Here is a 109446-nt window from a genome sequence, read left to right as displayed (position 1 = left end):
TTGCGGACATTTGAGAAGATATAAAAAGATAGTCAAAAAGACATATATAATTTAAATCAAAATAATGAATATATTGTTTGGTGGTGATGAAATGAATAACTCTTACAGAGAAAATAGATGTATAAATGGATTTAATAAAATTTATTATGGAATTCCTGGATGTGGGAAAAGCTTTAAAATTTCGTCTGCTTTAGCATATAAAGATGGATTCGAGCAAGATTCGATATCATTAAGAGTGAGTGCACCAGTAGCACAAGAAAATATATTTAGAACAACATTTTATTTAGATTACACAAATAGTGACTTTGTTGGGCAAATCATGCCATCCGTAAAAAATAACAATGTTATCTATGAGCCGATTTTAGGACCGTTCACTAAAGCTTTAAAGCGTTCTTTAGAAACGGATGACATGGTCTACTTAGTGATTGAAGAAATAAATAGAGGTAATGCGGCTGCAATTTTTGGAGATATTTTTCAATTGTTAGATAGACATGATAAAAATTTGGATCTAAAAGGATCTAAAGTTGGAGATAGTAGATATCCGATAACAAATACATTTATTGAAAATGCTTTAAATCTTGAAAAAGGAAATGTAATTATTCCTTCTAACCTGTCTATTATTGCAACAATGAATACAAGTGATCAAGGTGTCTTTCCATTAGATACTGCTTTTAAAAGGCGATGGGAATTAGAAAGAGTTGTTGATGATGATAAAGAATACAGCATCGATGAAATGATTGTTCCTTTTACAGAATATTCATGGAAAGATTTTAGAAGAATAATTAATGGTACTATTCAAAAAAAATCTAAAGATGGTACTATTTCTGTAGATAAACAATTAGGAAGATGGTTTGCAAAAGAAGATATGCTTACCACAAATGAAAATGTATATAACAGAAAAGCATTGAATAAATTTGTTAATAATGTTTTGGACTACTTGTATAGCGATGTTTGTAAGTTTGATAAATCTGATTTTTTTGATGAAGATATGACATTTGATGATATTTGTAGAATAATTGATTCTTATCAAGATGACAAAATTTATGATTTAGAATTAAAAATTTTAGAAGAAGATGAAGAAAATAGATAATTTAAAAATAGAACCAGTAGTTAATGCCAATGATTTCATTGGTATTTCTATTAATAATGGTCAAATAACAATAAAAACTCCGTTATGCTTTAGGATTGACGAAGATGATAAAATTTTGAAAAAAAATTTAATTCTATTTTTAAAAAGTATATCAATTGCAACCAAGGATCACGAATACATTAAAAATAACGGGAATTTAGTTGGTGAAATATGGCCTATTGATTCATACTTATGGATAATAAAAGATTTTGTTGAAAATGGTTTTTATTATAAAAGAGAAAAGACTTATTCTACTAGTGGTGGAAAGATTGAATGGAAAAAAACATTAAAGAAAACACCTGTTTATTCGAATGGTAATATTATTTATAATGATATTATTACTAGTCATATGATTCCAACAAATGATGAAATATCAGAAATATATAAGTTCTGTTTATCTAAAGCAATAGATCGTATTGGATGGATATTTAGTTATAACTTTAATATCCATGTACAACAACACAAATCTATTAAAGAAATGATTATGCTAATCAGACAAGAGATGTTTAATACATTTGATGATATTAAAAGGCAAAGATTTGAACATATGATAGCAATTCTTTCAAATATTAATTCTACAGGTAAATCCTCAAAAAATAGTACATATGGTATAAAAAATTATTATTATGTATTTGAAAGAATGGTTGATAGATTTTTTGAAGGAATAAATAAAAAAGATTTATCTAAATATAATCCTGTAGCAACATGGCATCTTGTTAAAAATGGAAATCATTCTTCTTCTGAATTAAGACCCGATACAATTGTACATTTATCTAGAAATGGCAAACAATACACTTATGTTTTAGATGCTAAAATGTATAAATATGGCGGATTGGATCATTTAGAAAGACCTAATGATGGGTTACCAGAGACATCATCTATTCAAAAACAAATTACATATGGTGATGAAGTTGCTAGGTTAACAGACAACTACGTAAGAAATGCATTTATATTACCATATAACAAGGAATTGGAGCGTTTTAAGTTTAACAATGATGCTATCAATATAGATTGTGACAGAAATCTAGCATATATAGGGTTTGCAACAAGCAGTTGGAGGTTAGAAAAAAAAGATCATGATTATATTTTTTCTTTTCTGATTGATTTTAACTATTTATTGAGAAATTATAATAGATCAAATAATAGAATAACATTAAAGTTATATGATGAAATTGAACAGCAAATAAAAAAAATAAGGAAAATTTAAAAATTATATATATTTACAATCTTTAAATTCTTAAACGTTAAGAATTTGTAGCATAGAAAAATACTCAAAATTATTGGAAGTAAATACTAGCTTTCACTAGTATTCTTTCTAATAATTTTGAGTATGTATAAAACTTATACAATAATCATTTAATAATTACTGATAAATAAGAATGAATTAAAATAAAAACAATATTGAAAATATTTTATTATCTGTAACTTATTTTGAAATATAAGTCTTTTTGTATAATATCTATAATGAGCATACAATCACAATCTTAAATAAAACTGATTCAATTAAAGAGCAATTTTACCATTCTTTTAATATGTAAATTATCTGTTTTTAAATAACATGATTTCATTTTGTTTTGTATATCTGAATCATTACCTTTTAAATGAAGACCGTCATTATATAGAGGTTGCAACAAATAATAAAGTTCTGGGACTTCCACACCATTTTCTTCAGCATAATTTAGTTTATTAATTACTTTATGCTTTTTAATAAATTCTTCTTTGTATGGAAAATCAAGTTTTTGGTATACTAATTCTTCTATTTTTATTCTAATTCCTGCTATAACCATAATAGGATCATATATATTATCTTTTAAATATTTATTATTTATTTCATTGTATAATTCTTGACGAACTTCTAAGTTATTAATAGGAGGTTCTCTAGAAATTATTTCTAATAATTCATTGGACAGAGGATGTTTTTCATCAATAAAATGAATAATATATTTTTCTATTTCTTCTTTTATATTATTTTCTGAATTTTTATTTTCCCTTGCTCTAAGCAATTTGATTATAGGTGAGTTAATATCCATTATTGCTGGCGCAGACAAATAATGGATTTTTTTCTTTTTAAAATAATAATTAGCAAATACGTCGGGATCAAGATGAGTAAAAATAATTGGATAAAGAATTTTATTCATTTTTTTACATTTTTTGATTAATTGTGATAGGTAATATTGAACAGCAAGAAGATTACTGCCATCTAGATAGTCAAATACTTCATCAATAATCAAAATTCCTATTCTTTTTTTGAATTCTACTTCAAATTTCGTAAGATTGGAAATGAATGATAATATGTCTCTTTCACCATTAGACATAGATGAAGCTCTTTCGAATTTAATGATTAATTTTCCATGTTCTTCATGAGTTTGAATATTACGCCCTGTAGTATTAAAGAGTTTCAACCTTTCGTTTATCAATGCTTTTGTTTTCTTGTAAGATAGATATGAATAGACTTTTTTAAGAATATCTTTTTCTTCTGAGTCAAAATATTTTCGAAAAAGTGTACATAACTGAATTGCCGTAAATACATCATCAGCATCGCACCAACTATTTGAACGATTATTCATTTTAGAAATACATTCTAATAATGTATCAATATTAATATTACTACGTAAGGAGTTAATTTCCTTTTTTTTGATTTGTTGCTTTATTTCTTTTGAACTACCGTCTTCTGGACAATTTTCTAAAAATTGTTGAAATTTTTTGGTGATTCCTTGCTGTGAACAGCATTTTTTTAAACTATCTTTTATTTGTAATAGAGAATAAATATTTTCGCAATCGCTTAATAATTCATCAATATTAGAAAAGAGTTTTTTATGATTACCAAAGTTTGATATTATATTCCTATATGAATAATCAAGTTTGATATTTTCAGGTATTTTTTTATATATAACTACTTCTTCGACTCTTAGATCAGCTGTTGTTGATGAAAAATTTCTATCAAATATACGAGTAGTATTTTTTGCATATAAAGGACTGTTTATTGTATAAACTGTAACATTTTTTGATATCTCACCACATGTATCCGTTGATATATATGTTGCTGCATTTTCTCCTAAAAATTCTATTTCTAATTTAGGATGATTATTCATATTTTTTTTATATACATCTTTTTCATTTAATTTCATTCTTCCGCTAGCTGCTGCTTTAAATGCAGTAGTAATAGTACTTTTTCCATATCCATTTGGAGCAACTACTATATTAACTTGATTTGCTGTAAGGTTTTTAAAATTTGCTTCAAAATCAGCCTTGCCTTTAATGTTTTCAATATGTATTTTTTTTAATATATTCATTTAGTATCCCTCACTGTGATATATATTTTATACAATAGTATTTTTCCTTAGTATTATACAAATATTTTTTAATTTTCTCAATTAATGTCTGTTATTAGTATTTTTAATATGAGATAATGAAAGCATGATTACACATGAGAGGTGAAAATGTGATAATAAAAGGATTTATATTTTTTAAAGATAATAAAATTCCATTTGTAATAGAAAATTACAAAATGGAGTTATTTTCTGATAATTTATTTATAAGAGATTTTTGTAAAGAATATAATTTTAAAGAAAATTATATTCTTCAAGGACAGTGTGTTTCTTCTGGTGATATTTGTCGTAAAGCAATATTTTTGGTAGAAAAATCTCTAGGGACTGAATGTTATTTAAGTTGTTACATTATTAATATGCATAATAGTGATGAAGTTTATAATAGTATAGGACTTCAATCACCATTTCTTGATGATGTTTTTAGATATAAATACCAATATTTTGATACAATAAAATCAGATGTGAATTTAGCGATATCTCCGAAAAATTTATATACAATTCCATTTTCTATGAATAAATTAAAATATGAATTAAAATATCAAATTGGGCATGATAGCCGATTAGGAATTTTAGAAGATTTTGATAGAAAGGGAGAAATAATTGTTCCACTTCATACAAATGGAATACAAGAGTGTTATGATATTGCGATGGTCTTATACCGACTTGCAATGTTTATGATGTCACGGGTTGAAGTGCCGTTTAAACAAATAATACTTTATAATAACGGTCATCGTGTAGGATGGTTTTATTGTTCATTATTATCAGAAAATGCATTTTCTGGAAGGGATATGTCTTTTTTTAAGTTTGATGTGTTGAAGTATATACCTAAGATTTTAAATAATATTGCCTTAGATTCAAGAAGTAAAATAACACAAAGCATACCGTTAGGCCATTTAGGAAATTTTGAAAATTTATTTTCACCACAGCGTTTTATAGAACAGGTCATGTCATTTGAGTATTTATTTGATAAGTTAGATCATAAAAATGCACAAAACAAAAGATATCCTTTAAAAATGGAATTAGAGACAATGTTCAATGAGTTTTCTCAATTATTATTAAAATCAAAATTATCTTCTAATAAGATAAGTGACGAAATCAAGGAATTAAGACGGAATATTTCTCATGGATATGTTTATTATTATGATTTTAATAATAATCAAAGGATTAAACATTTAATTGTCTTATTAGATAGATTAATCAAATGTATGAGTTTAAAATATATTGGATTTTCAATAGATGAAATTTATGAATTATTTAATAATGGTTGTATGATGTAATAGCCTATATTATATTAAAAAGAGACTGTGAAGTAATCAAATGATATTTCTTCACAGTCTCTTTAATCAAATGACATAAATAATGATAAGTAATCATTGTTTTCTTGTAACTTTTTCATCAAAGCTAGAATACTAATTTCTGTTTCTATTTTGTTATTTTATTTCTAAAAGTTGTTTTTTTTCAAACTGATGTTCAATTTTTTTATATCTAAAAGGAAGTTCATTTTTTTATTGTAAAGGTATTGTTGGCACACTTTTTCATATGTAATTGAAGCATATCTATCTATATTTGGTGCAATAACATAATAATAAATATCTTCTAAATTGGAATAATTATGTAAATATAAATGTATACCAAAATCTAAAGAATTAATCTGTAATTGATAAATTCAACAATTATTATTTGTTATTTCTTTATTTTCCACATCAATGAGTTCTCTTTTTAAGATGACTAAATCAACTGGATTTTTTTATTTCTTGTTTAATCAAGTCATATTTTAAAATTTGTTTTCTACTATTTGATCAATACTTTCATTTACTAATTTTTTTATTTTTGATTTTCTAACTACATAACCACGCTTTTTTAGTTCATCAATTAATTCATTATCAGTATATCCTTCAAAGCCATAACTTGTATAAGCAATTTTTTCTTCCCATTTATTTAATACTGGATTATAGATATATCGCCAATGTCGATCATCATCAATTGATTTATATTCCATTATACCTTCTTCAATATAAGGATTTAACGTATTTAAAAATGTATATGTTTTATCTTCAAACCAAGAAAAAGTATATTCTTCGAGCATAATCACTTGATCTTCAATATTATAATCAATATTACTATTTAAGTTATCTAATTTACTTTTTAATTCTTTAATATTTATTCCATCTTTTAAAAAGACTTCTCCATTACCATCTGCACAATATCCCATATTTTCCTCCTATAATATATTTAATTATTTATATTGTATTTTTCACAAACTCTACAACTTCTAAATTCTTTTCTTTTATATTTTTATCATTTAACATCTCATTCATTGTCATCCAATAATAAAGTTTATTTTTTATAATAAAGTCATTATTTTTCATAATTGTTGGTAAAGATGATAATGTTACTAAATAAAGAGAGTGATTATAAGTTCTATATTCATTATGACTTATGGAATATTTTCTTTGAATTTTAGAAGTAATATATTTGCATGAAATCAAAGAATTATCTATTTCTAAATCTTTGCTAATGAAATTGATGAGATGTTGATCATTGTCTTTATTTACGGTTTTATAATTTATAAAAAGTTTGCATTTTCATCTTTGATCATCGTAAAGAAGATATTTATTTTTATATTTAATAATGATAAGTGAATAATTATGTATCATGTTATTGATTCCTCTTAATTTATTATAAATATATGAATCATTGAAACAATGGACAAATAGTCTAAAGAAATTATCTAATCGTGATTTATCAAATCACGATTAGATAAAAAATATAAAATTAATAAAAGAAAAATAGAAAAAATTAGCATATATAATAATGAAGGGATATACTATTGATAGATTAATGTATGTAAAAATAAGAGGTGAATATATATGCTAATGGAAATCTATTTAAGTGAGGAAAAAGCAAAAAAGAATAATATTGATTTAGATGAATGTTATCAAAAGATTGATAAGTATTTTAAATCTAGAGGAGTAGAAATTGTATCAAAAGGTATTTATAAAGGCGTTAGAAAAGATTTTGAAACATTTGCTATTGCACAAGGATCATTACCTGAAACAAAGTGGTTTTTAAAAGTAGTGGATCAATGGTATATAAGTTATTTTGGAGATACGCCAGATAGTCCAGAATATAGGTCAGATGCATTAGATTCTTATTATCGAATTACTAAGCAAACAGATGAATACATTAGAAAACAAAAACATCGTATTTGAATAAATAAAGTAAATAATAGAAGTTATCGGCAAAAAACATAAATTTATACGTTGTTAAAATATATAGTTTTTGCCGATAACGGCAATAAAAAGCCCTCTAGTTTATCACTAAAGGGCTGTTATTATTTTTTGATCATAATAAATTGATAAGGTTTTAAAGTTGTTGGGTTGTAATTGTTGTAGTTATCTAACAAGATGTTTCCTTGAATATCAGGAATTGGTTGTTCGTTGTTTGTAAAGTTACATAAACAAATAATTTCTTGTCCTTGATAAGTACGTTCATAACCAATAACATCATCTACGGTATTTACTTCTTCAAAATCTCCATAAACAAGAGTATCTTCTTGTTTTCTAATAGAAATCATTTTTTTATAGAAGCTATAGATTGAATTTGGATCGTTGAATTGATTTTCAACATTGATTTTATCTTGGCTACCTGTCATTTTTAACCAAGGTTTGTGATTACTGAATCCAGCATATTCACTACTATCCCATTGCATTGGTGTTCTGGTATTATCTCTACTTCTAAGGTTAAGGAAATGTATGGCTTCTTCTTTAGTAAAGCCTTCTTCTAAGGCTCTTTGATATTGTCCATGACTTCCAATATCATCAAATTCATCAATGCTTTCTCTTTCAAAGTTTTCCATACCAATTTCTTCACCTTGATAGATAAATGGTGTTCCTCTTAAATTAAAGAACATACCAGCAAGCATTGTTTGAGAATAATAATTATGATTTTTCTTATCTAAGACAAATTTATCGATTGCTCTAGGTTGATCATGATTTTCCAAGAAACTAGCAATCCATCCAAGCTTTTGAACTTCTCTTTGACTTGTAAATAAGAGTTCTTTAAATTGTTTAGTTGTCCAATCTTGTCTTTTAAACCATTCTTCATCTTCACTAATATCAAAATTACAATAATTAAAATCAAACATCATTGAAAAACATCCTTGTTCACCAATAAAAATACCTAAATCCTTATATTGAACCCCTACTGCTTCTGCAACAGTCATACAATTATGTTTTTCAAATGTTTCTTTCTTTAATTCATCAAAGAATACTTCAATTCCTGGTTGATTTCTAGAATAAGCAAAACAAGCACTTAAACCATCTTGTCCATCAACAGGACCATCTAAATATCTTTGATCCTTTTTAATAAAGTTAATTGCATCAACTCTAAATCCTGCAATTCCTTTATCTAACCACCAATTAATCATTTTATAAAGTTCTTGTCTTAAAGTTGGATTTTCCCAATTTAAATCAGGTTGTTTTTTAGAAAAAGCATGGAAATAATATTCATCTCTACCTTCTACCTTTTGCCATACAGAACCTCCAAAAACAGATCTCCAGTTATTTGGTTCTTTACCATCTTTAGAGGATTTAAAGATATAATAGTCATGATAAGGACTATTTGGATCTTTTAGTGCTTCTTGAAACCAGGCATGTTCATCTGAACTATGATTGATAACGAGATCCATAATAATCTTAATTCCTTTATTTTTAGCTTTTTCAATCAATTCTTCTAAATCAGCCATTGTTCCAAATTCAGGATTAATATCATAATAATCAGAAATATCATATCCATTATCATCCATAGGTGATTTATAAATAGGACATAACCATAACAAAGTCACTCCTAAATCCTTTAAATAATCAAGCTTTTCAATAATCCCTCTTAAATCACCAATTCCATCTCCATTAGAGTCCTTAAAACTCTTAGGATAAATTTGATAAGCTATCTCTTTCTTCCACCATTCATTACTCATTTTCTTTTCTCTCCTTTAAAATATATAATTTAGAATAATAATCTCCAATACCATCCTTATTCTCACCACAAGAACTATCACTTATAATAAGTCCCACATTCATCAATTCATCTCCATATAAATCTAAACCATTAACATGATACATCTTATCTTCATCTAAACCTAATAAAAGTAAACGACGATAACCTACATTAACTTCTTGTAAAGGTCGATAGTAACCAACAATTGCTTGTGTTTTATCATGAGAGACAACCATCCAAGCTGTTTCGTTTGATGTAAATGGACTTTTTAAACGATAAAATGTTCCAAATTGAAATAAAGAACGATATTGTTTCATAAAACTAATTTGTTTTTTAATAATTTCTTTTTCTTCAAAGGTTAATTGATTAACATCTAATTCATAACCAAAAGTACCAAAATAAGCTACATTAGCACGTGTTTCAAGTGGTGTATTTCTAAATGTTTGATGATTAGGAATTGCTGAAACATGTGATCCCATTGAAGAAAGTGGGTAAACAAGAGAAGTTCCATATTGAATCTTTAATCTTTCTATTGCATCTGTATCATCACTTGTCCAACATTGAGGGGCATAATAAAGCATTCCTGGATCAAAGCGTGCTCCTCCACTTGCACAGGATTCAAAGAGTATATCAGGGTATTTAGTTGTTAGAACATCGTATAAATGATAAACACCTAGGATATATTCATGCATGACTCTTCCTTGTGATGAAACATCATGAGTGCTTGAATAGACTTCTGACATACAACGATTCATGTCCCATTTAATATAGGAAATATAGGAATCATCAATCACATTCATCATTGCCTGGGCAATGTATTCAACAACTTCATGATTAGAAAAATCTAAAATATATTGATTTCTTCCATGACAACTCTTTCTATGAGGAGTTTTTAATATCCATTCAGGATGATTTCTATATAAGTTAGAATCTTCATTGACCATCTCTGGTTCAAACCATAATCCAAATTTTAAACCTAAATCATGAATTCTCTTTGATAGACCACGAATTCCATGAGGCAGTTTATCTAAATTAGGGAACCAATCTCCTAATCCTTGATGATCATTATTTCTATTACCAAACCAACCATCATCTAACACAAATAACTCAATTCCTAATTCTTTTGCTGTATTAGCCATTGAAACAATCTTATCTTCATTAAAATCAAAATAAGTTCCTTCCCAATTATTCACCAAAATAGGTCTTACTTGATCTCGATACTTTCCTCTAGCAAGTCTTTTTTGATAAAGTTGATGATATGTTTGTGACATCTTATTCAGTCCTTGATTACTATAAACCATTACAACTTCAGGACTTTGAAAAGAATCTAAATGATCTAATAGATATTCAAAACAATGAGGATGAATTCCCATAGATACACGTGAGACATGATAATTATCGACTTCTACTTGGGCCAAAAAGTTACCACTATAAACCAAACTAAAGCCTAAAACTTCACCACTTGTTTCTTTACAATTTTCTCTTTTTAAAGCAATAAAAGGATTAAATTGATGAGAAGAACAGCCTCTTAAAGAATAAATACTTTGAATACCTTCAGTAAGTTTTCTTGTTTTAATAGAACGTTCTCTTGCCCATGATCCTGTAAGTTCAATCATTTCATAATCTTGATCAGGTAAGTCTAAAGACATAGACATCATTTGATTAAGTCTTAATTTTTGTTTTCCTTCATTAATAATAAAAGCATTTCTTGTAATAACAGGTAAATCATGATAAATGGTATAACTTAACTGTAATTTTGTATCAATAACATCATCATATAGGGTAATGATCAATGTTTGTGCTTCATCTTCTTTTTCTACATAAGTTGCAGGTAAATGATCTAATTGAGGTTTACCTTGAATTATTTGATGATTTACATATTCAAAGTTTAAAATATGACTGCCATTTTCTTGGGTGATATCGATTGCTGGATGACGTAAATCACCAGAACCATAAACAGGATATTCTTGTTTAATATGTTCTAATGAAAAAGTGAGATCACCTTTATAGCTACAAGATGACATTGGTCGAGGACTTGTTTCAAAAAGATGATCAAAGTTATCTCGATCATGAATTCTTTTTCCATAATAGAGTTGACCTAATTGATTGTTTTTTAAGATTTTAAAGATATAACTGATTTGATCATTATATAAATGAAAAGTTTTACTTTCTTCATGAAATTGAATCATAAATTTCTCCTACTCACTAAATAAAATTTTTAAAACATCTTCTAATCCATCATCTACAATAGATTTACAAACAATATTTGCTTTAGCTTTTAATAAATCACAGGCATTTCCCATGGCAACCCCTACACGACAAAAATCAATCATTTCTAAATCATTTTCTCCATCACCAAAAGCGTATGTGTCATCTTGATCTAAATGATAATAATCAAGAACTTTTTGAATACCTGTTGCTTTTGAAATTGTTGGTGAATAGAATTCAAATGCATTGTCACTACCATGTTCATCAAAATTAATAACATAACCAAAATCATTTTGGATATAATTTTCTATTTTTTCACGATCTTTATTTGTGACATTCGCTTCTATTTTAATGGCTCTTTTTAATACCTCATTACGATCAAACTTTGTTGTAAATAGATCTTTAAAATGTCCATTTTGAACAAAGAAGTTATAAAGTTCTTTATAAGAAGGATCAATGTATAAATGATTCGCTGTCGCAATCATATAATCACAATGAAGTTCTTCTAACATATTTGCTGTCTTTAAACATAACTCATAATCCATTCTATTTTCATAAATAGATTTTCCATCAATTTCTACATAACCCCCATTATTTAAAACATAACCATCAAAAGTACCATCCCACCACTTTTGATCTAACATGGCTTTAGGACGTCCACTACAAATAAAGAGTTTATGTCCTTGTTCCTTTAATCTTTTTAGTTCTTTTTGTACACCTTGAGGAATTTCTTGAATACCACCATAAGACCATATTAATGTTCCATCAATATCAAAAAATAATACCTTTTGTTTCATAACATTTCTCCTTTCGTTAATTATATCACAAAGCAATAATCAATAGTTTTCAAGAAAAGAAAATAGATAAATACGTAAGAAAGTACGCAAGATAAAATGTACTAAAAAAGGAATCTTGCGATTCCTTTTGAATTAATCATCTAAAATAGAAGATCCATTTGTAGCAATCACTTCTTTATACCAATCGTATGATTTCTTTTTAGAACGTTTATAAGTACCATTACCATAATCATCAACATCTACATAAATAAATCCATATCTCTTAGACATTTGATTAGTTGAATTAGATAATAAATCAATTGGTGCCCAAGTTGTATAACCCATTAATTCAACACCATCTTCTTCAATAGCTTTATACATTTGTCTAATATGTTCTCTTAAATAATCAATACGATAATCATCATTAATAGAACCATCAGCTTCTACAGTATCTTTAGCACCTAAACCATTTTCAACAATAAATAATGGTTTTCTATAACGATCATATAAATCTACACAAGAAATTCTTAAACCGATAGGGTCAATTTGCCATCCCCAATCAGAACTAGGAATATGAGGGTTTTTAATAGCTGTAACAGTATTACCTGCACTCATTTCTAATCCTTTAGTATCCGCAGCAACACAACTTGATGAATAATAACTAAATGAAATAAAATCAACAGGATATTTTTTCATGATTTCTAGATCTTCATCAGTCATTTTAATATTGAATCCTTTATTTTTATACATTTGTAATAAGTATTTAGGATATTCACCATGAACTTGTGTATCGCTATAACAATAGATTTGTCTCATTCTTTGTTGTTGTTCTAATACATCTTCTGGTTTACATGTATATGGATAATAAGTTAATTTAGTAAGCATACAACCTACTTTAGCGTCAGGAATATTTTCATGTGTAATTTTTACCGCTAAAGCACTTGCCACAAATTGATGATGCATTGCTTGATATTCAACTTCTTCAAATTCTTCTGGTTTGAATCTTGATTCAATAAGTCCACCGGTCATAAATGGATGTCTAATGATTGAATCAATTTCATTGAATGTTAACCATAATTTTACTTTATCTTTATATCTTTTAGTAATAACATCAACATAACGTGTAAAGAATTCAATCGAACGACGATCATACCAACCATTATAGTCCATACAGAATGCTAGTGGTGGTTCATAATGGGACATAGTAACTAATGGTTGCATCCCATATTTTAAACATTCATCAAAGACATCATCATAGAATTTTAAACCTTCTTCATTTGGTTCTAATTCATCCCCTCTAGGGAAAATACGAGACCAAGCAATAGACATTCTATAAACTTTAAATCCCATACCTGCAAGTAAAGCAATATCTTCTTTATAATGATGATAAAAATCAATCCCATGGCGTTTAGGATAATAAACTTCATCATCTGTACTTAAAGCTTTTTCAATCATTTCATCAGAAATATCGCATAAACCATGAGTATTTAATAAATCATTCATTGATTTAGGATCAGTAAATAATTGTACATCACTACAACTTACTCCTTTTCCTCCTTCTTTCCAACCACCTTCATATTGGTTAGCGGCAGTAGCTCCACCCCATAAAAAACCTTCTGGAAATTGTTTCATATTATATTTCTCCTTATTTTTTATTATCAAATTCATTATATCGATATTATTGAATATTTGTTTGTTTTTTCATAATATAAAAACTAATTCTACTTATAAGAGGTGTTGTTTTCTATTTAAAATGATATGATTTGATTAAAGGAAGTGGTCATATGGATCTTATCAAAATAGGTAAATATATAGCTTTTAAAAGAAAAGAACAAGGCTTAACACAAAAACAGCTTGCTGAAAAGTTAAATATGTCTGATAAATCAGTCTCTAAATGGGAAAGAGGTATATGTTTACCGGATGTCTCTGTTTATCTAGAATTATGTAAAATACTAGATATAAGTATTAATGAGTTTCTGGCTGGCGAAGATATACCTAAAGAAACAATTGAACAAAAAGCAGAAGAAAATATTATTCAGATTACAAAAGATAATAAAAACAAACAAAAGTATCTAAAGAAAATTATAAGATTATTAATAGTTATGCTTGTTGTTTTCATATTTATTACAAGCATATTTATCTACAAAAAATTAACACAACCACAAAACTATATAGAACCTTATTTAGAAAAAAGCACAGAAATGCAAACGGCAAATATGCTTTCTAGTCATCCAGGGAATATTTTGTTATTTCATTATAATTCAAAAAAGAATTATGATTCATTAACTATGTATTTAACCCAATATCAAAAAGGTAAAAAGATATCTGATAAAGAAATCTGTACATTTTATAATAATCCTTCAAAAGGAACAAATACCGGAAATATTGCTTTAGTAGTTGATTATGAAGCTTCTACTTTGAAGATTATAGATGCTTTTGAAGATGGGTATTATGTAGCTGAAGGTATTTCATTTTTAGAAAACATTAGTAACTATGATGTTTGGGATTATGATAAAATTGAAGAAAAAACATCTATTAAATATAGTAAAAAACAAATGTTAGTGGCATTATCTTATGGAAAAAATCATGTCACATCTCTTCCTATAAAAGGGTTAGAAACAAACAAAAAGATAAAGAATGATTATACATGTATTCTTTCAATTAAGTTTAAGTAAAAACGTCATCACTTGGATGACGTTTTTTAAAAATCAAATTTATTCTTTTTCTTCATAACAATAAAGACAGTTATACAAATAAGAGCAGATAAAATAGAACCAAGAGCGGGTGTAAGTCCCATTGGTAGTAATGTTTCAGGGAAAAGTTTAGAAGTAATATAAGCTCCTGGAACTCTTATAAGGGCTATGGAAATTACATTATGAATAAAGGAAATAATGGAATAACCATAAGCTGTAAAGAATCCACTAAAACAAAAATGAATAGAAGCAAAGACACAATCTAAAACATATCCTTTTAAATATTGACTACCATACATAATAACTGCAGCTTCACTTGTAAATAACGAAAGAATTTCCTTGGAAATAAATTGACAAGTAAGCGCAAAGAAAATTCCAAATCCTAAAGCAATAAAGCATCCATAGCGTAAAGTTTGTCTTGCTCTTTGATGTTGTTTTGTTCCAACACATTGTGCACAGATTGCCGAGATGGCAGATAACATACTTGATGGTACTAAGAATAAAAAGCTAATGATTTTTTCTACAACACCAACTGCGGCGGCAATATCAACGCCACGGCTATTAGCAATAATCGTAATAATGATAAATGAAATTTGAATCAAACCATCTTGCATAGAAATAGGAAAACCAATTTTAAAGATATCTTTAATAATCTTTTTATGTAATTTAAAATGGTGTCTATGGATGACAATCAATTTTCTTTTAATAATTGCAAATAAAGCAACAATTACACTAATAAGTTGTGAAATCACTGTCCCAAATGCTGCTCCAACGGCATGCATATTGAAATAACCAATGAAAATAAAATCTAACACGATATTAAAAAAACAAGCAACTGCCACAAAATACATAGGACTTTTAGAATCCCCTAATCCTCTAAAAATAGAACTAATAATATTGTAAGCAGTAATAAAAGGAATACCGATAAAACATATTTTTAAATAAATCGTTGTTTCTTGAATCGCTTCTACAGGTGTAGACATAATAGAAACAATCGGATTAATAAAGAATAATAAAATCAAAGTAACAATCAGGGATAAAATCATAAAGATAATGATTGTATTTCCTACAGTCATCCTTTTTTCTTCTTCTTTTCTTTCACCAACATAACGACCAATCATGACCGTTGAACCCATTGCAATTCCTACAAGCATAACAGTAATCATATGCATGACCTGACTTCCAATAGAAACCCCTGATAAAGAAGCGGCTCCATTGTATTGACCGACAATAAATAAATCAGCCATGCCATAGAATGTTTGTAAGAAATTAGCAAGTAAAAATGGTAATGAGAAAGTAATAATATTTTTTAAGGCACTGCCTTTTGTTAAATCTTTTTGCATAACATCAACTCCTTGCTTTGTATTATATAGGATAAATGTTAAAAGATAAAACGAAAAAAAATGCTTAATCTAGCACTTTTTTTCATGTATATGTTGCAATAATAGATTTAAGTTCTCTGATTTATTTTGTTTTAAATAAACAAGATTTATTTTTTCAAGATCAGCAAAGTATTTACTAATATCCTCTAAATAGAACTGATCTCTGTTTTCTACTTCTTTTGTAGGAAGGATTGAAAAACCTCTAGATAGATTAAGTAAAAGAAGTTGTTTAGGAAATTCTTTAACGTATTCTACTTTATTAAAAGTTGTATGATAAATTTTATAAAGTTCATCTTTACATAATTGATGATAGTTTTGATCTGTTGCTTTTGTAATATAGGAAACAGATTGAATGACCTTTTCTATTGTATGATATTTATGGATCAGTTCTTTTGAACAAACAAGAGAAACGTTTTCTTTAGATAAGGTTGTTGTTTCAATTGGATTGTTTTTGTAGAAAGAGAGCATGCTTGGAGAAATTAACGCATCGAGTTGATGCGCTTTTAGGCCTTCCATCAATTCATTTTCTTCAAGATAAGAATAAGAAATAGAAAGATGTGGGTATTTCTTTTCAAAGCTTTCAAGAATTTCAAAGTCTGTAAAATCTGTTGTTTTCATGCCTATATGTAAAGTATTCGTTTGTTGAATATTTTGACATAAAGTTTGATAAGAAGCATAAATGTTTTTCATTCCTTCATAGAACTGTTTTCCTTGTTTAGTAAGAGTTAATGTTCTATGTTCTCTTATAAATAGCTGTGTTTGGAGTTCTTGTTCTAAGACAGCAATGTATTTAGACATGGTTGTTTGTCCAATATGACAAGCGTTAGCTGCTTGCGTAAAGTTTTTATATTCAACAGCTTTAAAGAAATAATGTATTTTATTTAGATCCATAATATCACCTCTTTCATTATAACAAAAAAAAGGAGCAATGAAGCTCCTTTGCTCAATATTTATTTACGTTTGAATAATGATTTTAAACCACGAGAGATTACTTGAAAGAAACTAAGAGAACGAACCATATTATTTGGATCAACATAATTTCTAACAGCTCTTAATGTCTTTTTATTATCTCTTGTCGAAAAGATAAAGTTTCCGTTGTTTTTCGTAACAACTGCAAAACGAGGAATCCATTTTCCTTTAAACATGACACTTGCCATGATTTCTGTTACTTCAGACCAAGGAATTTGAATATAATCATTGACGTTTTTATCATTGTAATATTCAAAAGCTTCATCCCCGACTAACACTTTACCATAGTTTGCCATTCCTAAATAAGAAGTAGCATTAATTGTTAAATCGACTTTTTTATTTAATGATTGTACCATATATTCCCTCCATAAATATTGAACTTTTTAAATTACATAATTCCAGCTAAACGAGCTAAGATACCAACGATAAATAATGCAACGATAATAACGATTGGTGAAACTTTTTTCTTTAATAACCAGCAGCAAAGTAATGTAAGTAATAATGCTGCAAGACCAGGAATTAATTGATCTAAGTTTTGTTGTAAAGTAGTAACTTTAATTTTATCTAATCCAGTAGCTCCAAGGGAAGCATATTGAGATAAAGCTGATTTAATACCTTCAGCTCCACCTTTGATTTGACTCCAATCAATATAAGCACCTTCAGATTGAGTAACTCTAGAAACAACAGGAGTAAATGAAATACTTACCCAACGTTGAACTAAAGAACCGATAATGAACATACCTAAAATAGAAGCACCTTGAGTAATTTTACCTAATAAACCACCAGATAAATCTTTTGCGATAGAAGTACCAACTTTATATCCAAATTCTTGAGTATACCAAATAAATGCCATACGGATAATATTCCAAGCAAAGAAGAATAATAATGGACCAACAATACTTCCACCTAAAGCAAGAGAAGCACCTAAAGCACCTAAGATTGGTCTTAAAGTGAACCAGAATACTGGATCTCCAACCCCTGCAAGAGGTCCCATCATACCAACTTTAACCCCTTGAATAGCTTGATTATTGATTTCAGCACCATTAGCTCTTTCTTCTTCTAAGGCTAATGTAACACCCATAACTGGGGCTGAAACATAAGGATGTGTATTATAGAATTCTAGATGTCTTTTTAAAGCATCTGCTCTATCTTGTGGATCTTTGTATAATTTTTTGATAGCTGGGATAATTGAATAACACCAACCACCATTTTGCATACGTTCATAGTTCCATGATCCTTGAAGGAACTGATGACGCCAAGCAACTGATAAACGATCTTTTTTAGTTAATTGAATTTTTTCTGCCATATTTCTTTCCTCCTTCAAGATTAATAGTCATTTAAAATATCACCTAATGGATCACCAGAACCAGTAGAACCACCATTACCAGAACCACCGTTTTCTTTTAATCCTAAGTAAATTAAAGCAATAGCAACACCTAAAGCACCTAAAGCGATTAATGTTAATTCGCTTAATGCAGCTAATACGAAACCGATAGCAAAGAATGGCCAAGTTTCTTTAGTTGACATCATATTAATAACCATTGCATAACCTACAGCGGCAACCATTCCACCACCAACAGTCATACCACCTGATAACCAAGCAGGCATTTGATTTAAAACACTAGTTACTGCTTCAGCAGGAACGATACATAGTGCAGCAGCAGGAACTGCGATTCTGACACCTTGTAATAAGATACCTAAAATTTGATAGATTTCAATTTTACGGTAATCACCTTTTTCAGCAGCACCATCCATTAAGTGAACTAATGGGATAGCGATTGTACGACAGATCATAGTTAAGAATAAACCAGCTACTGATAAAGGAATTGCAACAGCAATTGAAGTAGAGATAGCTGTTTGTGTATTAACAGTACCACCATTTAAACCTAAAACCATGATAATTGCAGAAGCAACAGAAGCTAAAGCAGCATCTGGAGCAACAGCAGCACCAACGTTTGCCCATCCTAAGGCAATCATTTGTAAAGAACCACCTAAGACAATACCTTCACTTAGATGTCCTGAAACTAAACCAATTAAAGTACACGCTACTAGTGGTTGATGGAATTGGAATTCATCTAAAATCCCTTCCATACCTGCTAATAATGCTACTAAAATAATTAACATAATAGTAATTGCAGACATTAAATTTTCCCCCTATTTCATATTTTGAAGTTCAGTCTTTGCTTTTTTAAGAAGACTGTCCATATTTTCTTTAGAATCAGCAGGTACTTTACGAACATCGAAAGTAACACCCATTTCTTTTAATTTTTCTAAAGTTTCAACATCTTTTTGATCCATAGCAATGGCTTTATTAACAACTACTTTACCAACTGAGTGAGCCATAGAACCAATATTTAATTCTTTAATATCAACGCCACCTTCAATAGCTCTTAAAGCATCTTGAGGAGTTTCAAATAACAATAAAGCTTTAGTAGCACCAAAACGAGGATCTTTAGCGACTTCAATCATCTTTTTGACTGGTACAACGTTTGCTTTAACACCTGGTGGTGCAGCTTGTTCAATCATTTGTTTACGTAATGCATCTTGAGATACTGCATCAGATACAACAATGATACGAGTTGGTTGAGTTGATTTTGTCCAAGTAGTAGCTACTTGACCATGTAATAAACGTGTATCAACACGAGCTAAGACATATTTAATATGTCCATCTCCAAGAACAGTTCCTTCAGGAATAGCCCCAGCAGGTGCTGGTTGTTCATCTTTTACTGCTTCTTCCTTTTTAGGTTCTAATTCTTCTGGACGAATGTTAACTCCGTCTCTAGCAACTTCACAGATATGAGTTGCGATTTCATGTGCGCTGTCAGTAGACATACGCATTGCATATGCTTCAATAAGCATTGGTAAATTTAACCCAGTAACGATTGCCCAATGATCTTCATGACCGTTAAGTAATAAGTTTGCTTGGTTGAAAGGAGTACCACTCCATAAATCAACTAAGAAAAGAACTTCGTCTTGATTTTCAAAAGTGGAAATAGCTTCTTCCATTTTTGCTCTTAAATCATCAGGACCTTCACTTGGTTGTAAAGTCACAGCTTTTACATCTTTTTGTTCACCGAAAATCATAGAACCAGATTGTAAAATTCCATTAGCGAATTCACCATGACTTGCAAGAATAATTCCTACCATATTTTTCCTCCCTCTCTTTAATTAACATTGAATAACAAAAAAAGTAGGCCAACTATTTAAAAGAAGATACAATAAAGCTATTGCTCTTTTTTAAAATAGTTAATGCCTACTTAAAGTTACACACTATTGAATATTCAATTTAATTACAGTGGTATACTAACACCAAAAAATGTAAGCGTCAATCATTTTTTTACATTTTTATGTTCTTTCATTATTTTTTATCATACAAAAAATAATGAAAAGAATAAAATATAATATAAAACAATCACAATTTATCAATAAATAAAAAAAGGAGTGACCCCTAATTTTGAAATGCACTTGATAAAATTCTTTCCAAATGTAAAGCAAGATAACCAACTTCTGATGCTGGTAATTCTTTATGAAGTACCTTTGATAAATTATCACACATTCTTATTGCTTGTTCATAAGCAAAAGGAAATTTATTTTTTGTAAATTCACTAATATCCATTTGTAATTGTTCATTAGTATTTAAACGAATGATTAGGAATTTAATATGATTCATTAAACGAGCATAAGAAATAGATTCAATATCAATTTTTACATTTAAATCCGTTTGTAATTTAATAATACTTTCATGAACAATACGAGCAGCTTCCATGGATTCTCCTACTTTATTAGAAGAAATTGCCGAGTGAATATGTAAAGTAATGAAACTTACTTCATCATTGTTGATTTCTTTATTAATAAAAGATTTAATTATTTCTTTTGATTTTAAAGCAACTTCATATTCATCAGGGAAAAGAAGTCGTATATCATAAGTAAATGGATTACTAGGCATGATATTTTCATCCATACGTTTGATTGTAAAATGAATATGATCAGCAAGTGGAATAAGAATATCATGATTTACTTTTTGAAATTTATTAGTTGCTTCTTTGATGATTTCAGCCGCAATTTCTAAATAAACTGGATTAATATAATCAATAACTTTCTTTAACTTATCTTTGGCTTGATAGTTTTTTTGCATCATATATTTTTTAGCTTGAGGTGGAATTTCAAAATGATCATTTACTTTTTTACCAAAACCAATTCCTTTAGCCAAAATAATAATTTCATTATTACCTTCTTTAGCAAGAATGGTATTATTATTTAATATTTTTAAGACTTGATACATTTTGTTCACCTACTCTCTTATTTTTAAAACTGTTTCGCCACTTTTTTTATTTCCATAAATCTTTTCAAGAGACCCTTGTCCTTTGGTTACGATCATTAAAAGACAATCATCTACCGCATTTTCTTTAATATAATGCAAATCTGCATTCCATAAAAGATCTCCTTTTTTGACCTTTTGATTTATTTTAACAAGAAGTTCAAACCCTTGTCCATTTAATTTTACGGTATTAATACCAAAATGAATCAATAATTCCATTCCATTATCCAATTCTATACCAATAGCATGTTTTGTAGGATAAAGCATGGAAATCGTTCCATCACAAGGAGAAACCACTACACCATGAAGAGGGCGAATCATTAAACCATCCCCTAGAAGTTTATGGGCAAAGATATCATCACTACAATCTTCAATTGGTAAAACTTCACCATCAACAATATTCCCAATTTCTAAATCTGTTGTATGATAAACAATTGTTTTTTCTTCATCATAAGCTTCAGGGACGTTTTCAAGATAATCATCAATCTTTGTTTTTAAAGAAGAAGCTTTAGGACCAAAAATAATTTGAATTGCATTTCCTTGTAATAATACAGCTGCAGCCCCTGCTTGTTTTAAAGAAGCTTCACTTACTAATTCAGGTTCTTGTAAGGTTGCACGTAATCGTGTAATACAACAATCTAGATCTGTAAAGTTATGGCGACCACCTAATCCTTTAAGAATCATTTGAACTTGAGGATCAATTAAGGATTGATCAAAAGAATAATCCATTTTCTTTTTATTAAAAATCGTTAATTTATTATCATCTTCTCTTCCTGGTGTTTTTAAATCAAATTTCTTAATTAAAAAACGGAATGAAAAATAATATAGGAAGAAATAAATAAGCCCAAAGATTACAATAAAAATCCAATGAGTTTTACTATTGCCTTGTAATACCCCAAAAACAAGAAAATCAATCAAACCACAAGAAAAAGTAAAGCCAATTGTCACTCTTAAAGCTTGTGCTAAAACAAAAGCCGTACCCGCTAAAACGACATCCACTACAAATAACATAGGTGCTACAAAGATAAAAGTGAATTCAATCGGTTCAGTAATTCCAGTCAATATACTGGTAAGAGCCGCTGATAAAAAGAGACTTCTTACAACTTTTTTCGATTCATCTTTAGCACATTGATACATCGCTAAAGCAGCACCTGGTAAACCGAAAATCATAATCATAAATTCACCAGAGAAATATTTTGTTGCTTCAACACTGAAATGTTTTAGGTTTGGATCAGCTAATTGAGCAAAGAAAATATTTTGAGCACCATGAACTAAGACCCCATTAATTTCCATTGATCCCCCAATAGCTGTTTGATAAAAAGGCGTATAGAAAACATGGTGTAAACCAAAAGGAACAAGAGCTCGTTTAACAATCCCATAAACGAAAGTACCTCCATAGCCACTACTAGCAATCAATTGTCCAATCTTAAAGATACTTGATTGAATACTAGGCCAAATATAAAACATTAAAAAACCAATAAAAATATAAACAATTGTTGAAATAATTGGGACAAATCTTTCCCCTTCAAAGAAAGACAAAAAATTCGGTAATTGAATTTGATAGAAATGGTTATGTAAATAACTTACACCTAAACCAACAATAATCCCACCAAAGACTCCCATTTGTAGTGACATTTGTCCATATACATTTATCAATGTTCCATCTACGGCATCAACTAAAACTTTATTACCATTAATAACACCATTAAAAGTAAGTAAACTATGAATTGTTGAATGCATCACAAAAAAAGCAATAATCGAAGATAAAACAGCGACTTCTTTTGATTTCTTAGCCATTCCTGAAGCAACAGAAGCGGCAAAAATTAACGGTAGATTATCAAAAATAGTTTGTCCAACAGCCATTAATAACGTTAATATTTGATTTAAAATTGTTCCATATCCCAAAATACTTTCCATACCAAGTGAAGCAATCGTTGCTTCATTTGTAAGTGAACTTCCAATTCCTAAAAACATCCCTGCAATTGGAAGAACAGCAATAGGTAACATAAAACTACGTCCTATTCTTTGTAAAACACCAAAGACTTTTTTTCTCATATATTTCCTTTCCCATGGTTTCTTTGAAGAAACTATATCACTTCAAAGTGCGTACTTATATAAATATCAGTAAAAGTATATACTTTTTTTATACAAAATGATAGGAGAAAAAAGATGATTGCAGTAGATTTATTGAGTGAAATTTTTATTTTAATTGTATTAGGAATTTATTTGAAAAGGAATAACGTTATTGATGGACATACAGTGGATCAATTAACTGATTTAATTGTAAAAATATGGTATACTCACATACAATTTTAGGATATGAAAAAGATAGAGTTAAGCGCTTACATGTGTTACTATATATCTAGGAGGATTTTTTATGGGAAAATTGGATAATAAAGTGGCAATTATTACAGGAGGAAATGCTGGCGTAGGTAAAGAAATCGCTAAATTGTTTGCAAGTGAAGGAGCAAAAGTTGTTATTTCAGCAAGACGTCAACAAGTCTTAGAAGAAGCAGCAAAAGAAATTGAAGCAGCAGGAGGAACTGTTTTATGTGTTCCTACTGATATTTCTAAAGTGGATGATGTTAAAAACTTAGTAAGTAAAACAGTTGAAACTTTTGGTCAATTAGATATTTTAATTAATAATGCAGGTGTTTTAGATAAAGGATTAAATGCAATTGATCAAATTGATTATGATGATTTAAATAGAGTTATTGATATTAATCAAAAAGGAACAATGTATTGTATGTCAGAAGCTTTAAAAGTGATGAAAAGTGGAGCTTCTATTGTTAATATCTCAAGTGTTGCTGGACAATATGGTGCTGGTGGTGCTGTTTATGTATCTACTAAAGCAGCAATTATTGGGGTAACAAAACATGCAGCAATGCGTTTTGCTAAAGAAAAAATTAGATGTAATGTTATCTGTCCAGGAAGTATTACAACAGATATGGCAGCAGGATTAACACCTGATACAATGGATATGAAAATGATGGGTGCTATGTCAGCTCATAGTGATTTAACACTTCAACCTTGTAGTCCTTTAGATGTTGCAAAAGTAGCACTTTTCTTAGCAAGTGATGATGCAGCACCACTTACAGGACAAGTTGTTGTAAGTGATTATGGAGTAGATTTATAATATATGAAACCGCACATTGTGCGGTTTTTAATTGATTTGTTTTTTAATCATTGTATGAATGTTCTCCTCATGTCTAAAGACAGGGGATTATTGTTACCTGCCAACATTGTTGGCAGACCAGTTCATTTCTGATAGGTTGTAGTGCAAGATAGGGGTATGCCATTACCCTTCCTAGAGCAGAATACAAGTTAGTGTATCTACAATTAATTTCATAATAGCAACATTACTTACCTTTTGATCATTAAATACGACTTCTTTATCCGCTACATTTTTCATGATTAATTGTAATTCTAACTTCTTTTTTCCTTATCTTCTATCAATTCAATAGGCCCTTTTCCCATAATATTTTGATATTTCATAGAATATTGACAAGATGTTCTTCTTTCAACAAAATATATTAAATCGAGTTTCTTTCCTACTTTTGCAACATGAATGTTTATTATTATAAGTATAACAATAATTTAAATGAACAAAACACTGCCTTGATCTATAAAACATAAACGGCAACATTAATTATTTTCAATGATTTCTTTTATTTAAATCTGTAATTTCTCGTTCTGTTCGTCGCATAACTATGCTCCAAAATGATCTTTTTTAAAATGTTTATAATAAATAATAAAGAGAAAGGAAGTTGTAAACCAGGTGATTGGATAAGAAATAACAACACCTTTTAATGTTGGATAATGAGGAGAAATAAAGGTTACCCAAGCAACACGCAAAACACAAATACCAAGACAGACAAAAAGCATTGGTTTAAAAGATTCTCCACAACCTCTCATTGTTCCAGAAAAAATTTCTACACAACAGTAAGAAAAATAGAAAGGCATTAAAAAGAGTATTAAACTTTGACATTGATTAGTGATGGCTGGATCAGATGAAAAGAGTTTTGTAATATAACTTCCCCCAAAGCATAAGATCACACTTAAAGAAACTGCCATTGTTAAGGCAATCGCTAAAGCTGTTTTCGCTCCTTTTTGAATACGATCATAAAGATGAGCACCATAGTTTTGTCCTACAAAAGTTGTAATTGCGGCACCAATGGCTGCCATAGCCATCCAAAATAAAGCATCAATCTTTACATAGACTGACCATGAAGCAATCGTTTGTGTTCCAAAAGCATTAATATGTGTTTGTAAGACGATATTGGCGATACTATACATTGTTGATTGAATTCCTGCAGGAGCTCCAATTTGGACAATTTTCTTTAATACAGGTAAATGAAATTTAATTTTTGATAATGTAAGTTGATAAACATCTTTAGAAAACATTAGTTGAATTGTGACTAAAATAGCACATACTGTTTGAGCAATAAAAGTCGCAATCGCTGCCCCAGCAATACCTTTATGTAAAATAACAACTAAAACAAAATCAAAAACAACATTAACAATACTACAAATAATTAAATAATAAAGTGGTCTTTTACTATCTCCTACAGCTCTTAAAATTCCTGAACCAATATTATAAATAGCTCCAGGAATCATCCCTAAAAAGTAAAGTCTCATATAAAGACTGGCATCATTTAAAATATCATGAGGAACACCTATTGCATCTAAACATTGATAAGAAAAGAATAAACCAAAAAGCATCATGATAATTCCACTAACAATAGCAAGCATATATGAAGTATGGACTGCTTGATGTATCTTATCTTTATTATGAGCTCCATAATATTGAGCAATAACAACAGAAGCTCCAGTTGATAAACCAACATAGAAGTTAACAACTAAGTTTGTCAAATTCCCTGTTGAACCAACAGCAGCAAGAGCATTTGTCCCACAAGCTTGACCAACAATAATGGTATCAACGGTATTATATAGTTGTTGAAAAAAGCTTCCAATTAATATTGGAAAAAAGAAAAAAAGTAATTGTTTCCAAATAACTCCCTTAGTAAAATCTTGTGTTTTATTCATAGATCCCCCTCCTATAATAAAAAACACCCAAAGGTGCATCACTTGGAATAATGGTATCACATAATTTTTGATAAAACAACCAAAGAAGAAACATGAAAAAGTAAAATAAAGTTCATACTTCTTATTTATGATAATACACGAAAGGAGGAACAAGAACTTACTTAAACAAAACTTAATTATAAACTTCCCTTTTTAAAAAAGATAATAATAGATAAAAAAACAGATTCTCCCCTCCCTTTTGAATCTGTTTTTTGTTGTTTCTATATAATGAAAATGATAAGGTAGATAGAGAGAGGTACAAATCTATGTTATTTAAAGATAAATTAAAAGAACCTGTTATTTATAAAGGGAGTAATAAGGCAATAAATGAACTAAATCAAATACAAGAATATTTAAAAACACATACAAGTAAAGAATTAGAAAAGAAAGCAAGACTTATTCAGTATGGTATTGAAGGAGAAGAGAATATTTTATTTGAATTAAAGAATAGTCATTTTCCAATGTATGTTTTACATGATATTTATATGGTAGATCATGATTTAAGTGCACAAATTGATTACATTATTATTACGCCATCAATGGTTTATTTTATTGAATGTAAAAATCTTATAGGGACAATCATGATCGATTCTATGGGAAATTTTACAAGAGAGTATACTTATAATGGAAAAATAATTAAAGAAGGTATTTATTCACCCATAACACAAAATCAAAGACATTTAGAGTTATATAAAATGTTACGTGAAAAGGATAAAGGATCAGTAATGAAATTTCTTTATGATAAGACCTTTTCAAGTGGTTTTAAATCACTTGTTGTCCTTGCAAATCCAAAGTCTATCTTAAAAAGCCGTTATGCTCCTAAAGAAATCAAAGAAAAAGTTATTAAAGCAGACCAGCTTATAGATTATATAAAGAAACATGAACAAAGTGCTTTTAGAAATCAAAAAGACATGATTGCTATGGCAGATGGACTTTTATCGTATCATCAAAAACAAGAAATACCGCCAATTCAAGAAGAAAATACATTTGAAAGTATAGAAGCTAATAATGATGATCAATTAATTGAGACTTTAAAAAAATATCGTATGAATAAAGCTCAAGAAAAGAATTTACCACCTTATTATATATTTAATGATATTACTTTAAATGAAATCATTACTTATAAACCAACAACAATAGAAGAACTCCTTGCAATAAAAGGATTTGGACCAAAGAAATGTGATTGGTATGGAGAAGATATTTTAGACATAATAAGAAGTTTGTAATGAACTTCTTTTTTAATCCCATAATTTTTGACAAAACAACCAAAGAGAAAACATGAAAAAGTAAAATAAAGTTCATATTTCTTCTTTATGATAATACACGAAAGGAGGAACAAGAACTTACTTAAACAAAACTTAATCATAAATTTCCCTTTTAAAAAAAGATAATAATAGATTAAAAAACAGATTCTCCCCCTCCCTTTTGAATCTGTTTTTTTGTGCAGAATATATAAACAACATTCATTGATTATGGTACAATAAATAAAAGAACATTTTGAATATAAAAGTAAATTAAAATGAAATAATTTTTGTATGAATAAAGTTTTAAAAAGATACAAAAATCGCAAATTCTAATGACTATAATAGGAGATGTTAATAAGAAAAAATGATGAAGTTAGAGTTTTAAACATGATATTATTTTAAAGATGGGAGAAGAAAGTATGAGTAAAAAAACAGTTCAAAAAAGTAAGAAAAGAACAACAAGAGCCAATAAAAAAAGAACAACGGGTGTAAAGGCCAATACGGTTGTTAAATCGGAACCAGTTACCAGTGAAAAGGTAACTGAAGTCAAACCAGTAGAAGTACCAAAAAAAGTTGATACTGTTGAATCAACACCAAAGACAACTGTTCAACCAAAAGAAACAAGTGAAAAAGTTGTTGCTGCTGAATCAGCACCAGCTGTAAAAACAGCGCCTGCTAAGAAAGCGACTACTAAAAAGGCTACAGCTGCTAAATCAACAACAGCTACAAGTAAAAAGACAGCTACTGCAAAATCAGAAACCACAACTGAAAAAGTTGCTGCCAAAACAACATCAACTAAAAAAACAGCTTCTACTAAGAAAGCAACTACTAAAAAGACAACAACTGCTAAATCAACAACAGCTACAAGAAAAAAAACAACTACTGCTAAACCAAAATCTGTAAAAAGTGAAACACCTGTTGAGCCTAAACCAACAGAAGTTATTCAAGAAGTTCCTGTTGAAAAATCACAACCAATTGATTTAGGACCTCGTAGAAGTGTTGCTTTTATTGGTTCAGAATGTTATCCATTTGTAAAAACGGGTGGATTAGGGGATGTTATGTCAGCTCTTCCAAAGAGTTTAGCTAAATTAAATATGGATGTTAAAGTTATTATTCCTAGATATAAATGTATTCCTCAAAAGTTCCAAGAAAAGATGGAATATAAAGGATCATTTTATATGGATCTATGTGCAGATGGAAAACCATATTATGTAGGTATTATGGAATATCAAGAAGATGGTGTTGTTTATGATTTTATCGATAATGATGAATTTTTCTCATGGGGAAATCCATATACGAATCTTATTGATGATATTCCTAAGTTCTGTTATTTTAGTAAAGCAGCTCTTGCGGCACTTAATTATTTAAATTGGACACCAGATATTGTACATTGTCATGATTGGCAAGCAGCTTTAGTTCCTCTTTATTTAAGAACAAGCTTTAAAGATACAAATGTAGGACGTGCAGGTGCTGTTCTTACAATTCATAACTTAAGATTCCAAGGTATCTATGATCGAAAAACAATTCAATATTGGTCAGATCTTCCTGATTATGTCTTCAATAAAGATTGTATGACACAAAATTGGTTAGATGCGAATATGTTAAAAGGTGGTATCACTTATTGTAATAAATTAACAACAGTAAGTAATACGTATGCTGGAGAAATTCAAACAGAAGAGTATGGTGAAGGTCTTGAAGAACATTTAAGATATCATAGTAGTAAGATTTTAGGAATTGTTAATGGTATTGACACAGATATTTGGAATCCAGCAACAGATAAACTTTTAGCTGCTCAATATGATAGCCAATCTGTTATCAAGAATAAAAAAGCGAATAAAAAAGCACTTCAAGAATCCTTAGGATTAGAAGTTGATGATCATAAAATTGTTATTGGACTTATTTCGCGTCTTACAAATCAAAAAGGCCTTGATCTTGTTAATGATGTTATTCCAAGTATTATGGATGAACATACACAAGTTGTTGTTTTAGGTACAGGGGATGCGATGTATGAAGATGCTTTCCGTTATTATGAAAATAAATATAAAGGAAACTTCTGTGCATATATTGCCTACAATGAAAATGTCGCTCACAATATTTATGCAGGATGCGATGCTTTACTGGTACCATCAAGATTTGAACCTTGTGGACTTACACAACTTATTAGTATGAGATATGGTTCTATCCCAATTGTAAGAGAAACAGGTGGACTTAAAGATACTGTTCAACCTTATAATCTATTTGATAATACAGGTAATGGCTTTACCTTTGATCGTTATGAAAGTGGACTTCTTTATGATGCAATTAATCGTGCTAAAACACTTTATTTTGAAAATAGAAAATCTTGGGATGAAATGGTTGTTCGCGATATGAATAAAGATGTTTCTTGGCAACAAAGCGCAAAACAATACAAAGATATGTATGTAGAATTAACACCAAAATATTAAAGCAATTTAAAAATGCAATGTTATTTAACGTTGCATTTTTTTATTCCATAATTTTTGACAAAACAAACAAGAAAGAAACATGAAAAAGTTAAATAAAATTCATAAAACTTATCTATGATAATACCCGAAAGGAGGAACAAGAACTTACTTAAACTCAAAACTTAATTATCAATTTCCCTTTTTAAAAAATAATAATAGATAATAGTAATAAGCAGATCTTTTCCCTTCCCTTGGATCTGTTTTTTTGTTGTAACAATAAAAATTGCATTGTAACAATCTAATTGTTACAATGCAAAAACTGATGTTACAATATTAAAATACCAATAAAATCAAATGATACACAACAAAAGAGGCAAGCCAAGCAATAAGGCATTGTCCAAAGACAACAATCAATGCCCATTTACCATTAAGTTCTCTTTTGATTGCAGCAATCGCTGCAATACAAGGTGTATAAAGTAAACAGAAAATAAGTAAAGATAAAGCAGCTGGTGTTGTAAGTGACATCAACAATGATTGGGTTGAACCATAAAGAATAGATAATGTCGAAACAACACTTTCCTTTGCCATAAATCCTGAAATAAGGGCTGTTGAAATGCGCCAGTCACCAAATCCTAATGGATTAAAGATTGGAGCAATATATCCTGCGAGAATAGCAAGAATACTATCTTTAGATTCAGTTACAATATTAAATCTTAAATCAAATGTTTGTAAGAACCAAATAACGATGGTTGCGACAAAGATGACAGTAAAAGCGCGTTGTAAGAAATCTTTAGCTTTTTCCCATAATAATTGACAGACGTTTTTAGCACCCGGCATACGGTAGTTTGGAAGTTCCATGACAAAAGGAACAGGTTCACCTTTAAAAAGGGATCCTTTTAAAATCAAAGCAAAGATAATACCTGTTAAAATACCAAAAACATATAAGAAAATCATTACCAAAGCACCTTTGCCTGGAAAAAAGACAGAGGTAAAGAAAGCATAAATTGGTAGTTTTGCTGAACATGACATAAATGGTGTAAGAATAATTGTCATTTGTCGATCTCTTCTTGATGAAAGTGTACGACTAGCCATAACACCAGGAACAGTACAACCAAAGCCAATCAACATTGGAACAATACTTCTTCCTGAAAGACCAATTTTTCTAAGAAGTTTATCCATAATAAAAGCAACACGAGCCATATAACCACTATCTTCTAAAATAGATAAGAAGAAAAATAAAGTAACAATAATTGGTAAGAAGCTTAAAACAGTTCCTACCCCATTAAAAATCCCATCAATAATCAAAGAATGTAAAGCTACATTGATTTGTGCTTGGGTTAGAAGAGTATCAACATAATTTGTTACAATAGATACACCATTTTCCAGGATACCTTGTAAAAAAGAACCAATAACATTAAAGGTCAAAAAGAAAACGATACCCATAATTCCAATAAATGCGGGAATACCTGTATATTTTCCAGTTAAAAATTGATCAATTTTCTGACTTCTTAATCTTTCTTTACTTTCATGAGGTTTCTTCACAGTTTGTCTACAAATATTAATGATTGAATGAAAACGATCACTGGCAATAGCAGCTGAACAATCAAAACTACTTTCTTCTTCAAGTTGTTTACGAATGTGTTCTAAAATTTCCTTTTCATTTTGACTTAAATCAAGTTGTTCTAATAAAAGAGAATCATTTTCTGCAAGTTTACTTGCTGCAAAACGTAAAGGAATTCTTGCTTTTTTTGCATGATCTTCAATAAGATGTTCAATTGCATTAATACAACGATCAAGAGCTTGATTATCAAAATGTTGTAAAAATTGAGGTTTTTCTTGATAATAAGCAACATGTAAAACATGACTGACTAATTCATCAATACCTTCTCCTTTAGCGGCTGAAATAGGGACGACAGGAACTCCTAAATGTGCTTCTAATTCATTAATAAGAACGGTTCCCCCATTTCCTGACATTTCATCCATCATATTTAAAGCAACAACCATAGGCATATTGAGTTCTAATAGTTGCATTGTTAAATAAAGATTTCTTTCAATATTTGTTGCATCAACAATATTAATGATTGCTTTTGGTTTTTCTTTTAATAAGAAATTTCTAGTCACGATTTCTTCACTACTATAAGGTGACATTGAATAAATTCCTGGTAGATCCGTTATAAGGGTATTTTTGTAGCCTTTAATCACACCATCTTTACGATCAACAGTGACTCCTGGAAAATTACCAACATGTTGATTAGAACCAGTTAGTTGATTAAATAAAGTTGTTTTACCACAGTTTTGATTACCAACTAAGGCAAAAGTAAGTAGATCACTTTCATGATAGATTTGATGATTATTGATTTTATCGTAACTTGATTCACCATACCCTGGATGGTTTTTATTTTTAAGAATAATGTTTTCATTTTTTAATTCTTCTTTTTTAGTAATTTCTTTAACTTCTATTTTTTGAGCATCTTCTTTCCTTAAAGTAAGCTCATAATCATGTATTTTAATTTCAATGGGATCCCCCATTGGTGCATATTTTACCACAGTTACTTCTACACCTTGGATAAGTCCCATATCTAAAAAGTGTTGTCTTAATGCTCCTGTTCCTCCTACAGAGATAATTACAGCACTTTTTCCTATAGCCAAATTATCTAATTTCATATTTTATCCCTTCTCTTTCTTTATAAGGGTAACTTTAAATAATAAGAAAAGCAATAAAATATATAATGTATCCCCCTTTTTTTTACATAATTATTCCATTTTATGGATATACTTTTTCTTTATATTGAAGATGGAGGTAGAAAGTATGATAAAAAACGCACTTTTAAGTTTAAAGAAAAACATAGGAAAAACGATTTTATTATTTGTAATAATTGTCGTTATTACCAATCTCGTCATTGCTGGTTTATCCATTCAATCATCAACACAAAAATCAATGGATCAAATTCGTAGTAGTTTAGGAAATGATGTAACTCTTTCTGTTGATTTTAGAAACATGATGAAAAATAGAGAACCAGGTGCAGCCGTAAGTAATGAGACATCATTAACAACAACCATGGCAGATAGTTTAAAAAATTTAAAGTATGTAGAAAGTTATAATTATCAAATATCTACATCAGCTGATAGTGATTCTATTTCAGCAGTAGAAAATAAATCGGATAATAGTAATAATCAGCAAGATACAAATAAGCCAAATGATCAACCAGAACAAGCTTCAAATCAAGGTGATTTTACAATCAGTGCTAATACTACAATGGAATATTTAGATTCATTTACAAACAGTAATTATACCTTAACAGATGGTCGTTTGCTTACAAGTGATGATGCAAATACAAATAACTGTGTCATTGAAACCAATCTTGCAAGTGATAATGATTTAAGTGTTGGTGATACTTTTACTATTACAACCACAGTTAATGATGAAACAATTATTCAAGAACTTACAATTGTAGGTATTTATGAAATTCAATCAACAAATGAAATTGGTGCTGCCCATTTCAATAATCCAGTAAACACGATTTATACTGATTTATCAGTTGGGCAAACACTTACTGGAAGTAGTGAAAACATTACATCAGCAATTTATTATTTAGATGATCCAGAAAATGCAGAAGCTTTTGTAGAACTTGCGAAAAAGAAAAGTGATATTGATTTTGATACATTCTCATTAGATGCCAATGATCGTCTTTATCAACAAAATGCTTCTTCTCTTGAAAGTATGCAATCATTCGCAAAGATGTTTGTATGGATCGTAGTGATTGCTGGTAGTGCAATTCTTTGTTTAATTTTAGCTCTAACAATTAGAAATAGATATTATGAAATTGGTGTTCTTTTATCACTTGGACAAAGTAAAGTTAAAATTATTGCTCAACAACTTATTGAAATAGGATTAATTGCAGTAGTTGCTTTTGTGATTTCTTTAGGTACAGGACAATTAACATCTCGTTATATGGGTAATATGTTAGAAAGTGGTTCTTCTTCAAATGCCATGCAAATGGATCAAAAAGGTGAACAACCAAATGATAATCAACAAAAAACTAATACACAAACAAAAGAAAATTTCCTAGGAAATATGATGGAAGGACCATCAAATCAAGAATTAGATGTTTCAATTACAGGTGAAAATGTCGTTCAACTTGCCGGTGTTACAACAGCAATCTGTATTGTTTCTATTGCTGTACCTGCAGCCTATGTATTAAGACTTACACCTAGACAAATCTTATCTAGAAAGGAAGGTTAAGATGGAAAAGTTATTAGAATTAGAAAATGTAAACTATAGTTATCAAGATGGTAAAGAAAAAAATAAAATTTTAGAACATGCTTCTTATTCATTTGAAAAAGGTAAAATATATGCTGTTGTTGGTGCAAGTGGAAGTGGGAAAACAACAACTCTTTCACTTTCATCTGGTTTAGATAAACCAGATGAAGGAAAAGTCTTATTCAAAGGAAAAGATATTCAAGAAATAGGTTTAAATAAATATCGTCGAGAAGATATCTCTATTGTCTTTCAATCATATAACCTCATTTACTATATGAATGCTTTAGAAAATGTTATGTCTGCTTTAGAAATTGCAGGGATCAAAAGAAAAGATAAAAAAGAATATTGTTTATCTATTCTTGAACAACTTGGACTTTCCAAAGATGAATGTAAAAGAGATATTCGACAACTATCTGGAGGACAACAGCAAAGAGTTGCGATTGCACGTGCTATTGCAAGAGAAGTCGATTTGATCCTTTGTGATGAACCCACAGGTAACCTTGATGAAAAGAATTCAATAGAGATCATGAATACTTTCTTAGATTTAGCACATATTCATCATAAATGTGTTATTTTGGTAACCCATTCACCTACTCTAGCAAAGATGTGTGATGTATCTTTAAGAATTAAAGAAGGGAAAATAGAAGAGGCTGTAACAAAATAAAATAAACAGCTAAAAATAGAAAAAGAATATTTTGAAGAATAATTTAAAAGTGGTAGTTTTTCTATCGCTTTTTTGTATTTTTAATCGCAAAAGTATAAGAAAATAAAAAGTTCTGCGGTTTGAAATCGCAAAACTTTACAAAATAGGTGAATCTGGCGAATATATTCTTTAAAAAATATTAAGAATTTTCTTCCCTTCTTTTTAATAATTCTTTGTTATTTTAAATAAGGATGAAAATGAAACAAAAGTGGACCCCATGTCCATTTCATTATAAACGTAATCCTTTAATATCTTTAATACGTGAGAGAATAATATTACAACTACAACTAGTAACCCCTGGTAATGTATCAATAGTAGTATGTAAGAAATGTTCCATTTCACTATTAGAAGCAGCAACAGCATGTACATGTAATTTGTTTTTTCCTGTAACACGATAAATTTGAGTAACAATATTATTTTGGTTTAATATGTCTATAACATCAGTAAACGAATTTGACAATGTTTCAATTTCAAAATAGCAAGATATAGCGCCACTGATTTTTTGAGGATTGATAATTGTTGTATATTCTTCAATAACCCCTTTTTTTTCTAATGCTTGAATTCTAGCTTTTACAGCAACTCTAGAAATCCCTACCTCTTTTCCAATATCAGAGTAAGAAAGACGTGCATTTTTTATTAATAATTGAACAATTTTTTGATCTAATTCATCAAGTCCATTTAAATACATAATCATTCCTCCGTTAATCATTTATTTAATACTATCATGCTCCGTATTATAAGTAAATCTTTTAAAAATTAGAGATATTGACTGAAAATAAATAATTGATTATAATTCTTACGAAACGTAAGATAAATATTACGAAAGGAATACAAAAAGATGAATAGAGATTTAACAAAAGGTTCAGTTTTAAAGTCAATGCTTCTTTTTTCAATTCCAATGATTTTAGGTGATTTACTTCAACAATGTTATAACATTGTTGATACATTGATTGTTGGTCAATTTCTCGGTAAAAATGCTCTAGCAAGTGTTGGCTCATCGTTTACCTTAATGACATTTATAACATCTATAATCCTTGGTTTATGTATGGGAAGTGGAGCGTTGTTTTCAATTAGATATGGACAAAAAGATGAAAAAGGATTACGGGAAGATGTATGTGCATCATTTTTCTTTATTGCACTCATCACGTTTATACTAACAGTAATATCTTATATTTTTCTTAATCAGCTTTCTGTTTTTTTACATGTTCCGCATGAAGTGTGGGGAGATATGAAAGGCTATCTTATTGTTATTTTTATAGGAATACCAGCTATTTTTTTATATAACTATTTTGCTTCTTATTTAAGAGCTATTGGTAATTCAATGATTCCACTTATATTTCTAGCTATTTCAGCAATACTTAATATTGTATTAGATTTATTTTTTGTAATTGTATTAAAATTAGGAGTTGAAGGTGCAGCTATTGCTACGGTGATTTCCCAATATCTTTCAGGTATTGGCATCAGTATTTACTCACTTATAAAAAATATACAAGTACGAGCAATTATGAAATTACAATATTTTCATTTAAAGAGGGTTCATAAAGTGATTTCGTTTTCAGTTCTTACATGTATTCAACAATCAGTAATGAATTTAGGTATTTTAATGGTACAAGGGTTAGTGAATAGTTTTGGAACTGTAGTTATGGCAGCATTTGCTGCTGCTGTTAAAATAGATGCTTTTGCATATATGCCAGTACAAGATTTTGGAAATGCATTTTCTACTTTTATTGCTCAAAACTATGGTGCAAAAGAAAAAATGCGTATTCAATCAGGATTAAAATCAGCAGTTTGTCTTTCTATGGGATTTTGCATAATTATTTCAACTATTGTATATATTTTTGCTAAAGATTTAATGACTATTTTTATAGATGCAAAAGAAACAGAAATTATTATGGAAGGTGTCAAGTATTTAAAAATTGAAGGTGCCTTTTATTGTGGAATTGGTTGTTTGTTTTTGTTGTATGGTTTGTATCGTGCTTTAGGTAAACCTGGTATGAGTGTCGTTCTTACAATATTTTCTTTAGGGACACGAGTTGTGTTAGCTTATGTTTTATCAGCAATTCCAGCGATTGGTGTTACTGGTATTTGGTGGTCTGTTCCTATTGGATGGGCACTTGCAGATTTAATAGGATTAATTTATTATAGGTGTAAAAAAAAGGAATTGCTTTCTTTTAATATTTAGGGGATTATTTATGAACAACAAATGTGTTTTATTAAATGCTAAAAAAAATGAATTTTGATAGAAAATTAGATTTATCAATACTATCATCTGATTTAACAGTATACGATGATACGACAATTTCCAGATTCTGTAAAATTAATTTGTGAAGCTGGAACAGGTTATAACAATATAGATCTTGATGCGGCAAAGGAAAAGAAAATTACTGTTTGTAATATTCCATCTTATAGTTCAAAGCGTGTTGCTCATACTGCAATCATGATAACTTTATTCATAATTTACAAGTCCCTCATGTTGAAGTTAATGGTAAAACGTTAGGTGTTGTAGGAGTTGGGCATATTGGGAAAAATGTGATTAAAATTGCACAGGCGTTAGATATTGTTAAAAAATGGCTTGCTCAAGGGCGTGAGTTAGATAAAGATTACTTAGCAAAAGATCTTGGTAACTACATAAAAACGCTTGAGCACAGTTGAAACCTTGGTTATGTAATTCTCTTACTTTTTCTTCTCTTTGACTCATCACCCTCACCTCACATCCATTAGTTTATTGATTTTAAAAAGTTTTGAAATATAAAAAAATGTAAACGGAGAGACATTTACATTTTCTAATTTATTATTTAATTTTTTTGTAAATAGAATTTACATCAAACACAAATACATAAAATAAAGTCCATAACATAAAAGCATAATGATTCCACAAGGTTTCCTTAATTCTTGATGTTTCATTGTACCAAACCAGAGAACTAATCCAGCTATTACTGCAATCATAGAATCGATCATAAACTTACTTTCAAAAGGAACACTACAAATAAGAGATGTTGTTCCAATAACAAAAAGAATATTAAAAATATTGCTTCCTACAATATTGCCTATCGCAATTCCTGCATTACCACGTTTTGCAGCTGTTACTGAAGTGACGAGTTCAGGAAGTGATGTTCCAAAAGCAACAATTGTTAAACCAATAAATCGTTCACTCATACCAAAATAACGAGCAATGGCACTGGCCCCACTTACCGCAAAGTCACTTCCTTTAACAACAAGGATTCCTCCAATGAGAATAAAGAGAAGACATTTCCAAACGGGAATATCTTTTTCTTCTTCTTGAGTTTCACTATTTCTTGCCATGATAAATAGATAAACAAGATAAGCAATAAAAAGAATCCAAAGGAAAACACCTTCAATAAAATTAATTTTCATATTTGTCATACCAAAGATCATGAGGATGATTGTTATAAAAATCATAAAGGGAATTTCATAACGGATGGTTGATTTTTGTATTTTTACATTGGTGATCAAGGCTGTAATACCTAAAATAATAAAAATATTTAAGATATTACTACCTACCACATTTCCAATAGTAATCCCTGCATTTTGTTGCATGGCAGCCGTAATACTTACAGCAGCTTCAGGCATACTTGTTCCCATAGCAACAATTGTAAGACCAATGATTAGTTGGGGAATACCCATTTTTCTAGCAATACTTGCCGCCCCGTCTACAAACCAATCAGCTCCTTTTACTAGAAAAATAAAACCTACTAATAAAATAATAATTTGTTGAATCATAACGATTACTCCTTCCTTTTATTTTGCAGTAGGTATAAAAAAAGCGGACTCCTACTGCATTGCAGTAAAAGTCTCGCTATTCAATCACTTTCCGAGTTATAAATTTTATAACTGTACTGACGAAGAAGTGAACCAAGTGCTTGGCAAGCTACTCCCTTTTATGAAATTTATTCTATCAAATAATATTTATTTAAGCAACTTTAAATTAATTTTAAATATTTAAAGGCATTGTATAAACCATCTTCATTTACATCATCAGTAATATAATCAGCGGCTTCTTTAATTTCAGAACCACCATTACCCATCGCAACATTATAAGCGCAACATTCAAACATCGACAAGTCAATTTTAGCATCACCAAAAGAAATCGTATCTTTAGGATCAGCATGTAAATAATCTAATAGGACTTCAATAGCATGTCTTTTAGTAATACCTGTAGGTCCTAAATCACCAAATAATGCAACTTCTCCTTTACCTCCCCAAGTATTCGCAACTAAATGAGGGAAGTCTACTTTAGAATCTAAATGGTCTTGATATGTTCTTAAAATGAAACTGATTTTATTAACATCGTCACGGTATAACTCATCTCCTTGTAAATGAATGAAACCATTAATAAAATGTTGAGCAGAACTTTTGGCATTCTCTAAGCTTGCTCCTTTACCTTTGGCGTATTTTACCATGGTTTTAGGTCCTTGTTCTAACATATAATCATTACAATACATACCACTATTAGCTTCTAAATAAAAACCAATATGTCTTTCATTACACCAATCAACAATATTTTTTACATCTTCTTTAGACAAACCTTGATGCATTACAACATGATTATTATCTTCAACATAAGCACCATTTCCACCAATCATTCCATCTAAATCACATAAATTTCTTTGTAAGATTTCTGCTTTTGAACATCCTGTACAAATATAAACTTTATGGCCATTAGCTCTAGCTTGATCAACAGCTTTTGCAGCTGAAGCAGGTAATTTTGCTTCATAATCAATTAATGTTCCATCGACATCTAAAAATACAATTTTACTCATACCTTTCTCCTTTTTATATTAATTTTAAATATTTAAAAGCATTATAAAGTCCGTCTTCATTTACATCATTGGTAATATAATCAGCGGCTTCTTTGATTTCTGGTCCGCCATTACCCATCGCGACATTGAAACCACAACATTCAAACATAGACAAATCTACTTTGGCATCACCAAAAGAAATGGTATCTTCTTTATCCACTTTTAAATAATCCAACAACACTTCAATGGCATGTTTTTTTATTAATTCCTGTAGGACCTAAGTCACTAAATAAAGCAAGGTCTCCTTTATCTCCCCAAGTATTATGTGCTAAATGAGGAAAGGCAGTAATTGCATCTAAATGATCTTGATCATCACGAATAATAAAGTCTATTTTATTAACATCTTCACGATAAAATTCATCTCCATGAATTAATGTAAAAGAATCAATAAAACTTTTTGCCTTTTCTGTTGCATTTGAAAGATCTGCACCTTTACCTTGACCGTATTTAATCATTACAGCTGGTCCATCTTTAATCATTTGATCATTACAATAAACCCCACTATTTGTTTCTAAGTAAAAAGCAAGATTTCTTTCTTGACACCAATGAACCACCTTTTTTACTTCTTCTAAAGGCATTGCTTGATGCATAATAACATGATCATGATCTTCTACATAAGTACCATTTTCTAAAATCATCCCATCTAACTCACATAGATTTCTTTGTAAGATTTCATCTTTAGAACAACCTGTACAAATATAGACTTTATGGCCATGAACTCTGTCTTAATCAACAGCTTTTCTTGCTGAATCAGGTAACTTTGTTTCATAGACAATTAAAGTTCCATCAACATCTAAAAATACAATTTTACTCATAACGCTCTCCTTTGTATATATTCTATTGTACTAAAAGAAGAACATAAAATATAGTTTTTTCATTATTAGATAGAAATAAAAATATGCCTTAATAAGTATGATATCTAACATGAATTGGCAAATAAGATTACCAAAGATAGAAGAGCGTTAATCCTTAATAAGTATGATATCTAACAAAAAATCAATTAAAAACTTTATGAACAAACCTATTGCGTTAATCCTTAATAAGTATGATATCTAACAAGATATTTTAGATAGGTATGAGGTGATTGAAAATGGCGTTAATCCTTAATAAGTATGATATCTAACTTGAAAGCTGCAGGTATTAGAGCAATCAAAACAGTAGCGCGTTAATCCTTAATAAGTATGATATCTAACGAGAGAATGTTGAGATTAATAAATATATCACATAAAGGCGTTAATCCTTAATAAGTATGATATCTAACAAGTGTAGAGGACGTGTTTAGAAATGGAAAATAAATCAAGCGTTAATCCTTAATAAGTATGATATCTAACTGAATTATTGAAATATTATATTGAACATGGTTATCAATAGCGTTAATCCTTAATAAGTATGATATCTAACACGAAATAATTAGCGAAAAATTAATCAAGAACCATTAGCGTTAATCCTTAATAAGTATGATATCTAACATATTCAAAAGGCGACAAATGAATTGTCTGATAAAAGCGTTAATCCTTAATAAGTATGATATCTAACTGGAATAATCGAAAATGTAACTGACCATGATTATATTAGCGTTAATCCTTAATAAGTATGATATCTAACGCTTTTCTTATCATTATCGCATACCCTCGCGATAATGGCGTTAATCCTTAATAAGTATGATATCTAACTCGTGAATCGAATACATTTAAAGCAATCAATAGAGATTGGCGTTAATCCTTAATAAGTATGATATCTAACTTAAATGACAAAATTGTCGAATTAAATCATTTTCCTGCGTTAATCCTTAATAAGTATGATATCTAACAGAAAGATGATCTATACGTTGAGATTAGATAAGGAGAAAGGCGTTAATCCTTAATAAGTATGATATCTAACAGAAAGAATTGAAAATAGACAATCATATTATGAAAATGGCGTTAATCCTTAATAAGTATGATATCTAACAAATAGATAACATAATTATAATCCTCATGTTACCTATTGCGTTAATCCTTAATAAGTATGATATCTAACAAGAAATTTGAAGAACAAGTTGAAGCACAATTCAATGCTTGCGTTAATCCTTAATAAGTATGATATCTAACAAGAAATACAAAGAAGCTTTAGAAAACTTCATAGAAGAGCGTTAATCCTTAATAAGTATGATATCTAACAGTTTATTAAGAAAGGAAAATATAAAAATGATTAAATTGGCGTTAATCCTTAATAAGTATGATATCTAACGTAAAAATCATTATATCAGATTAGCAGTTCAAGTATTGCGTTAATCCTTAATAAGTATGATATCTAACTGTTATTATTGAGATTGATAGAGAATACCAAAAAATAAGCGTTAATCCTTAATAAGTATGATATCTAACAATGAAATATTAACATATTTAATGAATAATATAAATTGATTTGTTAATATACTAAAAATATGTAAAAATAAGAAGAAAAATGATTAAAAATATCGACTATCTATCAAAAATATAAGTTTTTTGTAATAGAATTCTTATAGTAATTAGGGGATAGTCGATATTAATCTATTATGAAACGTGTTTTATCAATAGATTTACCGATTTCTTGTTTCTTAATCATTTTAGAATTATATGAATAATAGATTGCAACATGATCATCATCTGTAATGATTTTTTCTAACTCTTTAGTTAATTTTTTATATGTTGCTGGTGTAAGTTCACCTTCAAATACAGATTCCTGAACATGAAAAAGATATCTTCTTAACAACTTCATAAACTTTGGACAGTTCTTGCTTTTTACATCATAAGTACAAATTATATACATTTTACCACTTCATAATATATGGTTTGTAATCATTTGATTCATTAGCGATGTAATTAGAAAGCAAGTGAACTTCACGAGATATAAGATTTCTATATGAATAGTATCTATTATTTATTTTGATTGTTTTCAAAAGATAATTTTCATATTTTTCAACAAAGAATTTAACACCTTCTTTGTTGAGATAACATCTATCACTTTTGTAATCAAAATATTCATCTTTTAATAATTTATGTCTACAAAGACTAAGAACAAGTCTATCAACCAATACTGGTTTTAATATATCGGCTAAATCAAATTGTAAAGATTCACTACATTTAGTTAAACTGTGAACAAATGAAATTTGTGAGTAAAGACGACTCCTATCTGTAACAGATATATAATTAGCATAAAGTAAAGAATATCCATAGCTCAATAAAGCATTTATCTCATTTTGAGGAGGATTCTTTGTTCTTTTTATAAAATGATACTTTTCTTTTTCTAGAATAATATCAAAACTATTAAAATATATTTTCTTTGCTTGAGCTTCTAATAATAGAAGCTCATTTACGGATTTATTTTTACATTCTTTGATAATAGATTCTATTTCAATAATATTGTCTAGTAAAGGAAACAGTTTTTTATTATAATATTTCAACAGTGCTAAACAATTTTTTAATGATGAGATAATCATAGTTCTTGCTATATGATTTCGTATCATTTCATTTTCAAAAGCATAAATTTGATTGATTAATATTTTTCCATCTAGATATTGTTTAGGTGTAAATTTTCCAATATATTGACCATAAAAATTAAAAAATAAAATAACTATATTATGTTTATTTAATAATGATAAAGTACGTTTATTTATTGAAATTTCTCCAAAACAAATAAGCGTATCTATTTGTTCAATAGGAATGTAATTTACATAATCTTTTTTATCTTTTAATATTAAGGAATAATCTTTACATAGTAATCGACCACTTTTATAAAGATATATTACTTTTTTCATGAGCAATATCTATCATGCCAAAACCACATGAATTCTTACTTGAAAGCCCACAGTTATAAATAAGTGATAATGTTTCAAAATTTGTTTCAATTTCTAATTTTGTCATAAAACATTCATAGAAGCAGTTTTTAAATTTCATCATTCTTCTTTTTTCATATATTATATAATCAATTTTAAATACTAATTCTTTTATTGGATAATGGTAAGCAAGGCACTTATCTTGAATATTGTTAATAATAAAATTAAGACTTTCTTTATCTGAAGGTCTGTAATATGTTGAATAATTATCTTTTGTTGAATAGATAAGCATAGGGGATAATGTTTCAATGCATATTTTTTTTGTTCCAATAAAAGGTTGTAAATTAAGAATAGATATATTTTTAATTTTTACTTGTTGTTTATTAATTAATAATGAATCATTTAAAAGAAGTGTTTTATATACATGTTTTAAAAATTCTTCATCTAAAGAACTAATATAGAAATAAAAATCACTATCAAAAATTAAATATTTGTTTTCAATTTTATATTTTCCAAATAGTTGACTAAATGTAAAACATTTAAATATTTTTTTATCATAATGATATCCATCATTATGATAAAAATCTCCTAATTTATCCTTAGATAATAATGAATAAATAACACCTTGTAGAATGCTTTGATAACTCATAGGAACCTTAAAATTATTATAAGATAATTGTATTTTAAGTCTCAAGTTTTCCACCTCCTATAAAATTGAAATTTCCAATGCCGATATATAAAATATCTAATGGTATATTAATGTTTTCATTAAATAATATTTGATATGTAAATCCTCTAGGTACTATTTTCTTTGTTTTAAATTGAATACCTTCTTGTTGACTATGCTTAATATTTTTAATATCTATCATACAATTAGATAAATTATTGTATTGAGTTAAATAACGTTTGTTGTAATAATTGATCATTTGATTATATTCATCAATAAAATCAGTCGTTTTAATGCAAGAAGAAATCATCATATGATTTAAACTGATATTTTTTTGATTACAATCTATCATGTTTATATTTTTTAAATAAAAGAAATATCCTTGAATTTTTTGATTAAGATAGGATTGAAAAAAGAGTTTAAGATAATTTATATGTTTAGTATCTTCACCAATTATAAAAAATGATATTTTTAATATTCCTTCTTTTTGAAAAATAGCTTGTGTAAAAATAGAATTTTCTATTAAAATATTAGGATAATATTTAAAATTTTCCCCAGTGCAATGATAATAATAACACTCTTTAGAAAGAGGACAGGAGCAACATTTTTGGTCTACTACAAAACAATTCAATTTATATAAAAAGTTGATATATTGTTTATAGATAAATAAATTAATATTTTGATAAAAAAGTGCTCCTTGTGGTAAAATAAGCTCTATTTCAATTTTCTTCATAGGGTTCAACCTTAATAAATCCTGGTAGATAACATTCACTATCATATTTAAAAATAATTCTTGTTTTAGGCATAGTATCTGCTTTAGGAGAATTCTTTTTCCCTAATCTAATTGGAGCGAATAAGCTGAAATTATTATCATAAAATTCATAAAAATTTTTTTTAATAAATATAGAGATTGATTTATAAAAGTAATTCGTACTATTTCCTATTCGCAAATAACATATATCTTTATTGTCAAAAGATATAGTATTTAAAAAATTTATGATTTGATCTCTTCCTTCAAAATCTGATTCTTTGAAATAATCAAATTGATCTTCAATAAAATATTTTTTATCATCTTTTATTACAGTTCGAAAATAATTTCTACAAGCAATAATTATATTTCTTTTATTAAAAAATATACGTAACTTTTTAATTATTTCTTTGTTGCTATATTTATTTAAAAATACTTTTTGTCTAGTTTGATCTATCATAAATAGATTAGTCTTTTTTTCTTGTAAGTTATCAATACATTCAAATTTACTAAATTCTTGGGATTTTTTATGATTATTATTTTTCATGTTTAAACGATCACTATCACAAAGAATCATAGTATCAAAAAATATATCTTCACAACAAATACAAGAAGAAAATAATTTAAATATCTCTTCAAAATCTTTTCCAAAAAGATAAGACAATAGTTCTTTTTCAAAGTTTTTAGATAAATTTCTATTAAAATTAATAAGAAATTCTTTTATTTTTTCTTTATTATCATTTAATAGATTAAATATAATGGCATTCATAATTGCACCCTTTATACTGCTACCTGGTATATAGGGTTTATTTAATGATTTGACTTGCTCAGTGACATCTTTAGAAAAAGGTTTAAATTTATAAAATAAGAAGTACTGAGGTTTTAATTGATTATAATTTATATAATTATTAAATAGCTTGATAATATCTTTTTTACCATTATTACTAGCATTATCTGGTTGTAATTCTAATAATTTTTGAGGTGGAATAAATTGTAATAAATCTTCTATTCTATAACAATTAAAGTGATCATTTTTATCAGGATGATATAAGAAACAAGCATTTTTATTGCCTGATGATATATGAACAGGTGTTAATATAGATATTTTATAAGTCATGTTTTTAACCTCCTATATAATGTAGCCAATGCCATAGTAGTATAATGGTTTTTTATCAATATTGAATGATAGAATTTTACCTATCCATTCTTTATCTTGTGTTAGTTTTAAATAGCTTCCTTCATTAAATAAATTCATTTTATGAGTTGCTTTATTTATATATGTTTTAGAAGGATGATATTGTTTAGAAATAATTTGATAGTTTGATTCACTTAAATTGATGCATTCATCGAAAACTGATTGAGAAAGCAAAAGTTTATTATTTAAATTAGGTTTTCTTTTTATTTCTTCTATAGAAATTAATTTAAAACTGTTTTTTCCAACAGAGTGGCGAGGTCCAAAACCGAAAAAATGAGAATAAGAAAATATATCTTTTATTTTTTTAATATTTTCATTTGTTTTAACTAATATATAAAATAATCCATTAGTATATATAGTATCATCGTAATACAAAGCATTATCATCCCCTATAGAAGTGTTGTAGTAATCTTTTTTTCTTACATGTGTATTGAGTTGTTTGGTTTGTTCAAATAATATATTTTCACTAGCTTTTTGAAGACAATAGTTTTTAATGTTTATTTTTTTATTAAGTAAATCATCACGCATTTTATTGAAATCAGATTTAATAATATAGTCATTAAAAATAGATTCTGTAGTATAATTTATTTTTTTATAATTTTTTAATGTTTGTAAGTAAGATAATTGATCAATACTTTTTTCTTTTAAAATATTATGATTTATATAATCTATATCAAAAATGTTATAGTGAACCATTGGTAACATATTCAATGGAAACATGGATGAATGTATAAAAAGAGGTTGATTATTAAATGAACTAATATAATTATTTAAAGCTTCTTCTCCTTGTGTATTTACTATAATATTACATATTGCTCCAAAAATAGTTTGAGCATTTGGAATATTGGTAATAGTTGATAATGGTTTAAAAACTAACTTATATTCCTTCATTGTTATTCAACTCTTCCATTTCTATTTGGATACGCCCATATCCTCGTGATCCACTACCACCAATATAATTATAATTAAGTAAATTTACACCAGTTTCTAAGTATTTATAAAGTGTTTGATAATCATCGTTATCAAATTCAAGCAAGTCTATGTAACCAATAAATTTACTACCAGCAGGAACACGTTCAATAAATCGTGGAGCATCAGCCGTCCCTTTAAATCTATTAATTTTATTTTCAGCTTTAATTTCAGTATATGTATGCTCACCTAAATATGTTTGTAATTCGATTTTACTAGATTCTGTTAAAACAGCATCTCTAAAGATAGCTCTAGTCATTTGTGGTATGTCATTTGTATTTGGCTCAAATAAGCTTAATAATTGATTATGCTCAGGCACAGGTTTTAATTCGTTATTTATAAATGTTCCATATTTAAATTCTAAAAGAGAACGAATTTTTCCTTTTAAAGTACTGCCAGGTATATAGGGTTCACCAGTTAGAGGATTTTTAATAACTTGTGAATCTGCACCTCCAATATCAAAAGTATCATCTCCACCAGTTATATGCATTCCTGACAATAATTCAATTTTTAGTTGTATTCTATGAGTCTTTTTTAACATTTTTATTTCTCCTTTTTATTTTGATTTAATACTTTATGGTAAGCAATAATACTTGTAAAAATTTGGTCTAATATTTCAATATCTTTTGGTGATTGAATAGCTTTTTCATTAATATGTTGATAGACAAAATTATATAATTCTTGAAGTCCTTTATTTCTACCTGTGTTATAAGCAGTTAAGGGAACAATGTAATAAAGTTTATTTCTAGCATCAATAAATTTATTTGGATTACGTTTTACGATTGTTACAGATTCTTTTAAGACATTTAGAATTTTTCTTAATTGATGTGGTGCTATATCTCCCATTTTATTTGCTATTTTGTAGGCTATTCCAGTATCAAGAAATATTTCAGCAGGATTAGTGTATTTTTCTGATAATGGGATAGTTATTTTTTCGGGCATATTATTTCTTTCTTTTGGTGGTTTGTTTGGTAATCTATGTTGTTTAGTGTTATAACTCATTTAATTAACCTCCCTTGTAAATAAGATAACGAGTTTCATAATAGTTACTTGTTTGTTAATTTCTTCGTCTGTTTTTAGAGTTGTTAAATCTTGTAATATTTTTTTTCTTAAAGTCTCATGGCTATTATCGATTTGTCTATATAGTGAATATTGAATAATAGGAATTATTGAATAGTATTCATCTAGTGTTTTATTATCCATATGGGACATAATGTTATAAAATCCAGTACGAGATAATGGATTTGTTTTATCATTTAAATAACCACGATAAGTCTCTATTTTATTTAAAATATTTGGTAATTCTTCGAATGAAAAAGTACTGTTCATAATTGTAATAGCATTTTTTGAGCGGTTATCTTTTACATAAGATTTTGAGGCTTCTAATGCATTATCTGCCATTTTAATTCCAAAACGTATAGGTTTTTTAGGATTTTGAATATGTATACCAGCTGATAATGTTATATTAGGATTTTGAACAAATTCTTTAAATTCAATATGTATTTTATTGGCTAATTGTAGAATTCCATAAATTGGTCCTAAAATAACAAGATCATCTCCTCCAGCATAATTAATATAAAAGATGTTTTCGTTTTTATTTTTTAGTTTTTTACTTAAATCAAGGCAAATTTGTTTTAATTTGTATCCAAAGAATAATTCTATAAATCTACTTAAAGTTAAATATTTTGATAAAGAACGTTGTAATGTTACATCATTATTTTTTCCTTGTTTAAGTCCAAAAGCAAAGATTGCTCCAAGATTATCGACATCCATTTTAAGAACTCCTAATTTTTCATCACCATAAGATTTATCTAATGTTTTTGTAATATTTTCAAAATTTAAAATAGTATTATTTTCTTTTGGAACAAGGTTAGCAATAAGTTTGACATTTCCTGCTTCAAAATGATTAACAGCATCTATATAATAAAAGTCATTTTTATTAATTAATTCATGAGGTATTTTTTCAAAAAAGTAAATTTTTATAAAACCTAAATCCATTAAACAATTATTATAATCTAAATTAGAGTATAGGATAGTGAATTTATCGTGTTTTGTGTAATAATCAGATATATTTAGAATGTCTAAGCAATTTTGACATTTATGATCTTTTTTTACATAATTTTGACCACATAATTCACAAATTTCTTTATCTTCTAAATGTTCAACACAGAAATCATTATTAATTAAAGGATAGAATTTTTTTAATTTATATTCCTCTAATTTTGTTTTTAATGCAAGGGCCTTTTCTGTTTTGAAATTACTTAATTCAAACTTATCAACTTTCTCAATTGCGTAAACAACAGATAATGAAGTATTAAATCTTTTATAAAGTTCTTTTGTTATAGTGTTGAATGTATTATGAATGATTTTTTCAGTATCATCTAAATAAGGTAATAAGAGTAATGCTCCTCCACCAGTATTGAAAATGATATTAGCTTGTGTAAGTTTAAATTTATCTAATATTGTATATGTAATGGCATTAGTAATAAGAGTAACAAATGCTGAACGCCCTCTTAAAGATTTAGCAATATTAGTTTTAGTTTTAGATCCTTCGGTAATTTTATAAATAAAACTTTGAATACCAGAGACATCAAATTCTAACATATAAAAGTTATTACAATTATTTTGTGATAAACAGCTTGCAATAGCTGTTGTAAGTTTTAAATGATCAAATAAACTTACAGTTTGATTATTTGTTTCATATGTAGAAGAAGGAATCAAGGTTGTATATTTATAAAGTAAAGAATACATACGATGATATTTATAGGGCGTTGGTTTACCAATTAATAAATTATCGAATTTTATTTCTTCAATAAATTGAGTGAATAGTTTTTTATATTCCTCAATACTTTCAATTGTATTTTGTTCAATATTATTTCTACACGGGTTCATACATTGATCTACGCTAGTTAATTTGAACTTCGAATCATAAATTGTTTGTCCAAAATCTATATTTCCCATAATAGATGATAGTCTAGACGTAATGTATTGATATCTAGTTTTTTTATGATTTTCCTCAAAATCAAAGTTTTCATCATTTCTATCAATTTTAGAAGCAATTCGATCAGCATCACGAATAATACTATCAAATTCATCAACCTCATTAATATGATGTCCACTAGATGCTTTTTCTAGCTGATCATTCAAATGAAGATAATCATGAAAAAATTTTGCAGTATATCCACTATGAATATGTGTATGATAGCCATTTGCATGTATTGGAGTAGATGCAATTTCTTGTGAGTTTAGTAAAGAAATCTTTGTAGTTCTTTGATAAAATTTCCCAATATCATGAAGCAAAGCTGCATAAGCAATATTTAAATTATTCATTTTAGCCCTCCTTTATAAATTTTTCTATACTATCAAGGCATTTTAAAATTATTTTATTTACATCTATATTTTGATCAATTTTCCCACCATGATTAACAACATTTCGTATTTTTATATAAAAGATATTTATATTTTCTTTATCAAGAAGAGAAACATCTTTAGAAAGATTATTATTCTTATTACGAATGTTGACTATATAATCTTTTGAATTTATATTCTTAGATGAATTTCGTATATTTAAAAAGAATAAAAGATCTGTTGATAAGTCATAAAAATCTGATTCTTTAGCAATTTTATTTAATAATTCTTCTTTAAACGATTTACTATCTGGAAAATAATAATAATGCACAAGTTCTTCCCTAATTAGTTGATCTGTAAACGTAATAGCAATTTGTAAAGAATTATGAGCTAATAAAAGTTTAATAAATTTGATTTTTTTAATAGCATCATTTTTTTCTATATAAATATTTGATAATTTCTTTTGTATACTTTTGAGATATGGTGTAAGAAGAATATATTTATCTTTTTCTTTTAATATGGATTGGCAGAAATTATAAATTTGAGAAATAGAATGAACACAGCTATCAAATTCACAATAATCTAGCATGTGATTAAATTGATAAATGCCTTTCATCAAATTATTTATTTTATTATCATTTAAATTGTATAAATATGTATCTGATATCTTTAAAAATTGATCAAATGCCATTAATGATGAAGCAATTTTTGAATTTTCATATTGGTTAATTAAATCAATAATTAATCCTTCATTAGTTTCACGATTATAATTACCATAGAATAGATGCTTTAATTGTTTTTTAGTTGATACTTCTAAATAATTAGATATCATTGTCACTGAAATTGGAATATTTCTAAAACTATGTGTAACATCAATAATAAAATCTTCTTTTAATACTTCATCCATTTTTTGTAGAATTTCTTCAATTTTTACGAATTCATTTATAGTTATAAATTTAATATCTATATTAAATTTAGTTTTTATTTCATTTTTAATGTTTCTAGCACCTAGACTATATGACTTCTCGGTACAAAATACAAATACTTCAGAAATAGCTGATTGAAATTTTTCAATGATAGCGCTCTGAACGTACTTAGAAGCATGAATTTCTTCTTTGTTATCTTCAAAAGAATAAAGCGCCTCTTCATAGCCTTCAGGAAGAGTACCAACTCCTAAAAAAGTAAAGTATTGCATAACTAATCGCCTCCTTATATATTATTATACCATACATAAAACTGTATATTGAAAACACTTTCATATAAATTCTATAGTGATATTTTTAATAAAATACTGAATTAAACAATTAAAAATAAAAAAATTCATTTTTTAAAAGAAATTTTGACTTTTAGTGTCTATATATATACTGAAAGGAGAATTTTATAATGGAAAAGATAAGACCTAGAATTGCCGATTTTAAAAATGATCTTGTATTTAAGTATCTATTATCCAATATGAAAGATGTTCAGTGTTACTATCTATTAAAACTCATCATCGAAGAGATTGCACATATCAAAACTCAAGAAATTACAGTCTTAAACTCTGAACTTAATCCTAATCATATAAGTGATAAAGATATGATTTTGGATGTTCAGGTAAAAACAGAAGATGGTGAACTGATTGATATAGAAATGCAGAATACAAAGTTTTCTAGAGAAATCTATCATCGTTTTCAAGCTTATGAATCTCGCATGCTTGATCATCAAGTCAATCGAGGAGATAAGAAATATAGTGAAAATCTACATAAAGTAGTAACTATTCTTTTTATTGATGATATTGATAAAGACAATCTTGAATTGATAGATGCTTATATGCCTAGAAATAGACATGGATATGTAAGAAAGTTTAATTTAATAGAAAGCTACTTTGTACAACTTCCTTTTATTAAAGTTATTGAAAAAGAAAGAGGAATTAAAAGCTTTAGTAAATCAGAAATCTTAATCTACATCTTATATCAAGGACTTACCCATGATATAATGACCTTAGATAATGAGGTGGTAACAATCATGAAAGATAAACTTGAACAATTCAATGAAGATGAAGGACTTGTTTTAGCAGCAGAGAAAAGACAACTCGTTAAAATTCAACATTACCAAGAAGAACAAAGAATTCGTAAAGAATCATTAGAAGAAGGAAAAGCTGAGGGAGAATTATTAAAAGCTAAAGAAAATACTATTGCGCTTTTTAAAAGTAAATTTCCCCAAGAACATGATGAAATATTAGAAAATTTGACACTTGAAAAATACAATCTAATTTTTGATGCATTAATCAATGATCAGGATTTAGAGAGAATTAAAGAAATTATAAGTCGAGATTAATAAAGCTTGGATTTTATCTATGGTATAATATAAGAATCAGGAGAATTATATATATGAGAAAAGATTTAGGAGATAAAATGCAATTTATGCCTTTACCTGTTTTAATGCTTGCAACATATGATCAAGATGGTAAGGCCAATGTTATGAATGCTGCGTGGGGTGGTGTTTATGATTATAATCAAGTTTATGTATCACTATCTAAACATAAAACAACAGATAATTTAGAATTAAAGAAAGCTTTTACTTTATCTTTTGCGACAAAGAAAACAGAAAAGATTTCTGATTATTTTGGTGTTGTTTCTGGAAATAAAGAAGATAAGATTGAAAAAAGTGGTGTTCATGTAACGCCTTCAAAATATGTAGATGCACCAATTATTGAAGAATATCCACTTACTTTAGAATGTACTGTTGAATCTTTTGAAGATGGAAACTTAATTGGAAATGTTGTGAATGTTTCTATTGATGAAGATTATTTAGATGAAAATGGTAAGATAGATGCAGATAAAATGGAAATTATTGCTTTTGATATGGTCAATAATACGTATCGTGTTTTAGGAGAAAATGTTGGTAAAGCTTTCAAAGATGGTTTTGATTTATAAAAAATAGTGCATCGTTTGATGCACTATTTGTAGTTGTGATAGTAGCGTTCTGGTAAAGGAGCGTGTTTTTTATAGTTTTGAATATATAAAGGAAGATAAATAAGAGCTTCTTTTAAGGTTTGTTGGTAGATTTTATCAAGAATATCATTATATTTTTCCATTTCTTTATTATGATGGTAGTTAATAATTAAACCTTGGAGTTTATGAAAATTGAATGTGAGATGGAAACATCCATAAATAAGCCCCCTTTTTAAAAAGCTAGGGGCTTTTAATAAATGATCAATTCTTTTTAATCCTTTAAGAGCTTTTTTAATATCTAAATAAGATAGTTCAGGGAAAAAGGATTGAATAGTACATATTTCTTTTTCTTTAAAGCGAATATGTTCATAGATTTCTTTATGTAATGGATCTTGATGATTTCTTTTTAAAAGAAGACGATCGTAATCGGATTCTATTTCAAAATGATCCATATTTGTATTTTTAATCATCCTTTTAATATAAGGGTGCATTTGACTATCTAATAAATAATGACAAATAAAACCAAGAATATAAGCAAGTTGTGCTTCACTTTGAATAATATCTTGTGCCTTTTCAAAGAAAGTATTGGCTTTTTCTTGATGCATCTTTCTTGCTATTTTATTCCATCTTTCATAAAAGAAAATATCTGGACCATGAAGACCAATTAAAAAACAATTTTCATTTCTAAGTAATAAATCTTTAATATTTTGATCATCAAGATGTTTATAAACATCTTTACCAAAACAATAATGTGTATATCCAGCAGGCATTAGAGAAGTTCCTTATATTGTTCTTCTTTAAAACCAACAAGAACTTTGTCTTTCGTTTCAAGTATAGGTCTTTTAACAAGCATTCCATTAGTAGAAAGCAGTTCTAATTGTTCTTCTTCACTTAAAGTCGGTAAAATATCTTTTAAATGTTTTTCTTTATAAAGATTACCTGATGTATTAAAGAATCTTTTAAGTGGTAAACCACTCTTTAAATAAAGTGCTTTTAATTCATCTTTATTTAGTTTTTCTTCAACGATATGTCTTTCATCAAACTCAATTTGATGATCCGTTAAGAATTTTTTAGCTTTTTTACATGTAGAACATTTTGGATAACAAATAAATAACATAAATATCCCTCCTGTTTCCATCATATCAAAATTACTGATAAATGAAAAATAATAAGGCTTATTATTGTATACTATTTAAAGATGTGATAAAATCTATTCAAATAAAGATAGAGGCGCAAGATGTTATGAGATTATTATTATTTGATGCAACAAGGTAATGAAGGAGGAGCACTTGCCGAAAGATTGTATCTATTGCATGAGGTATAATCTTGGGTGTCTAGGGAAGACCTATTCAACTGTCATTATCTAAAGGTAATGGGGAGCTATCATTGATAACGAATTTTTTGTTGCAATGATACTCATTGCAATTTTTTATTTGTCACTTTTTATAAGAGGATGAATAAAATATAGGGAGGAAATTATGAACGATATTATTGAAGCTATAAGTTGTGAAAGAGAAATCATTCAACTTAAGTTATTAAATGTACCAAAACATCCTAAAATGATTGCGAAAATCTTTTCTATATTAAAAGATGAAGAAATTAATGTAGACATGATTTCACAAGTTACTGTTGATGATTTTGTTCAAATTGAAATTACATTAGATCAAGAATTCCAATTAAAACTAAATCAAGCAATCATGAAATTAAAAGATGAATTTAAACAAATTCAAATTTATCAAATTAGAAAATACGCTAAAGTTGCTGTTGGGGGAAAATTGGTGGAAACAACACCAGGTTTAGCAGCTGAAGTATTTGATGTCTTAGGACAAGCTAATATTCATTTTTATCAAATTACGACAAGTAAAAGAACAATTTCTTTAGTTATTGATAAAAAGAATTTAGATCAAGCAATTCAATTATTAAAAGAAAGATTTCATATCGAGGAGGATAAATAAATATGACAATTTTTGAAGGAAGTGCAGTTGCACTTGTATTACCAATGTTTGATAACGGAGACATTGATTTTGAAGGATTTAAAAAACAAGTTCAAAGAATGATTGATGGTGGTGTACAAGCTTTACTTGTAAATGGAACAACAGGTGAAACAGCAACCATTACAATTGAAGATGAATTTAAATTATTAGATCTAACATTAGAACTTGCGAAAGGAACAGGGGTTAAAGTTATTTGTGGAGCTGGTTCAAATGATACACAAACAGCTTTAAAGAAAGCACGTTATGCTAAAGAAAAAGGGGCAGATGCGATTCTTGTTGTAACACCTTACTACAATAAAACAAGTCAAAGAGGTTTAATTCAACATTATACAACAATTGCTGATGCTGTTGATATTCCAATGATTTTATACAATGTACCAGGAAGAACAGGATTAAATATTTCAGTTGATACCGTTGTTGAACTTGCTAAACATAAAAATATTCAAGCAATGAAAGATGCCACTGATAATATTGCTTATGCCATGGAAGTCTTAGTGAAAACAGCTGATTTAGACTTTGATTTATATTCAGGATGTGATGATAATATCCTTCCATTTATGGCAGCTGGAGGAAAAGGAGTTATTTCTGTTACTTCTAACTTATATCCAGAAGCGGTAGAAAAATTAACACAATTAATTTTAAAAGGAAATATTAAAGAAGCACAACCATTAGCTTATGCTTTAGATCCTATTTCACGTTTATTATTTATTGATGTAAACCCAATTATGCCTAAAGCAGCTCTTGCTAAAATGGGTGTTTGTGGAGAATGTTTAAGATTACCATTAATTACAACAACAGATGAAAATAAAAAAGCATTATTTGATGCAATGGATGAATTTGAAAAATTGGGGTATTAGGATGAAAGTATTATTATATGGATATGGTTTGATGGGTAAGAAAGTTGCTCATCAATTAAGAGAAAAAGATGAGTTTGATTTAATTGGTGTGGTTTCTTATGAATTTGATGAAAAAGCACCAGAAGCAATGTATAGTAATTTAACAGAAGTCCAAGATCGTGCGGATGTGATTATTGATTTTTCACATCCAAACAATCTTGATGATATTTTAGCTTACGCTAAAAAGAATAAAACAAAAGTTGTTTTCGCAACAACTGGTTTTTCTAAGGAACAATTAGATAAGATTGAAGAAGCTTCTAAAGAAATTGCTATCTTCCAATCTTATAATACAAGCTTTGGAATTCAAATGGTGACAAAAATTTTAAGACAAGTTGCTAAAGAATTCTATGATAATGGTTATGATATTGAAATCTTAGAAAAACATCATAATCAAAAAATTGATGCCCCATCAGGTACAGCAAAACTTTTATATGAAGTAATGGAAGATGAAATTCAAGGAACAACACCTGTTTATGATCGTAGTTCACTTCATGAAAAAAGAAAAAAAGAAGAAATTGGTATTCAAGCCCTTCGTGGTGGAACAATTTTTGGTGAACATGAAATTATGTTTGCAGGATTAGATGAAATTATTGAAATTAAACATACAGCTTTATCAAAAGATGTTTTTGTTCAAGGTGCTTTGGCTGCAGCTAAAGCTTTACAAGATAAAGAAGCTGGTTTATTTACATTAAAAACACTTTATTAGGGAGAAAAGAAATGGTTTTACAAACTGAATTTGCACAAATTAAGGGAAACGATTTATACATAGATGATGTCAAAGCGACTGATTTAGTAAAACAATATGGAACACCACTCTATGTTATGTCTGAAGGACATATTAGAAAACAATTTAATACACTAAAAACAAAAATGATTGATAAATATGAAAATACATTACCACTATTTGCTTCAAAATCATTTTCGTGTAAAGCAATCTATAAATTAGCTATGGAATATGGAGTAGGAATTGATTGTGTTAGTGCAGGAGAAATCTCTGTTGCTTTAAAAGCAGGATTTGATCCTAAAAAAATCTATTTCCATGGAAATAATAAATTACCTTCAGAAATTCAATACGCATTAGAAAATGGTGTAGAAAACTTTGTTATTGATAACTTCTATGAAATTGAACTTGTTGAAGAAATTGCTTCAAAATTAAATGTCATGGTCAATGGTTTAGTCAGAATCACACCAGGTGTTTATGCGGGTGGACATGATTATATCCGTGTTGGAGCCAAAGATACAAAATTTGGTTTTTCAAGTCATGATAATACATACTTAAAAGCAATTAAAAAAGTTATTGATGCACCACATATCAACTTTGATGGAATTCATTGTCACGTAGGTAGTCAAATTGAAGAAATTCAAGCTTATGTACTTGCAATGAATAAATTTGTAGATATCGCTTATGAAATCTATGATATCTTTGGAATCGTTATTAATAAATTAAATGCTGGTGGTGGTTTTGGTATCCAATATACAGCAAGTGATCACCCACTAGAATTTGATGATGTTGTTTCAACAATCATGGATATCATCTATAAAGGTTTCGATAAAAGAGATATGAAAAGACCAATGGTCTTAGTAGAACCAGGACGTTATTGTGTAGGTAATGCTGGAATTACTTTATATACAGTAGGTTCTTATAAATATATTAGAGATATTAGAGATTATATTAGTGTCGATGGTGGAATGACAGATAACATTCGTTCATCATTATATAATGCTAAATACGATGCTGTTATTGCTAATAAAGCAGGAGAAGAAGCAGATCATTTAGTAACAGTTGCTGGTAAAAACTGTGAATCAGGAGATATTTTGATTAAAGATATTATGTTACAAGATCCTCAACCAGGTGATATTCTTGCAATGTTCTCTACAGGAGCCTATCATTATTCAATGTCTTCTAACTACAACCAATTACCCAAACCTGCTGTTGTCTTTACATACCAAGGTCATTCTAAAGAAGTTATTCGTAGACAAACTTTTGATGATTTAGTAGCTTATGATGTAGATTAAAAATATATAAATAGCCCCAAGGTTCATAACCAAGGGGTTTTTTGTTTTTATGACTATAAAGTGTACGGTGATAGAATCAAAGGCATATTATAAAATAATTTTTATAATATGCCGAGATGACCGCGAAAGACCACCGAAAGGCTTTAGAAAGGTGGTATTTAACAAGAATTTATACAAAAAAAGATCTTCTAAAAAGACCTTTATTTTGCTGTTGATTCTCTACGAACAACTTCGATAGGTAATATATATCTTTTTTGTAATTCTTCCGTATTTTCATTATTCATCAAATTAAGCAATAAATCACAAGCAGTTTTCGCAAGTGCTGGTGTATTTTGTTTGATCGTTGAAAGTGATGGATGAGATGTAGAAGCGATAAAGATATCATCAAAACCAATCAATTTAACTTCTTCAGGAACTTTAATATTATTTTCTTGTAACGCTACAAGTGCACCATAAGCTCTCCAGTCATTTGTCGCAAAAATCCCATCAAAAGGAATTCCACTTTTAATCAGTTTGTCGATTGCTTGTCTTGCTCCTTCGTAGTTTGCTTGATTAGCGTCTACAAGTATTTGTAATTCTTCTTTTGGTTCAAGATGATGATCTTTTAAGGCATCTAGATATCCTTTAAGACGTTGTCTGTTTACAGACAATGATTTATTTCTTGATAAAATCACAATATTCTTACATCCTTGATTAATTAATTCTTCAGTTGCTTGATAACCACCAGAATAGTGATTAGATTCTACATAATAAGCTTCACTATGATCTTTAGGCTTACGGTCAATACATACAATAGGAATATCTCTGCTTAAAAAATGAGTAGGTATTTCTTCAATTCCAGAAATACATATAATTCCATCTACCATTTTTGCATCAAGAGATTTAAAATAAGCAATCTCTTTTTGTTCATCTTGAGATGTATTACAAATAAAAACAGAATAATTATTATCAAAAAAATGTTTCTCAATTGCTAAAGCTAATTGAGAAAACCATGCATTATCTATATTAGGAACAATTAAACCAATTGTTTTAGACTTTGATGTTCTTAGACTTTTTGCTGCAATATTTGTTGTATATCCATATTCTTTAATAAGTGCTTCTACTTTTTCTTTTGTTTCTTTTGAAAAACGGCCATTATTATTAATTACCCTTGAAACAGTGGCTACGGAAACATTTGCCATTTTCGCAATTTCTTTAATTGAAATACTTTTTTGGGCCATAAAAGAACCTCCCTTACATTAAAATTATAAAGGAAAATGCTCTATTATTCAATGAAATTAAGGATTTAAGATAACGGCACAACATATGCCATATATTTGTGTGGAAACGTTTACTCAAACTTCTTATAATGAAATTACAAAAAGATAGGAAAACGTTTACCTGTAAAAGGAGAGGTTATATGGAAAAGTTATTATGTCCAAGTATGATGTGTGCAGATTTTGCATCACTTAAAACAGAAATAGAAAATCTAGAAAAAGGTGGAATCGATATCTTTCACTTAGATGTGATGGATGGAAGCTTTGTACCAAACTTTGGGATGGGATTACAAGATATTGAATATATCTGTAAGACAGCTACAAAACCATGTGATGTGCATCTCATGATTGAAGAACCAGCAAAATATGTAGAAAAGTTTGCCCAATTAGGAGCAAAGATCATTTATATTCATCCAGAAACAGATCCACATGCTTGTAGAACATTACAAATGATCAAGGATGCAGGAGCCAAAGCAGGGATTGCAGTGAATCCAGGGACAACCTTTGAAACAGTAAAGGATTTACTTCATTTATGTGACTATGTGATGTTGATGAGTGTCAATCCAGGGTTTGCAGGACAAAAATATTTAGATTTTGTCACACCAAAATTTAAAAAGTTTGTAGAAGAAGCAAAGAACTATGGAGGATATGATGTCATGATTGATGGAGCATGTTCGCCAGAGAAAATAGAAATGTTGTCTAAGATAGGAGTTAAGGGATTTATTTTAGGAACAAGTGCATTATTTGGAAAAGGAAGAAGTTATCAAGAAATTATTGAAGAATTAAGAAAATTATAGGGAAATGATTTATGAACATTTTATTAGTATGTGCAGCGGGTATGTCAACAAGTTTACTTGTTAATAGAATGAACGAAGCAGCAGCTGCAAAAGGTATTGAATTACATATTGAAGCTCATCCAGTAGGAAGTATTGATCAATATGGTGATAGTGCAGATGTTATTTTACTTGGACCTCAAGTAAGATATGAACTAAAAAATGTAAAAGGTAAATACTCAGGTAAACCTGTAGAAATCATTAATATGCAAGATTATGGAATGATGAATGGAGCTAAAGTTTTAGACTTTGCTTTAGAATTAGGTGGAAAATAAGATGGTAACACGTTTAATAAGTGCGACGGGTGATGAAATTAAAGAAATGTCACCAATGGATTTAAAAGAATCAATTTTTAAATCTGAAGGTCGTGTGGTGATGGGACAACATTTACTATTTGCAGGTCCTGGATTAGTAAGAGGTGTTACAAATAGTGAATTAATGTTTGCTTTTGGGGCAGATATGGTTATGCTCAACACTTTTGATCTAGATGATTTAGATAATAATCCAGGGTTATGTGGTTTATCTTTTCAAGAATTAAAAGAAAAATGTAGAAGACCAATTGGTATTTATTTAGGATGTCCTAAAGCAGGAAGTGAAGATGGTGGTAAGAAAGCACTATACCGTCGAGAAGGAATGCTTGCAAGTGATGAACATGTCAAAAAATGTATTGAACTTGGTGCTGATTTTATAGTTTTAGGTGGGAATCCAGGAAGTGGAACATCTATTAAAGATGTTGTTGAAACTGCCAAAAGAATCAAACAAAAATATAAAGATCAAATCTTTGTTTTTGCAGGAAAATGGGAAGATGGTATTAATGAAAAAGTTTTAGGTGACCCACTTGCAAATTATGATGCAAAGGAAATTATTAAAGAATTAATTGATGCAGGGGTTGACTGTATAGATTTACCTGCTCCAGGTTCTCGACATGGTATTAGTGTAGATATGATTCGTGAACTTGTAGAATATATACATTCATATAAACCGGGTACACTTGCAATGACCTTCCTTAACAGTTCGGTAGAATGTGCAGACCCAGATACAATTCGTTTAATAGCTTTAAAAATGAAAGAAACTGGAGCAGATATTCATGCTATTGGTGATGGTGGATTTAGTGGATGTACATCTCCTGAAAATATTCATCAATTATCAGTCTCTTTAAAAGGAAGACATTATACGTATTTTAGAATGGCAAGCGTCAATAGATAGAAGGAGAAGAGAAATGAAAATAGGAATTGGAAATGATCATGTAGCAGTAGAATACAAAAAAGAAATCAAAAAATATATAGAAGAAAAATATGGATATGAAGTAGTCAACTATGGAACAGATAGTACAGAAAGATTCAACTATCCAGTATCAGGAGAAGCAGTAGCAAATGCAGTGGTAAATGGAGAAGTAGATAAAGGAATCGTTATCTGTGGAACAGGAGTAGGGATCTCACTAGCGGCAAATAAAGTCAATGGAATTAGATGTGTAACATGTAGCGAACCATATAGTGCATTACTTTCACGACAACATAACAATACAAACATGTTAGCTTTTGGAGCAAGAGTTGTAGGAATTGAACTTGCAAAAATGATCGTCGATGCATGGCTTTCAGGAGAATATGAAGGTGGAAGACATCAAGTACGAATTGATATGTTAAAAGAAATCGAAGAAAAACAAAAAAATAAATAATTAATTAGTTAGAAATAGCATTATTTATAACATGCACCGATATTTTTCCTCTCTTAAATATCACATAAATAATGCTATTTTTATTTAAAGGAGAATCTTTATGAAATTTAATGAAATAATGCATCTTTCATTTTATACAGATCAAATGGATGAAATGAGAGATTTCTATGAAAATAAATTAGGTTTGAAAGCTAAAATTATAATGCGTTATGAAGCATATAAAGGAAAAAAAGATAGAGGTGCTTGGGCTCAAAGAGCTGAAACAAATCCTAAAGATATTGCCTATATCTTCATTGAATTAGCGCCAGGACAATATTTAGAACTATTTCCTAAAGCAGATCATCAATTAGAACATGAAGTACCTGATACCCGTTTAGGTTATTCACATTTTGCGTTAATGGTAGATGATATTCATGAAACTCGTGAAGAATTAGTTAAAGCAGGTATTGAAATTGATATTGAACCAAATAAGGGACAATCTGAAACATGGCAAATGTGGATTCATGATCCTGATGGTAATAAATTTGAAATTATGCAATATACAGATAAATCATTACAACATCATGGTAATATTGAAGAAGATCAAAAAAAATATGGTAAATAACCATATTTTTTTATTTAATCTTTTTAAAATATAAAGAAGTATATAAAATATCAAAAATAAAATGAATAGAAAGACCATAGAGCATAATACTATGAGGTAAATGATGACTATAAGCGTCAATATAAAGGTTTTCATTACAAACAAGTTCTAAGTCTTGAGATAATCTACCAGTTAACCCAATCACGCGAATTCTTTTTTTTCTTAAAGCATAAGCAGCATCAATCATTGTTTTATTACTTCCAGAGTGACTTACAACAAAAGCAAGTGTTTCTTGGGGATTAATATGTTCTAAATAAACAGTATTGATGGTATTGAATACTTGTGCTCGAATACCTATCGAATTGAGTTTTAAAGCGATTGTTTGGACTTCTGAATAGTTGTTATCATTTGCATAAAAATCTATTTGTTTTGCTTGTAGCATATAGTTAACAGTTCTAATAAAAGTATCTGTTTTTGTTAGTTTTTGTGTTTCGGTGAAAACATGTTGATAAATAAGAGGCAATGTATCTAAGATTTCACTTACATGACTATCCTTTGTAATTCTTTTATGTTTTGTTTCAGCTGCCATATTTTGTTCTTGAATAAAGGTAAGCTGAAAATCAAAATATCCAGAAAATCCTAACTTTTTAATAAAACGATTCATAGTAGGTGGACTAACAAAGATCTTTTCTGATAATTCTTTCGCATTTAAAATCATTACTTCTTTAGGATGACGATCAATATAATCAACAATATTTTGTTCTTGTGGTGTTAATTTAACATTTTCAATTAAATCTTGAATCATTAGTAGCACACTCCTTCTATGGGATTCCATTATTATAACTCTATAATAACATGTTTTAGCAAAATGAGATAACGTTTTCTCTTTTAGTGAAAAATAGCTCGTTTGAGCTATTTTTTTATATGTTCTTTTAAAAATTGTCTAGTACTTGGTTATTCCAAAAAGCGGCACCACCATGATCTGCATGTTCTACACAATAGAAAGTAACATCTTTGTTATTTTCTTTTAAAGTGTTATATAATAGAACACTTTGACCAAAAGGAACAAGACGATCTTTGTTACCATGAATCATTAAGATAGATGGTGTGTTAACATCCTTTTTAATATATGGTAACGGAGAAGCTTGATAGGCTTCTTGTTTGTGTTCTAAAACATTGACACCACCAAGTAATAAACCTTCTGGACTTGGAGGAGTTACATGGTCTTGTATAGATGGTTCATAAGTTTTCCAAATAGGAATATTTTGATTATAAATATCTTTATCTTCATTTTGATAATCTTGATGACGTTCAATTAAAAAGGAACTAGCTGTTTTAGTATCTTCAATTTGTGCTGGAAAAGGAGCGATACTTGCAGCTCGATATTGTACGATTGCGACTACAAACCCTTTTTTTGCAATATTTGATAAAGGAATAATATGTTCAATTACATTTTGTTTTTTCCAAGCACTTCCTTGAATATAAACAAGTAGTGGATATTTTTCATTAGATTCAAGTTGTTTTTTGGGAACAAGAATATTGAGATAAAGTGGAATTTCACGTTTTACATACTCAATATTATAAAGAGCTCTTATTGTTATATTATCAAAATCAGCAGTATGTAATGAATACCTTCACTTTTTATTAGAAATGGGAAAATCTTTTAATTCTTTGTATTCTGGTTTGATCATTTTAAGTTTCTCCTTAATAAATTAATTATAAAAATAATCGTTTATTTAAACAAGGATGAAATTGAATTTCATAAGATAGAATTTTAAATGAAATTTGATTCTAAAAAAAGAAATATTCATTGAGAAAAAGAAAGATATTTTCTATGCTTTAATCAAGGAGAGATGATTATGATGAAATTAAATGATAATGTTACAAGATTAATTAGTGCAAAAGCAAGTCAAGTAAGCACATATAATGGAAGACAATTAAAAGAAGCAATTTTTAAATCAGAAGGTAGAGTATTAATGGGACAAACTTATTTAAAGAATCCTATTTTATTTCCTAATTGTACAAGTATAGAATTGATGTTTGCCTTTGGAGGAGATATGGTTTTATTAAATGGGTTTGACTTTAGAAATCCACAAACATGTCCTGGACTTCAAGGGTTTGATTATCAAGGAATAAAAGATTTAGTAGGTGGAAGACCGGTAGGAATCTATATGGGCTGTCCTAAAGAAGGGTTAGATTTAACAAGTGATTATTTATATGATTTAGCAGGTATGATTTGCACTGAAGAAAATTTAAAGAAATGTAAGGATTGGGGTATTTCCTTCATTATATTAGGAGGAAATCCTGGAAGTGGAACATCTATCAAAGATGTTGTGCGTTGGACCAAAAAGGCCAGAGAGATTTGTGGTGAAGATATGTTGATTTTTGCTGGAAAATGGGAAGATGGTGTTGTAGAAAAAGTATTAGGAGACCCCCTAGCTGATTATGATGCTAAAGAAATTATTGATCAATTAATTGAAAATGGAGCTGATATTATTGATTTTCCAGCACCAGGATCAAGACATGGAATTACAGTAGAGAGAATTAGAGAACTAATTGAATATACACATCGAAAAGGTGCACTCGCAATGAGCTTTTTAAATAGTAATGTCGAAGCGGCAGATCGAGATACTATTAGAGAAGTGACATTGCTTATGAAACAAACAGGTTGTGATGTTCATGCAATTGGTGATGGAGGTTTTGGTGGTGGGACATGGCCAGAAAACATCTATCAAATGTCAGTAACGTTAAAAGGTAAAGCTTATACTTGGGCACAAATGGCCACACCTAGAAGATAATGAAATTCAATTTCATGTTTAAAAGAAATTTTGTGAAAACGGATTTCTTTTTTTTATCTTTGAATATTTGGGTAAACGTTTCCTTATATAATGAGGGCAAGGAGGTTACTTATGATTCATTTACTAGCAACAGATATGGATGGAACATTATTGAATAGTCAAAAAGAGTTTGATAATGAATTTTTTGAAGTTTTACAAAAAGTATTAGAAAAAGAAATGTATTTTGTGATTGCAAGTGGGAATCAGTTCTATCATTTATACAATCAATTTTTGCCTTACAGCGATGAGCTTTACTTTATTAGTGAAAATGGTTCATTTATTACAAAAGGTAAAAAAGAACTTTATTCATTTATTATGGATAAACAAGATGTTCAAACAATTTATAACATCTTAAAACAATATCCAAAAATTATGCCAGTCATTGGAGGAAAAGAAAAATCATACATTCCTCAACAATATCTTTCTTTTAAAGAAGAAATAGAACGACATTATGATGAATATGTATTTATAAACGATATTCATGAAATTAAAGAAGGAATTCTTAAGTTTTCTATACATGATCCACAACATCATGTTGAAAAATATGTAGAACTTATCAAAAAAGAATTACCAGCCCATTTAAAAATCATGACATCAGGAAATGAATGGATGGATATTCAACATGAGACCATCAATAAAGGGTTTGGAATACATTTTTTAATGAATACTTTACATCTTACAAAAGAAGAGTGTGCAGTATTTGGTGATCAAATGAATGATTATGAGTTATTTCAAAATGTTCATTATAGCTATGCTATGAAAAATGCGATTCAGCCACTTAAAGAGATAGCTTTTCAAGTGATTGATTCGAATGATGAAGCAGGAGTAACAAGGAAAATAAAAGAAATCTTGAAAGGAGAACTTTAAATGTTAGTAGTAGCTTATATTGGATTTGGAAACAGTGTGTGTAGATATCATCTACCTTATGTAGGAAGAAGAAAGGATACGATCAAGGTCAAATATATCTATCGAAGAATGGAAGACCGTGTAGGAGATGAAGAAAGAGAAACATGGTATCCAGATATAACCTTTACAAGTGATATCGATGAAGTAATGAACGATGAAGAAGTGAATTTGATCGTTGTAAATACGCCAGATCAATTTCATACATATTATACAAAGATAGCCATTGAACATGGAAAGAACTGTCTATGTGAAAAACCATTTGCCATGTCAGTTGAAGAAGCAAAAGAAGTCTTTGATCTAGCCAAAGAAAAAGGTGTCGTTGTCATGGCAAATCAAAACAGACGATTTGATGCAGATATGAGAACAGTGAGAAAAGTCATTGAAACAGGAGTCTTAGGGGAACTCTTAGAAATCGAATCACATTATGATTATTATCGACCATCAATTGCTGATAGAAAAGGACTAGGGATGTTGTATGGATTACAAGTACATCCAATCGATCAAATCGTAGGAGAATTTGGTGTACCAGATAAAGTCGTATGTGACTGTAGAAGCTATGACAATCCAGGGAATTCAGATGACTATTCAGATATCGATTTATACTATGGAAAGATGAAAGCAATTGTAAAAACAAACTTCTATGTCAAATTAGAATATCCTAGATTTATAGTACATGGAAGAAAAGGAAGCTTCATCATGCCACAATTAGGACATCAAAGTGCGTTGAAGGCAAAACCGGGACCAGTAGAAATTAGTTTTGAACCCTTACCAGAAAAATATTGGGGAACATTATGTTATGTAGATGAAAATGGAGAAGATGTGACAAAGAAAGTACCAGTAGAAATTCAAGATTATGGAATGATCTATGATAATCTCTATGAAGTGATCTTCAATCATGGAGAAAAGGTAGTGGCAGATGAAGAAGTATTAGAAGTATTAAGAATACTAGAACAAGCAACAGAAGTTGCTAAGGAGGCTAAATAACATGCGTTTAGGTATCGCAGGGGCAGGAATGATTGTTCGAGGTTTGTTCAGTTTTATTCATGAAGTAGAAGGGATTGAGTTAGAAGCGATTGCTTCTACGGAAAAATCGATTGATAAAGTAAGAAAACTGGCGAAAGAAAATCATGTAAAAAAGGCCTATTTAAATTATGATGAGTTATTAAATGATGAAGATATTGATGTCATGTATATCGCAACACCTAATCATCTTCATTATCAAATGTGTAAACAAGCATTAGAAAGAGGAAAACATGTTATTTGTGAAAAACCTTTTACTTCAAGAGTTGAAGAATTAGAAGAATTAAGTCAACTAGCAAAAGAAAAAAATTTATTTTTATTGGAAGCTATTTCTACACAATATTTACCTAATGTTTTAAAGATAAAAGAAAAATTATCTGAATTAGGAAAGATTAAAATTGTAACAGCGAATTATTCACAATATTCTTCTAGATATAATGCATTTAAAGAAGGAATTATTCAACCTGCTTTTGATTATACAAAATCAGGTGGAGCCTTAATGGATTTAAATATTTATAATATTCATTTAATGGTTGCTTTATTTGGTAAACCATTAAAAGTAAATTATATGGCAAATATTGAAAAGAATATTGATACTTCAGGAATCATTACTTTAGATTATGGAAGTTTTAAAGCTGTATGTATTGGTGCAAAAGATTGTAAAGCACCAATTGCGACAAGTATTCAAGGAAATCAAGGATGTATTAGTATTCAAACACCTGCTAATGTTTTAAAAGGTTTTAAGGTTTTATATAATGATCAAAGAGAAGAAGAGTTTGATTTACAAGGTGATACACATCGCATGATTTATGAATTTAAAGAATTCGTTAAGATGATTGAAAATAAAGATTTTGATAAAGCAAATGAAATGATGGAAAAAAGCTTGATAGCGATGGATATTGCGACAAAAGCAAGAATGAGTGCTGGTGTTCATTTTAAAGCAGATGAAGCCTATGAGTAAAATATTATTTAGTGATTTTGATGGAACCCTCTTTTTTAAAGCGGGATTCCATCAAGAAGATATAGAAGCTATCCAAACTTTTCAAGAAGCAGGTAATAAATTTGCTTTATGTACAGGAAGACCACTGGGTGGTGTACTTGCTTTAATGGAAGGCAAAATCAAACCAGATTATCATGTTCTATGTACAGGAGGACTTGTTTTAGATAAGGATTATCATGTTGTTTATGGACAAGAGATTCCTTTTTATTTAGTAAAAGAAGTTTGCCAAAAATATGAAAATGAAACAATTACTGGGCCACATTGTTTAGATAAAGATTATTTATATTTTGCACATGTTCCAAGTGATGCACCAAGTTATATTAAGCAATTTGATTCAATTGATGAATTTAAAGATCGTAAGATTTATAGTTTTTCATTAATTGAATCTAAAAGAGCTAAAGAAATAACTGATGAAATCAATAAATATTATCCTTCGTTGCATGCTTTTCAAAATGTAAATGCAATTGATGTTGTTAAAAAGGGATGTAGTAAAGGACAAGGAATTTTAAAATTAGAAGAATTAATCAATGATGAAACAGCAGGAATAGGTGATAGTTATAATGATTTAGAAATGTTTAAAGTTGTTGATCATTCATTTACATTTAAAACATCACCGAAAGATATCCAACAACAAACATCGTTTGTTGTTTCATCAGTAAAAGAAGCAATAGAAATATTAAAGGAGGATTAGAAAATGGGATTTCCAAAAGGATTTTTATGGGGTGGTTCAATTAGTGCTGCTCAAATTGAAGGCGGATGGAATGAAGGAGGAAAGTCTCCAGTATTAGTTGATTATTGTACAGCAGGATCAACAAAAGAAAGAAGACAAATTTGGTATTTAGATAAAGATGGTAAAAGAGTACATCGTAATTGGGAAGCTGTTGACGAATTAGAAGAAGGATGCAAGTTTGCCTTCTTTGATGATTTGCATTATACAAATCATGTAGCAAGTGATTTCTATCATCGTTATAAAGAAGATTTAGCGTTATTTAAAGAAATGGGATATACAACATTTAATACATCCATTTCATGGGCAAGAATTTATCCACATGGAATTAAAGGTGGAATCAATCAAGAAGGTGTTGAATTCTACCGAGATGTTTTTAAGACAGCTAAAGAATATGGGATGGATCCTGTTATTACATTATATAAATATGATGAACCAGTTTCACTATTAGAACAACATGGTGGATGGCGTAATCGTGCTATGATCGATGAATTTGTTGAATTTGCAAGAGTATGTTTTACAGAATATAAAGATTATGTTAATAAGTGGATGACATTTAATGAAATCAATATCATTATGCCAAGAGATGGTCAAAAAACAGAAAAAAATCAAAGAAATTTAATTTATTTACACAACCAATTAGTAGCTGCTGCAAGAGCAACTATTGTTGCACATGAAATTGATTCAAATCTTAAAGTAGGATGTATGATTTGTGGAAATATGTCTTATCCATTAACACCAGATCCATTAGATGCTATTGCTCGTTATGAAAACTTCCAAGATTTCTTCTGTTATAGTGCTGATACACAAATGAGAGGATATTATCCACCATTTGCTAAAAGAATTTGGGGAAAATATGGTATTACACCAGAAATTACAGAACAAGATAAAGAAGATTTAATGAATGGTAAATCAGACTTCATTGGTTTTTCATATTATGCTTCAGGCGTTGTCACAACACATAAAGTTGAAGAAAATGATCATACTGCAGGAAATGTTTTAGGAACAGTTAAAAATCCTTATTTAAAAGCAAATGCATGGGGATGGCAAATCGATCCAGTTGGGTTTAGACATTTAATGCATTTAATTAATGATCGTTATAATGCACCAATGTTTGATGTGGAAAATGGTATTGGTTTAATTGAAACTGAAGGTGAAGATGGTATTTGTCATGATCCTGCACGTATTGAATATCATCGTGAACATATTAAAGAAATGAAAAAAGCTATTGAAGAAGGTGTTAATCTATTTGGTTATACAACTTGGGGATGTATTGATCTTGTTTCTGCAGGAACAGGACAAATGGATAAAAAATATGGATTTATTTATGTAGATATGGATGATCAAGGAAATGGTGATTTACATCGTTCAAGAAAAGATTCATTCTATTGGTATAAAAAGGTTATCGCTTCTAATGGAGAAGATCTCGATTAACAAGCTCATTTGAGCTTGTTTTTATAATGATTATTAGAAATCAATAAAAAAAAGTCACATATTATGACAAGTGTTTGTGTAGAAAAAAAAGATAAATCATTATAGTATATAAGCAGAGATGAGAAAACGTTTACACTCTATTTATTATTTAAGTTTGTAACGTTAACAATAAATAGGTTAAATGATAGATTATAAAATAAAGGAGGAATAAAAAATGAGTTTTCCAAAAGGATTTTTATGGGGTGGAGATATCAGTGCTAACCAATGTGAAGGTGGTTGGGACGAAGGTGGAAAATCTCCAAATATGACAGATTATCATACTGGAGGAAATGTGAATGAACCACGTATGGCAACTTATATTATGCCAGATGGAACTTATGGTAAAACACCAGCAATGATTGAAAATTGTAATTTACCAGAAGGTGCTAAATTAGCAATTAATCCTGATGAATTTTATCCTAATCATAAAGCAACAGATTTTTATCATCATTATAAAGAAGATATTGCGATGTTTGCAGAATTAGGATTTAAAGCATTTAATATGACATTATCATGGGCAAGAATTTTCCCTAAAGGAATTAAAGCAGGAATTAATCCAGAAGGGGTAGAATTTTATCATAATGTATTTAAAGAATGCTTGAAATATGGAATAGAACCATTAGTTCACTTATATAAATATGATATGCCTGCTTTCTATATTGAAGAATTAGGTGGCTGGAAAAATAGAGTTTTAATTGATGAATTTGTTGAATTTGGGAAAGCATCTATTGATGAATTCCAAGAAGTTACTTATTGGTCAACATTCAACGAAATCAATGCTGCTCAATTCTCTATCTTGGATTCAAGCAATCAAGAAGAAGTACAAAGACAATATCAAGTATTACATAACCAATTAGTAGCGAGCGCAAAAGTAGTTAAATACTTACATGATAACTATCCAAATAAAAAAATTGGATGTATGCAAGCAGGTATTTTCACACATGCATTAACATGTGATCCAGAAGATGAACTTGCTAATCAAAAAGGAATGCAAACAAACTTCTGGTATGCTGGAGATGTCTTTGTAAGAGGATATTATCCAAGTTATGCTAAACATTTATGGAAAGAATTAAATATCACATTAGATATTACAGAAGAAGATACAAAAGCTTTAAAAGAAGGTACTGTAGATTTCTTTGAATTCTCTTATTATTTCTCAAATTGTGTAACAACACATTTAGATGGTGAAGAAGCAACAGGAAACTTAAATTTCATGTCAAAGAAAAATCCATATTTAAAAGAATCTGATTGGGGATGGGCTATTGATCCAAAAGGATTAAAATTCTTTATGCATGAAATTTATGATAGATATCAAATTCCTCTTATGAACTGTGAAAATGGTTTAGGTGCCTTTGATATATTAGAAGAAGATGGAAGAGTTCATGATCAATATCGCATTGATTACATGAGAGAACATGTTAAAGCTATGAGTGAAGGTATTGATGAAGGTGTCGACTTAATGGGATACACTTGGTGGGGATGTATTGATCTTGTTTCAGCAAGTACTGGTGAAATTAGAAAACGTTATGGATTTATTTATGTAGATGTTGATGATTTTGGTAATGGAACATATAAACGTTATAAGAAAGATTCATTTGAATATTGTAAAAAGGTTTACACTTCAAATGGTGAAGATTTAGACTAATGTTAGAAAAGATAAGAACATTAAATCCTGATTACCAAATTCATGAACTTGATGATTCGTTTAATGAATATGGACGCATCATCAAACAAGATATGCAAGAAGCTATTGCGTATGCTTCAACCTATCAAAATATAAATGCTTATGATACAAGTGTCCAAGCATTAGAAGAAATGCCATGTATGCAAGGTTTAATTAATGATGTTTATGGTTATTTAGATGTCATGGCAGGAGTTGTTACTGGTAAAAATAAAGTATTAAATGGTTTAGAGTATCATCAATGCAGTGAAACAATCATTGCCGTAACAGACTACATTCTTGCACTTGGAAAAAGACAAGATATGGTTGGAAATGATTATGATATAGAAAAGTGTGAACTTTTCTATATACCAAAAGGAACAGTTGTGGAGCTTTATGCAACAACATTACACTATACACCAATAACAGTAAAAAATTCCTTTAAAACAATCTGTTTATTGTTAAGAGGAACAGGAGACAGTTGTCAAAGAAGAGGAATCTTAAAGAAAAAGAATAAATGGTTTATAGCACATAAAGACAATGTAGAAAAAGTACAAGCAGGAGATTATCCTGGTTTAAAAGGTAAAATGATTCATATTAAACATTTATAAGGAGGAAAGAAAATGGCAATACCTGATAAGTTTTTATGGGGTGGTTCAATTAGTGCTGCTCAATGTGAAGGAGGATGGGACGAAGGTGGAAAAAGTCCTGTTCAAGTAGATTTTGGAGATCCTGGTTCAACAACAGATAGACGTTGGATCCATTATATAAATGCAGATGGAACAAGAGGTAAAATGAGACAATTTGATCATTTACCTAAAGGTGCTAAATATCAATTATTTAATGATATTCGTTATACAAATCATGTTGGTATTGATTTTTATCATCGTTATAAAGAAGATATTGCGTTATTTGCAGAACTTGGTTTTACAACATTTAATACAACTATTTCATGGGCGAGAATTTATCCTCATGGAGTAGAAGGTGGAGTCAATCAAGAAGGTGTTGAATTCTATCGTAATGTATTTAAAGAATGTCGTAAATATGGTATTGATCCTGTCATTACTTTATATAAATATGACGAACCTGTTTATTTAGAAGAAACATATGGTGATTGGACAAATAGAGAAATGATTCATCAATTTGTTGAATTCGCAAGGGTATGTTTTAGTGAATATAAAGGTTTAGTAGATAAATGGTTAACATTTAATGAAATCAATATTTTATTACATTTTGATGTTAAAGAAGGAAAACAATTTGCTTTTGAAGAATTACACAATCAAATGGTAGCAGCAGCTAAAGCTGTTAAAGTAGCACATGAAATTGATGAAAATATTTCAGTAGGATGTATGATTGCAGGATTCTGTAGTTATCCATATACATGTGATCCTGAAGATGTGATTGCTAACTATAAAGAATTCCAAGAAAAATTTGCTTATTGTGCAGATACAATGGTAAGAGGATATTATCCATCTTACACTAAACGTATTTGGAAACAAAATAATGTCACTTTAGATATTAGTGAAGAAGATAAAAAAGATTTAATGGAAGGAAAATCTGACTTCCTAGCTTATTCATATTATATGTCTAACGTCGTAACAACACATAAAGATGCAGGGGAAGCTTTAGGTGGTGCAGGTACTTCAGCTAACTTAAAGAATCCATATTTAACAGCGTCTGATTGGGGATGGCAAATTGACCCAACTGGATATGAATACTTCTTACATGTTTTAAATGACCGTTATCAAGTACCTATTTTTGATGTGGAAAATGGATTAGGAGCTTATGATAAAGTAGAAGAAGATGGTTCTATTCATGATGATTATCGTATTAATTATCATAGAAGTCACATTAAAAGCTTAATGAAAGCAAGAGAAGAAGGCGTTAATATCTTTGGTTATACTTCTTGGGCACCAATCGACTTGGTTTCATTTACTACAGGACAAATGGATAAACGTTATGGATTTATTTATGTAGATATGGATGATGAAGGTAAAGGAGATTTACACAGAAGTAAAAAAGATTCATTCTATTGGTATCAAAAAGCAATAAAATCTGATGGAAAAGATTTAGATTAACAAAAACAAGCTCACATCGAGCTTGTTTTTAGTATCCTCTCATACGCCAAATTTGATCTGTGCAATCTTCAATAGTAAGAGAACTTTTACTTTCAATAAAACTTAAAAAAGTACTTTCATTTAGATTTTCTTGTCTTAATGTTCCAATAATACCAGCCATGCTTATACGATCAATATTTTGTTCATTAAGAATATCTATTATTTTATTTTCTATTTGATTGAAAAAATTCATTTTTAATATCCTCCTAACTTTATATCTAAGGAATCTAATATTAATTCATAATTATTGATTTTATTATGGATGATAGGTTCATGATTTTCAACATAAATTTCATACAAATCATTATCTAAATCAACATAATAAGTATATCCATTTTGATATTTTCTTGGATAATTAAAAACTTGAGTTCTTATTCTTTGATAAGTTAGATAATCAACGATTAAACTTTGTTTTCTTTTATCAAATAATAAAGAAAGTTGTTTTTGAATAGAGGACATTTCATAGAAGTCCTCCTAATATTATTTTCTTACAGTACATATGTTGAATCTCCTTTCAATATATATATCTGCAAAAAATTCATTTTTTCTTCTTATTTTATTTATTTTTTAAAAGAATTGATAAAAATTCTGTATAAGGAATATGTGAAATGAGTTTTTCTAAATCTTCTTTATTTTCAGAAATGTTCTTTAAAGTTGAAAATAGTGTATTATACATGACATTTTGATTATCAGCGCAAGAAAATAAGATAGCTATTTTAAATGTTTGATTTTCAACTTTCATAGGTTCTTCTAAAACAATGATTGAAATAATATTATTAGAGTTTAAAGGACGAGAAAGTCTTAATAAACCGATTTGATTTTCAAAGGTATGTACTGAACAAATGTTTTTATTCATCATATCATTCTTTTTAGAATCATTAAGATGATATACACTTTTTATAGATTGATAAAAACTTGTTGCCAGACCTTTAAGTGTTTTAACTGGAACATGTGTTTGATAAAAAGATGGATGAAAGTAATACAACATTTGTTCATCATTAAATAGATAAGATAAATAACTCTTAATACGAATAATATCATCTTGAGACATAATATAATTTACGCTGATTACAGGAATTGGTAATTGGCGATGAATCGGTGCTGTTGATAAGATTAAATCGTATTGGTCTAAGTTTTCTTCTTCTATTTCATAATAATGAATGGATTTAGTGATTACTAATTGGTCATAGAGTTCTTTTTCGATAAAATGATTAATAAATGTTTTGATAGATTCACCCATACAGTTAATGAGTAAAACCTTTTTTTGACTATATTTTTTATTATTAATTATATTGTTAAATAGAATAGTGAAATTAGTGATTTCACTTCTAGAAAGAGGAATCTTTGTATGTTTTTTTATTACTTGAGAAACAATTTGAGCAAGATAATAAGATAGAGGATAATCGTATTGAATATCTTCATATAAGGGTGTACGTATTTTTTCACCATATTTTTGTCGTATTAAAGTATATTTTAAATATAATGGAAAAACTTTATTAAAATGTTCATCATCAAAAGTAATTAAAGTTTGTTTCTTTATTTTATCAAGTATTTCGTTTTGTAAATCAATAATATCTTGATTATAAATAAAAGTAAGTCCTTTTGTAGATCTCTTACAAATCAGTTGAATCGTGATATTTTGAATTTCATACTCATCAAATTCCACATCAAAATGTTCTTTTGCATATAATGCAAGTTTTTTTGCGACAAAATACTCTGTTCTATTTTGGTAATCTTCAAAACCTTCTGTTTGATGTCCAATTAAATATCCACAAGAAATACGTGCTGCACTAATTGAAAAACTAATTAAGAAATCTATTAAACTAATATCACTGATAGATATAGCATATTCTCTTAAAATTTGAATGATTTCATAATCAGGCGAATTAAAATAAGTATCTAAAAAATCAAAGTACATATCAGAAACATTTAGGTTTTTAAAAATATTGTCTACTAAACATTTTCTTTTCCCTGTTTCCGGACCACGGATATAAATTCCATAATTAGGTTTTTGGTTAAATTTTAAATCATATTTTTTAAATTCATTTTTTATTGAAACTAAATCATTCGCAATTGTGGCTCTTGAGACGACTAATTCATCAGCAAGTGTTTCCAATTTAATAAATTCCTTACTATTAATGAGACGCCCTAGAATGTAATTAGATCGTTCATCAGGTAAGGTAGGAATTAAAGAATCGTCTCCTCTGATATTATTATTAATAATATTTTGAAGTTCTGTTAAGTTTTGAGAAGATTTTCCTTCAATGTAATAACCTTGAGATGCTTTAGATAATAAATTTAAATGAAGAGAGGCGAGGATGTCTTTAACACTTCTCATTTCATCTCTTACACGTCTTCTAGAAATACCTGTTGAATTAGCAATTTCATAACTTGAAATATAGTTATCTGAAGCTAACAATAACTGAATAATCTTCATTTCATTCTTTTTTAGTTGCATTTTATCACCACCTAAATAAATTATATACGAATGTAAACGTTTTCTCAAGCGGTTTTTTAACAATTTAATTTCTTAAAATTGTGATGATATATAAGGTTTAGAGAATTTTGTAAAAAAAGTGTCATATATTATGACAATCGTTTATATCGAAAAAGAAAATAATTCAGTATAGTATATAAGTAGGCAAAGAGAAAACGTTTACATTTAGGAGGTTTTCTTAAGAAAGGGGAAGAAAAATATGTCTACAGAAAAGAAGTCCATGATGGACAAAATTCTAGAAAAAGTTGACGTAATCGCTGGACCAATGACAAAATTCGGGCAAATTCCATTTGTTCGTGGTATTGTTAATGGTATGGTTGCAGCATTACCAGTCACAATGGTTGGTTCATTATTCTTAGTTGTTTATTTATTCTGCTCTGATGGTGGATTAACTACAAAAGCTTTAATTCCATTTTTAAAACCTTGGGCTGGAGACTTAGCTCTAGTTAACAGCTTATCAATGGGTATTATGGCTATTTACATTATTATTGCATTTGGTGCTGAATATGCAGAAATCAAAGGTATTAATAAAACAACTGGTGCAGTTGGTGCGTTCTTCGCATTTATGTTATTAAACTATAACTCAGTTGGACAATTAGTTGTTACTGCTAAAGATGGTACTTTATCAGCAGGAGCAAGTGCTTTTGAATCTACATATTGGGGTGGAGCTGGTTTAATCACAGCAATGATCGCAGGTGCTATCGCAATTAATATTATTGATATTTGTTATAAAAAACATATCGTTATTAAATTACCAGATTCTGTACCACCAGCAATCTCTGACAGTTTCTCAGCTATTATTCCTTACTTCTTTATTACATTAATTTGTTGGGGAATTAGAACTTTAGCTGGTTTAAATATCCCTGAATTAGTTGGACAAATGTTATTACCTGTATTAGGTGCAGCTGATAATATCTTTGTTTACACATTACAACAATTCTTATCAGCGTTATTATGGATCTGTGGTTTACATGGTGATAACATCACAGGTGCAGTTATCAATGTCTTTACAAATCAATGGATTGCTGATAACAACACTGCTTTCATGGCAGGTACAGCAGTTAAAGATTTACCATATGTTTGGACACCAAACTTATGTAGATTATCTCAATGGGTATCATCTTGTTGGCCAATTCTAGTTTATATGTTTATGTCAAGCAAGAAATTACCTCATTTAAAACCTTTAGCTACAATCTGTTTACCACCAGCAGTATTCTGTATCATTGAACCAATTATGTTTGGTTTACCAGTAGTTATGAATGGTTTCTTATTAGTTCCATTTATTTTAACTCATACACTTACAGCTGCTTTAACTTATTGGTTAACAAGTATTGGATTTGTTGGTAAAATGTATATGAACTTACCTTGGGCTACACCATCTCCTGTATTAGGATACTTAGCTGCAGGTGGTTCAATCGGTGGAATTGTTATTGTATTTATTAACTTCGCACTTGGTATGGTTATTTTCTATCCATTCTGGAAATCATATGAAAAAGCTGAAGTTGCTAAATTTAATGGCGAAACTGCTTAATTAAATAATTGAATAATTTAAAGAAGGCTAAGTGCCAAATTGGCCTCAAGCCTTCTTTTTAATAAAAGGAGGAACTAGTTATGGAATGTCCATATTGTCATAAAGAAATACCACAAGATTCAGCATTTTGTTATCATTGTGGAAAAGAACTTAACGGAGAAAAGAAAGAGATTAAAGAATCTAAAAAATTAAAGAAAAATCCAAGAAAAAATTCTTTTGCAAAACTAGGAATCCTCCTCTTTTTTATAGCTTTAATTGGTTTAGATTTTATTGGAGGAACAGTTGTTAATGCTGTTGGTGGAAATGTCAAACTACCATATATTATAAGTTCATTGCTTTATGCAGGTGCTTTGGTTTGTGGTGTGATGTCCTTAAAAGTTGATAAAGATGATCAAAAGAAAGGATATGCACCTACTGGAAATAAGAGTTATGCTTATATTTCAATCTTTTTAAGTATTTTTGTTGCGTTAGTCAATATTTCACAAATTATTTTAAAATAGGAGAATAGATTATGTATTGTAGAAAATGTGGTGCAGAAATAAAAGAAACATCAAAATTTTGTGATAGTTGTGGATGTGAAGTTGTTAAAGTTAAACAAGTAAGTTATGCTGAAAAATACAATGAAAATAAAAAGAAAAATAAAAATCAAACACAATCATTGAAAGAGCAAGAACGTATGATGAAACATAAAGATGAAAAGAATCCTTATATTGCAGCATCTTTGGTTGCAACTGTTGTAGCTTTAGTGTTGGCTATGTTTCCATGGAATTTATTAGGGAGCGGTATTGGTACAAGTTTACCTATGAGAATAGTTGTTGTGGTATTTGCTTTATTAGCGGATTACCATGTGACAAAAGCGAAACAAGTGAATAATTTAATATTTAGTAAATATGGATTTAGGATTAAATCAAATGTTGTATCGATGGTTAATATTTTATCTGTATTTGTAACAATTATGGGCATGTTCGCTTTGTTTACTATTTAGGCGAAATATGCCTTTTTTAAAGGAGTGAAGATAAAATGGGTGTTTTATTTTTTAAAGCGATTCCTAGACCAGCAATTTGGGGTCATACAAAAGTAAGAGATTTCTTTGGGTATGATGATTTTCCTGAAGGAATAGGTCAATCATGGTCTTTTAGTGCTCAAGATGGTGAAGGTTTATCTACTGTTTGTATAAATGGTGAATTCAAAGGAAAAACTCTAAAAGAATTATGGGAAAAACATCAAGAATTATTTGGACATCCAGGTGAGGATTTCCCAGTAATTATTTCTTTAGTTGGACCAGAAGATGATTTGAGTATTCAAGTTCATCCTGATGATGAACATGCTCAAAAAATTGGTTATAAACGAGGAAAGAATGAAGCGTGGTTTTTTATTGAATCAGATCCAGGTGCTTCTATTGTCTATGGACAAAAGACAAAGAATAAAGAAGAGCTTCAAGAAATGATCAAACAAGATAAATGGGATGATATTTATAAAAAATATCCTGTAGCTGATGGGAATTTTGTTTATTTACCAGCAGGTTGTCTACATGCTATGGGTAAAGGGAATGTTGTTTATGAAATTCAACAATCTACAGATGTAACGTATCGTTTTTATGATTATCATAGAAAAGATAAAGATGGAAATGAAAGAGAATTACATTTGAAACAAGCTATTGATTGTTTATCTTTTGATAAAGATATTGATAAAAATGATGTTCATCCAGTTGTTAAAGTTCATGAAAATGTGAAAGAAACAATATTTATTTCAAATGATTCATTTACTGTTTCTCAATTATTAGTTATTGGTAAATGTCAATATAAATGCGATAATTATCAACTTGCTACAGTTGTAAAAGGTAGTGGAAAAGTAGACGAATATGACGTTAAAGTAGGAGATAATTTTTTGATTCCTACAAATACATCAATTGAACTTGATGGTCAAATGATGATTATGATGACAACAAAGTAAGGAGAATTGTATGAAAAAAGATTTTTTATGGGGAGGCGCTTTAAGTAACGTTCAAGCTGAAGGTGGTTATTTAGAAGATGGTAAAGGTTTGAATGTCTATGATACTTTAGTCGTAACTCCAGAACCAGGAATTAAACCTATGTTTTGTACAACAGATGTAGCAACGGATCATTACCATCATTGGAAAGAAGATATTGATTATATGGCAGAAATGGGGTTTAAAGCATATCGATTTTCTGTTGTTTGGTCAAGAATCCATCCATTGGGAAATGAAGAAAAACCAAATGAAAAAGGATTAGATTTTTATGATAAAATGGTTGATTATTTATTAGAAAAAGGAATCGAACCAGTTGTATCTCTTGTTCATTTTGATATGCCAGATTATCTATTAAATCATTATAATGGGTTTATGAATAAAGAAGTCATTGAATTTTATGCAAGACATGTCAAAAGTATTGTAGAAAGATTTAAAGGAAAAGTTAAATATTATATTACTTATAATGAAATCAATCTAGCAATCCATATGTCAGATTTAGTTTCTGGTGCAAGATTACCAGAAGGTATGACGAAACAAGAAATGTTTGTACATTTAAATGTGAATGTGCAAGTAGCTCATGCAAGAGCTGTTGAAGTTATCAAACGTGTTGATCCCCAAGCACAAGTTGGAGGAATGATTGGACATGCACCATTTTATCCACTTACATGTAAAGCAGATGATATTTTAGCAGCAGATTTCAAAAATAAAATGCATAATTACTTTGTTTATGACACAATGTGTAATGGTGAACTTCCTCAATACTTTATGCAATACGCTAAAAATAGAAATATTGAGTTGAATATGTCTCAAGAAGAAAAAGATGTGATTAAAGATGCTTCTAAAAAATTAGATTATCTTGCTTTTTCATATTATCGTAGTAATGTTATTTCTTCTTTTGAAGATATAAAAGATCAAAATGAATTAGAAGATGCACTTATTTTTGATCAACGATCTTTAAAAAATCCTTATTATGATGCTAATGAATGGGGATGGCAAATTGATGCTGATGGATTAAGATATTCACTTGTTGATTTTTATCATCGTTATCATAAACCGCTTTTTATTGTAGAAAATGGTATAGGAATTGATGAAACAATGAAAGATGGAAAAGTTTATGATGATGAACGGATTGCTTATTATCAAAAACATATTAAAGCGATTAATACAGCCGTAGAACATGATGGTGTGGATTTAATGGGATATCTTGCATGGAGTCCAATTGATTTTTTAAGTAGTCATAAGGAAATTAGAAAAAGATATGGTTTTGTATATGTAGATCGTGATTTTGAAGATTTAAAGGAATTAAAACGTTATCCTAAGAAGTCATTTTATTGGTATAAGAAAGTGATAGAATCACAAGGGAAAGATTTAGAAAATGATATAGATTATTAACGGGCTTATTTGCCCGTTTTATCTTTTTGTCATCATTTTAATCCAAGCAGTACTCCAAATTCAATTTCGTCTTCATAATCATCAAAGTCATTATAATAAAATAAATCATATTCTTTATTAGATGATGTATGTAGATAACCGTAAGTATAATTTTCCATATCTAATTGAAGAAATACAGTATAGTTAGAAAGATTCATTTGTTTAAGAAGTAATTGGATTTCTTCTTCATCTTTATTAGTAGATAAACAATGTATTTGATCATCTTTTAAATTAAATGGATTATTTTGATAATAGGGTTTGATTTGTATTTTTAATGTATTCATATGACACCTCAAAAATATTATAAGATATTTTTCATTTATTGAAAGTCATTTGAAAATAAAACAAAACAAAGTATAGTGTAATTGAGGTGAGTGAAATGAGACGATTTGAAAGAGAAGTAGTCGATTATAAATTAATAGAAGCTATGCTTCAAGAAATGAATATTATTAATGTGGGAATGAATGATGAAGATGGTTTTCCTTATGTTGTGCCAATGAGTTTTGGGTTTGAGATGACAGATACGCATTTGAATGTATATACACATTTTATGAAAGTAGGTAAAAAAGTAGAATTACTTAAGAAAGATCCAAGAGTATGTATTGAATTTAGTATCTTTAATGATTTTCCTGATAAGAAATATAAAGGACATTATCATGATTATCGTAGTGTGATTGCGAAAGGAAAAATGAAGATGTTAGATTATAAAGATGATCCAGAAACATGGGAAAAAGGTTATAATTTGCTTTATATATGTAATGACCGTGCTATTAAACCATTGAGTGAAAGAAAAGTTATTCCAGGTATATATATTGGTGTTATTGAATGTGATTTAAAAGATGTGACTGCAAAATCAGAGTTTCCACTTAGAAGCGTAGAAGATGTTCCATTTTTAAATGTTTATGAACAAGAAGATGATGAAGTACCATTTGATATTTCTGATATTATTGCTGATAGAAAAGCAAGAAGAGATAAATAGGAGCTTAAAAGTCTCCTTTTATTTTTAGGCAAAAGAAACAAAATGTTTGAATTTATGTGGAAAAATAATCGTTTTTTCAATAAATGTTTCTAAACAATATCTTAATATTTAGGATTCATGTATAATGGAATTGATATATTGTTTTTGATTTAAAACAATTTTATTGGAGAAAGGAATATAAAAAATGAGTATGAAAAAATATGAGGGGTGGAATGCAAACCATAAGCATGACAATCCTCCAAGAGAGAAAATTGTTAAATTAGGAAGAAAGATTACTGATGTTGCCGGACACATTTTCGGTGGTGTCAAAGTTGAAGATCCTGAATATTGGGGATTGGCTGAAATTGTCAGTGATGAAATGGCAGATATTGCTTTAGCAATGAAAAAGCGTACCCCTTATACATTTAAAGAAATGTGTGATTTATGTAAGGTTTCAAAAGATCAAGAAGAGCATTTCCAAAAAACTTTAGATGAAATGAGTTATTTAGGATTGTTAGAATATGATTATGGTTATCATTATGACCATCATGGACGCACAGCACCACAAAGTGAAAGAAGATATATTCTACCAATGTTTGTACCTGGAAGTGCTGAATTATTTAATATGGAAGAATTACCAGATCGTTCAAATCCTCGTCTAGAAGATCATCCTGATGTCGCGGCATTTTTTGAACGTATGACTTATATTCCTCTTGCCGGTATTACACAAATGGTTCCACCTGGAGGGGCAGGAGTAGGAATGCATGTTATTCCTGTAGAAAAAGCTATTTCAATGGAAAATGAAGCTATTGATATTGAAAAGCTTTCTTACTGGTTAGAAAAATATGAAGGTAAAATTGGTGTAGGAAGATGCTCTTGTCGAGCTTCAAGAAAAGTCATTGATGATGGTTGTGCTGATGATGATTTTGGTTGGTGTATTGGTGTTGGTGACTTTGCTGATTATTGTAGAGAAACAGGTAAAGGACATGATATTACTAAAGAAGAAGCCTTAGCTATTTTAAAACGTGCGGAAGATAATGGTTTTGTTCATCAAATTACGAATATTGATGGAGAAAATAAAATATTTGGTATTTGTAACTGTAATGTTGAAATTTGTAATGCTTTAAGAACATCACAATTATTTAATACCCCAAATATGTCACGTTCTGCTTACGTTGCTCATGTAGAAAAAGATAAATGTGTAGCTTGTGGTAGATGTGTGGAATATTGTCCAGCAGGGGCTGTACGATTAGGACAAAAATTATGTAAAAAAGATGGTACAGAAGTACAATATCCAAAACAAGAATTACCTGATGCTGTTAAATGGGGACCAGAAAAATACGATTTTAACTATCGTGATAATAATAGAATTAATACCCATGAAACAGGAACTGCTCCTTGTAAAAGTGCTTGTCCTGCACACATTGCTGTTCAAGGATATATTAAAATGGCCTCTCAAGGAAGATACAAAGATGCTTTGGCTTTAATTAAAAAACAAAATCCATTCCCAGCAGTATGTGGAGCGGTATGTAATAGAAGATGTGAAGATGCGTGTACACGTGGTAAAATTGATGAAGCTTTATCAATTGATGCCATTAAAAGATTTATTGCCAAACAAGATTTAAATGCTGATACAAGATATATTCCACCTGTAGTTATTCCAGCAAGTATTCATATGGATCATTTTGATGAAAAGATTGCGATTATTGGTGGGGGACCTGCTGGTTTAACAGCAGCTTTCTATCTTGCACAAACAGGATATCGTCCTACTGTTTTTGAAAAGAACGAACATCCAGGAGGAATGTTACGTTATGGTATTCCATCTTATAAATTAGAAAAAGATGTTCTAGATGCTGAAATAGATGTCGCAAAAGAAATGGGTGTAGAAATCAAAACAGGAATTGAAGTAGGAAAAGATGTAACAATTCAACAATTAAGAGAACAAGGGTATCAAGCGTTCTATATTGCCATTGGTTGCAGTGCGGGTAGCTTACCTGATATTAAAAATATAAATTCACAAGGTGTAATGACAGCGATTGATTATTTACATGAATCTAACTGTGGAAATATACCGTTTGATGGTAAAGTCGTTGTCGTTGGTGGTGGAAATGTGGCCATCGATGCTTCTCGTGTATCATCAAGAAATAAAGCAAGTCAAGTACAACAATTCTGTTTAGAACAAGAAGTAGATATGCCAGCTTCTAATGAAGAAATTGCAGAAGCAAGAGAAGATGGTGTAACGATTCATTGTGGATGGGGACCTCAAGAAATAATTGAAACAAATGGTAAAGTAAGTGCTATTGTTTTCAAAAAATGTGTTTCCGTATTTAATGATGAAGGTAAATTTGCGCCAGTTTATGATGAAAATACAACAGTTACAGTGGCTTGTGAACGTGTTATCTTTGCCATCGGTCAACGTAGCGTTTGGGGAGATTTATTAAAAGGTGAAGATGTGAAGTTTAATGGACCAGCCATTGAATTAAATAAAGTCACTTTCCAATCAAGTGTTGAAGATATCTTTGCAGGTGGAGATGTTTATACAGGACCTAAATTCGCTATTGACGCAATTGCACAAGGAAAGATTGCAGCTGAATCATTACATCGTTATGTTCATCATGGACATATGGAAACAGGACGTAATCGTTGGGAATTTAAATCACTTGATACAGATGATATTTTAGTGGAAAGTTATGATCGAGGACCTAAACAAGTAGAAGGTATTAATTCAAAAGTAACTGATAAGTTTAAAGATAATGTTTTAGCACTTACAGAAGAACAAATTAAAAAAGAAACATCAAGATGTTTAGGCTGTGGTGCAACGATTGTTGATGCTAATAAATGTATTGGTTGTGGTATTTGTACAACAAAATGTGATTTTGATGCTATTAAATTACATCGTGATCATCCTGAATGTTCAACAATGACAGTAGCTGAAGATAAATTTAAAGCAATTATTCCTTATCAATTAAAACGTGTAAAAAATATTATTTTAAAGAAAAAGGTAGAACATTAAGATGCATGAATTAGGAGTAACCTTTTATGTTGTAAGAGATGTAAAAAAAGTAGCTGAAGAAAACAATGTAAAAAAAATAGATTATGTGACACTAGAAATTGGAGAAGTTTCTGGTGTCATTCATGATCAATTAGTAGATTGTTGGAACTGGGCAAGAAAAAAAGAAGCTGTGACAGAACATGCAAAAATCTATATTGAAACATTAGAAGCGATTACTTATTGTGAAGATTGTAAAGGACAATATAGAACCATTGATTATGGGAAAAAATGTCCTTATTGTCATAGTGAACATACTTATTTACTCAAAGGAAATGAGTTTAATATTAAGGAGATTGGTATTTATGAAGATAGTGGAACTTAAACAAAATATCTTTAAAGAAAATGAAGTCACTGCAGATAAAATTCGTGATGAATTTAAAAAACAAGGAAAATTAATGATCAATGTGATGTCTTCACCGGGATCAGGGAAAACCACAACACTTCTTCGTACCATTGAAAGATTAAAAGATATTTGTCGTGTCGGTGTTATGGAATGTGACATTGATGCCAGTGTTGATGCTCAAACCATTGAAGAAGGGGGCGCTAAGGCCATTCAACTTCATACGGGTGGAATGTGTCATATGGATGCAGCAATGACACAACAAGGTTTAAATGAAATGGGGATTGATGATGTTGATCTTATTTTCATTGAAAATGTTGGAAATCTTGTATGTCCGGCAGAATTTGATACCGGTGCAGGAATCAATATAACGATCTTATCAGTTCCTGAAGGGGATGATAAACCTGCAAAATATCCTCTTGTTTATACTGTATCTGATGTTGTTTTAATTAATAAAGTAGATGCTTTAGCAGTCTTTGATTTTGATAAAGAGTTGGTTGAAAAAAGAATTCATACTTTAAATCCAAAAGCACAAATCTTTTATATTTCTGCTAAAAAAGATGAAGGATTTGAACCTTGGATCAATTATTTAAAAGAAAAAATGAAAGAATGGGAGGGAAAATAGATGTCAAAAGTAAGAGTCATAGAAGTTCATGAAAATGTCTTTAACGCTAATAATCTAGCAGCTGATGAACTTCGTGAAAGATTATCTGAAAAAAAGGTAACCATGCTTAATGTGATGTCTTCACCAGGTTCTGGAAAAACAACCCTTCTTTCAGATGTCATCAATAGAATTAAAGACCAATATAAAATAGGTGTTATGGATGTTGATATTGAAACATCTTTAGATGCTCAAAAGGTTGCGGATAAAACAGGTGTTCCTTCTATTCAAATTCATAATGGAGGTTTATGTCATATTGATGCAGAAATGACAACAAGAGCTATTGATGAATTTGGGGTCGATGATTTTGATCTTCTTTTTCTAGAAAATATAGGAAATCTTGTCTGTCCTGCAGAATTTGATACGGGGGCCCATAAAAACCTTATGATTTTATCAGTTCCTGAAGGAGACGACAAACCATTAAAATATCCTTTAATGTTTAGTGTTTGTGATCTTGTTTTAATTTCTAAAATGGATACATTAGATTATTTTGATTTTGATATTGAAAAAGCAAAAGAAAATATCAAAAACTTAAATCCTAATGCAACAATTCTTTGTGTCAGCGCTAAAAGTGGTGAAGGCATGGATGAGTTTGTAGATTGGCTTAAAGAAACAATAAATAACTAAAAAGCAGTGATGAAATGAAGTCATTTCATCAACTGCTTTTTTTAATTTCTTCATTAAGCATTTCTAAAAAGATTGCAATAGCTTTAGGAAAAACTTTATATTTTTTCCAAACAAGATGACTCCTTAAAGTAAGAGGAGGATTTAAAGGTTTAAAACAAATAGGACTATCATTTGATTCATTATAAAGATGCTTTAATGTTAAAACATAACCAACATTTTCTTCACACATCAGTTTAGCGTTATAAAATAAATTATAAGTTGCTACGACATTTAAAGCTCTTTGATTACCACCAAGCCAACCACCGATACCATTTTTAACCATTTCTTGATTAGAAATAATCATTGGTTTATCTAATAAGTCTTTTGGAGAAATAGTTTCAAAATGTGCAAGTTCACTGTCTTTTTTCATGAGAACACCCCACGTATCAAGAGTCGGTAATTTAAGATAATCATACTTTGATAAATCGACAGGATCGGTGACAATTCCTAAATCAAAAATTCCTTGATCAAGTTGTTCTTCAACATATTGAGCATTTCCACTATAAATATGAAACCTAATATCGGGATGGTGTTGTTGGGTTTTACTGATTGCTTTCATGACAATACGATTTGCTTCACTTTCACTACAACCAAGATAAATATCCCCACGAATATATTTATTAATATTCTTTAAATAAGAATCTGTACGATTTACTAAACTAATAATTTGTTTTGCTTGTTCCTTAAATAATCTGCCTTCTTCTGTTAAAGATAAAGAACGCGTTGTACGATTAAATAATGTTATCTGATATTCTTCTTCTAAATCTTTAATTTGTTTAGAAAGTGCAGGTTGTGAGACATTGAGTACTTTAGCGGCCTTGGAGAAACTTTGTTCCTGTGCAACTGTTAAAAAGTATTTTAAAACACGTATTTCCATAAAATCACCTCTAGTAAGAGTATATCACTACTTATAAATAAAAGTAATAAATATATATAATATATAAGTATTGGTAATTATAAATAATGAACTATACAATACAAATGAAATAAAAAGGAGGTTATTTATGAATGCATTATCAACATTATTCCCTGTGTTTTTTATGATTATATTAGGTATGATTGCCCGTATAAAAGGCTTTATTAGCCCTGCACAAAAAGAAGGAGCCAATCATATTGTCTTTAATGTATTATTTCCAATACTTATTTTCAATGTTTTATTTACTGCTAAGATAGAATCATCAGCTATTTTGATTGTTTTATATGTTTTAATTGCTTTTACACTGGCTTTGGTTTTAGGCAAATGTATTACTAAGTTTACAGGTAAGGAAGTAGGACATATTTTTCCTTATTTACTAACTACTTGTGAAGGTGGAAATGTTGCATTACCTCTTTATAATTCTATTGTAGGAGTTGCTTATGCCAGTAATACAGTTATTTTTGATATTGCTGGAACAGTGATTGCTTTTATTATTATTCCTGTTTTAGTTGCCAAAGCTACATCAGGTAATACCAGTACTAAAGAATTATTAAAGACGATTTTTACGAATTCTTTTGTAATTGCAGTGATGTTGGGATTAGTTTTAAATCTTTTAGGTGCCTATGATATGTTGAGTCAAACAGCGTTTATTGATGTTTATACAAATACCATTCAACAAGCGACAGCACCGATTGTGAGTCTTATTTTATTGATTATTGGTTATAATTTAAAAATTAATAAAGATACTTTAGGATCATTACTAAAGCTTGTAGGTGTAAGAATTGTCTTCTATATTTTTGTTATTGCAGGATTCTTTGTCTTCTTCCCACATTTAATGGCAGATAAGATCTATATGATGGCTGTTCTCATTTATTTCATGTGTCCAACTGGATTTGCGATGCCAATGTTGATTTCACCACTTAATAAAAGTGAAGAAGATGAAGACTTTACAGCAGCTTTCATTTCATTATTTATGGTAATTACATTGATTGTTTATACATATGTGGTTTTATTTATTGCATAGAATGAAAATTTAATACATAAGACATAAAAATATTTTATAATAAAAATAATTTAAGGAGGAAAATCAATGAAATTTAGTGAAGATTTTTATTGGGGTGGTGCAGTAGCTGCTAACCAATGTGAAGGTGCTTGGAACGTGGATGGACGTGGAATGGCACGTACAGATGTAACGACAGGTGGAACAGTAAATACACCACGTATGGTTACTTTTATTGATAAAGATGGGAATAAACAAAAATTACCTAACCATGGATTTAAATTACCAGAAGGAGCTCATTTTGCTGTATTTGATGATGAACTTTATCCAAACCATGATGGTATTGATTTCTATCATCATTATAAAGAAGACATTGCTTTACTTAAAGAAATGGGATTTAAGATGTTTAGATTATCAATCTCTTGGTCAAGAATTTATCCAACAGGAGAAGAAGAAAAACCAAATCAAGCTGGTTTAGATTTTTATCGTAATGTTTTTACAGAACTTAGAAATGCAGGTATTGAACCACTTGTTTCTATTTGGCATTTTGATACACCACTTGCTTTAGAAGAAAAATATGGAGATTGGTTAGATCGTAAATATATTGCCCTTTATGAAAAATACGTAACAACAATCTTTAATGAATACAAAGGACTTGTTAAATACTGGTTAACATTCAATGAAATCAATAATACAATCAATTTCTTACCAGATAATGCCAGTGATGAAGCATATCAAGAAGCTTATCAACATTTACATTATCAATTTGTCGCAAGTGCAAGAGCAGTACAAATTGGACATGAAATTGATCCTGAAAATAAAATTGGATGTATGATTTGTGGTATTACTTATTATCCATTAACATCTGATCCAGAAGATATCTTATTCAATCGTTCTAAATGGGAAAAAGGTATCTTCTATTGTGGAGATGTTCAATGTAAAGGTAAATATCCAACATTTACAAAACGTTTATGGAAGGAACATAATGTTCAATTAGATATTACTGAACAAGATTTAGAAGAACTTAAAAAAGGAACAGTAGATATGTATACTTTCTCTTATTACATGTCACAAGCTGTTACTACTCATAAAAATGATGATACAGTAAGTGGTAATATGTCATTTGGTGTACGTAACCCATATTTAGAATATTCTGATTGGGGATGGGCACTTGATCCTAAAGGATTAAGATATTATTTAGAAATGATTTATGATCGTTATGAAAAACCATTAATGGTTGTAGAAAATGGTTTAGGTGCTTATGATACTGTAGAAGAAGATGGAAGTATTCATGATAATTATCGTATTGAATACTATCGTGCACATATTGAAGAAATGGCTAAAGCTATTGAAAATGGTGTAGATCTTATTGGTTATACAACTTGGGGATGTATCGATTTAGTTTCTGCAGGTACTGGAGAAATGAGAAAACGTTATGGTTTCATTTATGTTGATAAACATGATGATGGAACTGGAACAATGGCAAGAAGTAAAAAAGATTCTTTCTATTGGTATAAAAAAGTCATTGCTTCTCAAGGAGAAGATTTAGACTAACATAGTGAGAACTATTCAATTGAATAGTTCTTTTCTATTTAATAATCGTTTTAATTAATTGCATCATAATTTCCTTATCTTCAGGTCTTGAACTCGCTACTAGGATAGTAAGTGTTGCAAGAGCATCATTATTAATTCTTTCCATGCCATTTTTATAAAGAGCGTTATTCATGTTTAAAAAGTATAAAAAGATGGTTGCACCAATTTAGACGTGGTTTTTATTTAAGAAACAATTTTTGCTTCTTTAAACGATAGTAACATGGTATTTTTAGGTTGTCATTGGACAGATTGTCCACTGGTATTAAGCATAATAAAAACACTACGTAGATGTAGTGTTTTAAGATAAATTTTTAACTATTATGTTTTAGATTTTGTGATGACCAAAGACTTCATTATGTATATCTTCCATTTCATAATCAATATCTGTAATGCTTTTAGCACAATCTGATAAACGATTACGAATATCATCGGAAATTTCTTTATCATTTTTATAACGTAAATGATGTTCTAATGTTGCCCAAAAGTCCATCGCAATAGTACGAATTTGTATTTCTACAGGAACCATTACTTTTTCATTCGCTAAATAAACAGGAACTTCTACAACAAGATGTAAACTACGATAACCATTTTCTTTAGGATTTTTAATATAATCTTTAATCTTTAATAAATGAATATCATCTTGTCTTAAAAGAAGATCAGACATACGATAAATATCTTTAATATAATGACAAATCACACGTATACCAGCAATATCTTCAATATTTCCTTTGATTGATGAAACTTCTACAGGAAGATTTCTTCTTTTCATTTTTTCAACAACACTATGGGGAGATTTTAAACGCCATTCCATATGATGAATAGGATTATGATCAAAACGATGATGAAATTCATCATCTAAAATTTCTAATTTTGTTCTTACTTCCTTAATACCTGCTAAATACTTTTGTTCAACGTTGACATATTCATGATAAAAATCTAAATGATCTTTCGCAAAGAAAAAATCATTCATTTCACTTTTTATTTCTTTTTGCATGATACGACTCATAAAAGTTCACTCCTTATGTTTATTTTTATTATAAACGAACATAATGAACTTGAGGTGAAGTTTATGAAAAAAATCATTATTTTTCTTTTAATTATGATGAATTTAACAAGCGTTTGTGCAGTAAATGAAACACCAAGATATAAGATCATTGGTTCTTCTTATCAACAAGAAGATATTGATGAAATGTACAAAGTAAAAGATCAACTTCTTTTAAATTATAAAAAATGGGTCAAAGGTGTTGATGATGTTTATCAAGTTTTAGCAGATCATCAAGATGATTTTAATGCAAAATATTATAATGGTCTTTATACGATTGTATTAGGTGAAGGTAAAGGTAAATCTTTAGAAGGAAAGTTACAAGTTTCTTATTGTACATCAAGTAAAGAAATTAAAAAGAAATCTTGGTTGATTAAGATGTTTTCTTAATGGTGTGTACTAATAATTATTAAGTTTGTACATACTATTATAAGGAAAGAGGTGAAGTCATTGTTGAGAGAATTTGATGAACAAGCACAAAAGGCGATTGTGGTAGCTGAAAGTTTATCTTTTGATTTTGGTCATCAAAATGTTGGAAGTGAACATTTATTGCTTTCATTATTAAAGATTCATGATAATCAATTAAAAAGATTATTACAAAAATATGATGTCAATGATGCAGCAGTAGAAGAAGATATAAAAAGGTTGTTTGGCACAAATGATGATCAACCTTTTTATATGGAATATAGTCAAAGTGTAAAAAGAATATTAGAGAGAAGTATTGAATACGCTAAAGATAAAAATCAAGATCAAGTGACTTTAAATATCTTAATTATTTCTTTATTAAAAGAAAAAGAATCAGTTGCTTATGAAATATTACAAAAATATCATGTAGATGTAGAAGAAGTTATTTATTTGTTGCAGGAAAAATCTGCTTTTGAAACACCGTTGGATCAAATACCAACACTTGTCAATATTAATAAAAAAGTGAAGACTAAAAAATATAAAATTATTGGTAGAGAAAATGAAATTGATCAAGTATGTACTATTTTATCTAAAAAAGAAAAAAATAATGTTTTGATTATTGGTGAAGCGGGTGTAGGTAAGTCAGCTTTAGTAGAAAAATTAGCAATGATGATCAATCAAGGAAAAGTAGTAGATTCTTTGAAGAATAAGATTATTTATGAACTTTCTTTATCTTCACTGGTTGCGGGTACAAAGTATCGTGGTGAATTTGAAGAGAAGTTTAAAAAGATTATTGATAAAGTAAAAGACTTGGATAATGTGATTATTTTTATTGATGAAATTCATAATGTCATTGGGGCTGGTGGAGCTGAAGGGGCAATTGATGCTTCTAATATTTTAAAGCCTTATCTTGCTAGAAAAGATATGACGGTTGTTGGTGCTACAACTATTGATGAATATTATAAACATTTTGAAAAAGATCATGCAATGAATAGAAGGTTTTCTATTGTCACTTTAAAAGAAAATACAAAAGAGGAAACATTAGAGATATTAAAAGGAATTAAAGGTTATTATGAAAGTTATCATCAAATTAAAATAGATAATGTACTTTTAAAAGAATTAATAGAATTAGTAGATTGTCATATTAAAAATAGAACTTATCCTGATAAAGCGATTGATATCTTAGATTTATCATGTGTTAAAGCTAAATTTTATCATGAAAAAGAACTTACAAAGAATAGAATTGTAGAAACAATTGAAAAGTATTTAAATATTACAATTCATCATCAAATGGATTACCAAAAATTAGAAAAACAATTAAATAAAGATATTTTAGGTCAAGAAAAAGGAATTCATCAGATGATTGAAACATTTCAACATAAACAATTACCTATCTCCTTTTTTATTTATGGGCCAACAAGTTGTGGTAAAACATTAACGGCTAAATCCTTAGCTAAATATCTAAATTATCATTATTTAAAATTAGATATGAATCAATATCAAGAAAGCCATTCCCTTTATAAACTTCTAGAAACATATCATGAACAACCAAGTCTTCTTTTATCAACTTTACAAAGTTATCCACATACTGTTTTATTATTAGATCATATTGATCAAGCATGTGAAGAAATTATTCATTTATTTTCACAAATCTTAGATGATGGTTATTATGAAGATCAAGCTAAAAGAAAGATTAGTTTTGAAAATGTTGTTTTTATAATGAGTCAAACATGTACGTCATGTTGTTGTATGGGATTTAAAAAAAGTAGACAAACTAAGTATTTAAAGCATGAATTGTTTGATAAGGTTGATCAAACAATTGAATATCAACCTTTATCTAAAGAAATAATAGAAAAAATTATTCATTTACGTGAACATATTTCTATTGAGAAAATACACAATTTATTAAAAGAGGAACATGTTCCGATTAATCTATCTAAAATGATGAAACAAATTAAACAAATGTCCTAAATAAGGACATTTTTTGTATTTTATTTACACTAAATTTTATAAAATAATAATACTTTGAAAATAAAATACATTTCCTCTAACAACTCTAGTTTCATGATATAATGACAGTATAATAATCATGAAAATAATGGAGGAAGAAAAGATGACTATTAAATTACCTAAAGATTTCTTTTTTGGTGCAGCAATGTCAGGGCCTCAAACAGAAGGTGCCTGGAATGTAGGTGGAAGATTACGTTCTTATTGGGATATGTATTCTGATCAAGAAATTAATGCTTTCTTTAATAATGTGGGATCATATGTTGGAAATGATATGTACCATAAATATGAAGAAGATATTAAATTATTAAAAAGTTTAAACTTTAAATCATTTAGAACTTCTATGCAATGGACACGTTTATTAGATCAAGATGGTAAATTAAATCCAGAAGGTGCCGCTTGGTATCATAAATTAATCGATTGTGCAAATGAAAATGGAATTGATATTTTCATGAACATGTATCATTTCGATATGCCTGAATATTTAGTAAAACGTGGTGGATGGCAAAATAGAGAAGTTGTTGAAGCTTATGCGAACTTTGTAAAGATTGCAATGGAAGAATTTGGAGATAAAGTAAAATATTGGTTTACTTTCAATGAACCTATTGTAGAACCAGAACAACAATTCTTACATGGTGTTTGGTATCCATATCAAAAAGATTTTAAACAATCAATCAACGTACAATATAATATTACATTAGCTCACTGTCTTGCAGTAGCAAACTTTAGAAAATTAAAAGCAGAAGGTAAACTTTGTGAAGGCGCTAAAATTGGTATGATCAACTGTTTTGCTCCACCTTATACAAAAGAAAATCCATCTCCTGAAGATTTAGAAGCCGTACGTATGACTGATGGATTACACAACAGATGGTGGTTAGACGTTGTTGCTCATGGACATTTACCACAAGATGTTTTAGATACTGTAGAAAACGATTGGAAAGTAGAAATCAATCGTCGTCCTGGAGATGAAGCTATCTTAGCTCAAGGTAAAGTAGATTGGTTAGGATTTAACTATTATCAACCAACACGTGTACAAGCGCCTGATAGTAAGTTTGATGAAAATGGTTTACCATGTATTTCTAAACCTTATATTTGGCCTGAAAGAAAAATGAATGTATATCGTGGATGGGAAATTTATCCAAAGGGAATTTATGACTTTGGTATGAAAATTAAAAAGGAATGTCCTGATTTACCTTTCTTTATTTCTGAAAATGGAATGGGTGTTGAAGGTGAAGAAAAATATATGGATGAAAATGGAACAGTTCAAGATGATTATCGTATTGAATTTGTTAGAGATCATTTAGAATGGATTGCTAAAGCTATTGAAGATGGTGCTAACTGTTTAGGATATCATTATTGGGGTGTTATTGATAACTGGTCATGGTGTAACGCTTTTAAAAATAGATATGGGTTTATTCGTGTATGCTTAGATGATGGTTATAAACGTAAAGAAAAGAAATCGGCTTCATGGATTAGAGAAGTTGCTAGAACAAACGAATTTGAATAGTAATAAGGTGTCTACCAAGTGTAGGCACTTTTATTTTTGTCTATAAGAATGAAATTAAATAAAATATGGAAGATATATTAAAAAGGCTAGAAAAGTATTCACCATAAATACATACGCGGGACATTAAATATAAATCAATTTATATTTAATGTTTTTTTTGCGGAAATTGGAGATTTGAGCACTTTTTCAAATGCGGAAATTGGAGGTTTGAGCACTTTTTCAAATGCGGAAATTGGAGGTTTGATGATTGATACAAATGCGATTTTTGGATATACTATGTTTATAGGAGGTATAAATTCATGTTCAAAAGAAAAATATATAATAAAATTAAAGAATGGAAAGATACTTCACAAGGTAAAACAGCTTTATTGATAGAAGGGGCCAGACGTATAGGAAAGTCTACAGTTGTTGAGGAATTTGCTAGAAATGAGTACAAGAGTTACATTCTTATTGATTTTTCTATTGCTTCAAATGAAATTAAAGAAGTGTTTGAGGATATGTCAGATTTAAACTATTTCTTTCTACAATTACAGTTACATTATCATGTGGAACTTGAAAATAGAAATTCAGTTATTATTTTTGATGAAGTTCAGTTATGTCCAAAAGCAAGACAAGCTATTAAATTTTTAGTTAAAGATGGTCGTTATGATTATATAGAAACAGGTTCTCTTATTTCTATAAAGAAAAATGTAAAAGATATTTTAATTCCAAGTGAGGAAAGAAAACTTCAAATGCATCCAATGGATTATGAAGAATTTTTATGGGCTTTAGATGATAAAACAACAATGAGCTTGTTAAAAATGACTTTTGATAATAAAAAGAAATTAGGGGATCAATTAAATAGAAAACTTATGAGAAGTTTTAGACTTTATATGCTTGTTGGTGGTATGCCACAAGCTGTTAATGAATATATACAAACAAATAATTTTAAAAAGGTAGATGATATTAAAAGGGATATTATTAATCTTTATGAAGATGATTTTAGAAAAATTGATTCTACTGGAAGACTTGTACTTTTGTTTGAAGCGATTCCTTCCCAATTAAACAAAAATACGAAAGGTTTTCAGACAAAGAAAATATTAAATTCTTATAAAACAGAAGATACAACAATTCTAAGTTTAATATCAGAATTAAAAGATTCCAAAACAATATCAGTTGCTTATCATGCTAATAATCCTGAAATAGGTCTTTCTGCATATAAAGATTTAAATCTATTTAAACTTTATATGGCAGATACAGGCTTGTTTGTAACCTTACAATTTAAAGATAAAGATTTTACAGAAAATACAATTTATGAAAAATTACTTAATGATAAGTTATCTACAAATTTAGGATATCTTTATGAAAATGCTGTTGCTCAAATTCTAATAGCTAATGGACATGATTTATTTTATTATACTTTTAAAAATCTTGAACAAAAACGTAATTATGAAATTGATTTTATCATCTCTAAAAAGAATAAAATATGTCCAATAGAGGTTAAATCTTCAAATTATAAAAAACATACATCAATTGATGAATTTTATAAAAAATACTCATCAAGAATTTTAGAAAGATATATCATTCATACAAAAGATGTATCTAAAGATCAAGATATACTATGTTTACCAATTTATTTAACACAATTTATTTTATAAAAAATGATAATTTATGAGTGTATTTTGTAAAAGACTCACTATTTTTTGAAAAAACAGTGAGTTGTATGTATAGAAAATCACTAAATTTTAAAAAAACAGTGAAAAATAATTAATAGATACTTTATTAATGAGATATTTTTCTCATCTAAAAATGAAAGAATATTAGCGGATTATATTTTAAAACATCCAGAAGATGTTTTAAAAATGTCATCTAAAGAACTTGGCAAAGCTTGTTTTGTTTCTACAGCAACGGTTTACCGTTTATGTGATAAATTGAATCTTGCGGGATTTTCTGACTTAAAAATAAAGATTACTAGCTCTTTAAATGATTATCTAAAAAGTAATGGAGACTTTAATTTTGATTTTCCTGTTAATCCCTATCAAACGCATTATGAAATTGTTCATAAAATTAAAGAAGACTACGAACAAACTCTCAATTTAACGGCTAATCTTTTTAGTTTAGATCAACTAAGACTCATTGCTTCTGCAATGAAAAAAGCTAAAGTGATTGATATTTATACGTCGGCAGGAAATATTAATTTTGCTTTAAATTTTCAATTTCAAATGAAAGAAATAGGAATTGATGTGAATGTTCCAATAGATGAATACCATCAAAGATTAACAGCAGCAAGTAGTAATCAAGAACATCTAGCAATCGTGATTACTTTTGGCGGAAGAGGTATTTTATCAGATATACTACCTCGTATTTTAACTAAAACAAAAACCCCCATCGTTTTAATATCTTTTTATGATTATACCTTTAAAAAAGTAGAGGCAGATTATCAATTATATATTTCACCTTATGAAAATCACTATAAAAAGATCTCTTCATTTTCAACAAGATTATCACTTCTTTATATTTTATATACATGTTATTTTGAATTAGATTATCAAGAAAATATAGATAAGAAACTTATGTATTATCATGATATTGTTGAAGGAAGTATTAAATGAGAAAAGAATTCTAAATAATAAATGTAAAAAGAGAATTTTTGAAAAAAATTCTTTTTTTATCTCTAAATTGTTTTAAAAGATGAGTTTTTCTATGATATTTCTAGGAGGTATTTTTATGAACGTAAAAGCAATTATGTGTGATATAGATGGAACACTTCTTTCAAGTGATGGAGTGGTTGCACCTAAAACAGAAGGACTTATTGAAATCTTAAAACTCCATCATATAGATCTAAAAGAAATTGTGACTTTTGGAGATGCTGATAATGGCTACGATATGATTTTAAATGCCGGTGTTGGTGTCGTTATGGCTAATGGGAGTGATAAAACAAAAAGTGTGGCTGATTATATTACTGATGATAATGATTATGATGGTATTGGAAATTATATTGAAAAATTTATTTTAGGAGAACAAAAATGGGTAAAGTTATTTTTATTGATGTTGATGGAACATTATTAGATTATGAAAACAAATTACCTGCTTCAGCCGATAGAGCTATCAAAGAAGCAAGAAAAAATGGACATCGTGTTTATATTTGTACAGGACGCAGTGAAGTCGAAGTTTATGATTATATTTGGGGTATTGGTCTAGATGGATGATTGGTGGAAATGGTTCTTATGTTAAAGATGAAGATACTGTTGTCATGCATCAATTGATTACCCTTGAACAATGTAAACATATTGTAGATTGGTGTCATTCTAGAAATTTAGAATTTTATCTAGAAAGTAATAATGGTTTATTTGCTTCAAAAAACTTTGAAAAAAAAGGAAATCCAGTGATTAAAGTATATTATCAAAGAAAAGGAAAAGAAAATGCCAGTGAACAAACTGTACGCACAGTTTTCCCTGAAATGATTTATGGTGGTGAACTATACCGAGATGATTGTAATAAAGTGAGCTTTATTTTAAATAGTTATCAAGATCATTTAGATTCAATTAAAGAATTTCCTGATTTAAAACCTGGTACTTGGGGTGGCGCTGGAGAAATTGCTTTATTTGGTGATTTAGGTGTTAAAGGCATTGATAAAGCGCATGCCATTGATGATGTATTAAATCTTTGTTAAAAGTTTTTGCGCAAGCAAAAGCTTTTTTGTTTGACATATTTTCTTTAATAGAGATATGCTTATGTTAAGTAGAGGGTAAAAAAATGGAAATAGAATTAATACAAGATGGTAAAGGCGTTGATTATAATAAGTATCGAGATGTAATAGAGAATGTGAAAGAATCTCTTTTTAGAAGAAATATGGGTAAAGAAACAAAGGAATGGATATATATAAGTAATTTTGTAGGTATTCTTTTTGATAAAAATCGTTTGATTTTATCTTTACCAAAATCAGTTATTATTAAAGAGGATGTTGATAAAGAAACGTTACTTTATAAATATGCAAGATTATTTGATTTATATTTTATGGTTAATGAAAAAAAGTGTGATTTGATAAATAAGTATGAGTCTATTGAAAATTGGTGTAATCAAGCAATAAAAGAAAATAAAACAACAACAATGACTCAAGAAATCATCACTTTTAAATTTGAAATGGTTTTTGAATGGATGATAGGAGAATTCTTTCATAATCAAATAAGTATTCAAAAAGGCGATGTTCTTTTTAATAGTCAATTATTAGATAAAGAAATAAATATTAATGATACAAAATATAATACTTATCATTGGAATGCGATAGGCAAACAAAAAAGAGATCATAAACAAAAACAAATTGTCAAAGAAAGAGAAAGTGTTTTTATCAATCAAAATAAAAAGAATATCCCAGATATCGTTTGTGAAAGAATCCTAGAAAATCCTAAATATGAAAGACCACAAAAAAGTTGTTGTATACTTGATGCTAAATATTATGGATGGGATTATGAAAAAGAAGCTTACTATTTACCAAGAAACCTAGACATTTATAAACAATTTTTCTATCAGGAACAATTTCAGCGTATTTATGAAAAGGAAAATGAGACGAATGTAGGTGTTTATAATTTTCTTGTGTTACCTGATTATCTAGGAGATACAAAGGATACAAAATGGGGAATTATAAGACAATGTGCGGTTATAGAATTTGATTATCATCAAAATCAAAAGATTGCTGTTTTACAAGTAGATATTGAGAAACTTGTGGATTTTATTTATAGTGGATTGGATATGAAAGAAGATGTACTTTCTGTTTTTTTAGGTAATAATCGTGTTGTACCGATGATTTATGGTAATGAAAAAGTCTAACTTTAAGCTAGACTTTTTATTTCCATAATTTTTCTGGATAAATACCTTGTTCAATAAGTTCATGAATAGAATCTTGGACTAGCTGCTTATCTTCTGGATAAGTAACACCAAACCATTTATCAGTTGTTTCTAATACTTTTACTGAAGCTCTGTTTGTTTTAATTAATTGATCAACAATAATAGGTAATAAATATTCTTTAGTAAGTTCATCTCCACTATCATCTAATAAGAATTCTTTAAAACCATTTTCAAGATAATCAATAAAACAAGGATAACCAGCCCACATATTCATCGAAACGCGGTTATTTTCTTGAATGATGTCTTTGCTTTCTTCTGTATCACAATCAATTGTTCCTTGATTGTTTCTAATAATCCCTTTAGTTTCAATCACTCTATGTAAATAACCCGCTTCATCTTCTACACAAATACCACGAGTAACTGTTCCATTATCACTTAAAGTATTTTTTAAGATAAAACCAGCCATGGCCATGGTAAACTCGCTATTTCTATGACTATCTTCAATTAAAAAATCATGAAGCTTTTTAAAAGCAACTTTTCCATAATAATCATCAGCATTAATAATGACAAAAGGTTCATTAACAATACCTTTACAAGCTAAAATAGCTTGACCAGTTCCCCAAGGTTTTACTCTTCCTTCAGGGACACTACATCCACTAGGAATATGTGTGATTTCTTGATATACATATTCAACTTGAATATGTTGTTGGATACGATTGCCAATAACTTCTTTAAATTCTTTTTCGATGTCTTTTCTAATAATAAAAACGACTTTATTAAAACCAGCTTCGATCGCATCATAAATGGAATAATCCATAATGATTTCATCATGAGGACCAATTTTCGCAAGTTGTTTAATTCCTTTTCCATAGCGTGAACCAATTCCAGCCGCCATAATAATAAGTGTTGTATTCATAAAATTCTCCTTTGTCTAAATTAGATTATATCATATTTCTGGAAATATCTATGTAAATTTTATTATTTTATCACGGTGTGATAAAATAATCATGAGGTGAAAAACATGAACTATAGTTTAATTCTTTTATGTGCTGGAAGTGGCAAAAGAACAGGTTTGAAATATAATAAAATTTTTTATAAAATAAATAATCAAACTGTTTATGAAATGAATATTTCTCATTTTTTAGAGGATAATAGATGTAAACAAATTATTGTTGTAACGAAAGAAAATGAAATAGATGATATAAGAACATTAGTTAATGATTCAAGAATTGAGTATGTTTTTGGTGGTAAAGAAAGACAAGATAGTGTTTATGAAGGTTTACAAAAAGTAAAAGAAAATCATGTCTTTATTCATGATGGAGCAAGACCTTATGTAAGTAAAAAAAGTATTAATGATTTGGTTGAATGTTTAAAAACATATGATGCTGGGTTATTAATGGTTCCTTGTAAAGATACTATTAAAGAAGTTAAAGAGGGTATTGTTGTTAAAACTTTAAAAAGAGAAACTTTGATGCAGGCTCAAACACCACAAGTATTTACAAGTGAAGATATTAAGGTGGCTTATCAAAAGGCAAAAGATGAAGGATATGTTGCGACTGATGATAGTCAATTATTTGAAAGATATATAGATAAGGATATTAAGGCAGTATTAGGAGATTATAGTAATTTAAAAATTACAACACAGGAAGATTTAAAATGAAAGGTAAGCATATTAGAAAAGAGAAAAAGAGTATAGTTTGGATTTTAATTGCTTTATTTGTTTTAATAGGAGTTATTTTTGGATATTTTCATTTTAAATCTGATGATCAAGAAGATTTAAGTCGATATGAAACAATTGTAGGAACAATTAAAAATGTGGGTGATGAAACATTATTGATAGAAACAAATGATCATCAAAAGTATTTAATTTCTATTGCGGGAGCAATAGAGTCTAATAAAGGTCTTATCAAAGGAAATAGAATATATATTTACTATGAAGGAACATTAGATATAAAAAATAAAGATATCCAAAGTATAAAAGTAAAATCATATAAAGTATTGGAGTAATAAACCTAGAACAATACCTATTAAAGAAGGTATTGTTTCTTTTTTATTTTCAATATTTATATTTTCTTTTTCATCTACTAACATCCATATAGAAACAAAAAACAAATCTACCCACATATCAAGATGTTCAAAAGTCTTACCCACAATAAAAGTAAAAAATGTATATAAAATAGTTTTTAAATACTTTTTTAAATATTCTTTAAATAAGGGAGAATATTTAAAAAGTTTATTAAGATATTTTTGAATAAAAGAAAAATCATTTTTGATTAAATAATGAAATAAAATCATAAAAAATATCCAAAATAAAAATAATAGATAATTCATAATATCACCTCAATATAGCATATGAAAAAAATATGCCTATAAAGGGGTAAAATTACATAAAATAATCATTTTATTATTGCATAAAAGTAAACAATAAGATATAATGGACGAGCATGTAAAGATTATTTTACTGCCTGCTTACTAAAAAGTAAGCCAAAAGACCATAGGAGGTAAAAGAGATGAATAAATATGAAATTATGTTTATTGTAAAACCAGATGTTGAAGAAGAAGCTAGAAATACTTTAATTGAAAACTTCAAATCAATCTTAACTGCTAACGGTGGTTCAGTTGATAATGTCAACGAATGGGGATTACGTGATTTCGCTTACGAAATTAAAGATTACACAAAAGGTTACTATGTTGTAGTTGATGTAACTTGTGCACCAGCAGAAATCGCTGAATTCGAACGTTTATCAAGAATCAACGCTTCAGTTTTACGTCACTTAACTCTTCGTAAATAATTAGGAGGCATTTGACGATGATTAATAGAGTTGTTATGGTTGGTAGAATGACTCGTGATCCAGAACTTAGAAGAACTGGAAACGGGGCTGCAGTTACAAGTTTTACGTTAGCGTTAAATCGTAACTATAACTCTGCAGATGGGCAACAAGCTGATTATATTTCATGCGTTGTATGGAATAAAGTCGCTGAAAATGTTGCACAATATTGTGCAAAAGGATCTTTAGTAGGAGTTGAAGGTAGACTTCGTTCTAGATCTTATGATAATGCTCAAGGACAACGCGTATACGTTACAGAAGTTGTTTGTGACTCTGTTCAATTCTTAGAAACAAGAGCTCAAAGAGAAAGAAACCAAAGTTCTATGAACCAAGGTATGATGAATAATCAATATTCTCAACCTGCTCAACCACAAACAGATAATTTCCAAGATATGCAAACAGTTGAATTAGAAAAAGATTTTGATAATTCATTTAATATCATGGAAGACGATATTCAATTTTAGAAAAGGAGTATATGAACATGGCTTTTAAAAGACAAAGAATGGGTAGAAGAAAAGTTTGTTATTTTACAAAAAACAAAATTACTTACATCGATTATAAAGATGTTGAATTATTAAAAAGATTTGTTTCAGCTAACGGTAAAATCATTCCTAGACGTGTAACTGGAACTTCTGCTAAATATCAAAGACAATTAGCAGTAGCTATCAAACGTGCTAGACAAATGGGATTATTACCATACGTTGGTGAATAATAACTACTAAAAAACCTTGATAAATTCAAGGTTTTTTTGTTTTTTAAGAACATATTGACATCAATTTGACATCATTTGTATAAATTATTGAGTTTTTCTGATAGTGATTCTTTACTTTCGGCGTATAAATGGCTATATGTTTTTAAAACAGTATCTACCGTATCACCAATTCTATCGGCTACAATTGTTGGGCTATATCCTAAATCTATAAGTAATGAAACGTGACTATGCCGAAAAGAATGTAAAGTAAATTCTTCGTTTAGGTTGGCTCTTTTTTGAGCTTTTTTTAATCTATCTCTAATTATTACATAATATTCTTTGAAAATTCTATCATCTTCGTTGAGAATATAATGTTTTTTTAGATATTCTTCTAATTGATTACATAAAAATTGTGGTATATCAACTTTTCGAAAACTGTTTTCAGTTTTAGGAGGACCAATAGTGTCTTTTGCTTTAATGCGTTGATATGATTTGTCAATATTAATGATTCTATTTTTTAAATCTATATCTTTGACAGTTAGAGCAAATAGTTCTCCTTTTCTCATTCCTGTAAAATAAAGAATAGTAAAAATGATTTTTACTGTTTCATCCTGACAATTTTCTATTAGTTTATCGAATTCTTCTTTTGTATAAATAACTTTTTCTTTACTTTTGTGTTTTCCTATACTATCAACTGAATTACAAGGATTATTTTTTAGAGAATAATATTTTTCAGCGTAGTTAAAAATAGCGATGAGTTGTGCATTGATTTTCTTTTGATAGGCAAGAGAAAAATTCATTTTAAGTATTTCGTTTTGCCATAAACGAATGTCAATAGCGCCTATTTCATTCATTTTTTTATTTTCAAAATATGGGAGTATATGTTTTTTTATGATGTATTCTTTGACGAGAATAGTTTTAGGCTTAAGACGTGTTGACATATCCTCATTGTATAAATCTAAAAATTGAGAAAATTTCATTTCGAGTGATTGTTGTTGTGTGGCTAAAAAATCTCTTTCAAATTCTTTAGCTTCCTTTTTTGTTTTAAATCCTCTTTTTCTTTTTTGCTTTTTATTACCGTTATTATCGGTATATCTAAATTGACAAAACCATGTTTTGGTCTTTTCGTCATAATACGTTGGCATTGTTATTCGCTCCTTTTCGTGGTAAAATTGGAGCATGAAAAATGATTGCTGTGGTAGGTAATTCTTTTTCATGCTTTACACTCTAGTTGGCGCTAGGGTGTTTTTTTATTATGTAATCTTATACTTATTTTTGAAATAGTAAGCCAAAGCAACTTTGTACATACCATCAATAGATTCTTCAGTTTCAAATTCGAAATTAAAATCATTATTAGGAAAAAGAATTTTATTAATAATTTGTTTTTTATAATCGGGATTTCTTTCCTTAAACTCGTTGATACATTCTTCGTTCATATATTGTGACTCATAGATAGTTTTTTCATATTGAAATCTAGTATCTATGTCAGTTCTTTCAAGTATATCTAAAATATCCCAACGAATATACTTGAGCTTTTCGTGATCAACTTCAACAAAAGTTTTAGCACGTAGTTCAATAAGTGCATTATAAAAATTATCAAACATGTCATGAACCTTCCAACTTTGTCTATATAACTCCTTACGATGATTATCGAATGTGTCTTTCATATACTCAAATTTTCCAGAATCATAAAGCATGATGCACTCTATTTCTGAGTGATCAATTGGATGAAAATTTCGTTCATATAATGGATCCCTATTTTCTAAGTCAAAGAATACAGATGGATTGATTCCTAATTCTTCAGATATTTGTTTGATAACATCAATTTTAGGTTCACGACCATTTTCGTAATTTTGATAAGTGGTATAGGGTATGTTAAGTTTTCTTGCTAATTCAGCCTTACTATAACCTTTATTCTCTCTTTCGCGTTTAAGTATTTCAGAAAACGTACTCATATTTCCTCCTTTCATTACACATTATAGGTAAATTTAGGGTTTATGTAAATATGATTTACCTAAAATAAGTAATAAATTACTCAAAATAAATAAAAATATGTTGAATATTAACCTAAATATGGTAATATTTGAGTGTAAGGTGACTTGAAATAGGTTGTTTACATAAGAGATGGAGGTGGAAAAAGATGTATATTAGTTCAGTTAAAATAAAGATTATTCTAGCAAAACAACAAATGAGTTTAAGACAGTTTTGCAAAATAAACAACCTAGCTTACAGTACAGTAATAGGCTTAATGAACAAAGAGAGAATAGGTAATTTACGTACAGTAGAAAAGATTGCACAGGCTTTAGGTGTAAAAATTTATGAAATTTTGGAGGAGGAATAATTATGGAAAATAAAAGTGCGTATGTAAATGCTCATGAAGTATCTCAGTTATTGGGAGTAAGCCAAAGTAAAGCGTATCAAATCATAAAAAAGATGAATGATGATTTGAGAGAAGATGGTTATCTTACAATAGCTGGAAAAGTTTCCAGAGCATACTTTAATGAGAAATGGTATGGTGCAAGTAATGAGTGAATTAAAAAATAATGCATTGAATTATGTAAAAAAAGGATTTAAGGTTTTTCCTTTAAAGCCAAATACAAAAGGAGAACAAGTATTAGAATCGTGGAAATACGAGTCTACTACGAATTTGAATCAAATAGATTATTGGTGGAATAAAAATCCAAACTATAACATTGGTTTAGTTACTGGTAATGGTTTATTGGTAATTGATATTGATGTTAAAAATGGAAAAGATGGATTACAAAGCATAAAAAAACATGGAAAAGGATTACCTACCACAGCAATTATTAAAACTCCTTCGGGAGGATATCATCTTTATTACCATGTTAATAAGACAATCAGTAATCGTGTTAATCTTTATGATGGCATAGATATAAGAGGAGATGGTGGCTACGTTTTAGGAATAGGTAGCAAAACAGATAAAGGAATATATATGCTTTATAAAGATGTTCCCATTGCAAATGCAAATGAGAAAGTTTATGAGTTTATTGAACAACAAAATAAAAAAGAAAAGTATGTAGAGAACTCACAACAAGTTACTGAAGGTGGAAGAAATGATTATTTATTTCGAATTGGATGTTATCTTCAACAAAAAGGATTGAGTAATAGGACTATTCAAAAAAGTCTGGAAATTGAAAATGAAGAAAAATGTAACCCACCACTAGAAACAAAAGAAGTGATGCAAATTATTGAAAGTGTCTTTCGATATCATAAAGGATATATTGAAATAAAGAATAGTAAAAACTATGAAGGAACATATACTGTAACTGAATTATTGGAATCAAAAGATCAAGAAGAATTGGACGTTGTAGAAAATATGATTTCAATTGGTCTTACTTTATTTGGGGCCCCTCAAAAAATGGGAAAAACATTTTTTTGTTTACAGTTATGTGATTCAGTTTCAAATGGAAAAGAGTTTCTTGGGAAAAAAGTTCAAAAAGGAACAGCTCTTTATCTAGCGTTTGAAGATAAGAAATTAAATATTAGAAAAAGACTTCAAACGATGCAAATTGAAAAACAAAATCAATTTATTATCGACATATTAAAACCTAATGTACATTATGACGTTGAAGAACGTATAAAAAGAGAACTGACCATTCATAGTAATTTAAAAATTGTTGTTATTGATACCTTTGCAAAAATAAGAAATTCAAAAGATAGAGATTATGAAAGTGAATATGAGGAAGCAACATTCTTTCATGAGTTAGCTTATAAATATCATATAGCGATTATTCTAGTAACACATGTTAGAAAAGAAATAGATATCAACCATCCATTTGATGCGATTTATGGAAGCAGAGGTTTGACTGCTGGATCAGATAGCATTCTCGTAATGTTTAAGAAAAATCATTTATCAAAAAATAGACAACTTGCTATTCAAGGAAAAGATATTCCAGATGATGAGATTACTTTATATATGAATGATTTTCAAGTTTTAGAATTGGGAGAAAATGAATTTGATGACGATGTAGATGAAAATTTAGTTAAAGTAATAAATTATATCGTCAAAGAAAAAACGTTTATAGGGACTCATGAAGAATTGTGTTCTAAATTACAACTTCCAATTCTTCATAGAAAACTACAATCTATTTTAAGTAAGAATGTAGATTTGTTAGAAAAGACATACATTACTTATGAAAGATTACAGAGAAAGAAGAATGCTCGTCTTATTAAATTAACTTATCAAGAGGATGATAGCTTATAGAAAGGTGACGGTATGACGTTTAAAGGGAATAAATTGATAATCGTCACACCGTCACACAATATTTAATTTAAGAAGATAAATTATTTAAGATTTTTGTATTAGCAAGCAACGTATTTTGGGCACAAAATACAATCACAAGTTGGCGGTGCCAACTAAGAAAGAAGGTCGAATATGAAAAGAAATCATGAAATTAAAGTGAGATTGAATGATGATGAATTTAATGATTTGAATGAAAAAGTTATTAAAAGTAAACTTAGCCGAGAAGAATATATCAGACGTTGTTTTTCAAAATCAT

Annotated in this window: 111 protein-coding genes, 1 CRISPR repeat array and 1 riboswitch; of the genes, 63 read left to right on the top strand and 48 right to left on the bottom strand. The window is 28.8% G+C overall.

Going from position 1 to position 109446, the window contains the following annotated elements; translation table 11 throughout:
- Positions 1-91 precede the first annotated feature (91 nt).
- Both LJD32_RS01570 and LJD32_RS01565 read left to right on the top strand, forming a co-directional pair.
- Complete coding sequence (locus tag LJD32_RS01570) at positions 92-1090, top strand: AAA family ATPase (RefSeq protein WP_227391615.1); 999 nt, start codon at positions 92-94, stop codon at positions 1088-1090.
- Positions 1074-2336, top strand: coding sequence for a hypothetical protein (locus LJD32_RS01565; RefSeq protein WP_227391614.1), 1263 nt, complete (start codon positions 1074-1076; stop codon positions 2334-2336). Before LJD32_RS01570 ends, LJD32_RS01565 begins: the two co-directional genes overlap by 17 nt.
- 292 nt (positions 2337-2628) lie before the next feature.
- Here LJD32_RS01565 and LJD32_RS01560 read toward each other — a convergent pair whose 3' ends face one another.
- Positions 2629-4422 (bottom strand): AAA family ATPase, encoded by a 1794-nt coding sequence (locus LJD32_RS01560; protein ID WP_227391613.1) that lies wholly within the window; start codon positions 4420-4422, stop codon positions 2629-2631.
- 215 nt (positions 4423-4637) lie between these two features.
- Between LJD32_RS01560 and LJD32_RS01555 the strand changes: the two genes are divergently transcribed.
- Positions 4638-5735 carry a hypothetical protein gene (locus tag LJD32_RS01555; RefSeq protein WP_227391612.1) on the top strand — a complete coding sequence of 366 codons (1098 nt, stop codon included), beginning with the start codon at positions 4638-4640 and terminating at the stop codon, positions 5733-5735.
- A 497-nt stretch (positions 5736-6232) separates the two neighbouring features.
- On the opposite strand, the gene LJD32_RS01550 is transcribed toward LJD32_RS01555, so the two are convergent.
- The gene (locus tag LJD32_RS01550; RefSeq protein WP_227391611.1) at positions 6233-6670 is read right to left on the bottom strand and encodes a hypothetical protein; all 438 of its coding nucleotides are present in this window, start codon (positions 6668-6670) and stop codon (positions 6233-6235) included.
- A 28-nt stretch (positions 6671-6698) separates the two neighbouring features.
- Positions 6699-6947 (bottom strand): hypothetical protein, encoded by a 249-nt coding sequence (locus LJD32_RS01545; RefSeq protein ID WP_227391610.1) that lies wholly within the window; start codon positions 6945-6947, stop codon positions 6699-6701.
- Positions 6948-7328: 381 nt separating this feature from the next.
- Between LJD32_RS01545 and LJD32_RS01540 the strand changes: the two genes are divergently transcribed.
- The gene (locus tag LJD32_RS01540; RefSeq protein WP_118347382.1) at positions 7329-7670 is read left to right on the top strand and encodes a hypothetical protein; all 342 of its coding nucleotides are present in this window, start codon (positions 7329-7331) and stop codon (positions 7668-7670) included.
- Positions 7671-7792: 122 nt separating this feature from the next.
- Here the strand turns inward: LJD32_RS01540 and LJD32_RS01535 are convergent, their stop codons facing one another.
- The 4 genes from LJD32_RS01535 to LJD32_RS01520 all read right to left on the bottom strand — a co-directional run bounded on the left by LJD32_RS01535 (position 7793) and on the right by LJD32_RS01520 (position 14072).
- A complete protein-coding gene (locus LJD32_RS01535; RefSeq protein ID WP_227391609.1) occupies positions 7793-9436 on the bottom strand; it encodes a glycoside hydrolase family 13 protein in 1644 nt (547 codons plus the stop codon).
- Positions 9429-11645: an alpha-galactosidase gene (locus LJD32_RS01530; protein ID WP_227391608.1), complete on the bottom strand. Its 2217-nt coding sequence runs from the start codon at positions 11643-11645 to the stop codon at positions 9429-9431. Before LJD32_RS01530 ends, LJD32_RS01535 begins: the two co-directional genes overlap by 8 nt.
- Before the next feature lie 9 nt (positions 11646-11654).
- A complete protein-coding gene (locus LJD32_RS01525) occupies positions 11655-12461 on the bottom strand; it encodes an HAD family hydrolase (RefSeq protein WP_227391607.1) in 807 nt (268 codons plus the stop codon).
- Positions 12462-12593: 132 nt separating this feature from the next.
- Positions 12594-14072, bottom strand: coding sequence for a 6-phospho-beta-glucosidase (locus tag LJD32_RS01520; protein WP_227391606.1), 1479 nt, complete (start codon positions 14070-14072; stop codon positions 12594-12596).
- 152 nt (positions 14073-14224) lie between these two features.
- Between LJD32_RS01520 and LJD32_RS01515 the strand changes: the two genes are divergently transcribed.
- A complete protein-coding gene (locus LJD32_RS01515) occupies positions 14225-15115 on the top strand; it encodes a helix-turn-helix domain-containing protein (RefSeq protein ID WP_227391605.1) in 891 nt (296 codons plus the stop codon).
- Between the two features lie 26 nt (positions 15116-15141).
- On the opposite strand, the gene LJD32_RS01510 is transcribed toward LJD32_RS01515, so the two are convergent.
- The 8 genes from LJD32_RS01510 to LJD32_RS01475 all read right to left on the bottom strand — a co-directional run bounded on the left by LJD32_RS01510 (position 15142) and on the right by LJD32_RS01475 (position 23857).
- Positions 15142-16476 carry an MATE family efflux transporter gene (locus LJD32_RS01510; RefSeq protein WP_032091076.1) on the bottom strand — a complete coding sequence of 445 codons (1335 nt, stop codon included), beginning with the start codon at positions 16474-16476 and terminating at the stop codon, positions 15142-15144.
- Positions 16477-16545: 69 nt separating this feature from the next.
- Positions 16546-17406 carry a LysR family transcriptional regulator gene (locus LJD32_RS01505; protein ID WP_227391604.1) on the bottom strand — a complete coding sequence of 287 codons (861 nt, stop codon included), beginning with the start codon at positions 17404-17406 and terminating at the stop codon, positions 16546-16548.
- 59 nt (positions 17407-17465) lie between these two features.
- Positions 17466-17840, bottom strand: coding sequence for a DUF956 family protein (locus LJD32_RS01500; RefSeq protein WP_022002075.1), 375 nt, complete (start codon positions 17838-17840; stop codon positions 17466-17468).
- 32 nt (positions 17841-17872) lie between these two features.
- Positions 17873-18790, bottom strand: a complete 918-nt coding sequence (locus LJD32_RS01495) for a PTS system mannose/fructose/sorbose family transporter subunit IID (RefSeq protein WP_032091074.1) — start codon at positions 18788-18790, stop codon at positions 17873-17875.
- 20 nt (positions 18791-18810) lie between these two features.
- A complete protein-coding gene (locus LJD32_RS01490; protein WP_175301153.1) occupies positions 18811-19626 on the bottom strand; it encodes a PTS mannose/fructose/sorbose transporter subunit IIC in 816 nt (271 codons plus the stop codon).
- A gap of 12 nt (positions 19627-19638) precedes the next feature.
- Positions 19639-20631, bottom strand: coding sequence for a PTS sugar transporter subunit IIB (locus LJD32_RS01485; protein ID WP_032091072.1), 993 nt, complete (start codon positions 20629-20631; stop codon positions 19639-19641).
- 301 nt (positions 20632-20932) lie between these two features.
- Positions 20933-21766 (bottom strand): PRD domain-containing protein, encoded by an 834-nt coding sequence (locus LJD32_RS01480; RefSeq protein WP_227391603.1) that lies wholly within the window; start codon positions 21764-21766, stop codon positions 20933-20935.
- A gap of 9 nt (positions 21767-21775) precedes the next feature.
- On the bottom strand, positions 21776-23857 hold the full coding sequence (locus LJD32_RS01475) for a PTS transporter subunit IIABC (RefSeq protein ID WP_227391602.1): 2082 nt from the start codon (positions 23855-23857) through the stop codon (positions 21776-21778).
- Positions 23858-23971: 114 nt separating this feature from the next.
- Between LJD32_RS01475 and LJD32_RS01470 the strand changes: the two genes are divergently transcribed.
- Together LJD32_RS01470 and LJD32_RS01465 are read left to right on the top strand one after the other, a co-directional pair.
- Positions 23972-24118: a hypothetical protein gene (locus LJD32_RS01470; protein ID WP_227391601.1), complete on the top strand. Its 147-nt coding sequence runs from the start codon at positions 23972-23974 to the stop codon at positions 24116-24118.
- Between the two features lie 61 nt (positions 24119-24179).
- On the top strand, positions 24180-24938 hold the full coding sequence (locus LJD32_RS01465; protein WP_022002084.1) for an SDR family NAD(P)-dependent oxidoreductase: 759 nt from the start codon (positions 24180-24182) through the stop codon (positions 24936-24938).
- Positions 24939-25510: 572 nt separating this feature from the next.
- On the opposite strand, the gene LJD32_RS01460 is transcribed toward LJD32_RS01465, so the two are convergent.
- Positions 25511-26848 (bottom strand): MATE family efflux transporter, encoded by a 1338-nt coding sequence (locus LJD32_RS01460; RefSeq protein ID WP_227391600.1) that lies wholly within the window; start codon positions 26846-26848, stop codon positions 25511-25513.
- 305 nt (positions 26849-27153) lie between these two features.
- Between LJD32_RS01460 and LJD32_RS01455 the strand changes: the two genes are divergently transcribed.
- Together LJD32_RS01455 and LJD32_RS01450 are read left to right on the top strand one after the other, a co-directional pair.
- Positions 27154-28113 (top strand): HRDC domain-containing protein, encoded by a 960-nt coding sequence (locus LJD32_RS01455; protein WP_227391599.1) that lies wholly within the window; start codon positions 27154-27156, stop codon positions 28111-28113.
- Between the two features lie 437 nt (positions 28114-28550).
- Positions 28551-30575 carry a glycogen synthase gene (locus LJD32_RS01450; protein ID WP_227391598.1) on the top strand — a complete coding sequence of 675 codons (2025 nt, stop codon included), beginning with the start codon at positions 28551-28553 and terminating at the stop codon, positions 30573-30575.
- 312 nt (positions 30576-30887) lie between these two features.
- On the opposite strand, the gene feoB is transcribed toward LJD32_RS01450, so the two are convergent.
- Positions 30888-33218 carry a ferrous iron transport protein B gene (gene feoB, locus LJD32_RS01445; RefSeq protein ID WP_227391597.1) on the bottom strand — a complete coding sequence of 777 codons (2331 nt, stop codon included), beginning with the start codon at positions 33216-33218 and terminating at the stop codon, positions 30888-30890.
- 145 nt (positions 33219-33363) lie between these two features.
- On the opposite strand from feoB, the gene LJD32_RS01440 reads away from it, so the two are divergent.
- Entirely contained in the window at positions 33364-34797 is a 1434-nt protein-coding gene (locus LJD32_RS01440; RefSeq protein ID WP_227391596.1) for an ABC transporter permease, read from the top strand.
- A gap of 1 nt (position 34798) precedes the next feature.
- Complete coding sequence (locus LJD32_RS01435) at positions 34799-35479, top strand: ABC transporter ATP-binding protein (protein WP_227391595.1); 681 nt, start codon at positions 34799-34801, stop codon at positions 35477-35479.
- Positions 35480-35747: 268 nt separating this feature from the next.
- Here the strand turns inward: LJD32_RS01435 and LJD32_RS01430 are convergent, their stop codons facing one another.
- Positions 35748-36206 (bottom strand): Lrp/AsnC family transcriptional regulator, encoded by a 459-nt coding sequence (locus LJD32_RS01430; RefSeq protein WP_032091057.1) that lies wholly within the window; start codon positions 36204-36206, stop codon positions 35748-35750.
- Between the two features lie 150 nt (positions 36207-36356).
- On the opposite strand from LJD32_RS01430, the gene LJD32_RS01425 reads away from it, so the two are divergent.
- The gene (locus LJD32_RS01425) at positions 36357-37700 is read left to right on the top strand and encodes an MATE family efflux transporter (RefSeq protein ID WP_227391594.1); all 1344 of its coding nucleotides are present in this window, start codon (positions 36357-36359) and stop codon (positions 37698-37700) included.
- A 105-nt stretch (positions 37701-37805) separates the two neighbouring features.
- Positions 37806-38015 carry a hypothetical protein gene (locus LJD32_RS15585; protein WP_227391593.1) on the top strand — a complete coding sequence of 70 codons (210 nt, stop codon included), beginning with the start codon at positions 37806-37808 and terminating at the stop codon, positions 38013-38015.
- Between the two features lie 63 nt (positions 38016-38078).
- On the opposite strand, the gene LJD32_RS01410 is transcribed toward LJD32_RS15585, so the two are convergent.
- The 15 genes from LJD32_RS01410 to LJD32_RS01345 form a co-directional block, all read right to left on the bottom strand.
- Positions 38079-38216, bottom strand: coding sequence for a hypothetical protein (locus LJD32_RS01410; RefSeq protein WP_167693749.1), 138 nt, complete (start codon positions 38214-38216; stop codon positions 38079-38081).
- Positions 38217-38335: 119 nt separating this feature from the next.
- Positions 38336-39259, bottom strand: a complete 924-nt coding sequence (locus LJD32_RS01405) for a calcium/sodium antiporter (RefSeq protein ID WP_227391592.1) — start codon at positions 39257-39259, stop codon at positions 38336-38338.
- 200 nt (positions 39260-39459) lie between these two features.
- Positions 39460-40299, bottom strand: coding sequence for an HAD family hydrolase (locus tag LJD32_RS01400; RefSeq protein WP_227391591.1), 840 nt, complete (start codon positions 40297-40299; stop codon positions 39460-39462).
- Between the two features lie 13 nt (positions 40300-40312).
- Positions 40313-40513, bottom strand: a complete 201-nt coding sequence (locus LJD32_RS15220) for an HAD hydrolase family protein (RefSeq protein WP_264472050.1) — start codon at positions 40511-40513, stop codon at positions 40313-40315.
- Positions 40514-40520: 7 nt separating this feature from the next.
- Entirely contained in the window at positions 40521-41009 is a 489-nt protein-coding gene (locus tag LJD32_RS01395) for an HAD hydrolase family protein (RefSeq protein WP_267309855.1), read from the bottom strand.
- 222 nt (positions 41010-41231) lie between these two features.
- A CRISPR array of direct repeats spans positions 41232-42704; the repeat unit is 31 nt; unit sequence GCGTTAATCCTTAATAAGTATGATATCTAAC.
- 160 nt (positions 42705-42864) lie between these two features.
- Positions 42865-43128, bottom strand: a complete 264-nt coding sequence (gene cas2, locus LJD32_RS01390; RefSeq protein ID WP_147580156.1) for a CRISPR-associated endonuclease Cas2 — start codon at positions 43126-43128, stop codon at positions 42865-42867.
- A 1-nt stretch (position 43129) separates the two neighbouring features.
- Positions 43130-44116 (bottom strand): CRISPR-associated endonuclease Cas1, encoded by a 987-nt coding sequence (cas1, locus tag LJD32_RS01385; RefSeq protein ID WP_227391590.1) that lies wholly within the window; start codon positions 44114-44116, stop codon positions 43130-43132.
- Entirely contained in the window at positions 44091-44828 is a 738-nt protein-coding gene (cas6, locus tag LJD32_RS01380; protein WP_147580154.1) for a CRISPR-associated endoribonuclease Cas6, read from the bottom strand. The genes cas1 and cas6 overlap by 26 nt, the downstream gene beginning before the upstream one ends.
- Positions 44818-45534, bottom strand: a complete 717-nt coding sequence (locus LJD32_RS01375) for a hypothetical protein (RefSeq protein ID WP_147580153.1) — start codon at positions 45532-45534, stop codon at positions 44818-44820. The genes cas6 and LJD32_RS01375 overlap by 11 nt, the downstream gene beginning before the upstream one ends.
- Positions 45521-46666 carry a type III-A CRISPR-associated RAMP protein Csm5 gene (gene csm5, locus LJD32_RS01370; RefSeq protein WP_022002452.1) on the bottom strand — a complete coding sequence of 382 codons (1146 nt, stop codon included), beginning with the start codon at positions 46664-46666 and terminating at the stop codon, positions 45521-45523. The genes LJD32_RS01375 and csm5 overlap by 14 nt, the downstream gene beginning before the upstream one ends.
- Positions 46667-46678: 12 nt before the next feature.
- Positions 46679-47635, bottom strand: coding sequence for a type III-A CRISPR-associated RAMP protein Csm4 (csm4, locus tag LJD32_RS01365; RefSeq protein ID WP_022002451.1), 957 nt, complete (start codon positions 47633-47635; stop codon positions 46679-46681).
- Positions 47622-48254 carry a type III-A CRISPR-associated RAMP protein Csm3 gene (gene csm3 / locus LJD32_RS01360; protein WP_022002450.1) on the bottom strand — a complete coding sequence of 211 codons (633 nt, stop codon included), beginning with the start codon at positions 48252-48254 and terminating at the stop codon, positions 47622-47624. Before csm3 ends, csm4 begins: the two co-directional genes overlap by 14 nt.
- Positions 48255-48256: 2 nt before the next feature.
- Positions 48257-48715, bottom strand: a complete 459-nt coding sequence (csm2, locus tag LJD32_RS01355; protein ID WP_022002449.1) for a type III-A CRISPR-associated protein Csm2 — start codon at positions 48713-48715, stop codon at positions 48257-48259.
- Positions 48716-51043: a type III-A CRISPR-associated protein Cas10/Csm1 gene (gene cas10 / locus LJD32_RS01350; RefSeq protein ID WP_227391589.1), complete on the bottom strand. Its 2328-nt coding sequence runs from the start codon at positions 51041-51043 to the stop codon at positions 48716-48718.
- Position 51044: 1 nt separating this feature from the next.
- Entirely contained in the window at positions 51045-52256 is a 1212-nt protein-coding gene (locus LJD32_RS01345; protein ID WP_227391588.1) for a CRISPR-associated DxTHG motif protein, read from the bottom strand.
- Positions 52257-52444: 188 nt separating this feature from the next.
- On the opposite strand from LJD32_RS01345, the gene LJD32_RS01340 reads away from it, so the two are divergent.
- Together LJD32_RS01340 and LJD32_RS01335 are read left to right on the top strand one after the other, a co-directional pair.
- On the top strand, positions 52445-53377 hold the full coding sequence (locus tag LJD32_RS01340; protein WP_227391587.1) for an Rpn family recombination-promoting nuclease/putative transposase: 933 nt from the start codon (positions 52445-52447) through the stop codon (positions 53375-53377).
- A 53-nt stretch (positions 53378-53430) separates the two neighbouring features.
- Complete coding sequence (locus LJD32_RS01335) at positions 53431-53976, top strand: flavin reductase family protein (RefSeq protein WP_227391586.1); 546 nt, start codon at positions 53431-53433, stop codon at positions 53974-53976.
- Between the two features lie 23 nt (positions 53977-53999).
- On the opposite strand, the gene LJD32_RS01330 is transcribed toward LJD32_RS01335, so the two are convergent.
- Together LJD32_RS01330 and LJD32_RS01325 are read right to left on the bottom strand one after the other, a co-directional pair.
- Positions 54000-54764 (bottom strand): zinc dependent phospholipase C family protein, encoded by a 765-nt coding sequence (locus LJD32_RS01330; RefSeq protein WP_118536262.1) that lies wholly within the window; start codon positions 54762-54764, stop codon positions 54000-54002.
- A complete protein-coding gene (locus tag LJD32_RS01325) occupies positions 54764-55111 on the bottom strand; it encodes a Spx/MgsR family RNA polymerase-binding regulatory protein (protein ID WP_106987382.1) in 348 nt (115 codons plus the stop codon). Before LJD32_RS01325 ends, LJD32_RS01330 begins: the two co-directional genes overlap by 1 nt.
- 100 nt (positions 55112-55211) lie before the next feature.
- Positions 55212-55385: riboswitch (Lysine riboswitch) on the top strand.
- Between the two features lie 87 nt (positions 55386-55472).
- On the opposite strand from LJD32_RS01325, the gene LJD32_RS01320 reads away from it, so the two are divergent.
- The 4 genes from LJD32_RS01320 to lysA are packed head-to-tail and all read left to right on the top strand — an operon-like array spanning position 55473 to position 58900.
- Entirely contained in the window at positions 55473-55949 is a 477-nt protein-coding gene (locus LJD32_RS01320) for an ACT domain-containing protein (RefSeq protein WP_032091049.1), read from the top strand.
- Between the two features lie 2 nt (positions 55950-55951).
- Positions 55952-56845, top strand: a complete 894-nt coding sequence (gene dapA / locus LJD32_RS01315) for a 4-hydroxy-tetrahydrodipicolinate synthase (protein ID WP_227391585.1) — start codon at positions 55952-55954, stop codon at positions 56843-56845.
- A 1-nt stretch (position 56846) separates the two neighbouring features.
- The gene (dapB, locus tag LJD32_RS01310) at positions 56847-57590 is read left to right on the top strand and encodes a 4-hydroxy-tetrahydrodipicolinate reductase (protein ID WP_032091257.1); all 744 of its coding nucleotides are present in this window, start codon (positions 56847-56849) and stop codon (positions 57588-57590) included.
- Between the two features lie 11 nt (positions 57591-57601).
- Positions 57602-58900, top strand: coding sequence for a diaminopimelate decarboxylase (gene lysA / locus LJD32_RS01305; protein ID WP_227359249.1), 1299 nt, complete (start codon positions 57602-57604; stop codon positions 58898-58900).
- Between the two features lie 200 nt (positions 58901-59100).
- On the opposite strand, the gene LJD32_RS01300 is transcribed toward lysA, so the two are convergent.
- Positions 59101-60120 (bottom strand): LacI family DNA-binding transcriptional regulator, encoded by a 1020-nt coding sequence (locus LJD32_RS01300; protein WP_227391584.1) that lies wholly within the window; start codon positions 60118-60120, stop codon positions 59101-59103.
- 179 nt (positions 60121-60299) lie between these two features.
- Here LJD32_RS01300 and rpe point away from each other — a divergent pair, with 179 nt between their 5' ends.
- The 5 genes from rpe (at position 60300) to LJD32_RS01275 (ending at position 63268) form a co-directional block, all read left to right on the top strand.
- A complete protein-coding gene (gene rpe / locus LJD32_RS01295) occupies positions 60300-60953 on the top strand; it encodes a ribulose-phosphate 3-epimerase (RefSeq protein ID WP_227391583.1) in 654 nt (217 codons plus the stop codon).
- A gap of 11 nt (positions 60954-60964) precedes the next feature.
- Positions 60965-61264: a PTS sugar transporter subunit IIB gene (locus LJD32_RS01290; RefSeq protein WP_032091044.1), complete on the top strand. Its 300-nt coding sequence runs from the start codon at positions 60965-60967 to the stop codon at positions 61262-61264.
- A 1-nt stretch (position 61265) separates the two neighbouring features.
- A complete protein-coding gene (locus tag LJD32_RS01285; RefSeq protein ID WP_227391582.1) occupies positions 61266-62195 on the top strand; it encodes a hypothetical protein in 930 nt (309 codons plus the stop codon).
- A gap of 13 nt (positions 62196-62208) precedes the next feature.
- Positions 62209-62664: a ribose 5-phosphate isomerase B gene (gene rpiB / locus LJD32_RS01280; protein ID WP_117574385.1), complete on the top strand. Its 456-nt coding sequence runs from the start codon at positions 62209-62211 to the stop codon at positions 62662-62664.
- Positions 62665-62764: 100 nt separating this feature from the next.
- The gene (locus LJD32_RS01275) at positions 62765-63268 is read left to right on the top strand and encodes a VOC family protein (protein ID WP_227391581.1); all 504 of its coding nucleotides are present in this window, start codon (positions 62765-62767) and stop codon (positions 63266-63268) included.
- 10 nt (positions 63269-63278) lie between these two features.
- On the opposite strand, the gene LJD32_RS01270 is transcribed toward LJD32_RS01275, so the two are convergent.
- Positions 63279-64052, bottom strand: coding sequence for a MurR/RpiR family transcriptional regulator (locus LJD32_RS01270; RefSeq protein ID WP_227391580.1), 774 nt, complete (start codon positions 64050-64052; stop codon positions 63279-63281).
- Between the two features lie 127 nt (positions 64053-64179).
- Positions 64180-64785 (bottom strand): prolyl oligopeptidase family serine peptidase, encoded by a 606-nt coding sequence (locus LJD32_RS15580; RefSeq protein ID WP_227391618.1) that lies wholly within the window; start codon positions 64783-64785, stop codon positions 64180-64182.
- Positions 64786-65106: 321 nt separating this feature from the next.
- On the opposite strand from LJD32_RS15580, the gene LJD32_RS01260 reads away from it, so the two are divergent.
- The 9 genes from LJD32_RS01260 to LJD32_RS01220 all read left to right on the top strand — a co-directional run bounded on the left by LJD32_RS01260 (position 65107) and on the right by LJD32_RS01220 (position 74948).
- A complete protein-coding gene (locus LJD32_RS01260) occupies positions 65107-66045 on the top strand; it encodes a hypothetical protein (protein ID WP_227391579.1) in 939 nt (312 codons plus the stop codon).
- Between the two features lie 111 nt (positions 66046-66156).
- Positions 66157-66951 (top strand): HAD family hydrolase, encoded by a 795-nt coding sequence (locus LJD32_RS01255; RefSeq protein WP_227391578.1) that lies wholly within the window; start codon positions 66157-66159, stop codon positions 66949-66951.
- Positions 66952-67974: a Gfo/Idh/MocA family oxidoreductase gene (locus LJD32_RS01250; protein WP_227391577.1), complete on the top strand. Its 1023-nt coding sequence runs from the start codon at positions 66952-66954 to the stop codon at positions 67972-67974.
- Between the two features lies 1 nt (position 67975).
- Complete coding sequence (locus LJD32_RS01245) at positions 67976-68971, top strand: Gfo/Idh/MocA family protein (protein WP_227391576.1); 996 nt, start codon at positions 67976-67978, stop codon at positions 68969-68971.
- On the top strand, positions 68964-69701 hold the full coding sequence (locus LJD32_RS01240; RefSeq protein WP_227391575.1) for an HAD-IIB family hydrolase: 738 nt from the start codon (positions 68964-68966) through the stop codon (positions 69699-69701). Before LJD32_RS01245 ends, LJD32_RS01240 begins: the two co-directional genes overlap by 8 nt.
- 3 nt (positions 69702-69704) lie before the next feature.
- A complete protein-coding gene (locus LJD32_RS01235; RefSeq protein WP_147580143.1) occupies positions 69705-71171 on the top strand; it encodes a glycoside hydrolase family 1 protein in 1467 nt (488 codons plus the stop codon).
- Positions 71172-71385: 214 nt separating this feature from the next.
- Positions 71386-72855, top strand: a complete 1470-nt coding sequence (locus LJD32_RS01230; RefSeq protein ID WP_227391574.1) for a glycoside hydrolase family 1 protein — start codon at positions 71386-71388, stop codon at positions 72853-72855.
- A complete protein-coding gene (locus LJD32_RS01225) occupies positions 72855-73481 on the top strand; it encodes a DUF4867 family protein (protein WP_032091033.1) in 627 nt (208 codons plus the stop codon). Before LJD32_RS01230 ends, LJD32_RS01225 begins: the two co-directional genes overlap by 1 nt.
- A gap of 12 nt (positions 73482-73493) precedes the next feature.
- Positions 73494-74948: a glycoside hydrolase family 1 protein gene (locus tag LJD32_RS01220; protein ID WP_227391573.1), complete on the top strand. Its 1455-nt coding sequence runs from the start codon at positions 73494-73496 to the stop codon at positions 74946-74948.
- Positions 74949-74976: 28 nt separating this feature from the next.
- Here LJD32_RS01220 and LJD32_RS01215 read toward each other — a convergent pair whose 3' ends face one another.
- From LJD32_RS01215 to LJD32_RS01205, 3 genes are all read right to left on the bottom strand, one after another.
- Positions 74977-75180: a hypothetical protein gene (locus LJD32_RS01215; RefSeq protein ID WP_227391572.1), complete on the bottom strand. Its 204-nt coding sequence runs from the start codon at positions 75178-75180 to the stop codon at positions 74977-74979.
- A gap of 2 nt (positions 75181-75182) precedes the next feature.
- A complete protein-coding gene (locus tag LJD32_RS01210; RefSeq protein WP_147580139.1) occupies positions 75183-75446 on the bottom strand; it encodes a hypothetical protein in 264 nt (87 codons plus the stop codon).
- Positions 75447-75543: 97 nt separating this feature from the next.
- Complete coding sequence (locus tag LJD32_RS01205; RefSeq protein WP_227391571.1) at positions 75544-77445, bottom strand: BglG family transcription antiterminator; 1902 nt, start codon at positions 77443-77445, stop codon at positions 75544-75546.
- Between the two features lie 238 nt (positions 77446-77683).
- Between LJD32_RS01205 and LJD32_RS01200 the strand changes: the two genes are divergently transcribed.
- The 5 genes from LJD32_RS01200 to LJD32_RS01180 all read left to right on the top strand — a co-directional run bounded on the left by LJD32_RS01200 (position 77684) and on the right by LJD32_RS01180 (position 82397).
- Positions 77684-79015: a PTS sugar transporter subunit IIC gene (locus tag LJD32_RS01200; RefSeq protein ID WP_227391570.1), complete on the top strand. Its 1332-nt coding sequence runs from the start codon at positions 77684-77686 to the stop codon at positions 79013-79015.
- 80 nt (positions 79016-79095) lie between these two features.
- On the top strand, positions 79096-79515 hold the full coding sequence (locus LJD32_RS01195; RefSeq protein ID WP_147580135.1) for a zinc ribbon domain-containing protein: 420 nt from the start codon (positions 79096-79098) through the stop codon (positions 79513-79515).
- A gap of 11 nt (positions 79516-79526) precedes the next feature.
- On the top strand, positions 79527-80000 hold the full coding sequence (locus LJD32_RS01190; RefSeq protein WP_032091028.1) for a zinc ribbon domain-containing protein: 474 nt from the start codon (positions 79527-79529) through the stop codon (positions 79998-80000).
- 35 nt (positions 80001-80035) lie between these two features.
- Complete coding sequence (locus tag LJD32_RS01185; RefSeq protein ID WP_032091027.1) at positions 80036-80968, top strand: type I phosphomannose isomerase catalytic subunit; 933 nt, start codon at positions 80036-80038, stop codon at positions 80966-80968.
- Positions 80969-80978: 10 nt separating this feature from the next.
- Complete coding sequence (locus LJD32_RS01180; RefSeq protein WP_227391569.1) at positions 80979-82397, top strand: glycoside hydrolase family 1 protein; 1419 nt, start codon at positions 80979-80981, stop codon at positions 82395-82397.
- A gap of 32 nt (positions 82398-82429) precedes the next feature.
- Here LJD32_RS01180 and LJD32_RS01175 read toward each other — a convergent pair whose 3' ends face one another.
- Positions 82430-82720: a hypothetical protein gene (locus LJD32_RS01175; RefSeq protein ID WP_032091025.1), complete on the bottom strand. Its 291-nt coding sequence runs from the start codon at positions 82718-82720 to the stop codon at positions 82430-82432.
- Positions 82721-82815: 95 nt separating this feature from the next.
- On the opposite strand from LJD32_RS01175, the gene LJD32_RS01170 reads away from it, so the two are divergent.
- The 5 genes from LJD32_RS01170 (at position 82816) to hypB (LJD32_RS01150) (ending at position 88074) form a co-directional block, all read left to right on the top strand.
- Complete coding sequence (locus LJD32_RS01170) at positions 82816-83415, top strand: pyridoxamine 5'-phosphate oxidase family protein (protein ID WP_227391568.1); 600 nt, start codon at positions 82816-82818, stop codon at positions 83413-83415.
- Positions 83416-83599: 184 nt separating this feature from the next.
- Positions 83600-86407 carry an FAD-dependent oxidoreductase gene (locus tag LJD32_RS01165; RefSeq protein WP_227391567.1) on the top strand — a complete coding sequence of 936 codons (2808 nt, stop codon included), beginning with the start codon at positions 83600-83602 and terminating at the stop codon, positions 86405-86407.
- A 1-nt stretch (position 86408) separates the two neighbouring features.
- Positions 86409-86768, top strand: a complete 360-nt coding sequence (locus LJD32_RS01160) for a hydrogenase maturation nickel metallochaperone HypA (protein ID WP_032091024.1) — start codon at positions 86409-86411, stop codon at positions 86766-86768.
- Positions 86749-87411, top strand: coding sequence for a hydrogenase nickel incorporation protein HypB (hypB, locus tag LJD32_RS01155; protein WP_227391566.1), 663 nt, complete (start codon positions 86749-86751; stop codon positions 87409-87411). Before LJD32_RS01160 ends, hypB (LJD32_RS01155) begins: the two co-directional genes overlap by 20 nt.
- A complete protein-coding gene (gene hypB / locus LJD32_RS01150) occupies positions 87412-88074 on the top strand; it encodes a hydrogenase nickel incorporation protein HypB (RefSeq protein WP_227391565.1) in 663 nt (220 codons plus the stop codon).
- Between the two features lie 28 nt (positions 88075-88102).
- Here the strand turns inward: hypB (LJD32_RS01150) and LJD32_RS01145 are convergent, their stop codons facing one another.
- Positions 88103-88990 carry a LysR family transcriptional regulator gene (locus LJD32_RS01145; protein WP_227391564.1) on the bottom strand — a complete coding sequence of 296 codons (888 nt, stop codon included), beginning with the start codon at positions 88988-88990 and terminating at the stop codon, positions 88103-88105.
- A gap of 127 nt (positions 88991-89117) precedes the next feature.
- On the opposite strand from LJD32_RS01145, the gene LJD32_RS01140 reads away from it, so the two are divergent.
- Both LJD32_RS01140 and LJD32_RS01135 read left to right on the top strand, forming a co-directional pair.
- Positions 89118-90053, top strand: coding sequence for an AEC family transporter (locus LJD32_RS01140; RefSeq protein ID WP_227391563.1), 936 nt, complete (start codon positions 89118-89120; stop codon positions 90051-90053).
- A gap of 66 nt (positions 90054-90119) precedes the next feature.
- On the top strand, positions 90120-91583 hold the full coding sequence (locus tag LJD32_RS01135) for a family 1 glycosylhydrolase (protein ID WP_032091019.1): 1464 nt from the start codon (positions 90120-90122) through the stop codon (positions 91581-91583).
- 364 nt (positions 91584-91947) lie between these two features.
- Here the strand turns inward: LJD32_RS01135 and LJD32_RS01130 are convergent, their stop codons facing one another.
- Entirely contained in the window at positions 91948-92628 is a 681-nt protein-coding gene (locus LJD32_RS01130; protein ID WP_022000677.1) for a GTP pyrophosphokinase family protein, read from the bottom strand.
- 63 nt (positions 92629-92691) lie between these two features.
- Between LJD32_RS01130 and LJD32_RS01125 the strand changes: the two genes are divergently transcribed.
- The 9 genes from LJD32_RS01125 (at position 92692) to LJD32_RS01080 (ending at position 101389) form a co-directional block, all read left to right on the top strand.
- Entirely contained in the window at positions 92692-93054 is a 363-nt protein-coding gene (locus LJD32_RS01125; protein WP_032091018.1) for a hypothetical protein, read from the top strand.
- 63 nt (positions 93055-93117) lie between these two features.
- Entirely contained in the window at positions 93118-95040 is a 1923-nt protein-coding gene (locus tag LJD32_RS15215; protein ID WP_264472049.1) for an AAA family ATPase, read from the top strand.
- A gap of 142 nt (positions 95041-95182) precedes the next feature.
- Positions 95183-96583, top strand: a complete 1401-nt coding sequence (locus tag LJD32_RS01105; RefSeq protein WP_227391562.1) for a glycoside hydrolase family 1 protein — start codon at positions 95183-95185, stop codon at positions 96581-96583.
- 299 nt (positions 96584-96882) lie between these two features.
- Positions 96883-98220, top strand: a complete 1338-nt coding sequence (locus tag LJD32_RS01100) for an ATP-binding protein (protein ID WP_227391561.1) — start codon at positions 96883-96885, stop codon at positions 98218-98220.
- A 105-nt stretch (positions 98221-98325) separates the two neighbouring features.
- Positions 98326-99174, top strand: a complete 849-nt coding sequence (locus tag LJD32_RS01095) for a MurR/RpiR family transcriptional regulator (RefSeq protein WP_318532663.1) — start codon at positions 98326-98328, stop codon at positions 99172-99174.
- Between the two features lie 115 nt (positions 99175-99289).
- Positions 99290-99631 carry an HAD family hydrolase gene (locus LJD32_RS01090; RefSeq protein WP_227391560.1) on the top strand — a complete coding sequence of 114 codons (342 nt, stop codon included), beginning with the start codon at positions 99290-99292 and terminating at the stop codon, positions 99629-99631.
- Positions 99589-99771, top strand: coding sequence for an HAD hydrolase family protein (locus tag LJD32_RS15210; protein ID WP_052011024.1), 183 nt, complete (start codon positions 99589-99591; stop codon positions 99769-99771). Before LJD32_RS01090 ends, LJD32_RS15210 begins: the two co-directional genes overlap by 43 nt.
- A complete protein-coding gene (locus tag LJD32_RS01085) occupies positions 99768-100235 on the top strand; it encodes an HAD family hydrolase (protein ID WP_264472048.1) in 468 nt (155 codons plus the stop codon). Before LJD32_RS15210 ends, LJD32_RS01085 begins: the two co-directional genes overlap by 4 nt.
- A gap of 83 nt (positions 100236-100318) precedes the next feature.
- Positions 100319-101389, top strand: a complete 1071-nt coding sequence (locus LJD32_RS01080; RefSeq protein ID WP_227391559.1) for a hypothetical protein — start codon at positions 100319-100321, stop codon at positions 101387-101389.
- Positions 101390-101405: 16 nt separating this feature from the next.
- On the opposite strand, the gene LJD32_RS01075 is transcribed toward LJD32_RS01080, so the two are convergent.
- Positions 101406-102323: a nucleotidyltransferase family protein gene (locus LJD32_RS01075; RefSeq protein ID WP_227391558.1), complete on the bottom strand. Its 918-nt coding sequence runs from the start codon at positions 102321-102323 to the stop codon at positions 101406-101408.
- 105 nt (positions 102324-102428) lie between these two features.
- Here LJD32_RS01075 and ispD point away from each other — a divergent pair, with 105 nt between their 5' ends.
- Positions 102429-103067 (top strand): 2-C-methyl-D-erythritol 4-phosphate cytidylyltransferase, encoded by a 639-nt coding sequence (ispD, locus tag LJD32_RS01070; protein ID WP_227391557.1) that lies wholly within the window; start codon positions 102429-102431, stop codon positions 103065-103067.
- The gene (locus LJD32_RS01065) at positions 103064-103414 is read left to right on the top strand and encodes a hypothetical protein (RefSeq protein WP_227391556.1); all 351 of its coding nucleotides are present in this window, start codon (positions 103064-103066) and stop codon (positions 103412-103414) included. Before ispD ends, LJD32_RS01065 begins: the two co-directional genes overlap by 4 nt.
- Here LJD32_RS01065 and LJD32_RS01060 read toward each other — a convergent pair.
- On the bottom strand, positions 103394-103738 hold the full coding sequence (locus LJD32_RS01060) for a hypothetical protein (protein ID WP_022001177.1): 345 nt from the start codon (positions 103736-103738) through the stop codon (positions 103394-103396). The two genes, LJD32_RS01065 and LJD32_RS01060, sit on opposite strands and share 21 nt — an antisense overlap.
- Before the next feature lie 179 nt (positions 103739-103917).
- Between LJD32_RS01060 and rpsF the strand changes: the two genes are divergently transcribed.
- The 3 genes from rpsF to rpsR are packed head-to-tail and all read left to right on the top strand — an operon-like array spanning position 103918 to position 104947.
- Positions 103918-104199, top strand: a complete 282-nt coding sequence (gene rpsF / locus LJD32_RS01055) for a 30S ribosomal protein S6 (protein WP_022001178.1) — start codon at positions 103918-103920, stop codon at positions 104197-104199.
- A gap of 17 nt (positions 104200-104216) precedes the next feature.
- A complete protein-coding gene (gene ssb, locus LJD32_RS01050; protein ID WP_022001179.1) occupies positions 104217-104699 on the top strand; it encodes a single-stranded DNA-binding protein in 483 nt (160 codons plus the stop codon).
- A 17-nt stretch (positions 104700-104716) separates the two neighbouring features.
- Positions 104717-104947 (top strand): 30S ribosomal protein S18, encoded by a 231-nt coding sequence (rpsR, locus tag LJD32_RS01045; protein ID WP_032091007.1) that lies wholly within the window; start codon positions 104717-104719, stop codon positions 104945-104947.
- A 71-nt stretch (positions 104948-105018) separates the two neighbouring features.
- Here the strand turns inward: rpsR and LJD32_RS01040 are convergent, their stop codons facing one another.
- Together LJD32_RS01040 and LJD32_RS01035 are read right to left on the bottom strand one after the other, a co-directional pair.
- Positions 105019-106071: a site-specific integrase gene (locus tag LJD32_RS01040; RefSeq protein WP_227391555.1), complete on the bottom strand. Its 1053-nt coding sequence runs from the start codon at positions 106069-106071 to the stop codon at positions 105019-105021.
- A gap of 108 nt (positions 106072-106179) precedes the next feature.
- Positions 106180-106881, bottom strand: a complete 702-nt coding sequence (locus LJD32_RS01035; protein ID WP_032091005.1) for a helix-turn-helix domain-containing protein — start codon at positions 106879-106881, stop codon at positions 106180-106182.
- 185 nt (positions 106882-107066) lie between these two features.
- Here LJD32_RS01035 and LJD32_RS01030 point away from each other — a divergent pair, with 185 nt between their 5' ends.
- The 4 genes from LJD32_RS01030 to LJD32_RS01015 form a co-directional block, all read left to right on the top strand.
- Entirely contained in the window at positions 107067-107267 is a 201-nt protein-coding gene (locus LJD32_RS01030; RefSeq protein WP_227352071.1) for a helix-turn-helix domain-containing protein, read from the top strand.
- Between the two features lie 2 nt (positions 107268-107269).
- Positions 107270-107458 (top strand): hypothetical protein, encoded by a 189-nt coding sequence (locus LJD32_RS01025; RefSeq protein WP_032091002.1) that lies wholly within the window; start codon positions 107270-107272, stop codon positions 107456-107458.
- A complete protein-coding gene (locus LJD32_RS01020) occupies positions 107439-109151 on the top strand; it encodes a bifunctional DNA primase/polymerase (RefSeq protein ID WP_227391554.1) in 1713 nt (570 codons plus the stop codon). Before LJD32_RS01025 ends, LJD32_RS01020 begins: the two co-directional genes overlap by 20 nt.
- A 171-nt stretch (positions 109152-109322) precedes the next feature.
- Positions 109323-109446: plasmid mobilization protein (locus LJD32_RS01015; RefSeq protein ID WP_412531055.1), on the top strand; the 124-nt coding region annotated here is incomplete at its 3' end.

It is taken from the genome of Faecalibacillus sp. TM498, assembly GCF_020589955.1.
GTDB lineage: Bacteria > Bacillota_I > Bacilli_A > Erysipelotrichales > Coprobacillaceae > Faecalibacillus > Faecalibacillus intestinalis.
Note: the sequence above shows the minus strand (reverse complement) of the source record. Positions and strands in the feature narration are given on the sequence as shown.

What these genes read in the sequence shown, in the direction of transcription:
- LJD32_RS01460 (WP_227391600.1), bottom strand. Translation starts at nt 26,848, where the DNA reads ATGAATAAAACACAAGATTTTACTAAGGGAGTTATTTGGAAACAATTA.
- LJD32_RS01160 (WP_032091024.1), top strand. Translation starts at nt 86,409, where the DNA reads ATGCATGAATTAGGAGTAACCTTTTATGTTGTAAGAGATGTAAAAAAA.
- LJD32_RS01510 (WP_032091076.1), bottom strand. Translation starts at nt 16,476, where the DNA reads ATGCAAAAAGATTTAACAAAAGGCAGTGCCTTAAAAAATATTATTACT.
- LJD32_RS01300 (WP_227391584.1), bottom strand. Translation starts at nt 60,120, where the DNA reads ATGGCCCAAAAAAGTATTTCAATTAAAGAAATTGCGAAAATGGCAAAT.
- LJD32_RS01525 (WP_227391607.1), bottom strand. Translation starts at nt 12,461, where the DNA reads ATGAAACAAAAGGTATTATTTTTTGATATTGATGGAACATTAATATGG.
- LJD32_RS01530 (WP_227391608.1), bottom strand. Translation starts at nt 11,645, where the DNA reads ATGATTCAATTTCATGAAGAAAGTAAAACTTTTCATTTATATAATGAT.
- LJD32_RS01170 (WP_227391568.1), top strand. Translation starts at nt 82,816, where the DNA reads ATGAGACGATTTGAAAGAGAAGTAGTCGATTATAAATTAATAGAAGCT.
- LJD32_RS01490 (WP_175301153.1), bottom strand. Translation starts at nt 19,626, where the DNA reads ATGTCTGCAATTACTATTATGTTAATTATTTTAGTAGCATTATTAGCA.
- LJD32_RS01065 (WP_227391556.1), top strand. Translation starts at nt 103,064, where the DNA reads ATGAAAGGTAAGCATATTAGAAAAGAGAAAAAGAGTATAGTTTGGATT.
- LJD32_RS01020 (WP_227391554.1), top strand. Translation starts at nt 107,439, where the DNA reads ATGGTGCAAGTAATGAGTGAATTAAAAAATAATGCATTGAATTATGTA.
- LJD32_RS01325 (WP_106987382.1), bottom strand. Translation starts at nt 55,111, where the DNA reads ATGTTATTTATTTGTTATCCAAAATGTTCTACATGTAAAAAAGCTAAA.
- LJD32_RS01140 (WP_227391563.1), top strand. Translation starts at nt 89,118, where the DNA reads ATGAATGCATTATCAACATTATTCCCTGTGTTTTTTATGATTATATTA.
- hypB (WP_227391565.1), top strand. Translation starts at nt 87,412, where the DNA reads ATGTCAAAAGTAAGAGTCATAGAAGTTCATGAAAATGTCTTTAACGCT.
- LJD32_RS01035 (WP_032091005.1), bottom strand. Translation starts at nt 106,881, where the DNA reads ATGAGTACGTTTTCTGAAATACTTAAACGCGAAAGAGAGAATAAAGGT.
- LJD32_RS01500 (WP_022002075.1), bottom strand. Translation starts at nt 17,840, where the DNA reads ATGGTACAATCATTAAATAAAAAAGTCGATTTAACAATTAATGCTACT.
- LJD32_RS01450 (WP_227391598.1), top strand. Translation starts at nt 28,551, where the DNA reads ATGAGTAAAAAAACAGTTCAAAAAAGTAAGAAAAGAACAACAAGAGCC.
- LJD32_RS01375 (WP_147580153.1), bottom strand. Translation starts at nt 45,534, where the DNA reads ATGAAGAAAATTGAAATAGAGCTTATTTTACCACAAGGAGCACTTTTT.
- LJD32_RS01515 (WP_227391605.1), top strand. Translation starts at nt 14,225, where the DNA reads ATGGATCTTATCAAAATAGGTAAATATATAGCTTTTAAAAGAAAAGAA.
- LJD32_RS01130 (WP_022000677.1), bottom strand. Translation starts at nt 92,628, where the DNA reads ATGAGTCGTATCATGCAAAAAGAAATAAAAAGTGAAATGAATGATTTT.
- LJD32_RS01210 (WP_147580139.1), bottom strand. Translation starts at nt 75,446, where the DNA reads ATGTCCTCTATTCAAAAACAACTTTCTTTATTATTTGATAAAAGAAAA.
- LJD32_RS01235 (WP_147580143.1), top strand. Translation starts at nt 69,705, where the DNA reads ATGGGATTTCCAAAAGGATTTTTATGGGGTGGTTCAATTAGTGCTGCT.
- dapB (WP_032091257.1), top strand. Translation starts at nt 56,847, where the DNA reads ATGAAAGTATTATTATATGGATATGGTTTGATGGGTAAGAAAGTTGCT.
- LJD32_RS01320 (WP_032091049.1), top strand. Translation starts at nt 55,473, where the DNA reads ATGAACGATATTATTGAAGCTATAAGTTGTGAAAGAGAAATCATTCAA.
- LJD32_RS01345 (WP_227391588.1), bottom strand. Translation starts at nt 52,256, where the DNA reads ATGCAATACTTTACTTTTTTAGGAGTTGGTACTCTTCCTGAAGGCTAT.
- LJD32_RS01270 (WP_227391580.1), bottom strand. Translation starts at nt 64,052, where the DNA reads ATGATTCAAGATTTAATTGAAAATGTTAAATTAACACCACAAGAACAA.
- LJD32_RS01100 (WP_227391561.1), top strand. Translation starts at nt 96,883, where the DNA reads ATGTTCAAAAGAAAAATATATAATAAAATTAAAGAATGGAAAGATACT.
- LJD32_RS01550 (WP_227391611.1), bottom strand. Translation starts at nt 6,670, where the DNA reads ATGGGATATTGTGCAGATGGTAATGGAGAAGTCTTTTTAAAAGATGGA.
- LJD32_RS01555 (WP_227391612.1), top strand. Translation starts at nt 4,638, where the DNA reads ATGGAGTTATTTTCTGATAATTTATTTATAAGAGATTTTTGTAAAGAA.
- LJD32_RS01165 (WP_227391567.1), top strand. Translation starts at nt 83,600, where the DNA reads ATGAGTATGAAAAAATATGAGGGGTGGAATGCAAACCATAAGCATGAC.
- LJD32_RS01330 (WP_118536262.1), bottom strand. Translation starts at nt 54,764, where the DNA reads ATGCCTGCTGGATATACACATTATTGTTTTGGTAAAGATGTTTATAAA.
- rpe (WP_227391583.1), top strand. Translation starts at nt 60,300, where the DNA reads ATGGAAAAGTTATTATGTCCAAGTATGATGTGTGCAGATTTTGCATCA.
- rpsR (WP_032091007.1), top strand. Translation starts at nt 104,717, where the DNA reads ATGGCTTTTAAAAGACAAAGAATGGGTAGAAGAAAAGTTTGTTATTTT.
- LJD32_RS01205 (WP_227391571.1), bottom strand. Translation starts at nt 77,445, where the DNA reads ATGCAACTAAAAAAGAATGAAATGAAGATTATTCAGTTATTGTTAGCT.
- LJD32_RS01025 (WP_032091002.1), top strand. Translation starts at nt 107,270, where the DNA reads ATGGAAAATAAAAGTGCGTATGTAAATGCTCATGAAGTATCTCAGTTA.
- csm2 (WP_022002449.1), bottom strand. Translation starts at nt 48,715, where the DNA reads ATGAGTTATAACACTAAACAACATAGATTACCAAACAAACCACCAAAA.
- LJD32_RS01080 (WP_227391559.1), top strand. Translation starts at nt 100,319, where the DNA reads ATGGAAATAGAATTAATACAAGATGGTAAAGGCGTTGATTATAATAAG.
- LJD32_RS01190 (WP_032091028.1), top strand. Translation starts at nt 79,527, where the DNA reads ATGTATTGTAGAAAATGTGGTGCAGAAATAAAAGAAACATCAAAATTT.
- LJD32_RS01465 (WP_022002084.1), top strand. Translation starts at nt 24,180, where the DNA reads ATGGGAAAATTGGATAATAAAGTGGCAATTATTACAGGAGGAAATGCT.
- LJD32_RS01565 (WP_227391614.1), top strand. Translation starts at nt 1,074, where the DNA reads ATGAAGAAAATAGATAATTTAAAAATAGAACCAGTAGTTAATGCCAAT.
- cas10 (WP_227391589.1), bottom strand. Translation starts at nt 51,043, where the DNA reads ATGAATAATTTAAATATTGCTTATGCAGCTTTGCTTCATGATATTGGG.
- ssb (WP_022001179.1), top strand. Translation starts at nt 104,217, where the DNA reads ATGATTAATAGAGTTGTTATGGTTGGTAGAATGACTCGTGATCCAGAA.
- LJD32_RS01485 (WP_032091072.1), bottom strand. Translation starts at nt 20,631, where the DNA reads ATGGTAGGAATTATTCTTGCAAGTCATGGTGAATTCGCTAATGGAATT.
- csm4 (WP_022002451.1), bottom strand. Translation starts at nt 47,635, where the DNA reads ATGAAGGAATATAAGTTAGTTTTTAAACCATTATCAACTATTACCAAT.
- lysA (WP_227359249.1), top strand. Translation starts at nt 57,602, where the DNA reads ATGGTTTTACAAACTGAATTTGCACAAATTAAGGGAAACGATTTATAC.
- feoB (WP_227391597.1), bottom strand. Translation starts at nt 33,218, where the DNA reads ATGAAATTAGATAATTTGGCTATAGGAAAAAGTGCTGTAATTATCTCT.
- LJD32_RS01040 (WP_227391555.1), bottom strand. Translation starts at nt 106,071, where the DNA reads ATGCCAACGTATTATGACGAAAAGACCAAAACATGGTTTTGTCAATTT.
- LJD32_RS01260 (WP_227391579.1), top strand. Translation starts at nt 65,107, where the DNA reads ATGATGAAATTAAATGATAATGTTACAAGATTAATTAGTGCAAAAGCA.
- LJD32_RS15210 (WP_052011024.1), top strand. Translation starts at nt 99,589, where the DNA reads ATGGGTAAAGTTATTTTTATTGATGTTGATGGAACATTATTAGATTAT.
- LJD32_RS01225 (WP_032091033.1), top strand. Translation starts at nt 72,855, where the DNA reads ATGTTAGAAAAGATAAGAACATTAAATCCTGATTACCAAATTCATGAA.
- LJD32_RS01175 (WP_032091025.1), bottom strand. Translation starts at nt 82,720, where the DNA reads ATGAATACATTAAAAATACAAATCAAACCCTATTATCAAAATAATCCA.
- cas1 (WP_227391590.1), bottom strand. Translation starts at nt 44,116, where the DNA reads ATGAAAAAAGTAATATATCTTTATAAAAGTGGTCGATTACTATGTAAA.
- LJD32_RS01230 (WP_227391574.1), top strand. Translation starts at nt 71,386, where the DNA reads ATGAGTTTTCCAAAAGGATTTTTATGGGGTGGAGATATCAGTGCTAAC.
- LJD32_RS01195 (WP_147580135.1), top strand. Translation starts at nt 79,096, where the DNA reads ATGGAATGTCCATATTGTCATAAAGAAATACCACAAGATTCAGCATTT.
- LJD32_RS01125 (WP_032091018.1), top strand. Translation starts at nt 92,692, where the DNA reads ATGAAAAAAATCATTATTTTTCTTTTAATTATGATGAATTTAACAAGC.
- LJD32_RS01200 (WP_227391570.1), top strand. Translation starts at nt 77,684, where the DNA reads ATGTCTACAGAAAAGAAGTCCATGATGGACAAAATTCTAGAAAAAGTT.
- LJD32_RS01105 (WP_227391562.1), top strand. Translation starts at nt 95,183, where the DNA reads ATGACTATTAAATTACCTAAAGATTTCTTTTTTGGTGCAGCAATGTCA.
- LJD32_RS01240 (WP_227391575.1), top strand. Translation starts at nt 68,964, where the DNA reads ATGAGTAAAATATTATTTAGTGATTTTGATGGAACCCTCTTTTTTAAA.
- LJD32_RS01340 (WP_227391587.1), top strand. Translation starts at nt 52,445, where the DNA reads ATGGAAAAGATAAGACCTAGAATTGCCGATTTTAAAAATGATCTTGTA.
- LJD32_RS01255 (WP_227391578.1), top strand. Translation starts at nt 66,157, where the DNA reads ATGATTCATTTACTAGCAACAGATATGGATGGAACATTATTGAATAGT.
- LJD32_RS01250 (WP_227391577.1), top strand. Translation starts at nt 66,952, where the DNA reads ATGTTAGTAGTAGCTTATATTGGATTTGGAAACAGTGTGTGTAGATAT.
- LJD32_RS01560 (WP_227391613.1), bottom strand. Translation starts at nt 4,422, where the DNA reads ATGAATATATTAAAAAAAATACATATTGAAAACATTAAAGGCAAGGCT.
- LJD32_RS01215 (WP_227391572.1), bottom strand. Translation starts at nt 75,180, where the DNA reads ATGAATTTTTTCAATCAAATAGAAAATAAAATAATAGATATTCTTAAT.
- LJD32_RS01030 (WP_227352071.1), top strand. Translation starts at nt 107,067, where the DNA reads ATGTATATTAGTTCAGTTAAAATAAAGATTATTCTAGCAAAACAACAA.
- LJD32_RS01090 (WP_227391560.1), top strand. Translation starts at nt 99,290, where the DNA reads ATGAACGTAAAAGCAATTATGTGTGATATAGATGGAACACTTCTTTCA.
- rpiB (WP_117574385.1), top strand. Translation starts at nt 62,209, where the DNA reads ATGAAAATAGGAATTGGAAATGATCATGTAGCAGTAGAATACAAAAAA.
- LJD32_RS01535 (WP_227391609.1), bottom strand. Translation starts at nt 9,436, where the DNA reads ATGAGTAATGAATGGTGGAAGAAAGAGATAGCTTATCAAATTTATCCT.
- LJD32_RS01275 (WP_227391581.1), top strand. Translation starts at nt 62,765, where the DNA reads ATGAAATTTAATGAAATAATGCATCTTTCATTTTATACAGATCAAATG.
- cas2 (WP_147580156.1), bottom strand. Translation starts at nt 43,128, where the DNA reads ATGTATATAATTTGTACTTATGATGTAAAAAGCAAGAACTGTCCAAAG.
- LJD32_RS01505 (WP_227391604.1), bottom strand. Translation starts at nt 17,406, where the DNA reads ATGGATCTAAATAAAATACATTATTTCTTTAAAGCTGTTGAATATAAA.
- LJD32_RS01335 (WP_227391586.1), top strand. Translation starts at nt 53,431, where the DNA reads ATGAGAAAAGATTTAGGAGATAAAATGCAATTTATGCCTTTACCTGTT.
- LJD32_RS01400 (WP_227391591.1), bottom strand. Translation starts at nt 40,299, where the DNA reads ATGAGTAAAATTGTATTTTTAGATGTCGATGGAACATTAATTGATTAT.
- LJD32_RS01085 (WP_264472048.1), top strand. Translation starts at nt 99,768, where the DNA reads ATGATTGGTGGAAATGGTTCTTATGTTAAAGATGAAGATACTGTTGTC.
- LJD32_RS01220 (WP_227391573.1), top strand. Translation starts at nt 73,494, where the DNA reads ATGGCAATACCTGATAAGTTTTTATGGGGTGGTTCAATTAGTGCTGCT.
- LJD32_RS01495 (WP_032091074.1), bottom strand. Translation starts at nt 18,790, where the DNA reads ATGGCAGAAAAAATTCAATTAACTAAAAAAGATCGTTTATCAGTTGCT.
- dapA (WP_227391585.1), top strand. Translation starts at nt 55,952, where the DNA reads ATGACAATTTTTGAAGGAAGTGCAGTTGCACTTGTATTACCAATGTTT.
- csm5 (WP_022002452.1), bottom strand. Translation starts at nt 46,666, where the DNA reads ATGACTTATAAAATATCTATATTAACACCTGTTCATATATCATCAGGC.
- LJD32_RS01435 (WP_227391595.1), top strand. Translation starts at nt 34,799, where the DNA reads ATGGAAAAGTTATTAGAATTAGAAAATGTAAACTATAGTTATCAAGAT.
- LJD32_RS01410 (WP_167693749.1), bottom strand. Translation starts at nt 38,216, where the DNA reads ATGAGTCAAAGAGAAGAAAAAGTAAGAGAATTACATAACCAAGGTTTC.
- LJD32_RS01405 (WP_227391592.1), bottom strand. Translation starts at nt 39,259, where the DNA reads ATGATTCAACAAATTATTATTTTATTAGTAGGTTTTATTTTTCTAGTA.
- LJD32_RS01520 (WP_227391606.1), bottom strand. Translation starts at nt 14,072, where the DNA reads ATGAAACAATTTCCAGAAGGTTTTTTATGGGGTGGAGCTACTGCCGCT.
- LJD32_RS01185 (WP_032091027.1), top strand. Translation starts at nt 80,036, where the DNA reads ATGGGTGTTTTATTTTTTAAAGCGATTCCTAGACCAGCAATTTGGGGT.
- rpsF (WP_022001178.1), top strand. Translation starts at nt 103,918, where the DNA reads ATGAATAAATATGAAATTATGTTTATTGTAAAACCAGATGTTGAAGAA.
- LJD32_RS01540 (WP_118347382.1), top strand. Translation starts at nt 7,329, where the DNA reads ATGCTAATGGAAATCTATTTAAGTGAGGAAAAAGCAAAAAAGAATAAT.
- LJD32_RS01245 (WP_227391576.1), top strand. Translation starts at nt 67,976, where the DNA reads ATGCGTTTAGGTATCGCAGGGGCAGGAATGATTGTTCGAGGTTTGTTC.
- LJD32_RS01060 (WP_022001177.1), bottom strand. Translation starts at nt 103,738, where the DNA reads ATGAATTATCTATTATTTTTATTTTGGATATTTTTTATGATTTTATTT.
- ispD (WP_227391557.1), top strand. Translation starts at nt 102,429, where the DNA reads ATGAACTATAGTTTAATTCTTTTATGTGCTGGAAGTGGCAAAAGAACA.
- LJD32_RS15585 (WP_227391593.1), top strand. Translation starts at nt 37,806, where the DNA reads ATGATACGACAATTTCCAGATTCTGTAAAATTAATTTGTGAAGCTGGA.
- LJD32_RS01430 (WP_032091057.1), bottom strand. Translation starts at nt 36,206, where the DNA reads ATGTATTTAAATGGACTTGATGAATTAGATCAAAAAATTGTTCAATTA.
- LJD32_RS01470 (WP_227391601.1), top strand. Translation starts at nt 23,972, where the DNA reads ATGATTGCAGTAGATTTATTGAGTGAAATTTTTATTTTAATTGTATTA.
- csm3 (WP_022002450.1), bottom strand. Translation starts at nt 48,254, where the DNA reads ATGTTAAAAAAGACTCATAGAATACAACTAAAAATTGAATTATTGTCA.
- LJD32_RS01425 (WP_227391594.1), top strand. Translation starts at nt 36,357, where the DNA reads ATGAATAGAGATTTAACAAAAGGTTCAGTTTTAAAGTCAATGCTTCTT.
- LJD32_RS01285 (WP_227391582.1), top strand. Translation starts at nt 61,266, where the DNA reads ATGGTAACACGTTTAATAAGTGCGACGGGTGATGAAATTAAAGAAATG.
- LJD32_RS01135 (WP_032091019.1), top strand. Translation starts at nt 90,120, where the DNA reads ATGAAATTTAGTGAAGATTTTTATTGGGGTGGTGCAGTAGCTGCTAAC.
- LJD32_RS01075 (WP_227391558.1), bottom strand. Translation starts at nt 102,323, where the DNA reads ATGAATACAACACTTATTATTATGGCGGCTGGAATTGGTTCACGCTAT.
- hypB (WP_227391566.1), top strand. Translation starts at nt 86,749, where the DNA reads ATGAAGATAGTGGAACTTAAACAAAATATCTTTAAAGAAAATGAAGTC.
- LJD32_RS01475 (WP_227391602.1), bottom strand. Translation starts at nt 23,857, where the DNA reads ATGAGAAAAAAAGTCTTTGGTGTTTTACAAAGAATAGGACGTAGTTTT.
- LJD32_RS01480 (WP_227391603.1), bottom strand. Translation starts at nt 21,766, where the DNA reads ATGTATCAAGTCTTAAAAATATTAAATAATAATACCATTCTTGCTAAA.
- LJD32_RS01455 (WP_227391599.1), top strand. Translation starts at nt 27,154, where the DNA reads ATGTTATTTAAAGATAAATTAAAAGAACCTGTTATTTATAAAGGGAGT.
- LJD32_RS01570 (WP_227391615.1), top strand. Translation starts at nt 92, where the DNA reads ATGAATAACTCTTACAGAGAAAATAGATGTATAAATGGATTTAATAAA.
- LJD32_RS01145 (WP_227391564.1), bottom strand. Translation starts at nt 88,990, where the DNA reads ATGGAAATACGTGTTTTAAAATACTTTTTAACAGTTGCACAGGAACAA.
- LJD32_RS01290 (WP_032091044.1), top strand. Translation starts at nt 60,965, where the DNA reads ATGAACATTTTATTAGTATGTGCAGCGGGTATGTCAACAAGTTTACTT.
- LJD32_RS01180 (WP_227391569.1), top strand. Translation starts at nt 80,979, where the DNA reads ATGAAAAAAGATTTTTTATGGGGAGGCGCTTTAAGTAACGTTCAAGCT.
- LJD32_RS01440 (WP_227391596.1), top strand. Translation starts at nt 33,364, where the DNA reads ATGATAAAAAACGCACTTTTAAGTTTAAAGAAAAACATAGGAAAAACG.